The organism is Enterobacter cloacae complex sp. IR5412 (genome assembly GCF_049237385.1).
Taxonomy (GTDB): Bacteria; Pseudomonadota; Gammaproteobacteria; order Enterobacterales; family Enterobacteriaceae; genus Enterobacter; species Enterobacter intestinihominis.
In genome coordinates, this window is sequence record NZ_JBMKHQ010000017.1 from 2,584 (window position 1) to 110,456 (window position 107,873).

The 107,873-nt window shown below is 49.2% G+C and carries 134 protein-coding genes and 2 pseudogenes; 23 read left to right on the plus strand and 113 right to left on the minus strand.

Annotated elements, in window-relative coordinates:
* Positions 1–50: 50 nt before the first annotated feature.
* A complete protein-coding gene (locus ACOTX2_RS21660; RefSeq protein ID WP_057057133.1) occupies positions 51–1,061 on the plus strand; it encodes a RepB family plasmid replication initiator protein in 1,011 nt (336 codons plus the stop codon).
* A 270-nt stretch (positions 1,062–1,331) separates the two neighbouring features.
* On the opposite strand, the gene ACOTX2_RS21665 is transcribed toward ACOTX2_RS21660, so the two are convergent.
* From ACOTX2_RS21665 to ACOTX2_RS21730, 14 genes are all read right to left on the minus strand, one after another.
* Positions 1,332–1,532: a hypothetical protein gene (locus ACOTX2_RS21665; RefSeq protein WP_057057132.1), complete on the minus strand. Its 201-nt coding sequence runs from the start codon at positions 1,530–1,532 to the stop codon at positions 1,332–1,334.
* Positions 1,519–1,986 (minus strand): hypothetical protein, encoded by a 468-nt coding sequence (locus tag ACOTX2_RS21670; protein ID WP_127353346.1) that lies wholly within the window; start codon positions 1,984–1,986, stop codon positions 1,519–1,521. Before ACOTX2_RS21670 ends, ACOTX2_RS21665 begins: the two co-directional genes overlap by 14 nt.
* Before the next feature lie 99 nt (positions 1,987–2,085).
* Positions 2,086–2,355 carry a hypothetical protein gene (locus ACOTX2_RS21675; protein ID WP_057057130.1) on the minus strand — a complete coding sequence of 90 codons (270 nt, stop codon included), beginning with the start codon at positions 2,353–2,355 and terminating at the stop codon, positions 2,086–2,088.
* Between the two features lie 60 nt (positions 2,356–2,415).
* Positions 2,416–2,862, minus strand: a complete 447-nt coding sequence (locus ACOTX2_RS21680; RefSeq protein ID WP_057057129.1) for a DUF7238 family protein — start codon at positions 2,860–2,862, stop codon at positions 2,416–2,418.
* Positions 2,859–3,023, minus strand: a complete 165-nt coding sequence (locus ACOTX2_RS21685) for a hypothetical protein (RefSeq protein WP_157844757.1) — start codon at positions 3,021–3,023, stop codon at positions 2,859–2,861. The genes ACOTX2_RS21680 and ACOTX2_RS21685 overlap by 4 nt, the downstream gene beginning before the upstream one ends.
* A 179-nt stretch (positions 3,024–3,202) precedes the next feature.
* On the minus strand, positions 3,203–3,559 hold the full coding sequence (locus ACOTX2_RS21690; protein ID WP_057057128.1) for a DUF957 domain-containing protein: 357 nt from the start codon (positions 3,557–3,559) through the stop codon (positions 3,203–3,205).
* A complete protein-coding gene (locus ACOTX2_RS21695) occupies positions 3,552–4,253 on the minus strand; it encodes a hypothetical protein (RefSeq protein ID WP_239687515.1) in 702 nt (233 codons plus the stop codon). Before ACOTX2_RS21695 ends, ACOTX2_RS21690 begins: the two co-directional genes overlap by 8 nt.
* A gap of 318 nt (positions 4,254–4,571) precedes the next feature.
* Positions 4,572–5,417: an SPFH domain-containing protein gene (locus ACOTX2_RS21700; RefSeq protein WP_057057126.1), complete on the minus strand. Its 846-nt coding sequence runs from the start codon at positions 5,415–5,417 to the stop codon at positions 4,572–4,574.
* Positions 5,414–5,602 carry a hypothetical protein gene (locus ACOTX2_RS21705; RefSeq protein ID WP_072931870.1) on the minus strand — a complete coding sequence of 63 codons (189 nt, stop codon included), beginning with the start codon at positions 5,600–5,602 and terminating at the stop codon, positions 5,414–5,416. The genes ACOTX2_RS21700 and ACOTX2_RS21705 overlap by 4 nt, the downstream gene beginning before the upstream one ends.
* A gap of 117 nt (positions 5,603–5,719) precedes the next feature.
* Positions 5,720–6,796, minus strand: coding sequence for a recombinase RecA (locus ACOTX2_RS21710; protein ID WP_057057124.1), 1,077 nt, complete (start codon positions 6,794–6,796; stop codon positions 5,720–5,722).
* 5 nt (positions 6,797–6,801) lie between these two features.
* Entirely contained in the window at positions 6,802–7,062 is a 261-nt protein-coding gene (locus ACOTX2_RS21715) for a hypothetical protein (RefSeq protein ID WP_057057123.1), read from the minus strand.
* Positions 7,059–8,009, minus strand: coding sequence for an exonuclease (locus ACOTX2_RS21720; protein ID WP_416503114.1), 951 nt, complete (start codon positions 8,007–8,009; stop codon positions 7,059–7,061). The genes ACOTX2_RS21715 and ACOTX2_RS21720 overlap by 4 nt, the downstream gene beginning before the upstream one ends.
* 60 nt (positions 8,010–8,069) lie before the next feature.
* On the minus strand, positions 8,070–9,074 hold the full coding sequence (locus ACOTX2_RS21725) for a hypothetical protein (protein WP_057057121.1): 1,005 nt from the start codon (positions 9,072–9,074) through the stop codon (positions 8,070–8,072).
* 121 nt (positions 9,075–9,195) lie between these two features.
* Positions 9,196–9,624: a hypothetical protein gene (locus tag ACOTX2_RS21730; RefSeq protein WP_219989683.1), complete on the minus strand. Its 429-nt coding sequence runs from the start codon at positions 9,622–9,624 to the stop codon at positions 9,196–9,198.
* A gap of 210 nt (positions 9,625–9,834) precedes the next feature.
* Here ACOTX2_RS21730 and ACOTX2_RS21735 point away from each other — a divergent pair, with 210 nt between their 5' ends.
* From ACOTX2_RS21735 to ACOTX2_RS21745, 3 genes are read left to right on the plus strand one after another with little or no spacing between them, the layout of a single operon-like run.
* Complete coding sequence (locus tag ACOTX2_RS21735) at positions 9,835–10,404, plus strand: hypothetical protein (RefSeq protein ID WP_057057119.1); 570 nt, start codon at positions 9,835–9,837, stop codon at positions 10,402–10,404.
* Positions 10,401–11,174: a hypothetical protein gene (locus ACOTX2_RS21740; protein ID WP_057057118.1), complete on the plus strand. Its 774-nt coding sequence runs from the start codon at positions 10,401–10,403 to the stop codon at positions 11,172–11,174. The genes ACOTX2_RS21735 and ACOTX2_RS21740 overlap by 4 nt, the downstream gene beginning before the upstream one ends.
* Before the next feature lie 37 nt (positions 11,175–11,211).
* A complete protein-coding gene (locus ACOTX2_RS21745) occupies positions 11,212–12,012 on the plus strand; it encodes a malate dehydrogenase (RefSeq protein ID WP_239687514.1) in 801 nt (266 codons plus the stop codon).
* Between the two features lie 27 nt (positions 12,013–12,039).
* Here the strand turns inward: ACOTX2_RS21745 and ACOTX2_RS21750 are convergent, their stop codons facing one another.
* From ACOTX2_RS21750 to ACOTX2_RS21780, 7 genes and pseudogenes are all read right to left on the minus strand, one after another.
* The gene (locus ACOTX2_RS21750) at positions 12,040–12,417 is read right to left on the minus strand and encodes a hypothetical protein (RefSeq protein WP_071886813.1); all 378 of its coding nucleotides are present in this window, start codon (positions 12,415–12,417) and stop codon (positions 12,040–12,042) included.
* Entirely contained in the window at positions 12,417–12,599 is a 183-nt protein-coding gene (locus ACOTX2_RS21755) for a hypothetical protein (protein WP_219989684.1), read from the minus strand. The genes ACOTX2_RS21750 and ACOTX2_RS21755 overlap by 1 nt, the downstream gene beginning before the upstream one ends.
* A 71-nt stretch (positions 12,600–12,670) precedes the next feature.
* Positions 12,671–13,813 (minus strand): annotated as a pseudogene (locus ACOTX2_RS21760) (DNA polymerase III subunit alpha); the annotation flags it as partial.
* Positions 13,814–13,912: 99 nt separating this feature from the next.
* On the minus strand, positions 13,913–16,270 hold the full coding sequence (gene dnaE / locus ACOTX2_RS21765) for a DNA polymerase III subunit alpha (protein WP_072189984.1): 2,358 nt from the start codon (positions 16,268–16,270) through the stop codon (positions 13,913–13,915).
* 174 nt (positions 16,271–16,444) lie between these two features.
* On the minus strand, positions 16,445–17,668 hold the full coding sequence (locus tag ACOTX2_RS21770; protein WP_057057115.1) for an AAA family ATPase: 1,224 nt from the start codon (positions 17,666–17,668) through the stop codon (positions 16,445–16,447).
* A gap of 97 nt (positions 17,669–17,765) precedes the next feature.
* On the minus strand, positions 17,766–20,048 hold the full coding sequence (locus ACOTX2_RS21775; protein ID WP_421625983.1) for a cobaltochelatase CobT-related protein: 2,283 nt from the start codon (positions 20,046–20,048) through the stop codon (positions 17,766–17,768).
* A 132-nt stretch (positions 20,049–20,180) separates the two neighbouring features.
* Complete coding sequence (locus ACOTX2_RS21780) at positions 20,181–20,393, minus strand: hypothetical protein (protein WP_057057113.1); 213 nt, start codon at positions 20,391–20,393, stop codon at positions 20,181–20,183.
* A gap of 261 nt (positions 20,394–20,654) precedes the next feature.
* Between ACOTX2_RS21780 and ACOTX2_RS21785 the strand changes: the two genes are divergently transcribed.
* Positions 20,655–21,035: a hypothetical protein gene (locus ACOTX2_RS21785; RefSeq protein ID WP_057057112.1), complete on the plus strand. Its 381-nt coding sequence runs from the start codon at positions 20,655–20,657 to the stop codon at positions 21,033–21,035.
* Here ACOTX2_RS21785 and ACOTX2_RS21790 read toward each other — a convergent pair.
* Positions 21,004–22,134 carry a tyrosine-type recombinase/integrase gene (locus ACOTX2_RS21790; protein WP_416503113.1) on the minus strand — a complete coding sequence of 377 codons (1,131 nt, stop codon included), beginning with the start codon at positions 22,132–22,134 and terminating at the stop codon, positions 21,004–21,006. The genes ACOTX2_RS21785 and ACOTX2_RS21790 overlap by 32 nt on opposite strands.
* A 199-nt stretch (positions 22,135–22,333) precedes the next feature.
* Here ACOTX2_RS21790 and ACOTX2_RS21795 point away from each other — a divergent pair, with 199 nt between their 5' ends.
* On the plus strand, positions 22,334–22,906 hold the full coding sequence (locus ACOTX2_RS21795) for a hypothetical protein (protein WP_057057111.1): 573 nt from the start codon (positions 22,334–22,336) through the stop codon (positions 22,904–22,906).
* A gap of 92 nt (positions 22,907–22,998) precedes the next feature.
* On the plus strand, positions 22,999–23,172 hold the full coding sequence (locus ACOTX2_RS21800; RefSeq protein WP_192840686.1) for a hypothetical protein: 174 nt from the start codon (positions 22,999–23,001) through the stop codon (positions 23,170–23,172).
* 62 nt (positions 23,173–23,234) lie between these two features.
* Here the strand turns inward: ACOTX2_RS21800 and ACOTX2_RS21805 are convergent, their stop codons facing one another.
* From ACOTX2_RS21805 to ACOTX2_RS21890, 18 genes are all read right to left on the minus strand, one after another.
* A complete protein-coding gene (locus ACOTX2_RS21805; RefSeq protein WP_219989686.1) occupies positions 23,235–23,519 on the minus strand; it encodes a hypothetical protein in 285 nt (94 codons plus the stop codon).
* Between the two features lie 147 nt (positions 23,520–23,666).
* Complete coding sequence (locus tag ACOTX2_RS21810) at positions 23,667–23,918, minus strand: GrxA family glutaredoxin (RefSeq protein WP_421625984.1); 252 nt, start codon at positions 23,916–23,918, stop codon at positions 23,667–23,669.
* Complete coding sequence (locus ACOTX2_RS21815; RefSeq protein ID WP_071886810.1) at positions 23,809–24,267, minus strand: Gp49 family protein; 459 nt, start codon at positions 24,265–24,267, stop codon at positions 23,809–23,811. The genes ACOTX2_RS21810 and ACOTX2_RS21815 overlap by 110 nt, the downstream gene beginning before the upstream one ends.
* Positions 24,264–24,752 carry a DUF2829 domain-containing protein gene (locus ACOTX2_RS21820; protein ID WP_080378356.1) on the minus strand — a complete coding sequence of 163 codons (489 nt, stop codon included), beginning with the start codon at positions 24,750–24,752 and terminating at the stop codon, positions 24,264–24,266. Before ACOTX2_RS21820 ends, ACOTX2_RS21815 begins: the two co-directional genes overlap by 4 nt.
* A 95-nt stretch (positions 24,753–24,847) precedes the next feature.
* Positions 24,848–25,441, minus strand: coding sequence for a hypothetical protein (locus ACOTX2_RS21825; RefSeq protein ID WP_057057108.1), 594 nt, complete (start codon positions 25,439–25,441; stop codon positions 24,848–24,850).
* A gap of 215 nt (positions 25,442–25,656) precedes the next feature.
* Positions 25,657–26,268, minus strand: coding sequence for a hypothetical protein (locus ACOTX2_RS21830; protein WP_057057107.1), 612 nt, complete (start codon positions 26,266–26,268; stop codon positions 25,657–25,659).
* 128 nt (positions 26,269–26,396) lie between these two features.
* Positions 26,397–26,606, minus strand: coding sequence for a hypothetical protein (locus ACOTX2_RS21835; RefSeq protein ID WP_219989690.1), 210 nt, complete (start codon positions 26,604–26,606; stop codon positions 26,397–26,399).
* A 440-nt stretch (positions 26,607–27,046) separates the two neighbouring features.
* On the minus strand, positions 27,047–27,400 hold the full coding sequence (locus ACOTX2_RS21840; protein ID WP_057057105.1) for a YebF family protein: 354 nt from the start codon (positions 27,398–27,400) through the stop codon (positions 27,047–27,049).
* A 44-nt stretch (positions 27,401–27,444) separates the two neighbouring features.
* Entirely contained in the window at positions 27,445–27,795 is a 351-nt protein-coding gene (locus tag ACOTX2_RS21845; RefSeq protein ID WP_057057104.1) for a hypothetical protein, read from the minus strand.
* 79 nt (positions 27,796–27,874) lie between these two features.
* A complete protein-coding gene (locus ACOTX2_RS21850) occupies positions 27,875–28,165 on the minus strand; it encodes a hypothetical protein (RefSeq protein ID WP_057057103.1) in 291 nt (96 codons plus the stop codon).
* Positions 28,158–28,325 carry a hypothetical protein gene (locus ACOTX2_RS21855; RefSeq protein ID WP_154816451.1) on the minus strand — a complete coding sequence of 56 codons (168 nt, stop codon included), beginning with the start codon at positions 28,323–28,325 and terminating at the stop codon, positions 28,158–28,160. Before ACOTX2_RS21855 ends, ACOTX2_RS21850 begins: the two co-directional genes overlap by 8 nt.
* Positions 28,325–29,647 (minus strand): DNA ligase, encoded by a 1,323-nt coding sequence (locus tag ACOTX2_RS21860; RefSeq protein WP_057057102.1) that lies wholly within the window; start codon positions 29,645–29,647, stop codon positions 28,325–28,327. The genes ACOTX2_RS21855 and ACOTX2_RS21860 overlap by 1 nt, the downstream gene beginning before the upstream one ends.
* Positions 29,647–30,051, minus strand: coding sequence for a hypothetical protein (locus ACOTX2_RS21865; RefSeq protein ID WP_057057101.1), 405 nt, complete (start codon positions 30,049–30,051; stop codon positions 29,647–29,649). Before ACOTX2_RS21865 ends, ACOTX2_RS21860 begins: the two co-directional genes overlap by 1 nt.
* On the minus strand, positions 30,048–30,506 hold the full coding sequence (locus ACOTX2_RS21870; protein WP_057057100.1) for a hypothetical protein: 459 nt from the start codon (positions 30,504–30,506) through the stop codon (positions 30,048–30,050). The genes ACOTX2_RS21865 and ACOTX2_RS21870 overlap by 4 nt, the downstream gene beginning before the upstream one ends.
* A gap of 80 nt (positions 30,507–30,586) precedes the next feature.
* Positions 30,587–31,363 (minus strand): hypothetical protein, encoded by a 777-nt coding sequence (locus tag ACOTX2_RS21875; RefSeq protein WP_057057099.1) that lies wholly within the window; start codon positions 31,361–31,363, stop codon positions 30,587–30,589.
* A gap of 71 nt (positions 31,364–31,434) precedes the next feature.
* Positions 31,435–32,550, minus strand: a complete 1,116-nt coding sequence (locus ACOTX2_RS21880) for a hypothetical protein (RefSeq protein ID WP_057057098.1) — start codon at positions 32,548–32,550, stop codon at positions 31,435–31,437.
* A gap of 167 nt (positions 32,551–32,717) precedes the next feature.
* Positions 32,718–34,058, minus strand: coding sequence for a DnaB-like helicase C-terminal domain-containing protein (locus ACOTX2_RS21885; RefSeq protein ID WP_057057097.1), 1,341 nt, complete (start codon positions 34,056–34,058; stop codon positions 32,718–32,720).
* Positions 34,059–34,143: 85 nt separating this feature from the next.
* The gene (locus tag ACOTX2_RS21890; protein ID WP_057057096.1) at positions 34,144–34,881 is read right to left on the minus strand and encodes a hypothetical protein; all 738 of its coding nucleotides are present in this window, start codon (positions 34,879–34,881) and stop codon (positions 34,144–34,146) included.
* A 280-nt stretch (positions 34,882–35,161) separates the two neighbouring features.
* On the opposite strand from ACOTX2_RS21890, the gene ACOTX2_RS21895 reads away from it, so the two are divergent.
* The gene (locus ACOTX2_RS21895; protein WP_057057095.1) at positions 35,162–35,749 is read left to right on the plus strand and encodes a hypothetical protein; all 588 of its coding nucleotides are present in this window, start codon (positions 35,162–35,164) and stop codon (positions 35,747–35,749) included.
* Positions 35,750–35,776: 27 nt separating this feature from the next.
* On the opposite strand, the gene ACOTX2_RS21900 is transcribed toward ACOTX2_RS21895, so the two are convergent.
* The 10 genes from ACOTX2_RS21900 to ACOTX2_RS21945 all read right to left on the minus strand — a co-directional run bounded on the left by ACOTX2_RS21900 (position 35,777) and on the right by ACOTX2_RS21945 (position 43,367).
* The gene (locus ACOTX2_RS21900; RefSeq protein ID WP_341864677.1) at positions 35,777–36,157 is read right to left on the minus strand and encodes a hypothetical protein; all 381 of its coding nucleotides are present in this window, start codon (positions 36,155–36,157) and stop codon (positions 35,777–35,779) included.
* A gap of 11 nt (positions 36,158–36,168) precedes the next feature.
* The gene (locus ACOTX2_RS21905; protein WP_057057093.1) at positions 36,169–36,834 is read right to left on the minus strand and encodes a division plane positioning ATPase MipZ; all 666 of its coding nucleotides are present in this window, start codon (positions 36,832–36,834) and stop codon (positions 36,169–36,171) included.
* Between the two features lie 155 nt (positions 36,835–36,989).
* Positions 36,990–37,751: a hypothetical protein gene (locus tag ACOTX2_RS21910; RefSeq protein WP_057057092.1), complete on the minus strand. Its 762-nt coding sequence runs from the start codon at positions 37,749–37,751 to the stop codon at positions 36,990–36,992.
* Positions 37,736–38,134: a hypothetical protein gene (locus tag ACOTX2_RS21915; protein ID WP_063160613.1), complete on the minus strand. Its 399-nt coding sequence runs from the start codon at positions 38,132–38,134 to the stop codon at positions 37,736–37,738. Before ACOTX2_RS21915 ends, ACOTX2_RS21910 begins: the two co-directional genes overlap by 16 nt.
* 391 nt (positions 38,135–38,525) lie before the next feature.
* A complete protein-coding gene (locus ACOTX2_RS21920) occupies positions 38,526–38,777 on the minus strand; it encodes a hypothetical protein (RefSeq protein ID WP_057057090.1) in 252 nt (83 codons plus the stop codon).
* Entirely contained in the window at positions 38,777–39,469 is a 693-nt protein-coding gene (locus tag ACOTX2_RS21925; protein ID WP_057057089.1) for a hypothetical protein, read from the minus strand. The genes ACOTX2_RS21920 and ACOTX2_RS21925 overlap by 1 nt, the downstream gene beginning before the upstream one ends.
* Before the next feature lie 14 nt (positions 39,470–39,483).
* A complete protein-coding gene (locus ACOTX2_RS21930) occupies positions 39,484–39,810 on the minus strand; it encodes a hypothetical protein (RefSeq protein WP_057057088.1) in 327 nt (108 codons plus the stop codon).
* A gap of 395 nt (positions 39,811–40,205) precedes the next feature.
* Positions 40,206–40,496, minus strand: coding sequence for a hypothetical protein (locus ACOTX2_RS21935; protein WP_057057086.1), 291 nt, complete (start codon positions 40,494–40,496; stop codon positions 40,206–40,208).
* 79 nt (positions 40,497–40,575) lie between these two features.
* Positions 40,576–41,055: a hypothetical protein gene (locus tag ACOTX2_RS21940; RefSeq protein WP_057057085.1), complete on the minus strand. Its 480-nt coding sequence runs from the start codon at positions 41,053–41,055 to the stop codon at positions 40,576–40,578.
* Positions 41,055–43,367 (minus strand): tail fiber domain-containing protein, encoded by a 2,313-nt coding sequence (locus tag ACOTX2_RS21945; RefSeq protein WP_421625990.1) that lies wholly within the window; start codon positions 43,365–43,367, stop codon positions 41,055–41,057. Before ACOTX2_RS21945 ends, ACOTX2_RS21940 begins: the two co-directional genes overlap by 1 nt.
* Between ACOTX2_RS21945 and ACOTX2_RS21950 the strand changes: the two genes are divergently transcribed.
* Positions 43,324–44,343, plus strand: coding sequence for a hypothetical protein (locus tag ACOTX2_RS21950; RefSeq protein WP_057057267.1), 1,020 nt, complete (start codon positions 43,324–43,326; stop codon positions 44,341–44,343). The genes ACOTX2_RS21945 and ACOTX2_RS21950 overlap by 44 nt on opposite strands.
* Before the next feature lie 564 nt (positions 44,344–44,907).
* Here the strand turns inward: ACOTX2_RS21950 and ACOTX2_RS21955 are convergent.
* The 20 genes from ACOTX2_RS21955 to ACOTX2_RS22050 form a co-directional block, all read right to left on the minus strand.
* Entirely contained in the window at positions 44,908–49,512 is a 4,605-nt protein-coding gene (locus tag ACOTX2_RS21955) for a phage tail tip fiber protein (RefSeq protein WP_421625985.1), read from the minus strand.
* Positions 49,513–49,665: 153 nt separating this feature from the next.
* Complete coding sequence (locus ACOTX2_RS21960; RefSeq protein ID WP_416503111.1) at positions 49,666–50,295, minus strand: tail assembly protein; 630 nt, start codon at positions 50,293–50,295, stop codon at positions 49,666–49,668.
* Between the two features lie 9 nt (positions 50,296–50,304).
* The gene (locus ACOTX2_RS21965) at positions 50,305–51,081 is read right to left on the minus strand and encodes a C40 family peptidase (protein WP_100245314.1); all 777 of its coding nucleotides are present in this window, start codon (positions 51,079–51,081) and stop codon (positions 50,305–50,307) included.
* A complete protein-coding gene (locus ACOTX2_RS21970; protein ID WP_057057270.1) occupies positions 51,078–51,776 on the minus strand; it encodes a phage minor tail protein L in 699 nt (232 codons plus the stop codon). The genes ACOTX2_RS21965 and ACOTX2_RS21970 overlap by 4 nt, the downstream gene beginning before the upstream one ends.
* A 48-nt stretch (positions 51,777–51,824) precedes the next feature.
* Entirely contained in the window at positions 51,825–52,157 is a 333-nt protein-coding gene (locus ACOTX2_RS21975; RefSeq protein ID WP_057057271.1) for a phage tail protein, read from the minus strand.
* Between the two features lie 10 nt (positions 52,158–52,167).
* Complete coding sequence (locus tag ACOTX2_RS21980) at positions 52,168–56,742, minus strand: tape measure protein (protein WP_057057272.1); 4,575 nt, start codon at positions 56,740–56,742, stop codon at positions 52,168–52,170.
* A gap of 7 nt (positions 56,743–56,749) precedes the next feature.
* Positions 56,750–56,974, minus strand: coding sequence for a hypothetical protein (locus ACOTX2_RS21985; protein ID WP_162268772.1), 225 nt, complete (start codon positions 56,972–56,974; stop codon positions 56,750–56,752).
* 128 nt (positions 56,975–57,102) lie between these two features.
* On the minus strand, positions 57,103–57,420 hold the full coding sequence (locus ACOTX2_RS21990; protein ID WP_057057273.1) for a hypothetical protein: 318 nt from the start codon (positions 57,418–57,420) through the stop codon (positions 57,103–57,105).
* Between the two features lie 47 nt (positions 57,421–57,467).
* Complete coding sequence (locus ACOTX2_RS21995) at positions 57,468–58,229, minus strand: Ig-like domain-containing protein (protein ID WP_057057274.1); 762 nt, start codon at positions 58,227–58,229, stop codon at positions 57,468–57,470.
* 108 nt (positions 58,230–58,337) lie between these two features.
* Positions 58,338–58,718 (minus strand): minor capsid protein, encoded by a 381-nt coding sequence (locus ACOTX2_RS22000; RefSeq protein WP_057057275.1) that lies wholly within the window; start codon positions 58,716–58,718, stop codon positions 58,338–58,340.
* 1 nt (position 58,719) lies between these two features.
* Entirely contained in the window at positions 58,720–59,190 is a 471-nt protein-coding gene (locus ACOTX2_RS22005; protein ID WP_057057276.1) for a hypothetical protein, read from the minus strand.
* Complete coding sequence (locus ACOTX2_RS22010) at positions 59,181–59,525, minus strand: hypothetical protein (protein ID WP_057057296.1); 345 nt, start codon at positions 59,523–59,525, stop codon at positions 59,181–59,183. The genes ACOTX2_RS22005 and ACOTX2_RS22010 overlap by 10 nt, the downstream gene beginning before the upstream one ends.
* A gap of 109 nt (positions 59,526–59,634) precedes the next feature.
* Positions 59,635–60,465, minus strand: a complete 831-nt coding sequence (locus ACOTX2_RS22015) for a hypothetical protein (RefSeq protein WP_057057297.1) — start codon at positions 60,463–60,465, stop codon at positions 59,635–59,637.
* Positions 60,465–60,899, minus strand: a complete 435-nt coding sequence (locus ACOTX2_RS22020; RefSeq protein ID WP_219989668.1) for a hypothetical protein — start codon at positions 60,897–60,899, stop codon at positions 60,465–60,467. Before ACOTX2_RS22020 ends, ACOTX2_RS22015 begins: the two co-directional genes overlap by 1 nt.
* Positions 60,900–60,939: 40 nt before the next feature.
* Positions 60,940–61,167, minus strand: coding sequence for a hypothetical protein (locus ACOTX2_RS22025; protein WP_057057278.1), 228 nt, complete (start codon positions 61,165–61,167; stop codon positions 60,940–60,942).
* Positions 61,168–61,248: 81 nt separating this feature from the next.
* Complete coding sequence (locus ACOTX2_RS22030) at positions 61,249–62,121, minus strand: major capsid protein (protein ID WP_063160597.1); 873 nt, start codon at positions 62,119–62,121, stop codon at positions 61,249–61,251.
* Positions 62,122–62,147: 26 nt separating this feature from the next.
* The gene (locus ACOTX2_RS22035) at positions 62,148–63,050 is read right to left on the minus strand and encodes a DUF6651 domain-containing protein (RefSeq protein WP_057057280.1); all 903 of its coding nucleotides are present in this window, start codon (positions 63,048–63,050) and stop codon (positions 62,148–62,150) included.
* Positions 63,051–63,068: 18 nt separating this feature from the next.
* Positions 63,069–64,637, minus strand: coding sequence for a hypothetical protein (locus tag ACOTX2_RS22040; protein WP_057057281.1), 1,569 nt, complete (start codon positions 64,635–64,637; stop codon positions 63,069–63,071).
* Positions 64,638–64,691: 54 nt separating this feature from the next.
* Positions 64,692–65,948 (minus strand): phage terminase large subunit, encoded by a 1,257-nt coding sequence (locus ACOTX2_RS22045; protein WP_072931959.1) that lies wholly within the window; start codon positions 65,946–65,948, stop codon positions 64,692–64,694.
* A gap of 2 nt (positions 65,949–65,950) precedes the next feature.
* Positions 65,951–66,589: a hypothetical protein gene (locus ACOTX2_RS22050; protein ID WP_057057298.1), complete on the minus strand. Its 639-nt coding sequence runs from the start codon at positions 66,587–66,589 to the stop codon at positions 65,951–65,953.
* Positions 66,590–66,767: 178 nt separating this feature from the next.
* On the opposite strand from ACOTX2_RS22050, the gene ACOTX2_RS22055 reads away from it, so the two are divergent.
* On the plus strand, positions 66,768–67,661 hold the full coding sequence (locus ACOTX2_RS22055) for an STM4504/CBY_0614 family protein (RefSeq protein ID WP_057057283.1): 894 nt from the start codon (positions 66,768–66,770) through the stop codon (positions 67,659–67,661).
* A gap of 55 nt (positions 67,662–67,716) precedes the next feature.
* On the opposite strand, the gene ACOTX2_RS22060 is transcribed toward ACOTX2_RS22055, so the two are convergent.
* The 6 genes from ACOTX2_RS22060 to ACOTX2_RS22085 are packed head-to-tail and all read right to left on the minus strand — an operon-like array spanning position 67,717 to position 71,434.
* Positions 67,717–67,983 (minus strand): hypothetical protein, encoded by a 267-nt coding sequence (locus ACOTX2_RS22060; RefSeq protein WP_057057284.1) that lies wholly within the window; start codon positions 67,981–67,983, stop codon positions 67,717–67,719.
* A 12-nt stretch (positions 67,984–67,995) separates the two neighbouring features.
* A complete protein-coding gene (locus ACOTX2_RS22065; RefSeq protein WP_057057285.1) occupies positions 67,996–68,886 on the minus strand; it encodes a hypothetical protein in 891 nt (296 codons plus the stop codon).
* A complete protein-coding gene (locus ACOTX2_RS22070) occupies positions 68,883–69,431 on the minus strand; it encodes a hypothetical protein (protein ID WP_057057286.1) in 549 nt (182 codons plus the stop codon). Before ACOTX2_RS22070 ends, ACOTX2_RS22065 begins: the two co-directional genes overlap by 4 nt.
* Positions 69,421–70,062, minus strand: a complete 642-nt coding sequence (locus tag ACOTX2_RS22075) for an ATP-binding cassette domain-containing protein (RefSeq protein ID WP_057057287.1) — start codon at positions 70,060–70,062, stop codon at positions 69,421–69,423. Before ACOTX2_RS22075 ends, ACOTX2_RS22070 begins: the two co-directional genes overlap by 11 nt.
* On the minus strand, positions 70,059–70,736 hold the full coding sequence (locus ACOTX2_RS22080) for a ParB/Srx family N-terminal domain-containing protein (protein ID WP_057057288.1): 678 nt from the start codon (positions 70,734–70,736) through the stop codon (positions 70,059–70,061). The genes ACOTX2_RS22075 and ACOTX2_RS22080 overlap by 4 nt, the downstream gene beginning before the upstream one ends.
* A complete protein-coding gene (locus tag ACOTX2_RS22085; protein ID WP_057057289.1) occupies positions 70,736–71,434 on the minus strand; it encodes a ParB/RepB/Spo0J family partition protein in 699 nt (232 codons plus the stop codon). Before ACOTX2_RS22085 ends, ACOTX2_RS22080 begins: the two co-directional genes overlap by 1 nt.
* A gap of 64 nt (positions 71,435–71,498) precedes the next feature.
* Between ACOTX2_RS22085 and ACOTX2_RS22090 the strand changes: the two genes are divergently transcribed.
* The 4 genes from ACOTX2_RS22090 to ACOTX2_RS22105 all read left to right on the plus strand — a co-directional run bounded on the left by ACOTX2_RS22090 (position 71,499) and on the right by ACOTX2_RS22105 (position 75,145).
* Positions 71,499–73,073, plus strand: coding sequence for a DEAD/DEAH box helicase (locus tag ACOTX2_RS22090; protein ID WP_057057290.1), 1,575 nt, complete (start codon positions 71,499–71,501; stop codon positions 73,071–73,073).
* Between the two features lie 3 nt (positions 73,074–73,076).
* Complete coding sequence (locus ACOTX2_RS22095; protein ID WP_057057291.1) at positions 73,077–73,382, plus strand: hypothetical protein; 306 nt, start codon at positions 73,077–73,079, stop codon at positions 73,380–73,382.
* Between the two features lie 101 nt (positions 73,383–73,483).
* On the plus strand, positions 73,484–74,008 hold the full coding sequence (locus ACOTX2_RS22100; protein ID WP_057057292.1) for a transcriptional regulator: 525 nt from the start codon (positions 73,484–73,486) through the stop codon (positions 74,006–74,008).
* Between the two features lie 120 nt (positions 74,009–74,128).
* Positions 74,129–75,145, plus strand: coding sequence for an SMEK domain-containing protein (locus tag ACOTX2_RS22105; RefSeq protein WP_219989671.1), 1,017 nt, complete (start codon positions 74,129–74,131; stop codon positions 75,143–75,145).
* A gap of 61 nt (positions 75,146–75,206) precedes the next feature.
* Here ACOTX2_RS22105 and ACOTX2_RS22110 read toward each other — a convergent pair whose 3' ends face one another.
* Positions 75,207–75,635 carry a hypothetical protein gene (locus ACOTX2_RS22110; protein ID WP_057057177.1) on the minus strand — a complete coding sequence of 143 codons (429 nt, stop codon included), beginning with the start codon at positions 75,633–75,635 and terminating at the stop codon, positions 75,207–75,209.
* A gap of 422 nt (positions 75,636–76,057) precedes the next feature.
* Here ACOTX2_RS22110 and ACOTX2_RS22115 point away from each other — a divergent pair, with 422 nt between their 5' ends.
* Entirely contained in the window at positions 76,058–76,711 is a 654-nt protein-coding gene (locus ACOTX2_RS22115; protein WP_057057176.1) for a hypothetical protein, read from the plus strand.
* Between the two features lie 46 nt (positions 76,712–76,757).
* Positions 76,758–76,961 carry a hypothetical protein gene (locus ACOTX2_RS22120; RefSeq protein WP_057057175.1) on the plus strand — a complete coding sequence of 68 codons (204 nt, stop codon included), beginning with the start codon at positions 76,758–76,760 and terminating at the stop codon, positions 76,959–76,961.
* 637 nt (positions 76,962–77,598) lie between these two features.
* On the opposite strand, the gene ACOTX2_RS22125 is transcribed toward ACOTX2_RS22120, so the two are convergent.
* The 8 genes from ACOTX2_RS22125 to ACOTX2_RS22160 all read right to left on the minus strand — a co-directional run bounded on the left by ACOTX2_RS22125 (position 77,599) and on the right by ACOTX2_RS22160 (position 80,949).
* Entirely contained in the window at positions 77,599–78,078 is a 480-nt protein-coding gene (locus tag ACOTX2_RS22125) for a hypothetical protein (RefSeq protein ID WP_421625986.1), read from the minus strand.
* Positions 78,079–78,262: 184 nt separating this feature from the next.
* The gene (locus tag ACOTX2_RS22130) at positions 78,263–78,565 is read right to left on the minus strand and encodes a hypothetical protein (protein ID WP_057057173.1); all 303 of its coding nucleotides are present in this window, start codon (positions 78,563–78,565) and stop codon (positions 78,263–78,265) included.
* A gap of 9 nt (positions 78,566–78,574) precedes the next feature.
* On the minus strand, positions 78,575–78,856 hold the full coding sequence (locus ACOTX2_RS22135; RefSeq protein WP_057057172.1) for a hypothetical protein: 282 nt from the start codon (positions 78,854–78,856) through the stop codon (positions 78,575–78,577).
* A 110-nt stretch (positions 78,857–78,966) separates the two neighbouring features.
* Positions 78,967–79,389 carry a hypothetical protein gene (locus ACOTX2_RS22140; protein WP_057057171.1) on the minus strand — a complete coding sequence of 141 codons (423 nt, stop codon included), beginning with the start codon at positions 79,387–79,389 and terminating at the stop codon, positions 78,967–78,969.
* Between the two features lie 100 nt (positions 79,390–79,489).
* Entirely contained in the window at positions 79,490–79,828 is a 339-nt protein-coding gene (locus ACOTX2_RS22145; RefSeq protein WP_057057170.1) for a hypothetical protein, read from the minus strand.
* Positions 79,829–79,989: 161 nt separating this feature from the next.
* Complete coding sequence (locus tag ACOTX2_RS22150) at positions 79,990–80,328, minus strand: hypothetical protein (protein WP_057057169.1); 339 nt, start codon at positions 80,326–80,328, stop codon at positions 79,990–79,992.
* 161 nt (positions 80,329–80,489) lie between these two features.
* Positions 80,490–80,732 carry a hypothetical protein gene (locus ACOTX2_RS22155; RefSeq protein WP_239687518.1) on the minus strand — a complete coding sequence of 81 codons (243 nt, stop codon included), beginning with the start codon at positions 80,730–80,732 and terminating at the stop codon, positions 80,490–80,492.
* A 10-nt stretch (positions 80,733–80,742) separates the two neighbouring features.
* Positions 80,743–80,949: a hypothetical protein gene (locus ACOTX2_RS22160; RefSeq protein WP_072931977.1), complete on the minus strand. Its 207-nt coding sequence runs from the start codon at positions 80,947–80,949 to the stop codon at positions 80,743–80,745.
* A gap of 128 nt (positions 80,950–81,077) precedes the next feature.
* Between ACOTX2_RS22160 and ACOTX2_RS22165 the strand changes: the two genes are divergently transcribed.
* The 3 genes from ACOTX2_RS22165 (at position 81,078) to ACOTX2_RS22175 (ending at position 82,998) form a co-directional block, all read left to right on the plus strand.
* Complete coding sequence (locus tag ACOTX2_RS22165; RefSeq protein WP_219989672.1) at positions 81,078–81,266, plus strand: hypothetical protein; 189 nt, start codon at positions 81,078–81,080, stop codon at positions 81,264–81,266.
* Positions 81,267–81,387: 121 nt separating this feature from the next.
* Entirely contained in the window at positions 81,388–81,633 is a 246-nt protein-coding gene (locus tag ACOTX2_RS22170) for a hypothetical protein (protein ID WP_219989673.1), read from the plus strand.
* A gap of 1,071 nt (positions 81,634–82,704) precedes the next feature.
* Positions 82,705–82,998 carry a 4-fold beta flower protein gene (locus tag ACOTX2_RS22175; protein ID WP_057057167.1) on the plus strand — a complete coding sequence of 98 codons (294 nt, stop codon included), beginning with the start codon at positions 82,705–82,707 and terminating at the stop codon, positions 82,996–82,998.
* A gap of 258 nt (positions 82,999–83,256) precedes the next feature.
* Here the strand turns inward: ACOTX2_RS22175 and ACOTX2_RS22180 are convergent, their stop codons facing one another.
* Both ACOTX2_RS22180 and ACOTX2_RS22185 read right to left on the minus strand, forming a co-directional pair.
* On the minus strand, positions 83,257–83,607 hold the full coding sequence (locus ACOTX2_RS22180) for a hypothetical protein (protein ID WP_057057165.1): 351 nt from the start codon (positions 83,605–83,607) through the stop codon (positions 83,257–83,259).
* A gap of 93 nt (positions 83,608–83,700) precedes the next feature.
* Entirely contained in the window at positions 83,701–85,386 is a 1,686-nt protein-coding gene (locus tag ACOTX2_RS22185; RefSeq protein ID WP_219989675.1) for a DUF4942 domain-containing protein, read from the minus strand.
* Between the two features lie 135 nt (positions 85,387–85,521).
* On the opposite strand from ACOTX2_RS22185, the gene ACOTX2_RS22190 reads away from it, so the two are divergent.
* From ACOTX2_RS22190 to umuC, 3 genes and pseudogenes are all read left to right on the plus strand, one after another.
* A complete protein-coding gene (locus tag ACOTX2_RS22190) occupies positions 85,522–85,812 on the plus strand; it encodes a hypothetical protein (protein ID WP_057057164.1) in 291 nt (96 codons plus the stop codon).
* 12 nt (positions 85,813–85,824) lie between these two features.
* Positions 85,825–86,475, plus strand: coding sequence for a hypothetical protein (locus tag ACOTX2_RS22195; protein WP_421625987.1), 651 nt, complete (start codon positions 85,825–85,827; stop codon positions 86,473–86,475).
* A gap of 94 nt (positions 86,476–86,569) precedes the next feature.
* Positions 86,570–87,836 (plus strand): annotated as a pseudogene (gene umuC, locus ACOTX2_RS22200) (translesion error-prone DNA polymerase V subunit UmuC).
* Here umuC and ACOTX2_RS22205 read toward each other — a convergent pair.
* From ACOTX2_RS22205 to ACOTX2_RS22265, 13 genes are all read right to left on the minus strand, one after another.
* Complete coding sequence (locus tag ACOTX2_RS22205) at positions 87,813–88,553, minus strand: hypothetical protein (RefSeq protein ID WP_057057162.1); 741 nt, start codon at positions 88,551–88,553, stop codon at positions 87,813–87,815. The pseudogene umuC and the gene ACOTX2_RS22205 sit on opposite strands and share 24 nt — an antisense overlap.
* Complete coding sequence (locus ACOTX2_RS22210) at positions 88,543–89,145, minus strand: HD domain-containing protein (RefSeq protein ID WP_057057161.1); 603 nt, start codon at positions 89,143–89,145, stop codon at positions 88,543–88,545. Before ACOTX2_RS22210 ends, ACOTX2_RS22205 begins: the two co-directional genes overlap by 11 nt.
* Positions 89,146–89,187: 42 nt before the next feature.
* Positions 89,188–89,727: a hypothetical protein gene (locus tag ACOTX2_RS22215; RefSeq protein WP_219989677.1), complete on the minus strand. Its 540-nt coding sequence runs from the start codon at positions 89,725–89,727 to the stop codon at positions 89,188–89,190.
* Between the two features lie 147 nt (positions 89,728–89,874).
* Positions 89,875–90,027 (minus strand): DUF3927 family protein, encoded by a 153-nt coding sequence (locus ACOTX2_RS22220; RefSeq protein ID WP_127353352.1) that lies wholly within the window; start codon positions 90,025–90,027, stop codon positions 89,875–89,877.
* Positions 90,027–90,452 (minus strand): TerB family tellurite resistance protein, encoded by a 426-nt coding sequence (locus tag ACOTX2_RS22225; protein ID WP_057057159.1) that lies wholly within the window; start codon positions 90,450–90,452, stop codon positions 90,027–90,029. Before ACOTX2_RS22225 ends, ACOTX2_RS22220 begins: the two co-directional genes overlap by 1 nt.
* An 89-nt stretch (positions 90,453–90,541) precedes the next feature.
* The gene (locus tag ACOTX2_RS22230) at positions 90,542–90,715 is read right to left on the minus strand and encodes a hypothetical protein (protein WP_100245305.1); all 174 of its coding nucleotides are present in this window, start codon (positions 90,713–90,715) and stop codon (positions 90,542–90,544) included.
* Between the two features lie 12 nt (positions 90,716–90,727).
* The gene (locus ACOTX2_RS22235) at positions 90,728–91,246 is read right to left on the minus strand and encodes a hypothetical protein (protein ID WP_127353351.1); all 519 of its coding nucleotides are present in this window, start codon (positions 91,244–91,246) and stop codon (positions 90,728–90,730) included.
* Complete coding sequence (locus ACOTX2_RS22240) at positions 91,243–91,548, minus strand: Thoeris anti-defense Tad2 family protein (RefSeq protein ID WP_421625991.1); 306 nt, start codon at positions 91,546–91,548, stop codon at positions 91,243–91,245. The genes ACOTX2_RS22235 and ACOTX2_RS22240 overlap by 4 nt, the downstream gene beginning before the upstream one ends.
* A 179-nt stretch (positions 91,549–91,727) precedes the next feature.
* Positions 91,728–92,318 carry a hypothetical protein gene (locus ACOTX2_RS22245; RefSeq protein WP_127353350.1) on the minus strand — a complete coding sequence of 197 codons (591 nt, stop codon included), beginning with the start codon at positions 92,316–92,318 and terminating at the stop codon, positions 91,728–91,730.
* A 606-nt stretch (positions 92,319–92,924) separates the two neighbouring features.
* Positions 92,925–93,158, minus strand: coding sequence for a hypothetical protein (locus ACOTX2_RS22250; RefSeq protein ID WP_057057155.1), 234 nt, complete (start codon positions 93,156–93,158; stop codon positions 92,925–92,927).
* Between the two features lie 179 nt (positions 93,159–93,337).
* The gene (locus ACOTX2_RS22255) at positions 93,338–93,952 is read right to left on the minus strand and encodes a phage N-6-adenine-methyltransferase (protein WP_057057154.1); all 615 of its coding nucleotides are present in this window, start codon (positions 93,950–93,952) and stop codon (positions 93,338–93,340) included.
* Positions 93,953–94,040: 88 nt separating this feature from the next.
* The gene (locus ACOTX2_RS22260) at positions 94,041–94,565 is read right to left on the minus strand and encodes a hypothetical protein (RefSeq protein WP_127353349.1); all 525 of its coding nucleotides are present in this window, start codon (positions 94,563–94,565) and stop codon (positions 94,041–94,043) included.
* Between the two features lie 35 nt (positions 94,566–94,600).
* Complete coding sequence (locus tag ACOTX2_RS22265) at positions 94,601–95,404, minus strand: hypothetical protein (RefSeq protein ID WP_057057152.1); 804 nt, start codon at positions 95,402–95,404, stop codon at positions 94,601–94,603.
* Between the two features lie 160 nt (positions 95,405–95,564).
* On the opposite strand from ACOTX2_RS22265, the gene ACOTX2_RS22270 reads away from it, so the two are divergent.
* On the plus strand, positions 95,565–95,954 hold the full coding sequence (locus tag ACOTX2_RS22270) for a hypothetical protein (RefSeq protein ID WP_219989679.1): 390 nt from the start codon (positions 95,565–95,567) through the stop codon (positions 95,952–95,954).
* Between the two features lie 27 nt (positions 95,955–95,981).
* On the opposite strand, the gene ACOTX2_RS22275 is transcribed toward ACOTX2_RS22270, so the two are convergent.
* The 13 genes from ACOTX2_RS22275 to ACOTX2_RS22335 all read right to left on the minus strand — a co-directional run bounded on the left by ACOTX2_RS22275 (position 95,982) and on the right by ACOTX2_RS22335 (position 107,832).
* Complete coding sequence (locus ACOTX2_RS22275; protein ID WP_057057150.1) at positions 95,982–96,524, minus strand: 3'-5' exonuclease; 543 nt, start codon at positions 96,522–96,524, stop codon at positions 95,982–95,984.
* On the minus strand, positions 96,521–96,940 hold the full coding sequence (locus tag ACOTX2_RS22280) for a hypothetical protein (RefSeq protein ID WP_416503119.1): 420 nt from the start codon (positions 96,938–96,940) through the stop codon (positions 96,521–96,523). The genes ACOTX2_RS22275 and ACOTX2_RS22280 overlap by 4 nt, the downstream gene beginning before the upstream one ends.
* A gap of 61 nt (positions 96,941–97,001) precedes the next feature.
* On the minus strand, positions 97,002–97,637 hold the full coding sequence (locus ACOTX2_RS22285; protein ID WP_421625988.1) for an AAA family ATPase: 636 nt from the start codon (positions 97,635–97,637) through the stop codon (positions 97,002–97,004).
* Positions 97,625–98,128: a dihydrofolate reductase gene (locus ACOTX2_RS22290; RefSeq protein WP_421625989.1), complete on the minus strand. Its 504-nt coding sequence runs from the start codon at positions 98,126–98,128 to the stop codon at positions 97,625–97,627. The genes ACOTX2_RS22285 and ACOTX2_RS22290 overlap by 13 nt, the downstream gene beginning before the upstream one ends.
* A gap of 2 nt (positions 98,129–98,130) precedes the next feature.
* The gene (locus ACOTX2_RS22295; RefSeq protein ID WP_127353347.1) at positions 98,131–98,577 is read right to left on the minus strand and encodes a hypothetical protein; all 447 of its coding nucleotides are present in this window, start codon (positions 98,575–98,577) and stop codon (positions 98,131–98,133) included.
* On the minus strand, positions 98,550–99,635 hold the full coding sequence (locus ACOTX2_RS22300) for a thymidylate synthase (protein ID WP_057057145.1): 1,086 nt from the start codon (positions 99,633–99,635) through the stop codon (positions 98,550–98,552). Before ACOTX2_RS22300 ends, ACOTX2_RS22295 begins: the two co-directional genes overlap by 28 nt.
* Before the next feature lie 195 nt (positions 99,636–99,830).
* Positions 99,831–100,688, minus strand: coding sequence for a phosphoribosyl-ATP pyrophosphohydrolase (locus ACOTX2_RS22305; protein ID WP_416503118.1), 858 nt, complete (start codon positions 100,686–100,688; stop codon positions 99,831–99,833).
* A gap of 82 nt (positions 100,689–100,770) precedes the next feature.
* Positions 100,771–101,904, minus strand: a complete 1,134-nt coding sequence (gene nrdB / locus ACOTX2_RS22310) for a class Ia ribonucleoside-diphosphate reductase subunit beta (RefSeq protein WP_057057143.1) — start codon at positions 101,902–101,904, stop codon at positions 100,771–100,773.
* 91 nt (positions 101,905–101,995) lie between these two features.
* Positions 101,996–104,320, minus strand: coding sequence for a class 1a ribonucleoside-diphosphate reductase subunit alpha (gene nrdA, locus ACOTX2_RS22315; protein WP_057057142.1), 2,325 nt, complete (start codon positions 104,318–104,320; stop codon positions 101,996–101,998).
* Positions 104,321–104,397: 77 nt separating this feature from the next.
* Positions 104,398–104,967, minus strand: coding sequence for a hypothetical protein (locus ACOTX2_RS22320; protein ID WP_416503117.1), 570 nt, complete (start codon positions 104,965–104,967; stop codon positions 104,398–104,400).
* A 9-nt stretch (positions 104,968–104,976) separates the two neighbouring features.
* Positions 104,977–105,693 carry a hypothetical protein gene (locus ACOTX2_RS22325; protein WP_057057140.1) on the minus strand — a complete coding sequence of 239 codons (717 nt, stop codon included), beginning with the start codon at positions 105,691–105,693 and terminating at the stop codon, positions 104,977–104,979.
* Positions 105,683–107,566 carry an AAA family ATPase gene (locus ACOTX2_RS22330; protein WP_421625992.1) on the minus strand — a complete coding sequence of 628 codons (1,884 nt, stop codon included), beginning with the start codon at positions 107,564–107,566 and terminating at the stop codon, positions 105,683–105,685. Before ACOTX2_RS22330 ends, ACOTX2_RS22325 begins: the two co-directional genes overlap by 11 nt.
* 29 nt (positions 107,567–107,595) lie before the next feature.
* Positions 107,596–107,832 (minus strand): hypothetical protein, encoded by a 237-nt coding sequence (locus ACOTX2_RS22335; RefSeq protein ID WP_057057138.1) that lies wholly within the window; start codon positions 107,830–107,832, stop codon positions 107,596–107,598.
* Positions 107,833–107,873: the final 41 nt, after the last annotated feature.

Genomic DNA, 107,873 nt, shown 5'->3' on the forward strand with positions numbered 1-107,873 from the left:
TGAGATATGCAGTTACACTTACGGCATGTGAACAACTGCTGGTGCATGAAATGGTCAAGAAATCCAAAACTTTACCGATGAATTTGGAAGAAACAAACAAATCGACAGGTGAGATTGTTTCACTGGATATTAACAGCTCCAGCACTGTTCAGCCGGTTCCTCTCATGCGTCTCGGCCTGTTTGTTCCTACACTGAAATCAACGAGTAAGAGCAAGACTAACCGTAAAAATATCACAGATGCGACCGAAGAACTTGTCCAGTTGTCCATAGCCAAGAGCGAAGGCTACAACGACGTGAAAATTACAGGGTCACGTTTGGATATGGACACTGATTTCAAGGTATGGCTGGGGATCGTTCGCTCAATGGCTGAGCATGGGGTGCAGGGAAGTGCGCTTAAGCTCACGTTTGTCGAGTTCGTTAAGATGTGTGGGTTCGATAGCCGGCGCTCCAACCAGAAGATGCGAGATCGTATCAGTAACTCCCTGTTTAAATTGGCATCCGTAACGCTTAAGTTCCAGAACGATACGAAAGGGTGGGTGACACACCTGGTAAAATCAGCCTCATACGATGTCGTTGAAAACGTTGTTGAAATTGAAGCTGAGCCTAAACTCTTCGAACTCTATGACATGGACAGGCGTGTGCTGCTTCGACTTAAAGCCATTGATGCACTGCCACGTAAAGAATCAGCCCAGGCTCTATACACCTTCATTGAAAGTCTACCCCAGAACCACGCTCCCATTTCGATGAAGCGCCTTCGTGACCGGCTTAACCTGACTTCAAGCGTTTACACGCAAAATCACACTGTTAGAAAGGCCATGGAGCAACTGAAAGAAATCGGGTACCTCGAATACACTGAAACTAAACGCGGAAACTCCACCTTCTTCGTCGTTCACTACCGCAATCCGAAGCTGATCCAGACTTCTAAGCTGCCTAAACAAAAGGTTGAAGAGCAGCCGCCGTCAGAAGAGAACTACGACGAAGTCATTAAGGCTTTGAAAACTGCAGGTATAGATCCCGTCAAACTGGCAGAAGCTCTCGCTAAATCCAAACCCGAAAATTGACTGAGGTATGCAGTTTATTGACTGCGATATGCGGTTTGTTTGCTGCGGTATGTAATATTGACTGCGGTATGCAATCTTCACTGAGATATGCGTCTCACATCCCATCTTGACTGCGATACGTAATACGCATACCGCAGTCAATGAAAACCACCCTGAACCAACCAGAATATGTGATTTCTTGACTGCGGTATGTAGAGTTGCGTACTTCGGCAAACGCCATTGACTGCGGTATGTAAAAGCCACATACCTCAGTCAATTCTTGATAACCAATTAGATGATTTTCTTAAGAAGCCCAAAGAGTGTTGGTGCGGTGATCGTCATTTCGTTTTTCAGCTTATCAAAGTGCTGCCACTGCTTGCGCTTGAAGGTGATGGTGCAGTCCCAGCGATCCAGAAGCTCTTCGTTCCCTTCACGCTTAAAGCCCTTTGCGCGCCAGTAACCGCTCTCTTTTTGGATCTCACTTTTCTGCATGGTGTAAATCATTACTAACCTCGGAACACTCGTCAAATATGATACTGGTGTCCTGAGAAGACACGCTGTACACGGCATCCTTTTTAATAAAGGTCTGGCCATCCGAGCCAACACCAAATTTCATCTTCTTCCGCGATTTCAGCGGGGGAGACTTGTAAATCGTAGAGCCGAGCAGCGCGTAAAACTCCATACCGCTGTCAACGACCAGCGCACCGGTCATCCGCTCTGAAACTCCAGTGATTCGCTCTCCAGCTGAATGAACGATGGCAGCGTGACACTGCAACGTTTTCAGGCTATTAGCCTGGGCTAAAGTGGGAAGCATCAATAATGCGATTAACGAGATCCGTTTCATTTCAGCACCGGCGACAGGAACATGAATAATGCGGTGCTGAGCATGAAGGCGTAATAAACGCGCCCGGGCATTGGCTCGAAGGCTTTCTTCATCTGACGGCATAAAACTACCAGAAGGAGAGAGGTTAATTGCAAAGCTACTGTCATGCGAACTCCATAAGATAGGTAGATAGTAACCTATTTTTGAAATGTAAGGAAAGCGTTAGCTGTAGGTTTCTAACGATAAGATCCTCACCAGTGTTTCTGCATCCTCATTGGAGAGCGGTTGGGTATCTTCCTGATACCAACATTGGCTGCCGCGCCAGCGTACATTGCTCTCGTCGATGGTTATCTGGTCATCGTCATAGCCGGTGCATTTGTTAATAGCGCGTTCAATGGCCTCGTCCATCAGTTCCTCATTCTCTGCTTCAACAATGAACAGAGGGAAGACTGAGAAATCACAACTTGAGTGGATTCTGACAAGCGTTTTCATGTGTTTATACCCTTATTATAAGTTGTTGGTTACTTAATTATATTTGACTTAAATAGGCGATTAATTGTTATCTACAGGCCACATCTTCGCGGCTACTCGGGGGAAGTAATCATCCAGGTGAAGGAGGAACCAGACGATCGCCTCTTTGCCATCTACTGAATTTTCAAAGATGTCGATCTTTCTAAATTGCGAATGAAAAATCTCGTGGCAAGTGCCTGGCCAAATTGGTAAGTTCTCACCTGCCTCCTTGAACAGCTTCAGCAGCAATGCCTGTTCTGGTTCTGGTGTAGGCCCAATCTCTTCGGCATACACGCGGATCAGCTTTTGCCAGGGCTGCTCATTCTCAGCCACATCGGGGGCGCCCATTTCGCTAATCGCAGTGCGCATGGATTCAGCCCACAATGGCTGCGGGAAGCCATCCGCTCTTAACTGGTCTACTTCATCAAGCGCAGCGTTTGAAGCGCTGTAAAGCGCTGTCAGAGCGCTTCCCTTTGGTTTACTGGTCATGGCATTTCCTTTTTGAGTTGCAAAGACAATTCGCGAAGTAGGCGAATGTCGTTTTCTTCACCAAAGTCAGAGCTTTCAAGGTGTCTTATGGCGAGTTCTACACCTTCCGCAATCCATCTCTGGCGCTCAGCTGCCTTCTCATCTTTCTGCTGGCTTACCATCAGTTAATCCTTCTTGGTTTTGAAGATGCCGTGATGAGAGTGGTCAATGAAGATCAGGGCATCGTCACCAAAGTCGTCAGTGGTATGCAGCGCCTGGCCATCAGAATCTGACACACCGCTATACTCCTTACCCGGAGTAAACCAATCGACACCCGGCCACACGCTTTCGCATACAACAGTCAAGATTGCCCCCCTATACCTCTAAGAACGCGCAGCGCTTCGTACATAGCTGGTAAGGCTTTTGCCGAATCAGTGTTGTCATCATCATTGTCAAAGATGATCGGTGTGCCCATATCCACATTGCACTCCAGCCAATCGATCATGATTTCGATGATTTTTACCGGTGTGAGCGGCGTTGCTGACTTACTCGCCTCTTCTTTCAAGTGTGGGAACAGGGCATTTAAAAACTTCTCCTGCGCGACGGGGTGCATCTCTCCGTTCAGCTGGAGTTTCCCGAACCAGTTCTTGTCTGAAAGCAGCGTGTAGAAATTCGGCTCACCATCAGCCACCCATTTGATACCTTCGATGTTACTCATCAGTTTTGTTCTCCAGTTCGGCCAGGCGGCCAATTTCTTTGATCCCCAGGCGAAGTGCCACGCCAACGGCTGACGCTTCTAATTCGGCTTTTCCGGCCGACACAATGCTGTCCATCGACTCTTGGATTAGTTGGGTTGAGAACGATAGGTTTTTAGGCAGGTTGCCCAGATGGGCAGACATTGAACGGTACAATTCTTCCAGCTCGCGCTTACCGGCTTTTCCCTTGGCCATTAAAGTTCTGAGGGATTGCAGATCTTCAGCAAGGTTTCCCAGCTGGCGCTGGGCTGCTTCTTCAATGTTCCGGTCAAATCGCTGACGTGTGGACTCCATCCGTTTGATGGGAGGGATGCGAACGCTATCGCCGGTCTTAGTGCGATTGAGCGTACATGGAACACCTTCGCCGAGGCCAAAGCTGCAAACCAGAGTCGCCCATTGAGCTGAACTGAGGCTGATGGATGTTATAGGGCGTCGTGTAGCGCGCGCCGGGTTTTGCACACCATCCCTTTCAACCATCTGGCCTTCGTAGATCTCCAGCTCTATGATTTCAGCATGGCGAAGGTCAGAAGCGAATAAGGTCGTGCCGGTTGAGTGGATGCGGTTTACTGAAACCATCCCAAAAGCAGGGTGATTTGAAACGTTATCGCCCCGAACCTGGGTCATTTCTGGTTCAATGGGTTCTAATGCAAAAGACACTTAATCTCTCCTTTCAATAAACGCGAGGGGGATATGTGTGACACTGTAACCATCCTCTTGAATGTGACGTTCGAATACTCGCTCCACAACGCGCCTGTCTGAGTTGTACATGTAGTTCCCGTAACGCTCATTAGTTACAACGTTCTCTCCCTTGGTCAGCCAATAGCAGTCAACTATCGCGATCCGAAAAGAGCGGGGCGTTGTAACGTCAATAAGAGGTATGTGTTTGAATTTCATATTCACTCAGCAAACAAGTTGTTTTCTTATGGGTCATAATGACAGAAAGAAAAAGGCGTCCAACTGGACGCCTTGTGTTTGTTACGGCTTGAACTGTACGAATGGTGGGGCGCTGTTGCCGCCTCCAGCGACATAAACCGGCGTCTTACCATCCCAGCGATTGATCGCCTCCAGTTGCAGCACTTCAGGATTACTACGAAGCGCCTGGCCGCGCAGGGTGATAGCGTTAGCCTCCGCTTCAGCACGAATGCGATTGGATTCGGCTTCACCTCGCGCCAACTCGATAGCCTTTTGGGCTTCAGCTTTAGATTGAGCGACTTCGTTCTCTACCCGCGCTGCTTTTTGGTTTGCTTCGATCTTAGCGTTAATGGAGTCTTTAACCTGCTTTGGATAATCCAGGTCAGTCGTCCAGCTCAGTTTCACAATGTGAATGCCAATAGGCTCAAGACCGGCGCGCAGATCCTTGGTCACTTCATCGAGCAGCTTGGTTTTTCCACCGGCAGCCAGCTGAGTTATGTTCATGTCGGTGGAGTGCTTAATCAGTGCGTCCGAGATGTTCTGACGTAGATTGCTGGTGGTAATGTCATCAACGCCTTTGCGGTACGTCTGGAAGACTTTGGCCACCTTGTCAGGCTCGACAGCGTACTCAACGCCAACATGCGCGGAGATGGTCATGCTGTCCGAAGTCTGGAAGACGAACGGGTCTTGATACGTGTGCAGCTGGTTAAATGTTGGGAACTTGTACAGCTCTTCGTTAATGGTCAGCCAGTAGCGGCCAACACCAACAACCTGCTGCTGTACGCCCTTCTCAGTGCCATACAGATCGACTTTCACACCAACGTAGCCCGCAGGTACGGTTTCACGATCACACCCTGTCAGCGTGAATGCGGATGCTGCTAATAGCAGCGCGACAATTACCTTTTTCATTTCTTTTTGCGTTTCCATACATTTTTAGAAATGGTCACCAGGGCGACCGGATAAGAAAGAGCGATAACAACGGCCAAAACCATGGCGAAATCATCACTCAGTGAGAACAGTGCTGGCACAATGAATCGATACACCGCTAAGGCAGATGCAATCACTCCAATTGTGAAGGTGTAGAACTTAATCATGTGTTTTTCCGATGTTTTATAGTGCTTATATAAAATAGGTAGTTACCTACCTAATTGCAATCAAAAAAGAAGGGGTGCGTTAGCACCCCTCGATTAAATGGCTATTTGTTAGCCTTATTACTCTACTTCAGCGGTCTCTTTCGCGGCCTCAACTTTGGCGCGCTTATCGCTGTCGATCTTGGCCAGCGCCGCAACGATTTCTTCCATCGGCTTTTGGCGGTACATATCGACGATCTGAGATTTGGTGTATTTCTTATCGCCAATCTCAACGCGGCCAGAAGAATTCTTTGGTAGCAAGCCTTCTTCAAGCATATGCTCAACCAGTGACTCCACCACATCGAGGCCGCGGTTAGTGTCGTAATAGAAATTCCAGCTGCATTTCTCGAATGGCGGCGCCACTTTGTTTTTAACGACTTCAGCACCAACACACTGGCCGATCTTCTCTTTGCCATCCTTCAGCTGGCTTGCACCCAAACGGATGCGCACAGAAGCGTAGAACTTCGGTGAATCACCACCGGGTGAAGTGGTCGGATCGCCAAACATCACGCCAATCTTGGTACGCACCTGGTTGAGCACGATCAGAAGACAGTTGTACTGGCGGCACCATTGGGCAAGGGTAGGGAAGTTCGCTGATGTTGCGCGCGCCAGAGCCGTGTTGTCGTTCATGTTCAGCTCGTCTTTATCCTTCGCAGTGCCTTCAGCCATCTTGGTGAACTTCTCTGCTTTCGAGCGCGGCACCATTGATGCCAGGGAGTCGGTCACGATGACGATCGGCGCATCTTTGGGAATCAGCTCGTTGCTACGGATGGTGTTAAGCAGGATGCCGATGTTTTCCACTGAGTCCTCGAAGGTGTTTGGCTGCTTGTACACCCAAAACCCTTCATCTTCGTCAGCATCTAATCCCATACCCACCGCCAGGCCAACATCAAAGCTGTTTTCGTGGTCAAAGAAGGCTGCAACGCCACCCATACGCTGAGCAGCAATCATCGCTCTGGTGGCGAGAAACGTTTTGCCGGCAGAAGGTGGACCGAAGATCTCAACGATCCGACCAGCTGGCATACCGCCATCGTAGCGGCCAGAAATGGCGCGATTCAGCGGGGCATATCCGGTATCGAGCCACTGCTCGACTTTCTGGATAGTGTCGTTTTTGCCCATCGCTTTATTCAGCGCCTGAGCGAGTTTTGATTTAGCCATGTGTTTTATCCTTGTGGTTTTATACGTTCTGCGGCTTTCGCCTCGTTCCACTCAATCGAGTCGCAATTAAGGTTTTTCTTTACGCGTGAAAGCATTTTCACAACCTGATCTGAAACCTGCCCCAGCTCGCGTTTGGTAACGCTCATCCCGGCGCGTGACAGAATTGTTGGCAGACAGGTCACTGCGCTTTCCCCATGAAGGAAAACGACCTCTTTGGCCAGCGCGGTGTAGGTTGATGGGTGTCCGGTGAACAAAGAGCGGATCATGCGCAGTACCTTTCAAATGGCAGCTTGAACACGTCCATATCTTCAAGGAACGACCGGAAGTTAAGCTCCAGGCACATTTGCTCAAATGCTTTCTGGTCGCGCTCAGCTTTTACTGGCTCGATTACAGTCGGTGGGAATTGAGTTTTGATGAGGTTCATCAGTGACATGTTGCGCTTGAAGGCTTCGAGCATCCGACATTTGGTTTTCTCGTTGAAAGCGTTCTTGGCCAGGTTGTTGAATGCTGTTTTATGGCGACCTTTGTCGATGACAATGCTGCCGCCCATAATGCCCCGCACCATCGTTACAACGCTGCCGTACTCCGCAATAATCTCCTTGGCGCCACCGTCACCAATGCCACCTACAGCAGCAATATTGTCGGACTTGTCGCCCTGGAGTGCTTTGCCTTCGAGAAAGCCGCGGGGAGTTGCATAGCCAGTAAGCTCCGAAAACTGCTCGAAGTTGATCTGTTTATGCTGGGCGTCGGCTCGTACTGTCACCCATGTAACCTTTTCGCTAACCAGCTGAAGCCAGTCCTGATCGCCAGTGAGCAAATAGATGTGTTCAACTGCAGGTGAATCAACTAACTTCTCAACGAACATGCCGGCCAGATCATCAGCTTCGCCATCTTTGGCCGTGAACTGGTTTACGCCCAGCACTTTCATCATGTTGACGATGTAAGGCTTTTGCTTGGAAAAGCCTTCTTTCATCTTCAGCATTTCTGGGTTGTCGTCTCGGTTGGCTTTGTACTCTGGGTAAAACGAACGGCGGCGATCGCTGAATCCGTCCCAAAAGACAATTGGCCGCGCGCGAAGGATAGAGGCATAACGACGAACGTTTTTGACGAAGCCAAAAATCGCCTGCACTTCCATTTCACCGTTGTGAAGTTTCTCTTTCTGCTGCTGGTGGTAGTAGCCGAGGCTGTTACCATCGACGAATAAGTAGTTCAAGGTATGCTCCTTCCAAAAAGTAAGGCGTCCGAAGACGCCTTCTTTCCGTCTATTCGACGATTACAGACCTTCCAGCTCAGCCAGAAGTGAATCCAGTGCCGGGTCTGCTGCTGCAGGTGCTTCTGCCGCTGGCGTTGCCGCCACTGGTTCAGAAACTTTTTCAGCTTCTGGCACGAACTCAGCTTCAACCGCACGAGCAACTTCTTCATCAACGATGGACGAAGGCGCCGGGGTCTCTTCACGCGCAACAGCTGCTGCACCGTGAGTAGTCGCTGGGGCGTCGTCGTGGCCGGTGATGGAGCCGAAACCTGGCAGTGCTGCTGCTGAGGTGGTTGTTGATTTAACAGCGGCAATCGCAGAAGGTGCAGCGATTCCAATCTGACGGCTCATGTGACGCGTGGTAGCCAGCAATTTGGTTTCGTCAGCCTGGTTTGCGAAAGCAATCAGGTCATGCTGCTTGTTCCAGAACTTGTCTTCGATGTTGCCTTTGAAGACTTTGCGCTTAGGAGAGACGCTGTATTTGGTGTCGCGACCAGAACCGGTACGGGTAATGCAGAACGCATAGCCTTCAGTTTTGCTCAGCGGGTTACCAATTTCATCGGAAAGGTCTTCGCCGATAACTTTCAGAATGTCATCGAACACGGTTGCTGGCAGTTCAATCAGCTGGGTTTCTTTCGCATCAGCGAAATCTTCACGAGCAGAAAGTACGCCGTTAACCAGATAGCGTGGAGTGGCGCGCATTGCCTGAATGCGGTCTTCCATTGCTTTGTTGCCTTTGTGACGAGCTTTACCTTCCATCACCATTTCGCACAGCTGGCAAGCACGACCATGGGTGTGTTGATCACACACGTAGGCGGTGGTTGCTTCTTTGCCTTCGTCGTTCTGGTACTTAACGAAGTGCATACCCCACGTTTGATAGAAGACGCCGTCAGGATCGTCTTTGTTTGGGAACAGACGCAGGTAGTTATCGCCATCCTTCAGGCGAGCCATATCGACGTTGTTACCACGCTTAGCTGCGATGTCGCCGCGAGCTTTGCTCAGAAGGTTCATTAATGCTGATGACATGTGTTTCTCCATTATTGTTTTTGGCCGAGGGTGCATTGCACTTTGGGCAGTCGTGACTCGCTAACGAGCAAGCGCATAATAGCTAGTTAACTAGCTATAATCCAGATATAAAAACAGGGTGTCAGGAGGGGCGATTAAAACGCTCGGCGCCCATGCGTTCGATTTCAATAATGGCGAGCTTAGATGCCTGCACGATCATGTCTTTTCGGTGGTTAAAGGCTGCAACGGCATGTTTGTACATGTCTGCCAGGTAACGAGCATCATCCAGCTTTTGCCGATGGGATAGGTAGCTGACGCTGGTCTTTACCTTGGCGTCGAGGATTGATTCGTTGAACTTGATTCCGTTCATACTCAAGTCTTTACGGTGTGTGTCATAAAGTTTGGCCTCAACAGCATCGAGGCCGCGCTTAGCATCAGCCACTTGTCTTTCAGCCTGCGCCAGTCTTGCACCGTACTGCATGAGCAGCACTGGTTGTCGTTGCCAGACCGCCTCAAGGTCGTCGCGATTAAACTCAAGGTCGATGATAATTTGGTCAAGAATATTGTTCATATTTCATGTAGCTCATTAGCTAATTTTTGGTTTCAAAACTTTACCAGAATTGAACAAAATTTAATAATTTATTGGAGATTAGCCGATCAGCGTTGCTTTGACTTCAGGGACGAAACATAAGGTGTTGTCTAGGGTCAGAAAAAGTTGTTAAATCTATGGGATTTTTCTCAATAAATCTAACTTGTCAATGCGGATGGCGCTAAGTAAAAAATGAAAGAAAAACAAATAGAGTTTCTTTATCAATCGATTAATGATACCCAAGCCACTATTCGTGCAACAGATGTCAAGATTGGCTTCTTGTTTGTCGTTATCTTTCTTCCTTTGACTTCAGTTGAAGGCCTTTCCAAAGCAGTGGCAAAGCTTTGGACTTCTCCTTACCACTTGGGATTTGTTTCAGTAATTACAGCATTCTTATGGCTTGCCTCGGTATATGTTTTGTTCAAAAGTTTGTCGCCAATAACTGACATAAAAAAACATATGATCGGCATAGTTCCAGCTGATACTTTTTACATGGGTGGCATGCCTCTCATAGGGAAGAAGGATTTCTTTAGCATCAGTGATGTTAGAGCAACTCAAGATGTTCAAACTTACCTATCAGCTATACCTCAAGATGAACAAAAATTACTTGAAGAACTAGCTAGTGAAAAGATGAAAGTATCTTTAATTCGTAATGTTAAAAATCTTCGGGTCAATGTATGCACTAACTTGACTTTGGGATGGCTTACTTTAGGTATGTTTCTATCTACTGTATATTACTTCAATTTTGGAGTTCAGGCATGAATAATGATCAGCGGTCAATAATTGCTAACTTAGTTGATAGGTCTCTTAATCAAGCTGAATACCATTGGAGTAATGGTGGATATAAATTAATATCAGAGAGTAGAGTCGGCACCGAAGCCTTCAATAAGAGTGCTATGGACTCGGCCCCAAGTCAAATACCTGGGCATGAAATAGTTATGGAAGGCGAGACGATAGTAGACGATTTCATAGCTATTGTTGCCGATATGCGCAATTCTACAGATCACATGCTTACTGCCAGTAATTCGATTAGGCTTGAGGGAATACAGCGTGTGTTTTATGAAACCTCTGCTCTTTTGCCTGCTCTTGAGAAAACAATAAATATATATAAAGGGGGTGTCACTGAATATTTAGGTGATGGTGTTCTTGGTTTTTTCAAAAAAGAAGAAGAAAAACCGGAACAGTACATTTACGATGCTCACAATGCGGCTAAAGATTGCTTAAATAATACTTTAGATATCGTAAACACCGCCTTAGCAAATAGATACGACCTTCCGCCCTTGAAGATTGGTATTGGATTGGCACTTAGCAAGGCGCTGGTAAGCCTTTCTGGAATTGAAGGAGCTAGACATGCTAAAGCATATGGAGAATGCGTGTTCAGAGCAACTAAACTTTCAGGTGGCAACAATGTTATTCTTATTGATAGCAATTTGAGAGCAGCTTGGCCTTCCTCAAAAGGTGGCAGGTTGTCATTTGTATTAAGTGACATAGGCAGAGGTGGCGTTCAAGGTTATCGGATCAACGTCGGATAAACAAAAGGGGCGGAAGCCCCTATTTTTAGAGGTTATAATGGAACTGAATCCTGACGCCAAAGTGCGGGCAATAAATGAGTTGATTTCGCGGAAAATTATCATTAAAAATAAAGAGGATATTTGTTTTGGAAGCCGCGTTACCCAAAGGACCTTTGATGAAATTGAGGTAGCTATAAGGGCTTTATATCCTTCAAATCATGATTTTGTTAGTGAGTGGAAGGAAATCTCGGCGGTCATTAAAAAAACCGATATGAAATCTTACGATAGAGACCTAGACTATAAAGTTGTTCGCGATGATATAATTAGAAATACGGTTGGGTTAATTAATAAAATAACATCTGACTATAGAAAATATAGAGGCGAATTGTTTGGGTCTGCTAATGTTGACTCGCTATCAAAAGCCATAAATATATGTGAGCGTTTCGGTCTGGTCGTGGATGCTATGAAAATCAGATATGCTTCAAGACCACCATTGTTGATGAATGATGAATATGATGTGCAAGACCTACTCCATGCTCTTCTGAAAATTGAATTCGATGATATTAGATGTGAGGACGCTGTTTCTTCAACATTTAATCGGAACGCCCGCATCGATTTTGTTTTACATAAAGAAAAAATCGTAATCGAATGCAAAATGACGAGGGCGGGTCTAAATGATAAAGAGATTGGAAAACAGTTAATAGAGGATATTATGAAGTATACGAAACATCCAGATTGTGGGCATTTGATTTGCCTTGTATATGACCCTGCAGGATTAATTGTAAATGAAGCAGGAATACAAAACGACTTGAATAGATATAAAAATGTATTGAGCACAACTTTCCTAAGAGTTAAATAATTAAAGGCGCTATATAGCGCCTTTTGCTTACGCTGCTTGCATCATTCTCGCAGCTCTTTGACGGCGGTACTCGCCAACGTCGCCAAACTTTTCGGCCTCAGTAAACTCATTGGCTACCTTTGTCACCAGACTGTCGCGGTACGCCTTTAGCTCATCTAGCTTTTCCAGCGCTTTGCTCGAACTACTGATGCCGTCAACGAATCGACGCATAAGAGGATCGTAAACGACGTTGAGCATTGCCTTGGCCGCCTTGCGTAAACGATTAGGGGCGCGTTCGCCATCGTATTTGGCGCTGGCCACGGCCAGCTCAAGTGTCATAGTGCGGTCGATAAACTCCCAGAAGTTAGAGCGGGTAATTGCTTCGCGCGCTTTCTCAATCATCGCCGGTGCCAATTCGGTAGTCATTATCGTTTATTCCTGTTTTTAATTTGTTCTTTCCAAACGCCAATAGCCAGCGGAAGGGTCAGGTGGTAGATCTCATTTCTGAATGTGCAATGACGTGCTGCCAGCTCTGTATGGCGCAATAAAACGGGATATGTCGTGCCGTTCTCTTCCCACCAAAATTGCTCGGTATTCTCATCCGTCATTCGAATGACTTCAGGCGCTGATTTGCAGTTGGGGCAGCGCAAGTCTGCCCTATAGAGGATGTGAGGCTTGCTCACGAATTTACTGCCTCGGCAACGTCAGCGAGGATCAACTCCAGCTTTTCGCCTTCTTCTGGGCGGAAGTGGAGAATGTTGGGATTAAAGCCATAGAATACCGTGACATCCAACTCCGGCAGATACTCTTTACGGCCAACAAGATCTGATGGCTTCGATTTGTTGTTAAACAGGCTGGTGGACTTGGCGCCGCACGTAAGAATGTACGTTGGTCGTACCAAAGCCACCTCTGCTTTGATGAACTCGTTAAACTGGCCTAACTCGTCTTTGGTGTAGTCCTTTTCTTTGTCCTTCACCTTCTTGCAAACGCCGGTAACGTACAAATCGCCCATCTTCAGATCACCGGCAACCAGCAACTTCGCCTTGAAGTCGTCATAACCGTTCTCCATGAAGTAGCCGGTTTTTCCATCGTTACCGTTGGCGTTGTCGAGGATGATCATCAAGCGTGGTTTGATGCCGATGCTCGGACGGATAAGCTCATCACCCAGCCCCATTTCAGCGGCCATATTCGTCATCAGCACGTTTACTTCAGCCTGGCGTTTCAGGTTCATTTCAAACCGGCGTGTCGCTTTTACCGCATCGATCACCAGATTACCCATCAGCTCCGCCTGGTCACGGCGACGCTCTTCGGAAGTTGCGGGTAAGCTGCCGGGGATGATGCTGGCAAATGCACCGACACGATCGAGAGAATCACGAACACGACTGTTGCAGGCGCGCTTCTCAACCGCCTCTTCAAACTGCATGATGTCGGTGAAATGGCCTCCCACTTTCGCTCGGGCGCGCATGATCGCCTGGCATCCATTCTCTGAGCATCCTTTAACAGCTGAGAAGGGCGCATACAGCACTTGCGTACCGTCTTCCATCTGGCGGATCTCAATGCGGTTGGTCGAGATATTTACATCTGGTGGCAAGATGCGAATGCCAAAGCTCAGAGCGTCTTTAACCAGCCCCTGATGCTTGTCATCACCCAAAATAGTCAGCGCTGCTGCGAAGAATTGGGCAGGGTAGTGCGTCTTCATGAACATCGACTGATAGCTAATCAGCGAGTAAGCCACTGAGTGAGATTTGTTGAACTGATACGCCCCGTTTTTCTCAAACGCTTCCCAGATCTCTTTTGCTTTGCTGTCGCTTAGTCCGGGCTTCGTGGAAATCGTCTCTAAAACTTTCATTGGTGCCTCTTAATCACAATCCATGTATTAATTTTCGCAGCTCAGATACGGCATCCAAGCTGCGTTAAACGGTTAGATGCCCAGAACGTCGGCGCCATCGTGCATTGCTTCTTCGATGGTTCGCAGCTTGCCATCGGCACATTTGAAGTGCTCCGCGCGGTGGAACTGGCGAGTGGTTCCGTCTTCCAGCTTCACCTCTATCCAGCCGGCCTGGGCTTGCTCGATAAACTGGTTACCGACCTTCTTCATCTTCTCCATGTCTTTTTTACCGATCGCTTTTCGGACGCCATCAGCTTCCGCGAGCGTGAAGCCGGCCAGCAGCTGCGTGGCCTTCATGGTTTGTTCCTGAAAGAGAATTACCCCATTGGTCTCAGAGGTAAGCTCATCGAGTACCTGGTGGATGGAATCAGCCTCTTTGAAGCCTTTGGCCACCGAAACGTAGCTGTCCAACATTCCAGATTCGATCGGGCCAGGTCGGAATAATGCTGTCGTGGCGACAACTGTTTCAAAGCTCATCGGATCAATGCCGCCGCCCAGATCCTTTAGCAGCTTACGCATCGATCCTGATTCAAGCTGGAACACGCCCTGGGTGTGGCCACCGGCAAAGCCATCAAGAACCTTTTTGTCAGTTAGTGGAATTGCATCGAGATCAATCACGCTTCCCGTGGCTTCTTTCACGTATTGCTGCGCATAAGCCAGCAGATCGAGCGTAGCGAGACCTAGCACGTCCAACTTAATCAATCCCATGGATTCGCAGTAACGCTTGTCAAAAGCGATTACACGCGCATCCCCGCGTCGCTCGACCGGTGTGCGCTCTGTCAGTTTCACACCGGCTACGATCATGCCAGCTGCGTGGCGGCCGAATCCGCGCATGAGACTTTGCAATTTGGTGGCCGCGTTAAATGCGTCCGGGTATTTGGCTGCGTATTTGTCCAGGCTGGAAAGCTCTTCGCGCATCTCTTCGAGTGACAGTGAATCGTCATCGACAAAGCGCAGGTCTTTCGATACCGCCATATCCGCTGAATCCACGCCAAAGATACGTGCGGTGTCGCGCAGTGCTGAAGCTGCACCGAGGTATGTGAAGTTGGGAATGCCAGCGACGTAATCCTCCCCGTAACGCTCACCCAGGTACTCAATGACCTCGTGACGACGTGCCTGGCTAAAGTCCAGATCAGCATCGGGCAAGTCGAGACGTTCAGGGTTAATGAAACGTTCGAACAGCAATCCATGGCGAATAGGGTCTACGTTTGTAATCCCCACGCACCAGGCGACAAGAGAGCCAGCGGATGAACCACGGCCAGGCCCAACAGGAATCCCGGCGCCGCGAGCGTAATTCATCAGGTCGTGAACCATGAGGAAGTAGCCGCAGAAGCCAAGGCGGGTTAAAACATCAAGTTCGTACTTCAGGCGCTCAACATAATCACGGTGCATTGTGGCTGGTGGTGCATAGCCGAACTCTTTGGTGCTAAGACGCTTCCTCAGCCCCTCTACAGCGAGTTTACGCAATGTGGCTGGCTCATCATCTGCCATGGTTGGTAAAGCGGGTTCCAGCGGGTGCCAGCGCCATGTACACGCATCAATGATCGCGTCCTGAGTTGTTGAGACCATTGCTGGCGTGACGTTGACACCCATCCGCACCGCAAACTCCTTCAATAGCTGGAGTAAGTGGCGGCGATCATTAACGCCATTGTCACGTTGATACGGGATTCGCATACGGTGCAGCTGGTCGATTTTGATGTTGTTCAGCACCATATGCGCGATGTCTTTGATGTCAGCGTCAGTGGGAGCCTCGTAGTAAGCAGGGTAGAACGCCACCGGCTCGATCTTAAGAGCACTGGCCACCTTGAGCGCTTTGCTATTCAGCTGGTCATAGAGTGGGGTAGCAATCGGATAAACGGCGCAGTAAAAGTTCTCACGGCCGCCAGCGTGAACCAGCTGGGCGATAATCTTCGCGAAGTCCGGGCGCTGGAATACGCTTCCCATGTCCGAGGTCAGCAGGATGATGTTGCCTTTGGCGAACGTCGCCAGCAGTTGCGCCAGCTCAAGACGGGGAACGTGATAAAACTGCTCGCGTGTGTTTGCCAGCGTCATCAGTTCGCAGAGATCGACATAACCTTGCTCGTTCTTAATGAGCGCCGTGAAGCTGTAGCTGCGCGCGCGCGTTAATGATTCCATACATCCTTTAGACTCCTTAGCGAGTCGAGCGCGGTGCTCGTATGTAGGATCGTCAACCAGGTTCAGCTTTACACCACAAATGACCGCGACATCGTCACCAGCCGCCATCTGCAAGGGGATTACGGATGCCAGATTCATGCTGTCAGCGGAGATCACCGACGAGTAACCCATTTCGCGGGCTTTCTCTACGGCGCGCTCTGCCTTCAAAGACGACTCACCCAGGGAGAAGTCAGTTCGTACCATTAATGCTTTCATGTGCTTTTGCCTTACTTGTCTTTTTTATTTTGTCGTTTGGGAAGCCAGCGAACTTCCCGTAAATCTTGATAGCGGTCTCTTGTGCCTTAACGAAGCAATCCCGCTTGCTGGAACATGCCATGCAAACGGGATTAGTTTCAGAGGCTGCTATCAGTGAACCAAAGCAGCCTTTGCTCATACGAAAATGCGATCCGCGATCTCGCGCGCTGCCTGGGCAGACGCTGAAGGGAGTTTGTTGATGAATGCGCGTTGCAGACCAGCTGGAATGTCACCGCGGCGAATACCAACCTGAAGAGACAGCAGCAGCTCGCGCGGCCCAATTGGTTGTGAGATCACGCTGGTTTCGTAGCCTTCACGAATAAGAGTTGCGAAGCGCACCAGCTTCTGAGCGAAATCATCTGTAGCGCCTGCTTTGACCAGCATGTTGGTTTCGGCGCGCTGGCTCATGTAATGAACTTTCGAGACAATTCCAAAGCGAGAGAAGTTGGCGGCGTTCTGCAGGTTTGTACCCTGATACAGTCCTGTTTCGTCTCCAGATCCGTTTGTGTTGCCGGTGGCGATGAAAGCAAACCGTTTGTGCGGTGCAACGCGGCGCCACTCTGGGGTAGCTTCTTTGATGACAAGACCTTCACCCTCCAGCACTGGCTGGTAGATGCCCAAAATTTGAGGGAATGCAAAGTCGTATTCATCTGCCAGATATACCCAGCCGTGACGCATTGCCAGTGCCAACAAGCCAGGCTCGAAATAAGTTGAACCGTCTCGTGCCAGAATCTGCCCGGAGATATGAGCTTCTTCCGTCGAAGCGGTGTGCTGAGAGCGGATGACCGGTCGATTCATCAGGGCGCAAAGCTGAGTTGGTAGAGAGGTTTTGCCAGTGCCTGCATGACCCCACAGATAGCCTGGAATGCCCAGCTCCATCATCATCAGAACATCTTTGATAAGCTCAAAGTCACCGTATACGTAGTTGTCTTTGGCCACCGGTACAAACTCTGGGAATGGCGTGTTTACGTTCACTGATACCTTGAGGGGCTGGTTTAGCGCGGTGGATAGATTTTTCAGATCTACGCCAAGCAGCTCGTGTGCGGCCACCATCTCCACCTTGTATTCCTCAGTGCCGATGTAGCCAACCTTAACGGTCGGTGCTTTGCTCTCAGCAGCTTGAATTTCCTGCTTACGAGCCTGAATTGTCTTAATGGCCAAAGGTGAAATCGTTGGGGCGTTGGGGAACTGAGTGGTGTATGCCGCGATGATGTCTTCTACGGTACTGCTCTTATGCTCTTCAGGAATGCCGGTGCATTTGCCCTGCAGATGCGATTTCAGGTGGTGGAACTCGCAAGAACACCAATGGCAGGTGATGGTTTCCTTCGCTGGGGTGTCTTGGACTTGGACGGCGCTCATGTGCTTTTCCTTTCTCGTTTTTGTTTATCTGGTGCTTATAGTAATAATTTTAAGATAAAAAGATAAGTAGCTGCCTACTTATCTTTATCGGCACAGCTTAGCCAAGTATCAATTGAGACAATTTCCTCACGACAGTGGCGCCCAGGTCTTCCACTTTTTTAACTTCGACGTGGTTCTTGTAGAACCGGCTGGGAGCATCCGTAAGAATGCCGATACCCATTAGTTCGATAAGACCACTGCCTTCTATTGACTCAGCCACAGCTTTAAGATGGTCGCTGAAGTCATGACCGATTCCAGCTGGTGCACCGTCACTCATGACAAGCATGATTTTCTTATCCTCAGTGCGGCCAGCAAAGTGCTGAGCTAAAGCCATAATTGATTCACCATCAATGTTGTCTTCAAGGGGGAATCTCTCTGACAAGCAGCCTAAGCGTTTGCGTGTGGTGGGCGTGTTTGCTCGTTCGTGCCAACCCTTGATAGTGGGGAGCATCAATGATTCATAGCGGTTGTAGCCGCGACCCATCTTCCTTGCTGCATCGATGTCACAGCCTGCAGTTGTAAACCCGGTAATGATGTTCGGAACATTTATGCGATCGAGCGCGTCAGAAATTGTGTAGGCGCAGGCCAGTGCGAGACAAATTTTCGAACCCTGCATCGAGCCAGACAAGTCGATAACCTGCTGCACACAAGCGTTTACTGCCTTATGGTCTTCCTTGCGACGGAATACGCGGTCATCGTTCATAGACAGTCGGTACAAATTAGCGCTATGCACTTTTCCACGACGTTGACCAGGTACGAACTGGACTTTGTTACGGCTCGCAATGGCACGTTCAAGGTCTTTAGCCAGTGTTGAAGCCGATCCATCAGCGAGACGACGCTCGACATTCGAGGCAAATAAACTGGTGCCTTCGTCGTCGATACGCCAGTTCTTTAAAACACGGTTAAGATGGATGCGGCCAAAAGCTTTATGAGTTTTGCGGAGATGGTTCTCAACTTCATCAATCGGGCCAATAAAGTCGTAGGAGCGTTGATATGGGCGATATGAGCCTTTTGGCACACCTTTCAGCTCGTTGGCCATTACCTCGTTGAGCGCTTCCTCCATACCTTGCTCTGGAGCCACCTCAGTGCCTTCCAGCGCCTTAAACGCTGCGTCCAATGGAATTTCACCAGTACCGCCATCTTCTTCGTTTAGATCGCCCTGGGTGGCTTCCTGACGACCATCACTTTCTAGATCACCTGGTGTGCTTTGTTGGTCATTTGAGTTGGCCGCTGAATCAGTATCGTCTGCACCGCCCGAACCACTTTCAGGCTGCTCATTATATGGTTCATTGTCGTCCGACTCGCCCTCAAATCCACCAAACCCTTCAGACTGATCAGATTCCTCTTCACCTTCTGGTTTACCATCACCATCACCTGATGTAGCTGGGGCGTCATCCTCGTGAGCGTCACCATCTTTAGGCTGGGAGTCATTAGCGTTGCTGGAGTCAGTATCTGATTCAGAGCCTTCTTCCTTATCTTTTATATTATCTTCATTACTATTATTTACAGGAGCAGGCTCTTCTTCTTCCTGTGTCTCATCATCACTGCCAGGCTTATCACTAACAGATTCATCATTTGATTTAGTAGGTTGTTCACTACCTACATGATCAGGCGAATCATTTTCCTCCGAATCACCATGTCCAGATTCACCTTCTGGTTTCTCCATTTCTTCCTTTAAAGCCAGTGAAATGCGGCCTGCCAGCTTGATGCAATCTTCGGTGCTCATCAACATTGGCACAGCAGCCGGCACACCACCTTTACTTAGTTTTGATACAGGATCGCGAACATAAGCCCAATACGGCTCCATGAACTCAATAAAAGGCGTTTGTCCCGCCCAGGCACGTAAAGCTGGCATTAACAGGAACTTTAGAAAGAGATCCCGCGGGTTACGTGATAAAGCCTTTAGTGCGTCATCCACTTTCGGAACGAAAAGTTTTTCAATTACATGCCGTTGCGTGTTGACAAGGTTGCGTTTAGAGCCAGAAAAAACCTCACCCATGCGTCGTTCAATGAAGGTGTCTTCAACAGCGTTCCAGAGGTGAAAAGCTGGGCTGTCTTTCTTTTCGAGTAGCTTAAATGCTAGCTTCGAGTCGGTGAAAAGGAGGTGGGCGACTTCATGGTCAAGGAAGCCACGGATCGCGTTCATGAGGCTATCAGTGGCATCATCTGGCAGAGAAGGTAGGTTCACCATGCAAGGCGTCCCATCTTTGTTGTATTCGACGTATGCGCGGCTTCCACGTTCTGCCACAGGAATGTCTTTACCGGAGAGCATGACAACAACCTTGCGAACACTTTCGCGAAATATCTGAACCTCTTTTCTAATTTTTTGTTTGTTTTTCATGTGCTTTTCCATTTCTTGTTTATGAAAACAATTTGTTTTCTGAGTGGTGATAATAACATTGCGCGCAATGAATGAGACCATTAACGCGCAGGCTAGTAACAAGGTTTGGATTTTAAGAAAGGCTAAAGAGAATTAAAGAAAACGTGTGACCAGATTGGTTTCGCCAGTGCAGGCAAGGGTGTACTTCATTTGCGCAATGCTGATGTGAAAACATGCGACGGCGTCGTCTCCGCAGTCAATGTCAATACCGTTGCAGCGAAGGATAATGTCAGAAACTAAATGGTAAGGAACGGCGATAATCATACCTACGCCAAGTGCCTTCAAGGAGGCAATTAGATCATCCATAAACAACCTTTGAGACAGTTCTTATTTAATGAGGCGGCATCTTATACGGTATGTAACAAAAATCAAAGGTTTTATATCAAAAATAATTCTCATTACGCCTTGAGATATGGGCGTATTCTGAATAGTTAGTGGGTTACTTATCGTTATGCAGGGATAACCCTTTACTTACTTTCTAGCCGGTAATACACTCAGGGCAATGGTGCAAATGACACCTCTCTATTAAGAATTATTTCGCATAAGTAAGCAGGAAAAAAATATATTATGGTCGCTAAAAAAGGTAACCGCATTTCAGCGTTTATTGAGGGGCTAATTTTGACCTCCCCAAAGTCCCAGACTCAGATCGCATCTGAGATTGGCTACGAAAACGCAAACAACCTTTCCAATATCAAAACCGGCCGACTGCCGATGCCATTGGAAAAAGTATCCCTTCTCGCTGAAGCTCTTAGCACAGATGAGACCCGCTTTATGATGCTGGTGCTGGAAGAACGATACCCGGTCATCCACCAATTCATAAAGAAAAACCTCCCTGGTCTAAGTGACGAAGAGCGCCAGATAATCAATGCCTTAAGAGACAAAACAAAAGCATCCGGCACTCTTTCAGATGAAAAGCTCAAGAAGATACTTGCCGCAATCGAAAATTAACGACACCAAGCCCAAGGCGACTGTTTGAGAGATCCAGGCGGTCGCCTTTGTATTTGTGGCTCAAATCCTCCACCCCCTCGCTTTCGACTATATTAAACAAAAATACTGAGTATTTGTACAGTGCCTCTTGCATTTGATCTATATAGTCGTGCCTATCGTATACACGATCTATGCCTTCAAGGCTTTGATTTAAAACCTTTCTTGATACGTCACTCGGTACATCCAAGCTTGCCAGGCAGCTTCTTGCAGTCCTGCGGAGGTCACGCGGAGTGAAAGGCTCAAGCGCAAGCATTTCAGGTGTTTCAAGGATTCGGCGTAGAGATTGGCTGATGGCCACCTTAGACATCGGTCGGCCCGCTTTCTTATTAGATGGGCATAGCCATTCGCTCCCCTCGCCAGCGGCAAGCAGCCGTTCGATACAGAGTTTCATAATCGGGCTGATGGGCAACCGGTGGTCTCGATTCGACTTGTTGCGACGACCCTGGTTCCATATGTTATTGGTGAGGTCAAACTCAGCGGATTTTGCACGTAGTATCTCGTCAGGGCGTCGAGCAGCAGCAAGCGTCAATCTGGCAGCCCAGCGCGTCACCTCGCAGACTTCGAAGTAATCCCATACATGCCAGAACACCCAGATTTCAGCGTCGGTTAGAGTGCGCTCCCTGGGCTTAGGGTTTGAGCCACCAACTTTGTTCAGTGGAATGTCGCCAACTGGTGAGTTCTCCAGATACCCCTGAAACACGCACCAGGCTAGGAATTGCTTCATTATGGAAAAGACACGTTTTCCCTGAACAATTTTGCCTTCCATGATCAGCGGGTTAGTCAGCCGGTTAACGACCACTTTTGAGATTTTGGACAGAGGAAGATCGCCAATTTTAGGCAAAACATGTATCAAAATACAGTGGACGCCAAGCTCGGGTCGGCGGCGAGTCACTAACAAAGATAGCCGAGTGAAAAGCATGAATGCTTTCCTGAATGCCGGGTCGGAATCACTGAAATCTTCCAGCTGGTCAAGCGGCGACTCGATGACGGTCTGCAAAAACGCGATCGTCTCTGCGGAACAGTTCTCTGCTGCCTTAGCCAAATCAAAATCACTGCGCATATGCGAAACCTCTTTTTTAGGGTCAGCATAGCTCGGATTTTACAATGATTCCATACTATATAAGTATGGAATCATAAAAGGCTCGTTTCTTGAATTTTGACATTTTATCCAGGCTGATTGTGTAGAAGTTAATAGATTAACTTTAAAGGGGGCTGGAGATACAATTGCCGAAGGGAATCAAGCTAAAGGGAACCATTTAGTGAGCGACTTATCCATACAGCAAATCCATGAGCAATGCCTGGCCACCACACAGGAAGCCATTGAGATCATCGGTTGGACTAATATCTCAGTAGGCATTTTGAGTGAAGAGGAAAGACGTCTACTTGAGGCTGGAACCGTTCAGAGCAACTTGAATTGGCGATGGGCTATGGAAACCTACAACGGCAACGCCGTTGATGGAATCCTCGATATAACATTGAAGCTGATCGACCGCGATGAACCTGAACGTCTTCAGGCAGTAATTATCTGCAAATATGATGTGCTCCGTGAGCAGTTTGCTATCTGCATGTTAGAGAATTTTATCGCCCATGAAGAGACGGACTTAACAGGCAATGTACTTATCATTGCGCTAATTTACGCAACAACCTTCTGCGAGATGGCAGATCTTGACACCATTTACCTTAAAGACCCGACAGAAGAAGCGAAACCGCGTTATCGTAGTTACGGGTTCGCCCAAGTATGGAATGATTTCACAAAGATGTCTGCCGATGTGATTGATGTTCTCGACACTATTCGAATCAAGGTTAATGGAATTGACCCTGATGAAGAATAACCCCTCACATATGTGGCGTATTGGGTTGTTTGTTTAATGAACGCAACTGTTGTAAAATTGTTCATGAAGGCTTTGGCCAAAGAGGTGACAAAATGATTAAGCAAAGCAAACGAATTACTTCTGATAAGGCGATGGCTGGGGCTAAACGCTCTCTGGATTTTTGGTCGTCTATCGATGGCAATAAACTTGCAAAGGTTGGCCAGAAAGAGAAAGACATGGATATGGTCGGCCCAAAGAAAGGCGTAAAGCCAGTAAGTATCGGATAATTTTCATTATCCCGCTCGACCAGAAATGAGGCTCCTACATAGGAGCCTTTTTCATTTACTCTTCACCACTTTTCAAATCCGTGCTCGTCTTTCTCTTTGTATAGAGCCTGGCCATACGGATAGCGATGCCCCTTCAGTGACGTTTTTCGAACCGGTACGCCGTCATATTCTTCAGCCGTCTCAATGAGGTAGAGCGCTTCCTCGCGATCGGCAAAGCACCAACGGTAGCGGAAAGAGTTGAGTGGGGTTACGCCCATACAAACCGACCACGTAAATGCCAGGCGGAACAATCCACACCATTCGCCATCAGGCAATTTTCGGATGTTGGTGTAATGGTTTTCGGTCATGAATGCGATCACCTGCTCATCAGGCCAACCGTCGAAAGTATCTCTATGGCGCATTGTTATTACTCAGTATTGCTGGAATTACGTAATTTTTAACGTAATGGGAAAGGTGGCCAAGCCAAATGAAAAGGCTCCGAACGGAGCCTTGTCTTAGAACTTAATCGCTGAAAACTGAGTGTAGCCGCCCACCGGCTTGTCATCAACGAAGATTTGGGGCACTTGCTTTACCGGCTGGCCAACAAGTTCACTCAGCTCAGCCGCACCGATTCCGGCGACCTGGATGTCGATGTACTCAAACGTCAGCTTGCCCTGGCTCTGTAGTTGCTCGGCCAGCTCCTTTGCGTTTTTGCAGTAGGCGCACTGTTCTTTGCCATAAATTTTCACTTTTACCATTCTGTTCATCACTCAATGTTTGTTTTAAAAGGTAGCCCTCAAGAGGCCAAATTTTTGCAATAGCGTTGCGGCGTGCCAGCTGGCGGCTCAACTCAGGATCAAAGTTTTCTTTGCTAACACACGCATTCTCACCCGTGACAGTGTAACCGTTGGTCAGTAGCAAATAGCAAAACGTATGACGGTCGGCGGCCGTGTTAGCCCACCAAGCTGCATCGACGCCCTGGTTAGCTGATCGAATGCCGTCGTAAGCTGAGAAATAATGCTCTTCAGCAATCAGGCTCTCGATGTGCTCCAGAGTAACGCGAGGTGCGGTTAGTCCTTTGTCGAGCAGCTGCTGTTCCAGTTCTGCGTCTGTCATTTCACGATCACCCAATCTTCACTGAGCATATCGGTTTGGCTGGCCAGCCACGGTACGTTCTGCCCGTCTGCAGTACGCATATAGATGTATGGGAGCGTCATGTCACTGTCAGCGTCCGGGCGTTGCAGCTCAAGCCACATCCCTTTACCGTTCCAGCCCTTGCGAGCCACACGATCACCCTCTTTAAGCAGCTCGATGGCGATACCAAACGAGACGCCAAATGAAGCAGCGAAACCTGCGTCTGCGAGCGCCAGATAACCTTTCTCAAACGCTTCAGCCGGTGAATACGACTCATAGCCGTCTTCATAGCGAACAAAGTAGCCACCGACTTCTGGTTGGTGGCGAGCAACCCAGGCGCGGCCAACTTCAATCTCTACGATGCTTTTGTGGAGATCCAGGCCGATTGCAGTGCCGGTGATTGAAGCGATTTTTGCGGCGCCAACCACCTTGATGCTCTGGTACTCTGGCAGTTTAACTTCTGACATTTTTGATTCCCTTCGTGAGTATGTAGGCGTCCATTGCCTAATAAATTCGTGACAAGAATAGCCAATAATGTTTGGTAGGTCACTACCTATTATTCTTAGCTGGTAAATCGAGCCAGAAACTCGTTTCTGCCTGTGCGACGTGGCCAGGTTAGATATTCTTCCGCCGGTGCGTTGTCCGGCACTCGTGCGCCGTTAGATTCAAAGAATATCGGGCTGAAGCTAATAGCTCCGTCTATAAATTTGTCTGCAAAGTAGAGAGTGAAGTGACGGCTTCTGCTATCCAACGTGGACATTGAAATGGTAACGAAAGAAGAGAGCGCAACGGTTTTAAACGCTCTGCTTACGAGAGGGTCTGATGGGTCATCTTCGAATGTCGAAGGCATCATTGGCATTTGAGCAACGTTATAGCGCTCGCGGCTGCTTAGAAAGTTTGTGCGTAACTGCATACAGCTCAGTGGCCGAATTTCTCTACCATCTCCGATCACCTGAATGAACCGCCCAGGCATGGTGTTCTTGTATTGGATACGCTGGTAAGTGAAAGAGGTATCACTGTTCATCATCGACCTTTCAAATGCTTCCGTTAAGCAGGCCGGCATCCTTGTGCTGAAGCGATTATTGGCGTGATCTTCATAGCCCCGTAATTGTGCTTTGTACCTTTCAAAAGCATCCCAATCGTTCATTCTTGCCATATTTGCCTCAACAAAAAAGGGGCCGAAGCCCCTTTGGTATTTGCGCTATAAGTAAGGTTTGGAGTTCGACGATGTCAGCTACCGATTGCAGACATAATCTGCTGCGTACACAGCGTAGAGCGGGCTGGGGACTGTTAGCGGAGTCTTTAAGTGAATAAATAAACCCAACCCGCTCTACGATGTGCTGTTCCCCCGGAGGGGAACAGACACGCAACTTAGTTCTTACCGGTGTTTACGGTAACGCCCTGGCGGTTAGATTCCGCTTTAGCGATTTCCAGACGAGTGTCACGTTCAGCTTTCACTTCGCCCTGCAGCTGAGTCACCTGCGCTTCGAGGAACTCGATGCGGTTGTCTTTGGCTTTGCTGTTTGCGTTCAGTTCAGCCATTTCAACACGGTGATCGCCCTGCAGCTGAGCAATCTGAGCTTTGGAAGCAGAGTCAGCCTGACGGAATGCAGAGGTACGCGCTTCTTCAACTGCCTGCTCATTGCCTGCTTCAGCGTTCACTGCACGAGTGTTCAGCTGGTTCAGATCAGCAACGGAGATGGTCGCCAGGCCACGAGCTTTCATCAGGTCAGCCAGTACGCGGTCTTCGTTTTCGATAACACGCAGTCGCAGCTGTGCAGCACCTTCACGCTCTTTGGTGTTGATCTGGTTATCCAGGTCGGCCAGCTGGGATTGCTTGAACTCAATTTCTTCGGCCAGGTTGACGTTAGACTGCGCCAGAGCTGTCAGCTCGACTGCAACCTTGCTCAGATCGGCAACAGCTTTAACAACGCCTTTAGCTGAACGGTCGGACGCGGTGATAACCTTTTTGACTTCTGACATGTGTTTTTCCTTTGTATTTTATATGTAGCCCTTCGAGGGGCATTGATACTGCAAAGCTAAAAAATCTTGTCACGAGCACCAAGGTTAGGTGCGTGGTGTGGATCTAAATTCTGAGATGTATGGAATCATTACGAATCACCAACAAGGCTACCCATTCGCACTCTCAGCACACCATCTTTGTAGGCCGATATAGTTCCGTCGTGGCTTATTGTCATCGTCGAACACCCTTGCTTTACCGCTTCTACAGTGCTCGTGGAGCCGTAATCACCACGATTCTGCTGAATAGCTTTGACAAAGAGTGTTGCGGCCGCTCGCTTAAGCTCATCAACGTCTTGCATATCGATCCCTGAATTTGTGCTGGCTAACCATGCCAGCCGGGCTACGTCTACGATTATTCAACCCAAGAATAAATGACATAAGTAATATGGAATGACGTAACGAGATGGGCGGAAGTGCCTTTAAAACCCGGGTGTTCATGTCGGAATTACCCCCACCCATCTCGTTACCCCATCGGTCGGGTGGCCGTGGCCACCGTCCCTGCGTTCCGTAATCAGACTCGCTCAGTCTGCTCCATTTCGATAACAGGGCTGGAGACTGACCCTGCTGGTGTTTGGCTATTACGCTACTGCCAGGTACTGAGTGTCGTTTGCATTTATTTTAAAAGTAAAAATAATCGCTCACCGCCGAAAACGAAAGCGACTATAATTGATATAAGTAGGTAGGTAAATACCTATCTTATAAATTTTTGAGGTTTTGCTTTCAACTGATCAGGTGTTGATCATTCAACGCTGTATTCGACAACGCCTCTCTTGCAATCGTAGATGGCGAAGTAACTGATGACGCCTCTTGTGCCTTCTGCTTTGAAGGGCACGAAGTAGACATCACTTAATTGTGTGTTCTCTTTGTCGAAAGAAAGGACGGGCGACCTGGTGCCGAGCTTTTCAGAATCTCTATCCCAGCGCGGCATCCGGTACTCAAGGTAGTCTTTTGAGATTGTCTCCATCGCCTGCTCATAGGTCAGGGTGTCGCAAGATGGCCCTGTTCCTTCGACGAACGCCTGAATTTCATTCCCAATGTAATAAGTGGCCAAAACGAAAACGATAACAAATGTTAATTTCTTCCTGATTTTCATACGCCTAAGTCCCTATCGACACCAAGTGAGAATAATTATCAGGTCTAGGGGCTAACATCAATCAGTAGTTCGATCTCCTCAAGCTGCCCAATCGTCAGCAAACCAGAAATTAATCCAATTCGCATTGGCACATTCATGCGCCCTTTTGCGTAGAGGAAACCCATAGCACCAGCACAATGCTTCTCCTTCCCAGACGGGTGATAGACACCCTCACTGTCGTGATAGCCCCCAGTGGGATGCGTTGTCTTATGACACTGGAACGGGGTCATGTCGTCGTCCAGCAAAGACTGTTTAATTTCCGCAAGGCGCTCTTCCCCGATCTCAATGCCATTCTCCTTCAGGAACGGGCAGTTTGCGCAGGGCTTCTTGATAGACAGAAAGCGTTTGAAATCCATTGTGGTTACTCTTTGATGGGCAATGCAGAAATGATAAAGCGCCCACGAGAGGCGCTTAAGTGATTGTTGACGGTGATGGTTATGCTTTCGGCTCTGGGGAAGCAGCTGCAGGCTCAGGCGTCTTTCTCATGATCCGTACAGCGTATTCTTTACCCTGAATTGTATAGCTCTGCTGCCCCTTCAATTTGCCGTATCTCATTTCTATGATGGTAAACAGCTTCCAGGCCAAGTCTTCTAACTTTGCAGTGCGGCAGAACAACCACAAGATAATCAATTTGGTGGCTTTCCCGCCCACCATGAACGCAGCGTAAAAGCCGCTCAGTAGAAAGTAAGCCATCAACAGGCCGTCAGAAATAGTTATGTCACCCATTGCGTTTAAATTCCTTAACTTCAACAACCTTGTACACCCGGCGCCCCATGGCAACAGTGCCGGTCTTCAGCTCCTGCTTGAGCATATCAACGATGAAATATGCCGAACCGAGCACCCCACCGATCAATCCTAATAGGATGTATGGAATCACGTTGTGCATCACTCTTTATCCCCAATGCGGTCTTCTGAATCACGAAGGCAGCTTGGCCACTTGAGTCGAGGGTGGCGAAGACTTCCATCTGGCGTGTATTCATGGAAATTGACCTTAACAATGCGCCCCATGTATTTATCCTGATTCAGCCAGATCTCATCGAGATATTGATGTTTGAAGCCTGAAGCACGAACTTCCGTGCCATCCTCCAAACGCACAACGATTTTACCGAGGGTGTGTGCGAAGCCGGCATCCGGGTCGCCAGGCAGGAAGCCAATGATTTCACCATCGGCCTCATTCTCATCCTTCATTTTCCACCAGGCACGAGAGCGCTTAAATTCATAAACAGAGTTGGGGTCGTAAGCCATCTCCCCTTCTTCGTTCTCGTCCAAACGCTGCATGAATCGAGCAATGTACTCTTCGTGGCTATGGTAGATTTCAAAGGGAACCAGCACCAAATCACCAGCTGACTCTTCGCTTCTTTCATTGCGGAACCACGCTACCAGCGCAGCCTTACGCTCCTTCAGCTTCATGCCATTGGCTTTGTACTCTTTGGTCTTGGCCAACGCCTTCCACTCTGGCAAGAAGAAGTCGAAGATGTGGAACTGAGCGCCTACTGCTTTCACATTCTTTTTGCGGATCGCTGAAACAGTGCCGTTGAATGAGCCGACCGTTGCCTCACCATCAAAGAAGACGTGTTGATGACCGGTAGCACGAGCCAGCTCCAGCATTGCCGGTTTAAGGTGATCGAGCGACGTAACTGGATTGCCGGTGCGCGACAGGAAGTTAACCTCTTCTTCACCAACAATAACCTCGCTGATCACGCGCATCCCATCGAGCTTGATGCTTCCAATCATCGGCCATTTGGCGTGTTTGTTAGGCTTGAATGGGAACTTGTCACCCTTTTCCTTGTAGGCGGTGGCCAGCTGGACTTCAAACACTGGAATCGGCGCCGAGAAGATTTTGTTGCAAAGGCTGATGCCGACACCGGCCTTCGGATCTTTAAGCAGGAAGCGGCGGAACACGTCCTGACCAGCCTCACACATAGAGCCAACGATTGACTCAACAGCGGTTACGGCAGCTCCACCTGTCAGTTGACGCGTTGCCAGCTGATCCAACACATCCAGTACCTTCTGGTCGCTTGGCGTGGACACCAGCTGCGCCGGGGCTACGTTATACTTCTTGATGCCGAAGCGGATAAATGGATTGAGCATCAGCGACACGGCTTTTTGCTCGAAGTCGTCCAGCTTGGCCAAAGCCTCTTTCTTGGCATTGGTTCCCATCGCTTTGATGTCATCCAGCTTGGTTCGAAGGGTAATCAGCTTTTCCATTAAAACGGCACTCCTTTTACTGGCCCGTGTTGTATAAATTCAGCGTGAAACTGCTCGACCGGCAGCGAATAGATGTCGCCGGTCGATGTCGATTTGAAGATTGCGGTCGGAACAAAACCTTCCATTGTGGCTTTTTGGTTAGCGAACATCACCAGCTCGTAAACCCCACCGTGGTCTTTGTTCGTCCACTGATGCCAATACTCGATGAGGCGCCGGAATCGAAGCGCTGCACCGGTTCCAATAGCGTCGTACCACTTCTGCACAATCTGGCCATTCACCTTGTGCTCAAGCGCATAGCCGTATGTTGAAACAGCAAGAACGCGACATTCTTCCCACGCTCTTTGCCCCTCCAAATCGACCATGAAATAAGCGCGCTCCCCTTCTTTAAGATCCGAAACTTTCATGTGTTTTCCTCTTGCACTAAGGCTGAGTGGAGGTCTGTAATAGCCTCGAACTCGCCCGTTTTTGTTGTGTCTTCTGCTTTTGGTTTACGCGACGGCAGAAGTGACATCGCGGATTTGGTTTTACGCTGGCCACCGAAACTGCTCTGATTGTTACGAGCTGCAACTTCAGCAACCAAAGCACCGTAATCTTCGAAGTAGAGCGATTCACCGGCGCGAACTTCCTCGACCATCATCTTCAGCGCTTTGCATTTGCCGCCGCGGATAGCCGTTACACATTCACTAAATGAGCCAGGCGGTAGCCGACCCTCTTTGAACGCCAGAATCGTGTGCTGGCAGACCGTGTAACTCGCTCTTGTTGGCTCCTTGCGGATCAGCACTTCCTCGCACTTCAGGCTGAACATGTTGTTGCCCGATATGGATGGGATCTTCGAAAAGTCGGTCTTTGAAACTGTCATTCTGTATCACCAAAATAGCTAATCACTTATTAACGCAATTATAAAAAAGCCCCATACGGGGCTATAGCGTTTTTGTCAGGCTACCAGCTTCCCCAGCCAGACATGACGGCGTGTTGTCGGTCGCGGAAAGGCTTCAGAAGCTCTTCAGCGGTGTGCAGGGCGTATGATTTGGCTTCCTGCATCAACATTGGCATTTCGTTAGACATCTTCACCAGGCGACGTTCGTACTCGCCCATAACGCCATCGCAGGCTGAACTGCAGGCGTTGATAATGTCCTGCTTGCGACGATCGCCACCGGTCAAATTCATTAACGCTGGGAAGTTCTTCTCATTAGCCGCTTTGGTGGCGGTTCCTCGCCCTTCCAGAACCAGGTCAACCATGCCTTCCGGGACACTCATATTTGCAGTGTTGTCGTCACCAACCACACTCGTTGCCCAGAGTTCTTTTATGGCCGAAGAGGACTCCACGCTTTCGCATTTTTCATCCATGAACTCAACGAACTTCCACAGGTCGTCACGGTGCAGCTCTTCAAGAACGGTCTGGGTCTGGACAATGTAGCCGTTGTAATAGGCAGCTGTATGGGTAACAGGTGAATCTCCCATTCGGCTGATAAAGCTGACGATCGCAGCGCATCGAGGCGCTTCATTTCCCACGCTTGGACGAACGTCGCCAACAACCATGGTGACCGTCAAATACGGATAGTCGGCCAGCAGCAACTTGCCAGCCTCTGCGGTCGCAATTCTGTCAGCTCCAGCCTGAATAGCCTGGACAACAACCGAGTCGAACTCTTCTTCGTTCAGCGGCAGCTTTGAATCTCTAACCAGCTTTGTGATTTCATGAGTGATATTCGGGTGCATCTTCATCTCTCTTATAGACTTTGGTCGCCATTATAATTAATGATTGGTAGTTAGCTACTTATTTTCTTAGGTCAGACCAAAGCCGCTATTCCTTTTACCTTTGCCATTAACTCAAGCTGGCGAGTGTAGGGCTTCGCTCGGAAGTAGGCTTTGATGATTTCCTCAACAGATGCGTCGCCCGGGTCAACACCCTCTTTACCCAAACAGGCTATCTTCACGTTAAGTCCGATCCCCACCAGCTTACGCGCGGCGGCCATTGTGTTTCGGATTGCCTGCTTCTCGCTATCCCACATCATTACGACGTTCTTCAGCCCCTTCGCTTTAAGCGTCAGGAATGCACCTAACTGATCCTCTTCGTCCTGCGTCGTTACGCCAGACAAGTGCATACCAAACGTCCCGATTGGCTCAACGTAATCCCGCAGCGTTGGCTCATCGAACAGCGCTCGCTTAATACCAATAACGTCAAATGCGCCCTCGCTCACCACGACAGTCTGTTTACCCACTGCGTTGTGGCCGTTATAGAGAAATTTACCTGAAGCCGGCAACGTCATGGGGAAGAGATAGCGGCGCTCCGCAGTGCCAGTAACGTCACGCCCCTGGAAGGTTTTCATCACGCCATCGAGGTCGTAAATGGGTATCAGAATACGCATACCGAAATCTTGGCCACGAACCTGGTCGTTGTAGACATCCACATAAGCATGTTTGCCTTCTACGCAGTATCGAAGGTCGAAATATTTGGCCAGCTCAGGCGTTACGTTTCGCTCTACAAGATAAGTGGGCAGCTGCCCCTCGATCGGAAGCTCATAGTGACGAGGCAATGAAACCGGCCCTTCCAGCTCGACGGCGCTGGCCAGCTTCACCTCTTCTCGTTTCGGCGCCCAGCCCTGCTCCAACAGCGCATTGTTAACGTATTCCTCAAATGCACGGCGTGACTTGCCGCTGTAATGCTTCAGGAACACCAGCTTGTTGAATTGGATCTCTTCTGGGTGATCACCCGCAAAGCATTTACCGACGTTGTTGGTCAGATTGAAATACACCTTCCAACCGGAGCTGCCGCATACCGGGCACTCCTTGATGTTTATTTCACGACCGCGCGCGCTGACACCACCACGGCGATAGATGATGCCCTCTGTATCGAGCCACTGCTCAAAGTCCAGCTCGGTCAAAAGCTCTTTAATGTCGCTCATGCCAGCAATCCTCTCCGGTCATTATTTGAAGGCAATTTTGTGTGTATTAAGGAAGATGGGGTATGATGGCCGCTCATGTGTTTTTCCCTTGTTGTTTTTAACAGGGCGAGAAACTTGATTTCTCGAATTGGAAATGAGGCGTGGCGATTTTTGCCACGCCTTTATTTTTAGATAACGTCGAGAATTTCCTGAATAAACCGCATCTGCTCCAGGTTCTGCTTCACTCGGATGCTGATGTTGCCTTTCTGGTTACGAGAGCCTGCAAAGTACAAGCGCGCTTCACCCTTCGTCGCTTCCTCTTCCGTTTTGTTGATCGAGATAACCAGGTCAGCGATACGCACCTTTTCGATGTTATCCGCGGCGTGCATCATTGTGGCCACCTCAGACGCCCCACCCTCTCGGTTAGTCTGCGATGCGGTTATGCCAGCGGCATTATGCTTGTCGAACACTGCGCGGAGATCGGTATAGATGCTTTTCACATCGGCTCGTTCATCGCCGCTGCGTCGTGTTGGTTTCATCAGGTCGGCGTAATCCACCACGACCATGTCAGGAATCATCCCGTTCGACTTCATGCCTTCAAGTAATCGATCGAGGTCTGCAGGTGACAAGCTGCCAGACGGTCTCTCAACAACCCACAAGTTACCCACGCCGGTACTGGCGCCCAGGTCAGCCAGCTTCTTGTGAACGTCGTCGCGCTTCTCGATCAGCTTCGTCATTTCGGTTTGAGAAAGACGTGCGTCGAAACGGTCAGACAAGATTGCCGTGTGAACTTCTAGCGAGACGTACAGGACATTGAAGCCCTTTAACGTTGCGTTAATGGAGAACTCACCCATGGCCGTCGATTTACCAGACTTCGCGAAGCCCATGAAGAGAACCATTTCACGACGCCCCCACCCTTTCTGGTACAGCAGCCGATCCAGCAGCGGAATGCCGGTGGTGATGCTGTTTGGCACGTAATCTTCAGACGCCTCATACTCACGCTGCTTTAAACGCTCAGCAGCTTCGCCCAGGTAGTTGTAGATGCCTATGGTGTCACTCGCGCCCACCAGCTGCACCTTGGCCATCACTTCCATTGCGCGTTCGAAGTCACCCTTCTCTTTCAGCTCAGCCGCTTTGATCAGCGCGTCATCGAAAGCGATGCTCCGGGCAAATGTGGCAACGCGGTCAACCATGTATTTGGTGTCGGTTAGCTTTTCACCCAAAACACGCTTGAAGGCGTTCACCACATCCGGGAACAGTTCTTCGCGGATCGTCTTATCTTTCTTCGCGCGCTTCAGCTGGTCAAGAATGGCCGTGCTGGAAGGTGCGCTCTTGTACATGCGGAAGTAAGACGAAACCAGGTTAACCAATATTGCGTTTGCCGCGTTTTCAAATTGGCTCGGATCAACCAAATCACCGGCGCGCATCAGGAACTCCTGATCCTTGCAGTAGTAGGCTGTTAGCCGGTTCTGGAAGTCATCATCAAACTCTTCTGACAATGGGCGTCCGGTATGGCAAATGGTGGTCATTGCGCCACCTCTTTAATCATGTTCATGTGCTTTTCCATCGTTCTAAACAACTTGTTTACTAAGTTTACTAAGTGGGCAAAGGCAATCAATTCAGTGACCGTGCTTCCATGGTTTCGTTAGGGAAGCGCTGTAGCGCTATGTGTTCAGGCAGTAGCTCTGTCAGCCAAACAGCGGAGTAGATGATCAGAACGCGACGGGACGGCTCACGATTTTCAATCTGCGTGAGAAGCCACTCAAAGTATTCTCGCTGGATTTCAGCGTTGCCCCCTTGCACGATTACCCCAGAAGAGCCAGAACCCCACAGAGAGCTATCCAGACGGGTTAACGCGCGTTTCTTCAATCTGTCTTCGAAGATCTCAATCAGCTCTGGCTGCCAAAGATGCTGAGGGCGTGGCAGCTTGTCCCAGAGACGTGATGCGGCGATCGATAGAACGGTGCCAATGAAGTAGCCGTAATTAACGCAGTAGCGATCGGCAAACTGACGCGCTTTCCAAAGTGATGTCTTGTTGGCGGCAGACTGATCCTGAAACGGAACTCGTTTTAAACCGGTGTTGAAAGGCGCACTCTGGAAGTCTTCGCGACCGTGAGTGAGCATGATGTTGGCGTACTGGCGTTTGTACTCTTCAGTAAAGACAGCTGTAGCCTGGAGTGGGTGCATGTCGCGGTAATCAAACCACTTAGTCTCGAAGAGGTCAGCTTCGCCTTTACAGCGAGAAAGCCCTATATTCTTAGCGACCCACTCATCCATGACGGCCGAATCCCACTCTTCCATGAATCCATACTGGTCGTCGTTGCCTAAGCATTGGTAAAAGAAATTGCTCATAGTAGGTAGCTGGTTAGTTATCCGTGGCTGGATGATAGCTAGTTACCAATCTTTTTTAAAGCAGTGAATGTAGGGAGTTAGTTGGTGGTGAGGCTGGGTTGTATTGGCTGCAAGCAACCTGCTTCTGTATATTTTAATATACTGGTCTTATTATTTTATTGAGAAGCAGGTTTTATTTGTTGCCAACCCAGAACGACTTCAGTTAACTTAAAACTCGAAATCTGGCAGACCCGAAAGGTTTGTCTCTTGTGGTGAAACACATAAACTTGAGGTCATAAATATGGCTATGCCTAGCTATTCCCCCTATTTCAAAACCGTCTATGACGAACAAGCTCCAGTTGGCAATTTAGGACGTGGAACACACTACTCCGTACTAAGTGCCGTCCAGTGGAAATCTCCCCTTTACGCAAATCACGCTAAGCCTCAAATCCACACCTTCGCGCTACTCTGGGATGAAGATCACGACAAAAGAGTAATCAACGTTCTTGAGGTTGCTTACATGGCCAACCTCATGCCGGCAGTAAAGTTCGTAGGCGAGCGGAAAGGCAGTTTGAGTGTTGTTTTTGATAGCAGCATCAAAAGTTTAGGTAAGACTATGCTGTCACCAATGCTCAAAGAGTGGGATAGAATTTGCCAAACTGGATATGCAGATGACATATGGAATTTTGATTATGGATTCGACGATGACCCTGCGTTAACAGGTATCGTGAACGATAAGAGCGAAAAGGTTAATTTGTACATGGCAAACATTGCCAACCTTTGGCCATTAGGTCAGGCAGAGTACAAACCTATCAATTTGTTGGAGCGACAAAAACCTATCGCCCCTCCAGTCTTCCCGAACGGAAGTTCGCTATTTAACAAGCAATGAAAAAAGGGAGCCTTTCGGCTCCCTTTTTTAACTCTTACCCATCAGCTTACGCTTTATCTCTTCGGTGCGGAATGAAACATCACTCGCGTTCACCGCTTCGATGTTCAGCTTAATAGCCTCTTCAATTTCAGCCGGGGTTTTCTCTGAAAGCTGGAAGATGGCCGCACGGATCACATCAGAACGCGTGAACTTGTCGAAGCGAGGAATGACGGCCAGCATATCAATCAGCTCGATGTACTCATCTTCCATCGACATGGTGCGAGACTGAATCTTGCTTTTACCCCGAGTAGGACGCCCCTGGGGCTTCACGGGGTTACGAAGTGGTGCAGCTGGTGTCACTGGCTGACTGTCTTGCTGCTGCGCTTCTGGCGCTGCTGGTGGCGTTACACGCTTAGTCAAATCACCCATACCCTTCGCCATTATTTACCCTCCAGGTTAAGCAGGTAATCCACCAGCTCGATAATTTCTGCTTCAGCCTTCGCATCGCGGTCAGAACCGGTCATTTCAAAGATGGTGCGGCCAGACTCTTCTGCATCGTCGTACACGTTACGGGTGTAGAGGTTTACTGGCACCGGCTCGATACCAAATGACTCGATCACACCTTTTGCGTTAAAGATACGCTGAGCCTGGTTTGGCAAAGATGGACATTGGTTCATCACGCCTATGATTCGAACCTTGTGATTGGTATTCCGCACGTTATCCAGAACAGGGTCGAGATTACGCAGTGATTTAATGTCACGACGCTTCGGGCGGAACGGAAGAAGGATGATGTCGGCCATCTGCATAGCCTGGCGCTGGATTTCAGAGTCGAAGCCACCGGCGTCAATTACCACAAAGTCGTGGCGCTGGCTGACCGCATTGATGTGCTTAACCACGTCATGATCTACGAACTCAAATGGAATAAGCGCCAGGTCTTCGTTTTCGCGGCGCTCTTCTGCCCAGCCTGCGGTCGTCATCTGTCCATCGATGTCGGTCAGGTGACATTTCTTTTGTTTTTTAAGAACCAGCGCACCGGCCACCTGCTGCGCAACCGTGGATTTGCCGGGGCCACCTTTGGTGCCGCCAATCACAATGATCTTAGCCATTGTTGTTTCCTTGTTATGCGAAATAATAATTATGTGAAAACAAGTTGTTTTCTTATGTGCCTATTAGCCTAATGCGAGGCGGCCACGGTGTAAAGGCCAGTTTGTAGGCAATGATCTGAATTTTGAGAATAAAAAACCCGCCGAAGCGGGTTCATTCAGGATTGGGGAGGGCAGAAGCCGATTGGTGGAGAAGAGTCGCGAGAGATAATCAGAACGATGAATTTCTGAACCTTCTGCTGAATTTCGTTCGGCGTCCATCCGCTAAGATCGACCAACATGCCTTTGTTCCATGGAACGAAGCCTTTGGCGCCAACACCGAGTTCGCTCAAGCGATCTTCAAAGACCTGACCCTTGCCGTTATAAATACGCACGTCGCATTGGTCATACAGGCGACCAGCCCAGATTTTGGCGCCTGGCACTGTTTGCTCTTCGTCGCAAACCAGGTGATCAAACCAATTGAGAATAAACATGTATGCGCGGCTGCTGAGACCTTGCTGCTGGAAAGCTCGCTCAACTTTAACACCAGCGACTTGAGGGGCTTCCACCTCTTGGCCAGCGTCATCGGTGAAGAAGTAGGATCTGAGCGCAATTCTGCCGGCATCAACGTTTTTGGATTCATCAACGTAGCCAGAGCCGAGAAGATGCTTGATGATTTCTTCATCAGAGGCGTCTTCGTCTACCATTTTTGCGATGGTTTTGGTGATACGGGCTTTATCGTCGTCAGCAGCACCTACACATTCAATCGTTATGTAGGTATGAATCTCATCTTCAGGATCGACTAATTCCAGCTGAGAGAGCTTGTAGAGCGCGTCATCAGTGAAAAGATAGCCGAAACGAAGAAGGCAAGTTTCGCCCTCATGAGCAAACTTGCCTATGTTCTTATCGAATAACGATGACGCTATTAGTGTAGGAGCCATTTAGCAGTATCATTAGCAGAATTGGTGCTAAAGATACTATCATGCTTGCTCAAAAAGTCGCGAATAGAAGTTTCAATTGCCTCTGAGAAAGAGGAAATTTTATTAGCCATCTCAGGGAATTGCTTAGCTGGGTTCACCGTAAAGCAAATTTCGCCGTCGAGGAAACGAGCTTCAGCCAGCGGTTTTACCGTGGCGCGAGCTGTCTCTACATCGTGAGCAAAAGTAACGATGAATTTGAGGTCTTTAGGTGCCAACGCTTCATTGTTGAGTGTGCGCACCTGCAGCTTCGAATTACCGAAGATGTGAGTAGCGATAACACTCGTGCAATCACGAATGGTCTGAATTGAGCGCTTCGCTTCTTTAATGTTCAGAGAGTTACGCATGTTTCCACCTTAGCCGAGTGCTATGCAGCGTGTTCGGCGACCCCCAACCTGGGGATTTAGAGGCTACGAGAATGCTTCGTAGGTCTTGAATTTGGGTTGACGCTATCGTCAACTGTTTTACGAATCTACGTCATTGCTCAAAAAAGATCAAGCAAGTGGTTGTCAGTTACCCAGCAAACAAAGGGGGTTTGCTGGGTTGTCGTTGCTTTTTTGAAGCTACTTAGACATCCAGAATTAACCCTTGTTGCGATGTTTAGACCAATGGCACAAAGTCGCACCTTGAACGTTGTGGGAAAGTATCTCACGTTTTGTTTCCTGCGTTAGCTGGTCACTATGGCTAACGTAAATGGGGTTTGCTGCATCGCAGAACAGCACCCCTTGGGCTGGTGGCTTAATCACGCATCCAATCAGCAGTAAGCTGAGCATCAACGGTAGCATCATCCGAGCGTCGGACGGCATTGATAACGTCATTTTTCACATCCAGTGTGTGTTGCAGGCGCTTGTTGTCCTCACGCTCTGCTTTAATTTCCATTGACCGGCGAGCAGCCCGGGCACCGAAGTAATAGGCACCAGCAAGCACCATGATGACGGCCGCAGCCGTCAACAGGTACTGCTTGGCCTTAATGTAAAGGCCAAGAAGCATTACGCGATCCCCTTCTGGTGCTTGCGAACCTGAGACCAGGCGATAAATACAGCAATTGCTACCGTTGCAATACCGAACACGATGCGAATGGTATCGCCGCTGGAGATATTGTCCTGAGCCTTATCCATCGCATGAGTGATCTGCGGTGCTACGTCCACCAGCTGCGCGACACCGATACCAGCAGTAATCGTCGCGCCAGCAGATTCCTTAGTGACAGGAACTGCTTTTACAGCTTTGACCACTCGCACCACACCGGCACGACGCAGACCCTCGTCGATCGCTTCCACTGAGTACCAGCTGTTTGCCGTCTTTAATGGACCCTTACCGTTCTCGTGGCGAATGATTGCTTCCACCAGTGGGCGCAAGGTGCTGTAGTCGTGGAGATCCACAATCATCTCGGAAGAGACGCCGACTGCTTTGGCCACCGCATTGATGTAAGCCTCAGTGTCGTTTTCATGTGGCGGCGCCCAGCGCTCAATCACTTCACGAACAGTGTCGATCGGCGAGCCATCCCGAGCTTTACGCTTGTCGTGATAGGTAATGAGCGTTACTGCCAGAGCACGGATGCCCCAGGTAGCGTCCTTGAATGTGCAGAAACGCGGTTCCGCAGCGTTGTCTACCAGCCCTTGCCACGGCGCACCGCGGTCAAGATTGCCAGGGTTGTTGTTTCTGATACCTCTTGGAGTAGCCATCCTTAGCTTTCCTTTTAGTTGCCAAAACCATTTTTCACGCCATACGCCGCCAGCCCCAGAAGAAGAGCAGCGGTTAGAATGGATGTGATCTTAGAGATGATTCCACCGAAGAAACCGCTTGAGATGCTGTCTAAACGCGTCAGTAGCTTTTCCAGATTTGAATGCTGGATGCTGTGCTGAGCGGCAGTCATGTCACCAAAATAGGCTCCTAGCTGGGCTTTCACTTCAGCGCCGATGTCATCACGGAGATCCTTTCGCAAGTTCCCCATGACCTCTCTGGCGACAATTTGGGCAATGCGCTCCACCTGATCTGGCGTCACGCCTCCCATCTCATTTGACATTTTTTCCTCCATGAAAAGTCAAATCTCGATAGGCGCAAATAGTAGCAAAAAGCAATAAAAAAGTAAGTAGCTAACAACCAAAGAAAAAGCGCCAGTAGGCGCTTTAGGAGATTATTTAGGAAGGGGTTCACATTGGATTTCTTTAAACACTCTGTCCGATACCCAATTAGCCTCGAAACTCACATCGAGGTCTGGCTCTGGGTGAACGAATCGAGTACCGTTTTGGCTAACGCTTACGGCATCAATCTTGATCCATTTATAACGGGTAAAGCCAGTAAAGTTCGAACCATACTTGCCGTAACAGCTCACCTTGTGTCTCTCGAACTTTTGCAGATCCGCGCACCCTACGACATTTAAAACCAAAGTGGCGATAAGGAGCTTTGAGCCTAGTTTTATCATGCAGCACCTGCCTTTTTGCACTGGTAGTCTGTGAACAGATCTTCTCGCTGCCAGCGGCCATAGAAGTGCAGGACTAAATCACTTTTTGCGTGAACGTAACGATGCCCAACGTGATTAACACGACGCTCGTCAACCTTCACCCAATGCTCACCACCCGGCCAGGTTCCAGAGGTGTATTTCGCAACACAATCCACTTTCTCAATTTTTGAGTCGGGAAGCCCGGCGCAGCCAGTTGTTGTGAGCGAGGCAAGAGCCAATGCAAGGAAGGATAAATTTAAATATTTCATGATATTGCACTCATTTGGTTTGAATGAGCGCATTATCCATTTTTTGATACATAGTTGTAGTTAAATACCTACAACCCCTTTAAAAAGTAACTTCAATGGTTTTACCCACGCTGTTAATTAACAGGTTTTGAAGGTTCGTATTTTGAACAACATAGGCAGAGTAATTTGAGTTATACGCAAAACTGTATCTCGTTCCTGCGATAACCAAACTGACAGAGCCAGACATCGCACCAGCCAAAATAAACCTAACGTAGCCATAGGCATTGTCAAAATATAAGCCTGTAACCTCTCTTCCACTGTAGTCACCAATGACGGAGCCACCCTTACCTTTCAGGAATCCAAAAGCCAAAATGGGAAACGGTTGTGGGCCTCTAACGCCTGGCGGTAAGACACCAACCTGAGTTCTGGCCACAACAATTTTTAGCCCTTTGCTTTTGCCAGCAAGAGCACTCATCCAGAAGGGTACGCCGACATTGATTGTTGGCCCTGCGGCCGACATCCAACGCTGAGCGGTTTCCCCAACTGCACTTGAGCCAATCCACCCAGAAGCAATTGTCATTACATAGCCTCCTTAAGTTCTTTGACCTCTGCGCGCAGCTCCTTCACCGCTTCAACCAACATACCGATGACGCCGTTGTAATTAAGACGCAGGCGCTCTTCTTGGCTGGCATGATCGATGTCTGATGTTACCAACTCTGGCTGCACTTCCTGCACCTGCTGAGCAACGAGACCAGCTGATTGTTCATATCCGTCCATGTTCTGAATTTCGTAAAGAACACCGTCGATTTTCTCCAGCTTATCCAGTGCGCTATCAATCTTCTTGATGTTGCGCTTGTTGCGGCGGTCTGATCGGATGTATACGTCATTGAAGCTGCCATTACCTGAGCAAGTCCATGTACCATCGCTTTGAAGATAGGCGCCTGCATCAGTGCCGTTGGCAGTACGCGATTTGTTGATCATGTAGATGCCGAACTGAGAGTTGCCCAAGCCACCCAAAACGTAATGGCGATCGGCGTGCTCCTGACGGACAATTGCTGCGGCAGAGCTGGTATTTAAAGCGCCATTACCTTGCAAAGCTGTGCCGGTTCGCATACTGATCCATGAACCACTAGCAGTAGGGACGTACACATTACTGCCTGAAACCACACCACTGTTTGCATTCAATGTGCCGCCTACAGTAACGATATGACCCATCGATACGTTGCCGGTGGTATTATTCCAGTAAATAGGGCGTAACCCGTTCCAGCTTCCGTCCGGATCACCTGAATTAGTTAAGAGGAAGTAAGTGTTACCCCCATCGCTTCGCATGAAAGATCCAATGTTTCCATATTTAATACGAAAGGCATTTGGCTCTGTAGAAGATATGGCTCCGCTTACCGTGCCGCCAGTCCCAGGTAGAGCGCCAATTTCAGTAGCAGTTGGTTTGTTAGTCTGGTGGTAAATGGCGGAATCCGAATACGCCAAAACGCCGTTATCTTTAAGCTGAAGGTACTTATTAGATTTGGAGTTTTGCAGGAATACATCAGAGGTTCCAGAGCCTACAACCGCGTTCGACTCTCCACTGCCATTTAACGTGATTGTGCCGGCAGCACGAATGTTTCGGTTGGTGTACAACTCACTGGCGTTAAGTTGCATGGTAGTGTTATGGATGTAGTTGTGGATCGTAACAACATCATCCGTGCCGCCATTGCCAATGTACCAACGTGCAGCGTTTTTTTCGTCACGCCCCATTAGATAAACTGCCTGAGAAGCGGCTAGTCGTCTCAGGACAAGAGCGGCACCATTTGCTGCAACGGTCACTTGGCCGGTTACAGTGCCTCCAGTATTAGGCAACGCCTTCACGTCACCAGCGCTGATCGCAATGTCAGATGTGCCATCAAAAGCCTTGCCTGCAATCTTACGAGACGTGACTAATTTGCTGGCGCTTGCCGCATTTGCGCTGATACCCAAAAAACGAGTGTCGAAGTTGGAATAATCACCTGGCAAAACTCTTGCCGGTGTTGAGAACTCACCATTAGGTCGGAAGGTGAAGTTTTTAGTTGTGCCTGCTTGATCAGTAATGCTCAGCTCAAACACCATCGAACCAACCAGCCAACCGAGAGACGCTACATAGCTCTTATCTCCAACGGTCACTTTCTGCTTCACCAGTGGGTGATACTCGCTTGCCCCACGCGAAGAAAACTCATTGAAGAAAGGGGCTTTGGTTTTCCACTGATCCCGATAGGTTAATGACTCAGCATAATCAGCTGTTACACCACCAATGCTCAATCGACCCTGTTCGTCAATCTGAACTAGATTGCTGTTCCATGTTGCGCCATTGTCACGATTATCGACATCTAAGCGCAAACAGTTGCCATCACCACGCCAGCGGAAACCAGCGTTTGATGCGCTACGATCAATAAAGGACAGCGTGGGCGCATAGCTGTTAATCGTGATACCTTGAGAGCCATCATTTGCAGAGCCATTCACAACTAGTGCTGCTTTGGTCAGGTCAGCCACCGCGCCAGCTCCCGGCGCGTTCACGATAGCCCCTTTTGAGGCGCTAAGTGCTCCCGTTACAGACAGGTCTGAAGCGAGCCTAACATCGCCCGTCACGCTCAAACCGTTCCCCATAGTTACTCTTCCGTTTGTAAGAGCGATAGAAAGAGGGCGGAAAGCGTTATAGGTTCCATAATTGTCTTTCAGGTCGGTCAGCATCATGTACCAGTTGGCACCATCAATGCGCTGGAATAAGCCGTAGTTACTGCCAACCATACGGTAAGAGTTAGCGGCTGTAGTTTGCATTTCTCCGGTATTCTTAATAGTGCCGGCAACGGCAACACCGCCAGTGAAGGATGGAGCGTCACTTGGAGCCAACCCTAAGCCGACCAATACTGCTTTTGTTAAAGCTGATTTAGTCCATAAGTTATCTGCATTGAGGCTCTTGGCCGATGCCGCAGCAGATGAGGCACTGGCGGCAGCATTGTTTTCAGAAGTTTTAGCAGCTGACGCTGATTTGCCTGCATTCGAGTTTGAACTCGCTGCGGCATTCTCAGACGCTTTGGCATTTGTCTCTGATTTTTTTGCGTTAACTTCGGAGGTCGAGGCTTTCGATTCCGAGGTGGCAGCATTAGATGCAGAGGTTGCCGCAGCTGCTTTGGAGCTGGCTGAGCTTGTTTCTGACGATTTAGCGTTGGTAGCAGAGGTGGCCGCAGCCGACTTTGAGCTGGCGGCGTTGGTTTCAGATGCCTTAGCCGCAGTCGCACTTGATGCAGCGTTTTTTTCCGAGGTGCTGGCGTTAGCCTCTGAAGCCGCCGCTGCGGATTTAGAACCAGCTGCGGCATTCTCAGAAGTCTTAGCGTTTACTTCGGACTTCTTCGCGTTGTTCTCGGATGTTTTAGCGTTAGTTGCGGAGGTGGCAGCACTCGTTGCCGACGTCGCCGCCGAACCTTTTGAGCTGGCTGCGCTGGTGGCGGATGCTGCCGCGTTCTTCTCTGAAGTTGCAGCCTTTCCAGCAGAGGAAGTTGCAGAGTCTTGGGAGGCTTTTGCGCTAGTTTCTGAGGTGGCTGCAGCGATTGCCGAACCACTTGCGGCAGTTTCGGATGTCTTGGCGTTAACTTCAGATGCTTTGGCGTTTTTCTCTGACGCTGCTGCTTTGGTTGCGGAAGCCGCCGCTGCCGCTTTGGAGGATGCAGCCGCACTCACTGATCCCGCTGAGTTTGTCTCTGATGTCTTTGCCGCCTTCTGGGATGCCAATGCTGCTGACGCACTTGAAGCAGCAGCTGCTGCGTTAGCGGCGGCCTTCAGAATCGAATCCTTGTTTGCGGAAAACCAAGCCATTGCCCCTTCGTGCTCAGATATGATCTGACGCAAAGCCTTCAGCGTGATCAGAGTTCCATCCTCAGCTAACAGCTGGGCATCCTGCCCCGAAGTAAGCCAAGAGCGAATAACGCCTGAATCAATATTCATGCGTTGCAACTGAGCCGCAAATCGCGCTGAAAATTGACTGATGTCCCCTTGATAGGTGGTGATGATACGGCATGGCGTGTCATTCACGTTTTTGCCATCGTAAGGTTCTACGAGCGTAAGCGATGTATCTGACTCAACCGACTTGATTTCGTATGGCTCGCCTTTTTCACCAAGCAAAATCATGCCCGGCAGAACGCCATTTTCAGCCTTTGACCAACTGGTGCCAACACCGGTAACAATGTTAGAACCATTGATCAAGGTCTTAGTACCTTCCCTGTACCACATATTTTCTCCTTAACGCGTCAGCATTCCTTGCTTCGGCGGTTACACTACGCCCCTGCGCATTTACATAAAGTAGGTGAATGGTTACTTATTTTTGCGTTAGTAGCAACACAAAAGACTATGATTTTCATAGCTTTTAATTGATGGTGAATATTGCCCCGATATATTCGGGGCAAAATTATTACATCAATCCCATTCGTACTCGAAGACGTCCATTCTCGTCATACACTTCGATTCGGTTATTGTTGATCACCATGCGGCCGGTGCTTCCGCTGTTGCCATTCATCTCGAAGGCACCTCCTTTTGCAATACGCCAACCAGTCCTTCCCGAAACGTAGTTAGTGGACTGCAAATCCCCAATTTTGGCATTCACGATTGTGCCGTCTTTGATATATGCGCCATTCATGTAGGCAACACTGTTTTGCACCACAAACGGCGTGGTTACCTTGCCATCGACGGAATTAACCAAACCGAAGCGGTCAGCGCGAATCAGGAACTGTGACAGCCCTGATCCGTCGATCCCCAGCGCCATGCCAGCAGCATACTTTTGGCCGTTTGAGGTGGAGGTCTCCATCTTCAACGTCCAAGATGCAGAAACCTTAGAGTTCACATTAGCCACGGCTTGAGAAGTCTGCTGGACGGTAGATGATGCCGAATCAGCCTTGGCACTAACCGTATCCACTCGCTTGCCCAATGCTGTATCTGCATTAGCGCGCGCTGTTTGCTCAGAGGTCACTGACGACTCAATCTTCCCGGCTCTGGTTTCAAGCGCCGTGATGTCACTGGCCATAGCCGAATCGGCATCAGAGCGAGCTTTCGTTTCTGTAGCAATAGCCGCCTTAATGTCAGCCGCAGTCTGCGTTTTTAGGGACGTAATCTGGCTTCCTAGCGCAGTATCGCCATCGGTACGGGCTTTTGTCTCAGTAGCTACCGCGGCTTTAATATCTGCTGCCGTTTGCGTCTTAAGAGAGCTAATTTGGCTACTGAGTGCTGAATCACCGTCAGTTCTTGCTTTAGTCTCAGTGGCCACCGCAGCTTTAATGTCGGAAGCCGTCTGGGTTTTCAATGACGTAATCTGACTGCCCAATGCGGTATCGCCGTCTGTTCTGGCTTTAGTCTCCGTGGCTACCGCTGCTTTGATGTCGCTGGTAGTCTTGGTTGCCAGCGTATCAACTTTGGTACTGATTGCGGTGTCACCATCAGTTCGTGCCTTAGACTCAGTTGCGATCTGGGCGGTCACATCGTCATTAACTTGCGCGCTGAGTGCGGTAATTTGACTTGATAAGGCACTATCTTTATCCGCGCGCGTCTTGGCCTCCGCTGCGATCTGCGCTTTAACGTCAGTATTAACCTGCGACTGCAGATTTGTGACCTGCTTCGACAAAGCGCTATCAGCGTCAGCACGAGCTTGCTGCTCGGTTGCCAACGATGCTTTAACATCATCGTTAACTTGGGCCTTCAGCTGGGTGATTTGAGTAGTGACCGCCTCATCAGCGCTGGCGCGGGTCTCCCTTTCTTCCTGCAGCTGCGCGGCGATGTCATCACCGATTTCAGCTTTTATCTCATCGACACGCTTGGCCACCGAGGAAACAGAATCTGTCAAAGCCTGCTGGCTGGTGGTAACCGATGCGTTAGTTGACGCCTGCTGCTTTTTGTCTTCTTCCTGACGAAGTGCCAGATCGATGTTCGCTTTAGCATTTGCCTCCAGACTGGTTGACCATTGTGATGCTGATTTCTCAACGCTGGCCACCGTCTGTTTCATTTCATCAATGTTCGCCTGGCCGGTGTCCACCACTGACTGCAAGGTTTCCACTTTTTTGCCGATCGCTGTATCACCATCAACACGAGCCTGTCTCTCTTCGGCGATAAGCGTTTTACTTCCGTCCAAAGCTGCCTGTGCCGCATCGAGAGTGCTGGCAACGGACTCCCCCTGCTTCTTGACGGTCTCCTGAAGAGCCAAAACATTGGCGGTGGCATCGTCTACTTCACCGAGCGCCTGGCTAACTTTATCTGCCGTATCCTGAACGTTTGCCTTCAGATCACTCTGCTCTTTCTCCATGCCGTCGAACGAGTTTTGCATGTCGATCACTGACTGCTTGACACCGGTGATGGACAGATCAATCTCATCGACTGCTTTATGAAGCTCACCTACGCTATCGTCGATTCTCTTACTAACCTCTTCAACAGCTTCTTTAGTTGCTGATTGGTCAATGTCAGCAAGAAGATCCTGCCCAAGCTCAGAAGAGGTGATTTTGTTCTTCAGGAACGACAGAACATCTTTGGTGGTAGCCTCGGTGCCGAGGGAAGAGTTTGGCTGGCTCAGCATTCCGCGCTTGTTTACTGCGCGCACCCAATAAAACCAAGTTTCGTCATCGCCCAGCCCGCTATGGGTAAAAGTCGTCGAGGCAACCGCCGCAATAAGAGACGCGGTGGTGAGATCGTTGGTGCGAGAGGCATAAACGTTAATTTTGTCGATGTCGATTGTTCCAGGCAACTGCCATGCCAGAACGTTGACGCGATAATCCCCGATCGCTGTGAGAAGAGTGGGCGCATCTGGTGGCGTCATCGTTCCAAGAGTGGTGTACACCATGGAAATGACGCTGGAACGTCTTCCCGTGGCTGAAATCGAGTACAGCTCGATGTCATACATGCCATTCTCAGCAGCGTTTAAAATATCGAACTGCTCAGTATTAACTTCTGTTGTAACCCAATCTTCAACAACATCGGAACGACGGTAACGCAGCACATACGAAGGTGACTTGCCCTCCCAACTCACCATCAGTTTTACCGAAAGGTTGCCTGGAGAAGAAACATATGTGCCTTCGGTAACCTGCAGGTTTTCAGGGGATGAGAAAGTCGGGTCGAGAATAGTTGTCTTCGACGGAACGAGAGTCGCCCCTTCATCGATAGCGTTAAACTTCGTAGGGTTGTGCTGCACACCCACGATGTCAAAGGCGCCCTTCTCCTCATTCTGATTAACGGCCAGCACACGCAGCAGCATTGGCTCCAGATTAGGCTCAATGACTGACCAGATACCCATAATCGCTGGGTATTCTTCTTCAGTTAATGCCTTCTTGAAGGTGACAACAGTGTATTCGCCAGTGCCTTCAATAAGGTCGCGATCAATCATCTTCCCTTTAGCACTCAGGAAAGAAATGGTGTTCCCGGCTTTAGTCAGTTTTACAGAAGCGTCGAGTGTGATGCTGTTTTTGGTGTAGTTTACCAGACGCCCGGAATTTCGTTTCCCTGATCGGAACTTATCTTGCAATTTCACCAGCTCGCCAGGCATGAGTAACGATGCGTCCATGCCAGAGGTGAAGGTGATCAGATCTGTTTCCATGCGGTTGCTGTAAAGCGTCCAAAGCCCCACACGGTGAGCCTGGCCACGGCTTGTACAGCCGAAAGCTACTGATTCAGTTTTACGTACACCAAAACGCTTAATACCCTCTTCATCTTCAACGTACTCGATGTTCTGCTTGTACAGGTCATCTTTGTCGTTGTAGGTGATGAGAGCTATAGTTGCGCGGTCTTTGCGAGAAGAGCCTTTGTAGGATACTTTGCCAATGATGTTCGCTGCACTGAACTGCATGACTGGGCTACTTGGACTATCTTGCATGATATTAACCATGCCACCAGCCCAGAAAATCATCCCTCGGAATGTCGATACGATGTCCTGAAGAACCTTGTACGCCTCACCGCGTGAGTTAATTACGGTATTAATTGCGAAGCGCTTCTCCTTGCCCCCGAATCCATCATTGATCAGCTCATCGCAGTAGCGCCCAATCTGGTAAAGCTGGCCGATGTTGATCATTGATTCAGTGACGTACTCTCCCAAGCCATAGCGCTTACTGGTGAGCAGGTCGTACAAAATCCAAGCAGGGTTATCAGATACCATTAAACGGAAGGTTCCATCCCAATCTCCCGAATACGTACCAAGCACCGGGTCATAGTTGGACGGTACGCGGATTTCCATACCCGAGACCAAGTAGGAACGCGCCGGCACAGAACTACCAAATTGCTGCGAGTCGATTTTAAGACCAACAAGCGCACTGTTTGGGTAGTTAAGTTTTGTGCTGACGATTTCACCGTACTGACTGAGCCAGGTCTGATCCTGGATATAGTCAGTGGTGCTATCAGCGGTCACGCGACTTACGCGACTTACGCGACTTACGCGAATGCGATAGTTTGAGCCTGGCTTGGGCAGGTCAAAAAGATATTCACGATAGTGTTTGCCGCTGGACTTTTTGCTCAGCGTAACGACATGTGAGGCATATCCTTGCGGTTTAATTGGCTTAAACGATGTAGTGCCGTATGCGATCTCAAACTGGAATTGAACGGTCGTACCGTGGGTGTCACCCGACTTCCGATCCGTTTTGGTCAGTTTCGGGAACATCATAATGACACGTACCTGGTCAGAATCATCGTTGTCGATCTGAATGGTACGAGGGGTAGACAGCTTGATTTGGACGCCAACATCATGCGGGGTTTCAACGGCATCAAAGCCCTCGATCACTGCCTGATTCTGGGTTCCATCACGAAACCACCAGGTAACCCCATTAAAGTTACTGGTGCCGTCCGGGTTTAGAATTGGGACATTGTCGAGGAAAATTGACTGGCCGCCATTGATCAATCCACCAATTTTTCCCTCACCAAGAAGGTCAAGGATTGAGGCGAGTGATCGCGACTGAACATTATCTTTGTCTTCTACAGGCGTGCGAGCGGAACCGCCGCCCTTGCTGCCACCGCCAGAACCGGCGAGCAGGCGTCTTTCTTTAACAGTTGCCACCGAAAATCTCCCTTTTTTGGTGCAATTTATGTGTGATCGCTGGCATCCTGCCGGCGATTGGCTGGGCATCAACATCCTGTCAATGCCCAACTGTTTTACTTAATCTACCTTAGCCACCACCGCAAACGTCTAAGCCTGGCATAGTGTTTTGCACTAAAGCATCTGCTCAACAGACATCTTGACACTGACAATCTGGGAGCCGACTAAAATCTCTTTACCGTAAATCAGCTGTACGGGGTTGCCTTGAGATACTGTATTTTGCGGCCCATCAAAGTAGTACGAGTCTTTATTGTCAACGGTCGTCATTTTATTTGATGGCTGCTTGGACAAGAGCGCTGCAACACCACCGAAGGCCATAGCAAAACCAGCAGAAAACATTGCCAATGAAGCACCACCGGTTACTGACGATGCAAACACTGCCACAACCATCAAAATAACACCAACAACAACCTGAACCGCACCGACAACCTTTGATCCAGAGCCACGATAAATTGGTGTGATTCTGATCGATTTCATGCTGCCGTTATTTTCCATTTGGAACTCGGCTTCACTCATATCGTAGACTGCACCATCATGACGCGCGACAGAAATATGATACTTCTGATATTTCTTAGCGTTCATCTTCATCCAGGTTACGAGACCAGGGCGATTACAGTCAATAATACTTACTGCGCGCCGGACAGTATTTGCAGCAACGCGATGAACCTTGCCAAAGTTTTTACCTAAAACTCCACCTAATTCGACAGTGACAAGTTCAGGCTTATCCATAGCCATTTCACTCATTGTCTTCCCTCACATTAAATCCTTGTGTCTCAAATGGTGCGTAGTGTGCTTTTCGTACATCCCGCCATAAATTGCTTTACAGCTCAATCTATCCATTTGATGATGCAATATCATACCATCGCCAATGTAAACTGCACAGTGATCAGGAACTTTCGATGCTAACTGCATGAAGAAAATGTCGCCATTCTGACGTGGGGTTCCCGGTGGCAATCTTACAAGATCCTGCGATTGGAAGTTGTCGTTTAAAATATCAACCCCCTTTTCCCACCACGATGGGATATGCAACTCAGGGCAGACGCCAATAGCCACCTTTTTCTCACGTTTTAAATAATCTCGGCACAGCAACCAGCAATCAAATACCCCAAATGCGTAAGGCCTTCCCTCATAAGGCATTTCAAATCCAGATGGCTTGATCACGTTTACATCACTAAAACGATACTCTGCATCAATTTCAGGATTGTAGTTTTTGCTGATGTTGATAATAAACCACGGCAACTCTGATGCTTCACAGCCAGACATATCTGCCTCAGACGCCTGATTATCCTCGTCAGTATGCGAATGCCAAACACCCACCACCTCGCCAGCTCTCTCCGCTGCAATTTGGTCTTCGGCGTTCATAACAAAATAGTTTTCAGGATCATCAGCGACGTTCCGGCAAACAATTAACTCATACTTGTTCGCTCTTGTATTAACAAGCAGGCCGCAAGCCTCATTCGGATATTCTTGTAAAGCGGCAAGGCGCATAGCGCCAATCAGCTTTTCATTCATCATTTCATTCTTCATCATGCGCGGTTTGCTCCGGGGAACCCGCCAAACGCAATGATGCCGTTGGCAAAGTAATTAATCCGAGCACGGCACGATGACAATCGTTTGGTGCAATAGTCGGCGCTGGCCAGTTTGGTTGGAGCGTCATTTTTGTCAAAGTAGGGGCCGGTATAACCGCACTCAGCGCTTCGATACCGCCACTGGCATGAGTTTTTGACGATCTGGCGGTTGGGTAGCATAACCCCCATCAGATCGAAGGCTGAGGCAAGCTCAAACTCAACAATCTCCCGATCCTCAAAAGTCTTCTGGTCGATGTACCACATCTCATCGGCAAAATGCTGGTTCGCGTCAGCTGTTGGGTTGCCCTCAGTAAAGTTGGCAGCATCTAAAAATCTAGCGAGAGTGACTCGACGAATCAGCTTACAGCCGATCAAATCCTCATTCGACTGCACTTCAGCCGAAATAATTCCATCGAGGTTACTCACCTGCAGTTTTGGTCGCGGCAACTTGCCCTGGCCATTTTTATCGAAACCAGATGCCGCAATTGGCCATGGTTTATAGGTTACCCCCTGCCAAATAATTGGTTCAGAAAGTTCGTTGGTGCCTGCATGAAAATACAGCTTCCCACCGCTGGTAGTTACTGACATATCCAGCTCAAACACTTCAATCAGCGCACTCGGTTGGAGCGACTGAATACTCGATGCAATAGTTTCCATTTTCTGTCTTCATCCTTGAAGATTAGCCCCCATCCTTGGGGGCTTTTATTACTCAAATACCTGGCGGAAAGTTGTGGTCAAAGTCGCGTAACCTCGTGAGTTTTTGACCTTATGGCTATCGCTCACCACGATAACCTTCTGCCCGTTTGGTGAAGTCCAGTTAAATGACTCCACCCCGCCGCGCGCATACAGGAAGTCGTCGATCTCCTGCATCTCAGCTCGTGTACCCTGAAATTGCAGATCCCAGCTGGATTTGCGCCAGTTCAAACCACTGGTTACACGTTGCTCATAACCCTCGTTGAAGGCGAGCCGGGTTACTTCCGGCTTCATCTCCTTCTCGGAATCAAACAACGGGAACCAGGTAAATGTCGTCCGTGACATTACCCACTCCTTATTTGCTTGTGCTGCTTAACATGCCGCCCGGTCTGCTTTCGTCGGTCAGTGTGTCAAGCACGACCGCCTTAACTTTGCGAGCCATATCGTTCCACTGAGAGCCGTTGTCCGAGTTCTCAGATGACTTGCTACTACCGTCACCGTAATTCTGAACAGTGATAGAAATCGCCACATTGTCCCCGCCAGCAGCCTCGCCACCGCCAGTAAACGTCACCGGGATCGAACGGCCGTCTGGGAGTGGCACATACGCCTCTTTGTGACTGCCCTCGCCAAACAACGCCAGCTGCGGGGATGAAGCGATACCGCCTTTGGCATACTTTTTGAGAGGAACCACACCGTCTGGACCGAACACCCCGCCCTTGGCGTGTGCCGTCACCTGAAACTGGTTGGCGTTTGGCTTGACCTGAAAACCTTTGGTTCCATCCTGCACCGTGCTGGCCGAGTTTCCTGTCCAACCGGCAGAGGACATCGCGCCATACGCAGATGATGCCAACCCCATAATGCTCGCGGCCGCTCCTACATACCCCATCCACTTATTGCCTGTCGCAGCGCCCAGCGCTGAAATCGTCGCACCGATCGCAGTTACAGCCGTGCTTGCTGACAAAGTGAATCCACGCGTTGCAGAAGTCGCCTCTTGGGTAGAGACTGCATTCTGCGTCACTGCGGTTGTCGAGTTTTTGGTACTGCCCGTCAATTCGTTAAAGCCATCTTTCAGGCTTTTCAAACCTGATGACGCCAGATCCGATACAGATGTGGTCAGTGACTTGAAGGAGTTCTTTAGCCCATCAAACATGCTGCCAGAGTCGTTACCGGCGCTGGCTGGTGAAGACATTGCCTCAACTGGCGAGCCTGATTGCTGCGTTTTTGTGAAGCTCCCCATAACTGCATCTTTGGCACCCGACAGCTTATCGCCCCAACTGGCTCCTGAGTTTGTACCCATGCCCAGCGACTGCATCAGCGGCTCAACAACCAGTGCTTTGGTGCTAACCTTTAACATTTCGTCAAAGATGTAATCGCCAAAATCAGCGATGCTGAACTTGCCTGTTTTGACGAACTCGGTCAGCTTATCAGTCAGATTTTCGAAGCAGCTCGTCCACACAGATTCCATTTGCGAGGCTACATCGCTGTACTCCTGCGCCAATTTCTGCTGGGACGTGCCAACTTCTGCAATAAACGCTTTATTTCGGCCAGCCAGCATTTGTGAGATTGCACGGTCGTACACCTCTTTCATGCCTTGGTCTTGAGCGTTCTTCGACTGACTCTGTAGGTAAGCCAGGCTTTCATTAAACTTCTTATTCCACTCGGCCGCCGCAGACTGATAATCCGGTGTGTAGCCGGAGTTAATCGCCTTGTTGGCCATCGGCGCGAACTTGGTAATGCTCTGCTCGGCAGCGTCTTGATTCAGTCGCTTGGAGTAGGCGTCCTTGTTCTGGTTGATGAACGCAAGCATGGTTTTGGCATTGTCGATCATCCCCTTGGAAAGCGTATCGCTTGGCACTGCGTTAGCCATCTCAGTCAGGTGCTTAGTGACTTCCTGAATGTTCTGGTCGAACTCAACGCTAGCTTTCGATGACAACCCCAGCTGGCCGGCCATCTGCTCCGCTTTTCCGATCCACGTCTCATTGGCTTTAAGTGCCTTTTGACGCGCACTCTCCTCACGCTTAGCCGCTGATTCAGCGGATTTACCCGCTCGCTCAGCTGCGCGCTGGGCTTTTAGCTCATCCTTCAGCTTTGCCGCGGTCAGTATGGAAGAAATCTTCTCGCGCTGGTCTGCGGTCAGTTGCTCCATCTTGATGGTTTCGCCGTAGATAGATCGCAACTTCGTGTTGGCCTTCAGCTGGGCATCGCCCATCACAGCATCACCGGCAATGTCACGCATGATCGTGCCGTCTGGGTTCATTCGAGTTTGCTTACCAGTACCGAGCTGGGAATTAACAAACAGCGAGTTCAGACGGTCATTTTGCTTTTTGGTACCGCCAACACCGGTGTAATAAGATCCATCCAGCATCTGCAAGCCTTTGCCGGAATGCTCACGGATGTTCTTTATTTGCTCTTGAAGCCCTTTTAGGGAATCTTGCGCAGTGATGAATGCCTGAGATTGCCCATTCAGCTGCCCTTGAAGTCGGGAACGATCGCTTTCATTTAGGGCTGGGTTTTCTAACAATTTGCTGATGCGAACGACTTCTTGCCCAAGGCTATCAACGATTTTCTGAGTCTTATCTGCTCCTTCTAAAAATGGCTTCAGATGGGCATCTCGGTCGGCGGTGTTAATCGCTTCCAGCTGCGCACTCTTCTCAGACGGCGACATATTCTGATCTTGAGAGAGAACGGTGCGCTTGTTGCGCGCATCTTTCAGGGTGGTGGTGCTGTACTTCGCCATACCCGCTTTGATGCCATTGTCTACGTCTTCAAGGCGTTTGGTGACGATGTCTCGCGCCAGGTTCTCGTATTGAGCTTTATCCCCCATGCCGATGGTTTCTTTCAGCATTGTTGATTCGGCTTTGTTTCTGGCTAAACGGTCTTGAATAAGTTTGGTGTCAACTCCGGCACCAGACATTTTGCCGCTCGATACCAAATCCAGCGTCTGCTGATCCAGAGCGTTTTTGCGATCCAGTTCACTTGCGCGAGCAGTCATCTGGGAACGCTGCGCCGCAGTCATTGCTTCCGGGATTTTGCGAATCTCGGCAACAGTCTCCGCTGTTTTATCTCTCAGAGAAGACATGACGGCAATCAGGCCACCTACCGCGACAGCGATAGCTGTAATGGCTGCGCCAACTGGATTTGCTACAACTACAGCTGAAAAAGCGAGCCAAGCGGTGCGAACCATCTTGATAGCTTCACCTACGCCAATGATCAGAGTCGCAGTAGTGCCGAACGTTCTGATTGAGGTAATGACTTTGCCAATTGCACCAATGGTTTTGGCACCGGCTCCATTAACAACCTCAAATGCCTTTTTCAGACCACCACCCATCTCGGCGCCAGCCGTGGCTACACCTGTAATAGTTCCTTTGAGAACCTTGAAGCCCACCATGCCAAGCGCGACCTGGCCAAGTGTCAACAGAAGCTCTTTGTTCCGCTCCGCCCACTTCGCCATATCCATCAGGCCATCCACAGCTTTGGAAAGCCCTTCACCTAAGTCTTGCGCAAACACTTTGCCATCAGTGCTGTTCATGTAGGTGGACAGCTCTTTGAAAGCATTGGTGATTGAGTCGAGGTATCCTGCTTTACCAATGCGGTCGGCAAATAGAGTGAATGAGGTCTGTAGTTGAGCAAGCGCGCCAGTATAGGCTTGCATCAGATTCTCAGCTGAGCCACGGCTTTGTGCATCAAGCCCCTGAAATAGCAGCTCTAATCCCTGCTTGGCTGAGACAGTGCCGGTAGAAATCGCCTTGGTAAGTTGCCCCATGGTGACACCGGCAGAATCTGCCATTGCCTGCATCGCGGTAGGAACCGCTTCACCTAATTGCTGACGCAGCTCTTCCATCGAAATGACGCCCTTACCGGACATCTGCTGGATTGCTACAGCTGCGCGTTTCAACAACTCACTATCGCCACCAAATCGCGCCACAGAGTCAACTAGAGACTTTAGTGAGCCGTTGGCAGGATCGATGCCAGCTGACTTGAACTTAACGAACGCGTCAGTCAACGCTTCCATAGCGAACGGGGCAGTTTTAGCCATGTTCACGATGTAGTTCATGTCATTGGTAGCAGCCAATTTAGGGTTGGCAGCTTCTTTGTTCATACCTTCAAGCAAGATGCGCATCTTCTGCATCTGGGCAGCTGCTTCTACAATCGGCTCCTGCCAACCGAAAAGCATCTCCTTGACGGTGTATGCAGCATCACTAATTTCACCCAGCATGAAGATGTTGCCTTTCATACCGTCCATCAGCCCGCCGCTTGAATGGCGACCGCCACCACGACCAGATCCGCCACCAGAACCACCGCGACCAGGGCCACGTACATCTGCCCTGAGATTCCCCAATTCTCTTTGGCGGTTGATTAGCGCATCCATTTCCGCCACAACCTTTTTCATCTGGGTAGCGGCTTTAGTAGATGATGCAGCCCAATTCTCCATTTTCTTGCTGGAGTTGGACAAACGAGTGTTCATGCCAGAGGTTGCGGTGTTAGCTTCTTTGATCTGATGGCCAAATGATGATGCAGAGCGACCAGCGTGATTAGCCCAATCGGAGAAATCACTCAGCTCAGATTGAACTGCCTGCAGCGAATGATGAAACCCCTTTGTGGCCTTATCAGCAGCATCAATGCGTGTGGTATAGGTTTTGAGATTGGCATTGAACGCCACCAGCTCTTGTCTGGTGTCGCGCATGGCCTTTGAGACAAGCTCGAAACCGGCACCTAAGTCCTGAAGACCATTGGCGACCGATTCCAGCTTTTTGTCGAGCGTCCCCAAAATCCCGGCGACTGAACCAAGAGATCGCTCAAGTGTTGCGATTTTTTGGGCTGGCTTTGTGGCCTTCTCACCAAAACTGACCAGCAGTTTTCCCGCCCGGTCGATTGCCGCGGTGAACTTTTTATCGTCCAGCGACAGAATAAACTCTACGTTGTCAGACATTCCCTTGTCATCCTGCGCCAAAAATTTTCATCAGTTGCTCTTTGGCGTCGGGGTCTGCTTTCGCATAACTTGGATCGTAGACTTTATCGGTAACGACTGGTCTTCCAATACGGTGTTGCAAACCCTCCATGAACGCCTTGCCGCTATCCGCATCTGCTTGGGCGACTCTTGCCACCTGGAAACTACGGACATCCTCTTCAGCCCGGAGACGATCAATGTTTCGACTTAACATCCAAAACATGGCCAACGGCAGCTGGAGTAGTTCTCTCGGTGAGACGGCATAGTGAGCAACAACACGACTGAAATAGAATCCGAGATCGATGGAAACCGTCACCATCTTCCCGGACTCATCGCGGGTAATTACTTTGCTTCGTCACCGGCAGCTTTTTCGTTCTCTTCTTCAACAACTTCCATGGCGAAGGTGAACACCTGCTGCAGTTGAGGCAGCGACAGCTTTTCAAGTGCTTCAGGGGTAACGGTTGGGAGTAACTTCTGCACCAGATCCGCGTATGAGGTTACCTGGTCGGCCATAGACAGAGCGGAGAGATCCTTACCTTCCATCTGCTTAATAGCGACGAACAGACCAACGGTCATTTCGACGATCGGGTATTTCTTACCGCCGAATTTGATTGCTTTTTGTGGAGGCGAGATTGCATCCAGATCGAGTAATTTGGTCATTTTCAAATCCGTTTAAATAAGAGGCTCGTCCTGAGCCTCTTTGGGTGTTACGCGACGGTGATTGCTGCCGAAGCAGTCTTCGCGCCGTCAGTGGTGGTGAAGGTGATCTGGGTATTACCCGCAGCCTTACCAGTTACCTTGCCGGTGCTATCTACAGTAGCTACAGCAGTATTGCTCGATACCCACGTACCTGTTTTATCGGTGGCGTTGGTAGGTGCAAATACTGCGGCCAGCTGAGTAGTGCCGCCCACTGCAATATTTGCCGTGGATGGATTAACAGCTACGCCAGTGACTGCGACAGATGCGCCACCAGCATTAGGCTTTGGGTTGGTCATGGTTCCCAGAATGCCGTCGTCGTCCGGGTATGCGTTGAAATCAACGGAGAACACGCGAACGTCATCGGATTTGTAGGCCATGGTGAAGTTACCCGCGGTAGCGGCCTTTGGCAGAGTCAGTACGAAGTCGGTGCCGTCCTGCGGCGTCAGGATCAGTTCTTGGGCAACATCAACGAGGTTGACGCCCTGAGCGGAGCTGATTGACAGGGTATTTTTATCTTCAGACATGGTCGAGCCAGGCATCAGATTAACCAGGTTCGCCAGTACACTTTCGGCCAGTGGAGCGGTAACTTTCACGTTACGACCCTGCACCAGTTCGGAAATGGTGGTCTGACCCAACTGGTCAACGGTGACTTTGAGGGTTTCGGTAGAAACCTCAACTTCAACGCCGCCTTTGGTGTAGCCAAGATCCTGGCCACCGAAAGACACTTTGCAAGCGCCTAATTTGATATTTTTAACATGGGTGTTAGCCATTGTTTGCAAACTCCTTTTTGCATTGGGTGCCGCATTCCTTACGGCAAATGTAAGTATATAGCTATTTCTTACTTTAAAAAAGTAACCATGCAGCTATTTTAATGATGATTACACTTGATATGCTGCAAATTCGACGGGAATACCAGCTTCGAACAGCGATCCATCATCCTGCGGGTAAATGATCGGCAGAGACAGAGGCTTAACATATTTAAACCGAATGCCCTGCACTTCTGTATCAAGCAGAGGCAAAACAACCATGATTTTGTTAGCTCTGGCCGACACTGCAGACAATGTTGGCTCTCTGATGATTACGGTGAAAACATCCTGATAAAAGCCATCAAGCTCGCGGTCAATGGCAATACCGGTATTGGGATTCACCAGCAAAATTCCGCTTTTGACTGAAGCCGGCATGTGATGGGCGAAAGTATCTTTACCAATAACGCCTAACTTCTTGTCCTGAAGAAATTTGGCAAACGCTTCAATAAACATGTCACCCCCTTGTGAATCCGGCCTTTCTTGCTGCTTCTGTCACAGCTTCCCTGAACCGTTTTTCGCCCATTTCAATCGCGCGCTCAATGTAGAGACGCCCTACTCTCGCTCGCATTCCCTCGATCGGGGGGTTGGTGACGCTCTTCATTCTTGACAATCGGCCAAGCCGGTAGTGATCGTTGTGCATGTAATCCGCATATTGCCCAACCGTCACGCCCGGATGTCCCTCGCGAGATGTTGCACCGGATACATACAACTCGACTTTCACCTCTGAGAAGTTATTGATTACGCGCGCGTAAATCGCCTTCTCCAGTGAGCCGGTTTCAATTGGCGCCATCGCTCTGGCCAATCGCTCCATCACTTTAGCCACCTTCTCCATGTCGCGAAGCAGGTAACGCTTAAACGCTTTTTGACGCTGATCGAGAGAATTGGCCTGGCGCCGTAACTTTGACGCGTCGTAACTCAGACCCATACGTTTGCCCCGACTTCCAGATGACCAGGGCGCCCACGAAGCCCCCAACGACGCTCTACGCTCGCCACCAGCAACTTAGTGCCAGACATCACCAATACGTCACCCAGCTTCACATCAGCAGCCAAGGGCACAATTAGCACAGCATTGAACGTCTCAACGTCAGCTTTGCCACGACTGCCAGAGCTATCAGCTCGTACCGACGACCGAACAACGCCTTCGGTAAAATTCACTACGCCTACTTTGGTGCTTCTCACAAACTGGTATTTCGACTCGCCATAGATGTTCATCCCACCTTTTCGATAAACAGCGAGTTCCGTTTGCCAGGCTACGTGCATATCCACCTCCATGTGAATAAACAACGCCAGCGCCATCCAACTGGTGCGGGTGCATCGATGATGACTTAAACCCTGCCCCCATACTGGTGGTCACTGGCGCGAAATTTGACTACCGACGAACGATAAACCGGTTATTGGTATACTTAGCCAGCAAACGCCAGGTGGTTCTGGCAACCGTCTTAGGTGCGCTTTTACCGGTTCGGTACATATTGGTCGTCTCGCCAATCGACTCAGAGAGAATCCCATCTTCGCGCGCGGCAGCTACATCATTGCCGTTGGCAATTTCACAGGCTTCGTTTATCACAGCCAACATCACAGCGCGCTTGAAGACATCCGGGAAAGCGGCAAAATCCTCATCGCTCAGCTCATCCCAATCCACCATATCGACGCGGTACTGCCCAGCTGCGCCAAACGGCACTGTGGTGACATTCAGCATGTTTTGCGGTCGATCGTAATCGTCATAATCGATACCAAAGATACGACGAATTGAGAAAGGCATTGTCTTGATGCGATTTGTGGCCTCAATAAGACGCTTGCGCATCAAGCTGTCACCATCGGCAAGTAACGCATCCCCATTCAGCATGTCTATTGCCTGCATCTGGGCGTCGGTGATTGTGGCAAACGAATGTCGTGGAACCGCCAGCTCAAAGTCTGCCATCAGAACATAAAGCTGCTCAGAGAGGTGATTGATAGTGCCGTCATTGACCGTCAAGACCAAACGACGCAAATCCCGTTCACGATCTGCAAGCTGGTTGTACTCGGCTGGCACGACAACAGTGACGGACATCTGGCCAGCCTCAAACTCCACTGGTACATCTTCCGCAACAATGTTCGCCCGGCCGTCCTTCAGAGTGTACGTTGCGGAAGCCGCATCGAGCACATTGAGAGTGAATGACAGCGAAACATCTTCGCCGCTTTTAAACGTGCCGAGCTGAGCCATCATTCACCGCCCTGGGCTTTCACAATGCCTTCGATCATCTCAACGATGCCCTTGCCCTTTACGCCCAACTCATTTCCGATCTGTCGTAAACCGGCAATGCCTTCGCTATCAGCTACAGCTTCCAGCTCTTCGCGGGAGAACTTCGGATGTGTGCTTACATGGGCTTGAGTTGTCACTCGCGCCATACGCTCATTAACCGGCGCAGCGGTCTCTTTTACGCTGTCAGCGGATAACCCATGGCGTTCGCTATAAATACCAGAAGGAGACACATTGGCGCCCTCAATGGTTTCTGCGCGCATAGATGAGCAAATGCGCTGCTGATCCACAAATGGCAGTTCTGACACAGAGATGCCATCTTCAAACTGGATGCCACACAGCATGCCGGTATAGCCTTTGAAGCAGGATTCGAGCAGTCTTACTTTTGCAGTTTTCATATGAGTCCCCATAGAGGCCGATTAGACGGCCAAGTTATATTTATTCAGTGCCGTTGCCGGTGTCGGCATTGGTCGCAGCTTTAGGTGCTGCTGTAGTTGCGGCTGCAGCCACCTCAACTACCTCACCGCGCAGGGCGGCAAGCATTTGCTTCTGTCGGGCTTCACTCACCGGGCTGGTGGTAACGCTATGCTCTAATTGCACACCGAACATGTGCCCCGTGTAATCCGAGAGCAATTCTTCGGTAATGCGTACTTTTTTGTCTGCCATGTTCACTCCATAAAAAAGGGCGGGCGACTGCCCACCCTTGCTAGTGATCGTTGATAGGTAGGCAACCACCTATTAATATGATTAAATCTTAACACCTTTCAGCGCAGCGATCGCTTTGTCGTGCTTGTTCGCCAGAGAGCAGTACCACTTAACACGAGTTCGCAGGGCGTCTTTGTTCTGAACGGTGCCGATGGACTCAACCACGATACCGGCATTATCACCACCGTACAGACCGGTCAGGCCGTTCTCTTCGGACAGGTGCAGGCCGTAGATGTCGGCAGCGCCGTCAACAACAGGGATGAAGTCGTTCACGATGAATGGAATGCCGTTGTGAGTCAGCATTGGACGACCAAAGTTTTCGATCATCACTTCAGACGGGCCGACGTTCACGGTACGCAGCAACGCACGGTAAGCGCGCATATGCTCAGAACGAACCATAAGGCAGTCTGCACCCAGATCTTTCACCGCATCAACCAGCTCATCGAGCATGGAGAAGGTCATGGACGCGTTCGCAACGATGCCCTGATCGGCAGACATCAGCTTAGCAATGCCGTCGAAGGATTTCGCGTCTTTTGTAGAGTCACCCTGGATCAGGTTGCGGCGGAATGCGCGCGCCAGACCTTTTACTTTGGAACGAACCTGGATAGCCAGCTGGCTATTGGTGTCGGCCATGGTGGTCGCCAGGAATTTATCAACGTCAACGTCGCCAGCCAGAATACGCAGCTTAGCCACATGCTCGGTGAACGTTGCAGCGCCTTCTGGAACCACATCGTTCACGTCAATGAAGCTGGCTTCAGACAGTGAATCTTCGCGGTTGTACAGATACGCCTTAGAGTTGATCTTCATGAAAGGCAGAACGGCAAACAGGTCATCGCGATCGATGATAGTTTCGATTACGCCCTGTTCCAGTTCGTTGTTAGACAGCTTTTCAGCTTCGTCTCGCAGTAATGGCATCTTTTCAATTCCTTTTGATTAAGATGTTATTTTGTAACGATTTTTCCCAAACCCGCGGCTAACTTGTCAATCGTTGACTTATTCACCGGGGTGGTTACTTTGGCACTTGGCTTACTTTGTGAGCCTGCACCTGGTTTAGCCTCGCTTCGCAGCAAAGCGTCGGCTTCAGGATCTGCACGCAAAATACGCTCAATCGCTGATTCGAATGCGAGAGGTTGGCCATGGCCATCGACCAGCACCGCACGGTCTTTTTGACCAGCTGGCTTGTCGTAACCTACAACGCTGCCGTCTTCGCCTACTTCAAAATGGTTGCCGTAAATCACACGAGCCTTCGTCGGTGTCATCAGAGCTTTATCACGCAAGAAAGCAGAGCCAGAGAAAGATGCACCTACGGTCATCTCCAGCAGCTGCGCCTTCAGAGTGGCATTCTCAGCCTCAACCTGGGTACGGGCATCACGCTCTACCTGCAGATCGGTTTGATGGGCTGCAACCATTTGTTTTTTGACCGCGTCAAATTCACCGCGGCGCTCAAGCTCAGCTTGCTCCGCTTCTTGACGGGTACGTTCTGCCGCAGCTTCAGCATCTACTAAACGACGAGCACGTTCAGGGTCAATGTCACCGTAAGCAGCCAGTTTTTCCTTGCGCTTCATGCTCTCTTTTAAAAGCTCAGCGCCTGACTTCTTGGCATCACGCAGTTTTGCGATCAGCTCCTCTTGCGACAGACCTGCGTATTCATCGTCGAGTTCTGGCTGACGAGCCTGTTTATGTGCGTCATAAGTGCCAGGGTTGTGTTCGCCACCTTCGCCGCCAGACTGTTCGCCCGGTTGCTCTTTAGTTGGGTCACCACCACCACCGCCACCGCCCAGCTCTTCCTTGCCAGCGACGTCCATCAGGCCACGACGGGCCATCATCATTTGCCACAGATTCATAAAATTCCTTTTTACGCCTTATCGCTCGGTTGCTTGAGCAGATGAGTTCCCTGATCCTTGGGAAGAAGTATTCTCGGTTTCTTGAGAAGATGCCTTATCATAGGTAGTTGACAACCTATTTTCAATACCCGCAGATACATTTTTTGGAGGAAATTTCAAGAGATCTGCCTCAAATTCCTTTTTCATTTTCTCCGTGACGTTCGGGAAGATCTTATCGATGAGCATTTCCATCTGATAACGACGAACACTTTCCGGCGCCTGCAACTCTGATAACTGCTGAGCAACAGCAAATTCGTCAGTCAAACCACGGATGTCGAAACTCTCCGGGTAGCTAACCAATGTGTGATCTTCTTCCAGCTCTTCACCCATCCATTTGCCAACCAGGGCAAGCATCTGGCGCTCTGCACGTTCCAGACGTTCAGCTTTCGTCACCAGCAAGCTATTCACGCGCTGGAAGTCGTATGCTTTGGCTGCGCCAGAGGAATTATCAATGCCCTTTGCGTTGTCCTGCTTGGTTCGTTCACCGGCAACACCAACAGAGTGATAAATCTCGTTGATGACAGTTTGAACCGTGGTGATGATCATCTGGGCTTGCTTCGGGTCTGGCGACATGTAGAACGGCTGCGAGCCACCTTCACCATCAAAGGTAAACACTCGTTTAGTTCCCATTTCCAATACCTTGCCGTGGTTCTCATCGCCAGGCAGCATTGCCTGAACTGGAATCGCCAGCTGGGAGAAGGTCTGATCCTGAATGATTGCATCAAGGTTCGACAGGTAGTTGGCCACCGCACGGTCAAGGTAAGCGATGTCATCAATGAGCGATGGGCTGAAGTATGGCGATTCGCTTTGACCAATACAGTCAACAGGGAACACCGGCACAACACCCAGGTTATGCTCACCACTATCTTCGAGGTAAACCTTAGCATTACCTTTCTGGCCACCCTTCTTCACTTCTTCGCGGAACAGATACCATTCGTTTTGAGTCCACAAGCGATAACGCTGGAACTCTTGTCCGGTAGAAGCAAACGGGTCGGCATCATCACGGGCGACTTCCACCACAAGCGCCCACAGTAAATTGCCGTCGTCATCCCATGCCAGATCCAGCATCTGCTGCGGTGAAATCCAGTAAGCGTAGGCGCGGCCATCTTGCTTCTTCTGGTCTTCAACCGACTCAGCGCCAGCTTCCATTGTGCTATCCACCACAACCCAAATTCGCCCATAGATGGAGGATTGCAGATCGATGGCGGCCATGAACTCGTTAACGGAAACGTTTTGACGAGTCGCGCGGCGCCAGAAATCCCGGATGAACTCTGGTGCATCTTCCTCAGTGCGGTGAATATCTTCGCGGAAAATGTATTTGTTGATCAGGTTTACAACTTCACGCGTGTGGTTGAAGCGGTATGCACGCTCTACACGTTCTTTGTATTCCTGATCACCTTCTTTGAAATAGCGGAAAACGTTGTCATCGAACCATGCCCGGCCACCCGCGTAGGTGGCCGAAATAAAGTCCCAATGCTCCTTTTTCTTTTCGTACTCAGGATGCCGACGCTTAACCAGATCCTTGATTACTTTGTCAGTCAATTCCATTTGACCAAACCCCAATTTAATATAAATACCGTTTTATCATAGGTAGCTAACCACCTATCGAGAGCCACCAAGAATAACACGACTTTTAACCGGAAATCTTCTATGAATTGGATAGCCGAGGGCGTCAGCGCTATGCTCTACACCACCTGACTTGTCCATATCACGCGAACCCGGTTTGTAGATCACCTTTTCCAGCGATTCAATCAGTCCCTTACACTTCGGGCTAATATAAAGTCTCACATCCCCAGACGCGGTCATCAGCATACGGTTTACTGCATTCACACGGTCAGCGATCGGCGGGTGCTTCTTCGGGTGATCGATGCGCAGAAAACCCTTCTCCTTAAAGATGTCCACATCCGACTCACCGCGCGCATGTTGTCGGTATGCGCCTGCAGGGTCTGGGAAGATTGTTACCTGAGACTTCGATCGCCAGTACCGGCGTTCCAGCTCATCACATACCTCTGCGGTGTTTGAAGAATACAGCACCAGCTCATCCACCGCCCAAACTTCACCATTCGGCTGCGGCTGCAGGATGACCGAGGACATTGGATCGATGTTAAAGTCCTGACCAACCCAGATAGGCAGCTTCGGATTAAAGGCCACATCCTTAACATGCGTTTTGCGGTCGAACGGGTAATACACGCGACCTGACATGTTCTCAAACGACGCAAGGTATTCCTGAGCGAATGATTTAGGGTCCATATCATTCCGCGCGGCTTCGATCTCCGCCTCTGGAACAAAGGGTGAATCGGCTGTCACAAACTGCCAGCTCTTCCACTGTCCCTTCTTCTGCAAATCTTCGTTTTGCCCGATCGTCCAAAGTTTATGGAACTCAGAGAAGCCTTTCGGTGTGCCGATAATTAGCGCACCACCGCGGGTAGAAGACAGCGTTGGACGCAATACCTTGTACCAGGTGTCAGGCTTCATATCCTGGAACTCGTCAAGCACGACAAAGTTCAACGCAACACCACGCAATGTATCTGGCTTATCCGCACCTTTTAGTGCAATTTCCGAACCGTTCTTGAGAACGATCGTCATTGTGGTGTCGTTCTTTTTAGCCACCCATTTGCGCGGGATTGTCTCCTGAAGGTCATCCCACAAAATCTGCCTGGCCATCTGATACGTTGGCGCTACGTACCAAACACGCTGTTTGCGGCCGGAAGCGGCCGCACGAATAATTTTAGAAATTGACAGTCGAGACTTACCCCAGCGTCGGCCAGCACACACCACTTTGAAACGATGGGGTGATTGGAACACTGACATCTGCCCAGAATGCAGCTGAATCAAGCTCAGCGATGACGGGATGGCCATGGTTATGCTTCCCCACTATCATCGTCAGCTTCGCTCTCCAAAACGCTCTCAGCGTCTTTTGCTGCTTCCTCTTCAAGTGCCTCAAGCTCATCATCGTCAATCAGATCTGGTTCTTCTGATTTACGCAGCTCTGCCACCTGATTTGGTGTCAATTCGCCAAACACCAGGTTCGGGATTTCGTCGGCCAAGCCTTCATCTTTATCCATGCCCAGGGCTTTGGATGACACATCAAAGCACTTAGCCAGAATATTGCTGGCGCGCTGAATTGACTTTAGATCGCCCTCGATAACAGCAAGCGATGTGCCTTTGGACTTCGCCTCGGCAACCTGACCCATCGCCATTCTCCCGAGAGTGAATGCCCAGCTGTCATACTTGTTACGACGGTCATCAATTTTGTCGGCGCGCTCTTTAGCGCGGATCTCTGCGTCTGACTTCAGGGATTCACGCACCATCTTGCCAACTGAGTCGGCTCCTTTGGCCAACCCCTTCTTTTTGAAATAACGAGAGAAGGTCTCGCGGCGCAGCCCATACTCGTCTTCCAATCTGGAAAGCGTGTACTCGCCGGACGCCCATTTCGCCTCGATCTCCGCCCACATAGCTGGCGTGACCTTGATCCTTACCTCTTCAGCTTCGGTCGTCATAGTTCCCTCTAACTTAATTAGGCGCATCCATGCACCACCACTTTAACACATAAGAAAACAATTTATTTAAAGGCATTATATTTTCAAATTTTGTCTATTGCTAGACAGATAATTTGTGTTGCAAGGCATCTCGAAAAGGCTAAAAATAAAACAAACTCGAACAAGGAGCCTATAGATTATGTTTTATAAACGATTTTCCCGCAGACGCAGCGAAGCTCTAGGCGAAGTTAATGACGTATTTACCTATGATCATATCCCCCGTGAAGCTAGGGTTCAGATCGCTACGTCTTGGCAAAAAATTGTTTATCAATCTTCCGAACTGCCTCGTTCTCTATACAAGTTTATATGCGAAGAATTAGGTATTCATAATTTACCGGTAACGAACCGTCTAAACAGCTGGGGTGATTCAGACCCATTCATTGATTTAGTGAATTTTTTCTGTGACTCACGAGACTGTACCGACGAAGTGTGCATAGATATAATTGATATGGTTAGTTTCGTTATGCACAAAACTTTTTCCCCATATAGAAATGATTTAATTCAGCCTGTCGTTGATAAAATAAACTTTCGCCTACAATCTCATGGGATTGGATACAGAATAGAAGAAGGCAACCTCATACGAATTGACACTGAATACACTCACAACCAAATAATTAAGCCCAGTATTGCAACTCTTGGCTCATCCAAAAAATACCAAAGCGCGTTTGACCAATTCATTTTAGCTTTCGATCATTTCAAAGCTAACAAACTTGAGGAATCTATCGTTTCAGCATGTAAAGCGTATGAATCAACACTAAAAATAATATTAAAAGACAATAAGATACAATTATCCGGCAACGAGACAATTAGCCAATTAGTGCCAAAGCTATTCACTCTAGATGGAATTCCGGCATTCCTTCAGGATGGCAATTTAAAATTATCAGGCATGCTTCAGGCATACATAGGAACAATACGAAACAAAATCGCAGCTCATGGCTCTGACGAACCCAGAAATATTGACATCGAACTTGTCAATTTCATGCTCAACATGACCGGTTCAAACATTCTATTTCTAACACGAATATTTAATTAAAAAGCCTGCTTCCTTATTAATTAATACATAATTATTTATGGGAAGCAGGTCTTCCTCATGCCACCATCAGCTTTACGCTTGCTCTACCCATAACGGTCAGGCCGAGTGTGCGTCGCTGGTAGCCATCATCTCCACGTGCACGAAACTCACCTTTCTCGACAAGTCCCTTTTTAATCAGCGCTCGAAGAGAGAACTGCATACTCTGCTTTGTGGTTTTGTATGGCAGAACCTCCAGCAGCTCATCGAGGTCAAGTAAATGGCCGCGATCGTGGCCAAGGTAAATAGTGCGCAGAATATCTTTCTGCTTATCTGTCAAAATCATTTGCTCGCTTCCTTACGAGATACGCGCCAGATCCAGCGGCGCATTTAATGGTTGGTTGTCGAATGCCAGTAGTGGCAACACGTCAGGCAATTCCCTGCCAAAGTCCGGGTTGCGGTAAACACCATAGAGCGGCGACGTAAAGCTAAGGTTGTGAATGTCCTTCAGCAATTTCACGATACTGGCTTCATCCACCAGCGAATCAGCGATGTCCTGCACGGTTGTGCCTCGGTTGCGCCCAGCTTTCGCCAACGATGAGTTCTTGTGGTAGTCGGCAACGAGATCCACCAGCGCGCGACCGCGGCGATTCTCGCCCATCGAGAACAGCTCTTTCACAATGCTCTCATTGTCGCCCGGGTCGGCACGGAAATGCCGCTGGAATACGCGCAGCGCACTTTCGTAACTCTTCGGACGCTCTGGTCGAATAAACTGATAGCCTGCCTTCATCGCAAACGGGTTGTATTTGCTCATCGAGGACTGGATTTCGATGATCGGCCTGTTGTGCATTCGGCTCACCAGGTTAATCATGCGATATGAAATACCCACGCCACGGTATTGTGTGTCCACCACTGAACGGCTGATCACTGCGAAATTGTTATTCACGTAACGCCCCCAGAACTGATTGGCCACCGTCGTGTTAGTGGTGGGCTTCAGTTTGGGGAACATGCGGTGACGCGGCGCCAGAAGCAATTTTGGAAAAGCCACAACAACAACGCCCACCAGCCGACCATCAAGCTCGCAGCGGTAATAGGTTGGTGCGAATGGTTTGCCGTCAGTTTTGTAGTGCAGCGATTTCAAAGCATTCCAATCATCCACAGTGCCGCGCGTCACAGTCATACGCTCCAGAAAATCCAAATGCTTCGGAAACTCTTCAGGCTTGTAGCGTTTGATGGTTACGTCGTTCATCGCACCACCTTCCGACTGCCATAACCACCGCGACGAATGGTTGAGGGGTGACGCGTCACAATATCCTCGATCGCCGGCAAACCACCCGCCTTCTTGTCGGCCAGGAACTTAACGCGAGCCTTTACGAACTCTTCAACGATGTAGCCCTGAAGATAAGTGAAAGCCTCCTGATCTGAAGGCATCAAATCATGGTGTTGACCAGTGATAAGCGCGATGTGCAAGGCTTCGTGCCAGTAAACCGACTCATTGTAGTTTTCAGGCAGATATACGCAGTGAACATTGGTGTCGTACTGGATATAGCCCAGGTCAGTGACCATGCCACCAACCCCCGCCACATATTCACTCTCATCCAGCCCATAGAGCTGTTTGATCACCTCCACATAGCGTTTCTCACCAAAAACCACGACGCAGCGGTTGTAATATGGGGCGACACGGAAGCCATAGGCGCCATGGGCACGAAGCCAATCTTGCCATTCAGCCTCGTGTGTCCAGCGGCGGCGCAGCTCAGCCCCTTCATAAATCGGGAAAACCTTTTTAAGCTGCATAATCCACCTTCACACGTTCTTTGTAGTGCTTGGTGATCTGCACATCCGGGCGCAGAGCATTTTTGAGGTCTTCATGCGTGGTTGCCACCATGACAGTTGCCCCGGCTTTGCGCGCTGCGCGCTGGAGATTGGATGCAACCACCTGGGCAGTTACTCGATCCAGAACAGCGCCAAACTCATCAGCAACCCATACCTTTGCGCCGGTTTCGATTAGCTTTGCGATTTTCAGGCGGTAACGCTGGCCGTCTGACATCTCAGAAGGTTTGCGAACAAACAAATAGGCATCGTTAAGCCCAGCCATAGATAACAGCCCCAATGCCTCGCTGGTGGTTTTACCCAGCTGGTCAATGACGTTCTTGCTGTCGTCAAAGGCAAAGTCTTCGATTGAGGCCACATCCTGACCTTCTTCTTTCATCAAACGCTGAAGCTCGCGCAACACCACCGATTTACCAGATCCTGATTGACCGGTGATGTACACGACATCACCAGAGCGGATTTCCAGCTCCAGGTTGTCGTAAAGAGACCATTCTTTTTCATCCAGACCCAGGCCAAACGATTCAGCGATCTCCAGCGTTCGGGTGGTCTTTGTGACACGCGTTTGGAAAGCTACATTGATGAGGTAGTTGCTCATGCCCCTTCCTCATCGACAGCTTCTTCAGAAACACGCTTCGCATAAGCCACAAATGCTTCTGCCCCGCTCTCTCCCGTCACTTCTTCCATGTGGGCAAGTAAATCCCCAACAACCAGCGCAGAGCCAGCGGGAAGCGTTTTAAAGCCCAACACGTCGATCACTCGCAATTCTGACTCCGCCACTTCCCGGGAGATCTCTTCATGCTCTTCATGCTGGCGCACGGATTCATGACCCAAGTCCATCACAAGAGAGTCGGTGGCCATGTCTTCCGTCATGCTACCAACCAAAACGCTCAGCTCACGCTCGTCGAAGCCAATCACCACCTCGTCGCCCAGCACCAGCTCTTCAAGCTCTTTTTGCAGCTTGATGGCATCGTAATCTGTACTGGCCAGACGGTTGTCTTCCAGACGCTTGGCACGAACAGAGACCTCGTCGAGATCGGCTCGGATAATTACCGGCACCAGGTCAAGCCCTGCATAAATTGCAGCTTCTCGGCGGCCGTGGCCGGTGATGATCACCATGTCTTTATCAACGGTGATTGGCTGGTCAAATCCACGCTTTGAAATTGCCGCAGCCAAATCACGAATCTGGGTTTCGTCGTGTTTTTTGGCATTGGCCTCATATGGAACCAGGGTTTTAGGGTCGAGATACACGATCTCAAATGGGGTGCTCATCAGTTACGTTCCTTGTAAAAGTCTGCGAGCCACACCAGGGCTTCTCCAGCGTCTTCCATGTCGCTGCCAGTATTAATGCCCTGCTCGGCAATGATCGATTTAATGGCTGTAGTGACTGAATCAGCAGAGTCGAAGGTGACTTTGAAGCGCATCGTTTGGTGCTCCACACCCAAACGCTCAACCTTCTCGCGTTTATCCTCTTCTGCCGCTTTCTCGTCGCCATCAGTCAGTCGCTCCAGTTCCGCCATATCGAAAGCCGCAGTTCGGGCCAGTGTCGCTGCCATCTCGTCATCAAATGGGGCGATTTCTGAAAGGCTGAAGCCAGTTTCTGACTGGATTTCTTCAATCAGACGCTGCAAAGCGAGTTGATCGTCTTCACCGTAGCGCTCGTTATCAACGAGAGACATTTGCTTTGCCACCACGTCGCTGATCTGACCAACGGTGATAACTGGCACAGTGGTAATGCCCTGCTCAATGGCTGCGCGCCAGCGGTGTTCACCACCGAGGATCTGGAATGAGCCATCTGGCAGCTCGCGAGCCAGGATCGGTTTAAAGAAACCCAGGCGGTCGATTGAGCCTTTCAGCTTTTCAAAATTCTGAAAACCCACGGCGTTTGTATTCCACGGGTTTGGCTGCAGTCGCCCTACTTCCACCTGCAAGATGTTAATTTTTACGTCCATGTTTTTGATATAATCCATTAAGTAACCAACTACTTATTAAATCATAGCCTGTTAGCACAATAAAGGCACTAAGGAAAGACACATGAGCGTTAGAATTGTATCAAACGCAGTGAACGCGTTAATTTCAGGGGCGGATGACAACGTAAAAAAGATAGTTCAGGACATGTTGAGCTACGATGTTGATGGCGCCTCATTTTCAGGTAGTGGTGGATGGGATGGTCGCAGCACCATGTTCAACTGGTCAAAATGCTCGTTTCCGGCTGGATTTGCAAGATCTATCGCGGCAAAGCTTAACCGCGCTGGTATTTCTACCGCTCACATTCGAAAGCCAATGGCTTCTGCACTCGGCAAGCCAAATCCCGCGGTAAACCCATTCCCCTACAACCCCGATTACGCTTATCAAGATCAGACCGTGGAAACCATGGTGAAAGTGGGCGGGATGATTGCCCAGGTCGCTACCGGTGGCGGCAAATCGAATATTGCCTGCAAAGCAGCTGCACGTATCGGCCGTATGACGCTGTTCATCACGACCCGATCAGTTCTGATGTTCCAAATGGCAGATAACTTTCAAAAATCCATCGACTATCGCGCTGAGAATGGCGAGCCGTGGCTTAAGGGGCAGAAGGTTGGTGTGATTGGCTCGGGCGAACTGAAGGTATCACGTCACATCAACGTTGCGACCGTTCAAACACTCTCCAGTTTTCTAAATGAGCCTGGATCTGACCTTTCTCCCGAGAAGCGCGCCCAGCACCTTAAGCGAAGAGAGCTTATTAAACAGCTACTTGCCAGCGTTTCACTCCTGATTTTGGAAGAAGCGCACGAATCATCCGGCTCCAGCTTCTACGACATCGCAAGACTCTGCCACAACGCAGATTACCGTTTGGCTTTAACCGCTACTCCGTTTATGAAGGATTCCACGGAAGCCAACATGCGATTGATGGCTGTTGCCGGCCGAATTGAGATTAAGGTGACAGAAAAATATCTGATTGATAAAGGTATTTTGGCAAAACCCTACTTCTTATACCATAAAATCGCGTACACTCCAGATGAGGCTAGGATTAAGGCTGAACTTGCATCAAAACACCTGAACTTCCGGGTTGTTATGAGCACGCCATACCAAAAGGCGTACCAACTAGGCATTGTTTACAACCTAAATCGTAATGCAGCGATTGTTCGTGCCGCTGTAATGTATAGGTCACACAAGTTAAACTGTATGACGTTGGTAAAGCACAAAAGGCATGGTCAGATCTTAATGGAGATGATGCAGGCAGAGGGATTGCGGGTTGACTTCATTTACGGTGAATCATCCCAGAAAGTACGACAAGCAAAATTGCAGAGCCTGGCTGCAGGCAAAATAGACATTCTCATTGGCTCCACCATACTCGATGTAGGCGTTGATGTCCCAAGTGTGGGCGCGGTGATCCTAGCTGGTGGTGGTAAGGCAGAAGTCGAGATGCGTCAGCGTGTCGGACGCGGTCTACGTGCTAAAAAGAATCAGGCAAATGTTTGTTTTATCTCTGACTTTATTGATAGTTCCAATAAGTACCTGATGTCTCATTCCTACGAGCGCAAAAACATCATTGACACTACACCCGGCTTCGCTGAAGGCGTGTTACCGGTCGATGGGAAGTTTGATTTTAATGTTCTGGGCAACTGATACATGGAAAAACCAAAACCTGTTTTTTGCCAGGTCGCTTTGAGTCCTCGCGCTAACGACAAAGTCGAAGCGTTTAAAGACAAACTCAAAGAATCTGGCGTCAAGATGACCAAGTCTGAGATAATCGACATGATCATCGCAGAAGTAAATATGGCCGACTTCGCGCGGTACTCGAAAAGGGCAATGGCCACCAGTAAAGCCGCACAAAGGATTATTGAACTGTACAACACCACCGACATGACCGAAGAAGATCGGGATATTCTGCTCGCTGGTTTGGAACACTCAAACACCCCAGAACCGAAGCCTTAACTTCACAATGGGCTGGTCTCGACCAGCCCGCTACCTCGGCACCTTCCCCACCACAATTAGATTGCGTGTTACCCTACTCAAAACACTTATTCGGACACCAGATGACTATCACCGACATTACATATGGCATACCTGCTGAGGTCTGGCCGCGAGATTACAAAGATGTTGAGCGCTCGCTTCAGTATTACCGCGCTAAGCGTGTTCCTGTAAAAGTGTCTTTAGAGGATGGCCAGGTATTCTCTCTCTTCGTATATGGGCTGCTGTCAGCGCGCAACAAACTTGACCTGACACCGAGATTCGACGCCAATGATCATCGCGTTCGTGTGCCGCTTGAGCGTGTGGCAACGATTGAGACAATTAAGCAAAAAGAGGTGCAAACGAACTTTGAAGGCAGAATGACGATCAATGCTGATGATTACCAAAATCAGCCATCAAAGCGCGACTTCTTTAAAATTTGTCGCCAAGCGCATCAAAGCGAAAAGCTGATCCGCGTGTACATGGCGGATGGTAGAGAAATCGAAGGTGAATCCGTAGGTGTCAATGCCAGCCAAGTGAATGTCAGACAAGATGGCGGCAAGCAGCTGATAGTGCTTTTCGATTGGGTTGATCGCATCATTCCCTTTTGAGTGATAAGCTCTAACTCGATAAAATGATTTTTTATAAAATTCAAAAGTTGGCAACGCACAGCCATACTTACCAAGAAATAACTTACACTACACGCACTTGACTGATTGAGAGGTTATTTGATGTTAGACCGGCAGAGAAAGAACAACGATATTACATTCATCTTTTCATTACTTAGCACAGTAATTACCTTCAACAGTAAGCAAGGGATGTTTGACATAAACAAAACAATGGAGATTGTTCTTACTGACCTTTTAAATAAGGTTTACGATCTTTCTTTGATTAACTTGAATTTAATAAAACACAACCACCCAGCAATCGATCTCGGTGATACCTTGAATGGTATCGCTGTACAAGTTACATCTGACGGCTCTAAGTCTAAGTTTGATAAAACAATGGATATGCTCGTTAAGCATGGCTTAGATGTAATCTATAACAACATTTGGATTATTATAATTTCCAATGACAGATGTGAAAGTTATACGCGAAAGGGCTTCTCGACACATATCAGAAATCTTTCAGATGTGGCAAATGCAATATGCGAAAAACCTGAATATGAATTTGATTCCATCTACTCATTCTGCGAAAAAAACTTCAGCGCTTATTTCCCTGTGAAAAACGCTAACATCTTAGAGCTAACCCAAGTAGTTGGTAGTGACCTTGGTTTAACCATTAATAAATTCATTGAAGCTAACAAAATTGACTTCATCAATGATGACACAAATTTCACAGAAGATGATATTAGGAAAGACTTAATAACTTTAAAGTCTAAACTGTCAAAACTCAATGAAATGCAAAGAACGTTTATTTTTCGTGTAATGGAATATACTTTAGTTAATAATGGGGATAATTATATTGAATCTTGCATTATGCCTGTCAGTGCAGTCATGAGCGGCCGACATTTCTATGAAAAAAAAGAAATAAAAGAGGTTGCAGATTACCTTGAACAAATCAGGCTTGCTTATTATGACGAAGATAACTTCAGACTTAACTGTGCAACATATATGGTTTCATTTACAAAGGGAATTTACTATGATTTCGACTATATGGCAGCAATCGTAGAATATCTCAGATTTACAGGTACAGAAGACAACCTAAAAAAAATAATTTATGATTGCGATTTTTCATTAATCAATTAAAATGAATTTAAGTGTATTTGCGCGAAAGAGATTGCTTTCGCGCAAAGCTAGCATTATTTCATTACCAAGCTGTTTTGTTGATATAGAAGTTTGCCCCGGCATTCACACCGAATCGGTAAACAGCTTCTTTGCTAACGTTTGCTGTAACCTCAGCTGTCTCGCCGGCACAAAAGGGAAATGCGTTTGAAAGTCTGGCGCCGATAATGTGTTCCCCGGGCGCAAGGTAAAGGCTCACCTTCTCAGACATCGCCACTTCGGCCACATCTTTCCCATCAACTGCCACCGTCGCGGTGCAGAATGCTCCCTTGGTTCCAGAATCGCGTTTAACGACCGTTAGCACCGTGCCGGTGGCGGATTGTGTAAGAGTGCGATCGATGATCTGCTTCGATGGCACTTCTTTTGCTTCACTGGTCGCTACTGGTTGGTTGGAGCAAGCGGAGAGAAGGAGTACAGCAGCTGTTGCAGCGAAATAGGCAATTTTCATATTCATCCCGAATCCATAAGGGCAATCTAATTTAAGTTATGTAGTGCAGGCTTGTTATTCACCGTTGCATCATATCAGCAAGCTATAAGGTTATCCATGCGGCAGCGGTTAAGTGGTTAATTGTTGAGTCGGTCAATTATATATAAGGCCAATACAGCCAGTGGCTGTAATATTTTATTGGTCGGTATGGTCAACCGGTCGATTATATATAAGGGGAGTAGCCGAAATAGGCGATTTATTGAGGGAACACCTTCCTTCCTTATACGCTTATTTCTAGGGTTTTGCTTTTTTCATCTTTTTTTAAAAAAATTCACAAAAAGGACTTGCACGGTTTTTTAACTCATCCATAATGCAACACATCGAAAGCAAACACGCTAACGATAAACAAAACTTTCAGCGCATTGCGCAAATATATAGGATTAAAAATTATGTCTAATATCATCTCAAAAAAATCTGTTCTTGAAGCTGCTACCACTGTTGCAACTGAATTAGCTGAAACTGTTGCAAGCGTCGAACAAAATTACACTACTCGCTATAACGCTGGACAAGATACCAAAGCAGACAAAAAAGCGATGCAAGCTGCTAAAACTAAACTTGCATACTTCACTAACAACGTTTGCAAGCCACTGACAGACGATAAAGCAAATAGCGTGTTTTATTATGCGATTAAAGCAAGCAAGCAAACGCCAGAGCAGTTTTTCCGCGAAGCAATGGAGAATAGCTATAGCTTAGAAAAACTGGTCTACTTGATTAATTCTATCCGCTCTAAACGTTGCGAATACTCATTAGCGGATCAATCTGGTTCACGCGTTTTTGCAATTGTTGAAATTATCAAAGATGAAATGGAAGTTTTCACCAATGGCGCAATTAAAACGCTGATGGATGAAGCGAAGAAAGAAAACGAGAAGCAAGCGGATCAAACGTATACGCAAGCAAATCAGTTAATCGCTATGTGTGAACGTTTGGGCTTGATTGAGAAAATCAAAGGAGCTGGCGCAGCCAAAAACGGATCACAGCAATATAAACTGTTAGATAATGATTTTGTGTCTTATATCCGTGATGCTTTCGCAGTAGCTCAATAAAGGAATATAGCGCCCACTATGGGCGCTTTTAAATGGACACAATAGAATGACTAAGCAAGAATATTTAAAGCGCCAAAATAAAGCATATTTGAAATTTAAAGCGGAGCTTTGCGCGGAACTACAAGCGGAAGTTGACGCAATGAATTTAAATTTTTTCGATGTTGTTAATGGTTATATGACGGAAAGAAAAAAACGTTATATGTTTTTAGTCGATACAATCGGAAAACTAAAACGCGATCTTTACTGCTAATTTTAAGCGCCCACTATGGGCGCTTTTTTGCTTTCCAGATCCGCACCACTTCAGCGCCCACTATGGGCGCTTTTTTCGTTGTGTCGCAGCAAACGAGACAAGCCCAAAAATCGACGCTATGAGACGATCACAGAGACGCGTTTTAACGTTGGGTAATGCGTTACCACACGTTATGGATTCAAGCGCTTAGAACGCTTTACAGCGCGTTTAAATCGCCATGTTTAAATTGTGATCGTTGTCTGGTGTAACGTTGCCAATATGGGCGCGCTGTTATGTGTCGGTATGGTGCGGCATTGTGCGCTGGCATCGCGTGGCGCTGGTACAATGTGCGCTTGCTGGCTGGCGTGTCTGGCTGGCTATCCAGTGGTAAAGGCGTAAAGCCATTCAGGTGGATGCTCGGCAAATGGCTGGGGTCGATTCTGGGGTGTCCCTGGCCACCGCCCTACCCCACTCCTAAAGCCAAACCTGCTGTATACCGAAATCCCTATACCGAAAGCTGGCCGTTTCCCGAAAAATTCCCCTACCCGTTTCCCTGCGGCTCCCCTTCGAGGGCTATGGCCGTTTTCAAAAATTTCCCTGCGGCCACGGTTCCCAAACAAAAAAGCGCCGTTTCCGACGCTCTCCCCTTCCCTTCTCGCTACTTCCCTTCCAGCATTATCAGCTCGTGGCTATTGCGGGTCTTAAACGTGATTTCTGGTAATTTCAGCTTCCACTCAAAGTCACCCGCTTCCAGAATGACACCGGTATAGCGTTCTGCTTGATCCGCGTATCGCTTTGCAGTGGATGTCACCCAATCAGGGTCTAATCCGTTTCGCGTGTTGTAGAAGTGCATTGCGATCTGGATAGCCATCTCAAATCGACGGGATGCACAATTGCGGTCGCGCAGTGGGAAAACGAATAATCCAGTACCGGTGCGAACCACCAGCGCATTGCCAATATCCCGCTTGTAAAAGCGATTGGACTTGAGCGCTAGCTGCAGGTCATTAATCTCATATGCCCCCAGAGTGCTTGTAACGTCCTTCCCGTCCACTGTAACGCTTCGCACGTCGTGGTGAATGGTGTTAAACAGGACTTGTGCGTTACCCAGGCGGGTGTCCATCTGGTAAATCTGATTCATGTGCTTTTCTCGTTATTTGTCTTAACAACTTGTTTTGTTATGGGTCTAATTATCGCAATGCTCACACGGCAGTAAATACGTTGTTTACGGCGTTGCTGGTGGCCTGCGGTAAGCCGGATGGTCGGTTAGCCTCCGGGAATGTGGGTGGGTTATCCCACCAGCCTGAGCTGGTGAGGTTGGTTGTTTACCATTCTTCGTAGGGAAGCTCTTCGATGACCGGCGCATCCATATCGAGGTGGATGTAGCCATAACCGGCGTCATAAATGGCTTTCAGGTTTGCGTAGCCGAAATCGGTCAGGCCATCGGACTTCAGATCGTCCAGCCCACTACCCTGGGTTGCATCGATGCGGAGAATTGCCCCGCCGTCAGTGTCGTGAACCCACCAGCCGTAATTGACGTTTCTGCACTTCTCTTCAATGAGGCGCATGTCCTCTTCGCGAACGTGAGCGGTAGAGATGATTGCTGTTTTGATTGTGACGATATTCATGGTGACCTCTCAGTGCATCAAGCCGATGTCTACGCTCTCGCCACCTTCAGTGAGGCGGATCATCAGCATTGCGAATGCGTTGAGTGGATAGCCGGCGTGCCATTCAGGAGCACGGTCATCAATCATGAAGTCGGCTACATCAAAGAGTGCGCCTTCGTGGTGGAAGAAGCGGGTGCTGCCCTGGTCGTCATATTCGACGTGATCCATTTCGTTCTGCTCGGCTTCGTTCAGGTCAAGCCAGGAAAGCAGGTGGACGTTTTCTGCTTTGGGTGTAAAGTTAAATTCGGTCATGTGTTTTTCTCTTGTTTTGTTGTTGGACTAATTATCGCAAGTGACACACGGCAGAAAACAAATTGTTATCGGGCATAAGAAAATGGCGCGGGTTAGCGCGCCATTGTGGTTTAAGCAGTCTGGCCTGCGGCCAGCACATCAGCAGGTAGATAATTGTCCAGCGTTACGCCGGAGGTAATCTTCATGCCATATGCGCCGATCCAGGTGCTGGTGTTGTCGATGCCTGTCTCAATGAAGTCAGTAACCTCACCCATCAGGGTTTCGAACAGGTCTTTACCAGAAGCACGGTAATGACCCTCAATAGCCACCAGCAGTGGGTCACTGCCGTCCATAACAGTTTGCGCACCGATGGAGTACACCGCAGGTTGCGCTTTGTCTTTCGGGGTTGTTCGAAGCAGGGTATTAATCTGCTTCTCAAGCCCTAAGGACGTATCACGGATCTGGACAGTAATCTTTGCCACCTTGTCGCCGTCTTCAGTGCGTTCAGAGGCGTAATACATGTCGTAAACCAGTTCTGTTGCCTTGTATGTCATATGACCTCCATGTCATGTTTAGTCGCGGACATTTTAGATAGGTAGTTACCTACTTACAAGCAGAAGGGCGCTAACCAATGCAAAAAGCCCCATCTGGGGCTTAGTCGAATGACTTGAGGAATGCTTCTACATCACGATGAGCAACGAGGTCGAGATAAGTTGTCCAGATTGCGTCAGTCGCTTGGCATCCAGTGAAATAGCGACGCTTAAGGGTTTTGTAATATTCACCACTAGCATGACTCATATCGAACAACGAGCCAACGTCATCACTATCGCCATTACTCCAATCTGCAATGACCAAGGTTGGCTCATCATCGCGCATGTCGATGCTCACCACCCAACGCGCATCAATGACAGTAAAGTTACCATCCACCAGCTCTTCATAATCGTTGTACTCTTCTTTGGTGATCTCGCGGAAATCAGACATTGATTCGTTCATGTGCATATCCTTTTAAACAATTTGTTTTCTTATGCGTCTTATTATCGCATGTGATTAAAGGCAGTAAACAAAATGAGTCAGGGGAGATGCGGGGTGAACGAACCAAAAAAAGCCCACCAAGGATTGGAGGTGGGCTGACTGAATTAGTCAAAGGCACATGATTATACTGCTACGTCGATCGTTGCTCGCTGAATCTCCATCTGGGCAATCTGGTTAACAAGAACCAGCACCCGCTCAAGTTGGTCTTTAGGGAAGTGCTGAATATTTGCGAATCTGTACTTTCGATTTGTGCGCATAACAGAGATGGACAGACGCTCGCCCACTTTGTAGCGTTTGCACTCGCCGCTCTCAAACGACTTATGCTCAAAAATCTTCTCACGGAACACGCCGATGATTACCCCGTTCGCTGTGATATCCACCAGATTCACGCGGGAGATAGAGCGCTTAACCGGATTGAACGTGCTGCGATGGTAGTTAGCGATAGCTTGCATCAGATTCATATTCACACCATGTAAACAATTTGTTTTCTCGTTGGTGTAAATAATACAGTGTCCCAAGAGGGCACAAAGCATAACGTATCGGGTGCTGGTGGATGATCGGCAGCTGCTGGCCGCAGGTGGAAGTGGGCAAAAGAAAAGCCACCGAGCTGGTGGCCTTCCGATTACAGTGAATCTTCTTCGTCTACCGCTTTCAAGTCCGGGAACTCTCGATACACCGCATCAGCAAGTCGCTGCTGTTGTTCTTCGGTCAGTTCATTCCAGACCTCAGCTCCTTTCGGGCCATCTCCTTTTTCGGGGATGTATGACCACAGCTTTGCGTACAATTCTTTGCCTACGCCATCAAGACATTCGGCCAGCTCGTCAACACTCCAGTGTTCCAGCAGCCCAGGCATTTTCACAGACATAGTATTCCCCTCAATTAGAATCAGAAGTAGTGCAGTTCCAGGCGACTGACATTTGCTGGTCATTCATTGGCAGTGGGAATGAGCCTTCTCTGTAGCCATGACCAATGAGGGTGCCAATACGTTGGGCTACATCTTCAGAGCGGATAACGTCATCAAGTGAGATCTCATCAGTGTCCACGCCTTCCAATGTGATGCTGATATTTAGATGTTTATACATGTGCTTTATTCCGTTGTTTTCTTATGGCTCTTATTATGACAACAACGGATCGGGGATAAAGCCCATTGAATAGGGTGAGCCAAGGAAAGCGGTGATAAGATATAGAAAACAAACGCCGGAGGTATGGTATGGATTGGCTTTTTGAACACGGCTTTTTGTCATGGAGCGGTGTGCTGGCGATTATCGTTGTTGTTTACCTCATCTGGACAGAACGCAAACACGCAAAAACCCCTATGGGTAAGCGGCACGCCGAATTTAACGAAGAGATGAAGGAACGAGCGCGCGCCCTGCGGGAAGAAAAGAAGTCTCGTAGGTAGTTTCAGCATTTCCTCACCCTCAGCCCGTACAATAGGACTTGCACCCCTTGAGAGTGCGACTACATTTACCCACTGGTCATGGATGACCACAGGGTCAGAACCGAAATCCAACTATAGGGATATGAGCCTGACCATTTCTCTGTGGCGAGCCACCACTCGCCTCTTTTTCTATACCGGCATCCACCCGTTTCCCGAAAATTTCCCCCTGACCGTTTCTATACCGGTTTCGCGCCGCTTCCCGGAGGCTGGCATCATTCGTCGGTGTGCTCAGGTGACGATCGACGAATTGAGGGATTGGGGCGGCGGTGACGTTTTCCCTGCGGGTGAATCGAGCGGAGGGTGCTGTGTGAAAGCGACGGAAATTTAGGGGTTGAATAAATACGGTGATTGAAGCGCGCCCTCCACCATTTCACTCCCTTACAGTTCCCCCATTCCCTATGCGTAAACGTACCCATATTGACTGACCACTATAGACAGCAATCCCTATGTGTTTCTCTCCTACAACGCTTAATAGCGCGGTCTCTTCCTCTCTGGGATTTGCTTTCTTACTTCTGGAGTATTCGTTACTCCCTATAACGGTTAGTGGTGAATAGCTGGTTGTGGTGTCTGGGTGTTTCTCTTCTGATAATCGTGGAGGTGTGGGTAATGGCATGTCTCCTTTTCCTGTATTCGCCTCTCCAGTTACCTCTTGGGGATTTCGCTTCTCGGTGGCTTGATGCGTTGTGAATCGCGGATGTGAAAGTAATGGCAGTTCCCCCTATAGCTTATTCTCTCTGTAGCTTATGCGGGTTGCTTCTCCCGCCAGTGTTGGTGCTGGATTATCTGGGCTGGCTGAATCTTCCGGGCATGTGGGTAATGGCGTGTCTCCCTTTCCAGTTTCCGCTGCTGTCTATGGTGATTGGGGTTCTGGGTTGCCTGCAGTAAGTCGGAGGGTTGTTCTCTGATAGCCTGACGAAAGTGAGGTGGGTATTTGCGGTTATAGGAGTGTGGGTAATGACAGTTGTGCCAGGTTCTTTATTGCCTTAACAACTTGTTTTCTTATCTGGTGAAACAAATTGTTTGCTATCCCATATAACGCAACGGGAGCGATTCTCAGCGTATCTATCGAGTGGGTGGCAATGGTATTGCTTTAAAGAGATGTCTCTTCCCTGGTGTGGTTCTGGCGTTTCCTTGACGGGTATAAGTGGAATGACTGCAACAGATCAACTTTTGGGGCAAAAAGAGGGTATGGCGTTGACTTTTTGTTGATCGGTTATTTATTTGTTTTCTTATGGGTGAATATACCCATAATCCCAGGTGGTAACTGGTGTGAGCCTATCCGTTTAGTGTGAAATGGCCAGGTCAACTTGCTCTTATAGAAAAGGTCAATAATTGACTTGCTTGATAAGTGGGCAACGTCATGATTTAGTGTGATTTCCGTGGTAAGAGGAAAGTAAAAATGAACGTTTGGACATGGTCAGGTAAGTATTTCGGCTACATAACCAATGACGATCTGTATACATACAGGGGCAAGCACGTTGGAAAGTTAAGCGGCGATGAGATTTATGGTGCTGATGGGCGTTACTTAGGCGAATTGAAGAATAAAAGGCTTATCGTCAATCGCTCCAAGCAACACCGTAAAGTCGCTCGGTTCACTCCGAGGAATAGATCGGGAACAACGAGATACGTGAACTATGTTGGGTATGCCATGTATATGGGCTACCAGGACTTCCCCCAGTGGGACACCTTTTAATGACCCTCGGGCCAAACTCAGTTTCAATATTTGGCCCTCAACTCCGAATAACACATTACATTAAGCTCAAGGTCGTACCAGATTGCATCACCGGTCTTCGATTCGTGTTGAGAGATGCAGGTATACCCATAGCTTTCTAATGCTTGGAAAGAGCTGCGAGCGATACAAGCCGAATAGTCTCTATCCCAGCCGTTGCCATTCCTCCCCTCGAAGCGATCATGTCTATAGTTCGCCTTCAGGAACTCATAGTGGATCTGTTCAGTGACCATGAGCACCCCCCTTTTCCGCAAGCAGCTGCGCCGCAAAGTCGTGCATGGTTTTGCTGACCTCAATGAAAACTCCGTCGTGCCGGCTAAGACGATACTCGGTCTTCTTACCACCGGCAGCGCGCTTACGCTCATGTTCACGTTGCTGCTCGTTGTCCCAACGAAACATCTGCATTCTGGTAGCTGGCTGCACCTTGTCCACTTCAACCTGCTCTGGCACTCTGCCTTCATTCACCAGGCGAATTACCAGTTCACGTTTTGATAACGCCATGCCGTTGTAGCGGATGTATTTGTTTAAGTGACGATCCGCACGTACTGCCCGAGCTGCTGCCATAATGCACATGATTTATTCCTTTGTTTTCTAAGTGGTGTAATTATCTAATGCGTGAAAGCGGGAGCGAAGTCATAAAAAAAGGCTTCCGAAGAAGCCCTTTATTTAGCTGATGCGCTTAAAGATACAGACCGTCACTGTTACGCCGGTGTCCTCAAACTCTCTCTCAAATGTCTTACCGATCACACACGCAAATCGACGTTCATCAATCCACTCTGTCAGGTTTGGCACACCAGGCAGGACTGCCACCAGCCGGCCACCAACATTCAGATGTTCCAGAGCGGTGAGTGTGTGAGCTTTGGCACGGCCTTCGGAGTAAGGCGGATTCATGGCGATCTTATCGAACTTCATCTGGGCATAGTCTTTCGACCAGGCAATGAAGTCGGCGTTATGAACATCTTGGTAGCCTTTCTCTTTTAAGATTTCAGCAAACAACGGAGCCACTTCAATGCAGGTCGCGAACTCGCTTGCCAACGGAACGGACGCCAACAAATCACCTCGACCAGCTGAAGGCTCAAGCAGTGTTTCGCCTGGCTTCATATTGAGCGCCGCCGCAATATAATCTGCGATTGTTTTTGGGGTAGGGTAGAACTGGTGGGCAACTACATCCGGTATCTGACCGGTGGCCATGATCATGCTAATGATGTTGCCAGGCTCATATGGGAATTTAAAGCAATGGCTGCTGGTTTGAACGCCGCCGATCCGCTTAATGACAGCGTCAGCCTTCTCTATCTCTGATTTGGATAAACCATGATGACTATACGACCAGCTGCCGTAACGATTACTCATCGTTGATAACGCTCTTCTCGCCTGGCTGCTCACTTCCGTGTGAACATGCCCAAACTCTTTTGGCGGGGCGCTCTTTGCAGGTGGCTTACGAAGCTCTGACGGGATCGAGGCCGGCATGGCCACCGCCAGAACTTCATTGAGTTTCCAGGCTACGTCCGGGTGAACCTGAATGTGCAGGTTGCCGTTCTTGAACATCTTCACTCGCATCAAGTTGCCGTCGATGCTGTACCAGGTGTTCATTGCCTTGTTGTCACGGTAAAGCGCGCTAAACACATGACGTGACGGCGCCACCTCTGTAATTTCCTGATGCGCGAAGAAGTGAAGCATCACTCGCAGGTCGTCGAGCACATCCTCTTTGCGGTGGTTGATTGAAACGCTGTCATTCCAGTAGTCGGTAAAGACATAGGAGATGATCATCTTTTCAGAAAAGCCAAACACCTTGTTAGTTTTGTGGTGTGGGCTGAGTGCCTTGAATAAGCCATGCACACGCTCGACCAGGTACTTGTGGCGGTCATTCAATAACGAGACCATTGTCGGCACAACTGTTTGAAGGGTGAACTCCGGGACGCCTACATACTTCTTAGCTCGGTACGTGTCCTTGAACATTCCCGTTTTGCGTTCTTCGGAAACTTCTATCTTCCCCTGGATAAACTGCTCTCGCCATTCCTCGCGGCGCGCAGCTGGCATGATCATTAAGACATTGGTCATTTCCGTAACCCGCTGCCAGTAACGCGCGTGAATGTTTTCCTTCACATGCTGCAAGTTAACTTTGGAGAGGGTGCTTCCCGGGCGCGCATTGCAATCTGGCTGGTGGTTCAGTTCCAACAAACGATTAATCATCTGATAACGGTCATCACCATAAACGTAGCCGTGCACCTCGTGCATCAGGGCAATCTCACGATCGCACTCAGCTACGATGTTATTGATTATCGCCAGCTCTTCGCGGAATGCCACGCTGCTGCCAGGGGATGATGCTTCGATGATTGAGAGTGCTGCGCTCACTTACCAACCATTAAACAAATTGTTTTCTTATTGGTGTTATTATTCCATATAAGACACGACATAAAACAATTTGTTTACGGCGTCATGCTAATTGTAAAATGTCAAGACTTTCAACGGTTGAAAAGGATTTTAACCATGGCTTTCGGGCTTCAATGCTGGGATGCAAGCGGCAAACTTGTCGTCGATCTCAGTGATTACAATTGCAGGTATATTGGAACCTATGACATCACAATTCCTCGGGGGCAGAACTCGGCAACTGTCGGAGTAGCAGGCATCTCAGCAACCACCGCATTTGGTGCGATAGTCAAACCGAACTTATTTATTGAGGCATTTGCTGAAGCAAGCACGAATGCAATTACAGTCTACCGGTTGTTTGGGACGAGTTATGGCGAGACCTATACGGTCGAGGTTTACAGTTACGCATAAGGAGATGCAGTTATGGCAATGGGGTTTGAGGTACACAACAGTGCAGGGGCACTTCAGGTTGATTCGCAACACCGAAATACACTAGTGAGTGATGTCCGTAACATAACCGGTCTTACTGATATTGGTTATTACATGGTTAAAAATCCATTTGGGGGTGATTACCCATTTGGCTTTCTGAAACCGGCCGATAGTCCAGTTCCGGGATATTTATACTGGGTTCAGCTTAATCCGGGCGCGTTCTGCTTCCCTGGCGCCCAGTCCTTCCAGAACAACAGCGGTCGTATCTTACGAACAAGCCGAAATGTACCTATTCAAAGTGGCTATCTTGATGTTCTTGATGCTAATGGAAACTTAGTATGGAGTGCCAAAAGCGCTAACCTTGCACCACGCATCCGGGGATTCCTTGAGCTGAAACCAAACTCGAACGTTGACAATGTAACAGTCTCGACGTCTCCCGGTTTTAACCCTTGGTTCTTAATGAATGCAGTACCAGGTAATATTTCAGATGATGGCACGGTTACTGGATATTCTGGGGTGATCATCCGCTGGACAGGTTCTGAGTTACAAGCTCGCTACGTCAGCAAATACCAGAACACTTTCGCCAACTCTTTCGGCAAGCGCGTTGGGCTTCGCATTCCATATGCTCAGTTCGCAGACTACTAACTTAGGGGCAATTTGCCCCGTTTAGCTTGGCGTTATGCAAAAGACGACCTAAAATAACTGTATATACGTACAGTTATCATAGTAAGGCCGTCAAATGTTTGCCCTTGTTGATGCAAATTCGTTCTACGCTTCATGTGAGACCATTTTTCGACCTGACTTGCGCGGGAAGCCAGTTGTGGTCTGTTCTAACAACGATGGCTGCATCGTGGCACGGTCAGCTGAAGCCAAGAAATTTGGCATAAAAATGGGTGATCCACTGTTCAAAAACGAGCGTTTCTTTGAAGAGAAGGGCGTAGTGGTCTTTTCCAGCAATTATGCTCTGTATGCCGACATGAGCCGACGAATGATGACCATCATGGGTGAGATGGCGCCAGGCCAAGAAATTTACAGCATTGACGAAAGTTTTCTCGATGTAACAGGCATTTCCAGTTGTATACCTCTTGAAGATTTTGGGCATCAGCTTCGAGATCGCATCAAAAAAGAAACGTTTCTAACCGTAGGTGTGGGGTTTGCGCAAAGTAAAACTTTGGCAAAGCTGGCAAATCACGCTGCCAAAAAAATGGTCAAAAACAAACGGGGTGCTGGACTTATCCAGCCCGGTGCGACAGCGCAAACTGATGGCTCTCGTCGATGTAAGTGATGTCTGGGGTGTTGGGAGCCGATTAACTAAGAGGCTCAACCAGATGGGCATTGAAACAGCGCTACAGCTGGCACAGGCCAACACGACGATGATCCGCAAACATTTCGGTGTAGTGCTTGAGCGCACCGTCCGTGAGCTGAATGGTGAATCGTGCATCCCACTTGAAGAGCAGCCGCCACCAAAGCAGCAGATCGTCACCTCCAAATCCTTTGGGCAGCGCGTTGAGCGCCTGGAAGACATGGAACATGCCGTTTGCACTTATGCCGTTCGTGCCTCAGAGAAATTGAGAGAACAAAAATCACGTTGCCGGCTTATTACTGTTTTCATTGCAACGAGCCGCTACGCCAATGAGCCTCAATATGGCAACAGCTCTTCGATCACCTGCGAGTACTCGACTGCCGACACGCGTGACATTGTAGCGTTTGCCATGCAGTGTCTGAAAAGGATATGGCGTGATGGCTATCGTTACGCGCGCGCGGGTATCATGCTCGGTGACTTCTTCCAGGGCGGTGTCGCTCAATTGGATATGTTCAGCGAGCACCAGCCGCGAGCCAAAGCAGATGAGCTAATGGGTGTCATCGACAAGATTAATAAAACAGGGTTGGGGAAGGTTTGGTTCGCAGGGCAGGGGGTTGATAACCAATGGCAGATGAAGCGCGAGATGCTTTCCCCGCGCTACACCACATGTCTGAAGGAATTACCGATCGCTTACTGTAAGTGACGCATCCCCCAAACCGGTCGCGGCCAGAATAAGACGTGACATCTTGCCCTTAGCCACTGAGTTGAGATCGCGCCCATCGGCTGGGTATTTCGCCCACTCCATCAGCTCGAAGAGGTCTGGCAAATCGACACCCTCGCCAGAAATAACTTCCGTGTATAGGAACTGGTCGAATGGTGTGACGCAGTCAGTGCCGTCCTTTGGGTCATTCTCATCGAGCCACACCTTGCGCGCCGCTCTCACTGCCTCGCGGAATGATCGTGACATGGATTGTAGAGATGACAGCTGCCAGCTCTGCTTGTACAAATCACGCGCCTGAATCACCTGAGCGTGTGATTCTTCGAGCATGGCAATACGGTCTTTGGCTGCGGCCAGTTGAAGAGCTGGCGTCTCTCCATCATTACGCTGGATAGTGACCGTGAAAGCCCCCATTTCAGGCAATTGATATACCAGCTCATAATAGTTTTTGGCCGGTGTGTCCTTAAACTCCCTGGCGAACATCATTGCTGCCATACCTGACATCGGCCCACTACTTAGGAATTTCAAAAGTCCACCAGCGGGTGAGTCCATTTCATCGCGCATTTCCTCGGCTTGCTCTTGCGCTTTGTGCGCATACCAACTGTTAATATCGTGGTTGAGAAGCTCTTCGGTTGGCACACCCTTTAGAAACGTCTCCATCAACGCCTGGCGATCGAGTGTGCTGGTGGTCTCATGCTGCATCTTGTTCACTCCACGCAGTCTGGATAGTGCGCAGATGCTTCAAATGGCGCGCCTTGAAGCTGGTGCTCAACTGCTCATAGCCCCACACTAATTTTGCACGGACAATGTCGGCCAGACAGCCCTCCATCAGGCCAAAGATTTCATCCATCATGAACTCTTTTTCAGCGAGGTAGATCGCAGCGAATCCGTGGTCATGCTCAACGATGGAAGAGGTGTTATGCAGCAGATCACACAGCTTAATCACCATCGTTTCTTCATCGAGGCTATTAATCAGCGCGCGGCAGTTGATAACAAAACGCTGTACGCGGTTGCCATCTTCTTTGCCGGCTTTATTAGTCAATGCGTCAACCTTCCACGCAATACTCTCGCCAAACGCCTCTTTCAGATCGTCAAAGGTCAACTGAGTGTCTTCAATGACATCGTGAAGATACGCGGCCGCAATCATGTCTCTGGTTCCGCCATGCGCACGAACCAGCTCGGCAACAGCGGTTGGGTGGGTGATGTATGGCTCGTTAGTGTACTTGCGGCGTTGACCAACAGCGCCGTGAGCAGCGGTCGCATAAGTGCGAGCTTTGTCGATGATGATGTCCATAATTTACCTAAATGAGATGGGCGCCGTAGCGCCCATTTTAAATTAATGAGAGGTCGTTTTGTTCAGATCGTAGCGGTTGGTGATTTCACGCATCCAGAACTCAATGCCTGCTTTATGGCTTTCGAGTTTGTCAGCCACGGCCGACAAAGCTTTTACCGTGGAACGAGGGTTTGACCCATCCAGAACCGGCAGCTCGATATTCATACTCGCGCTTAACGATGCCAGAGCGTCACCCATTGCTTTGCAATTGGTGGCCTGCAGATTGGTCTGGGCATTAAGACGGGCTACTTCTTTTTCCAGTTCTTCTGCACGTTGGTTTGAGCCTACAGTGCTATCACCAGTACGCGGTGCTTTGTTTGCTTGGGCTTCATCGTCAGCTTTAATAAGCAACTCCAGCATCATCTCCGGGTCTTTCATTACCGGCATCAGGAATTGCAGTGCTGCAATAGCTTGCATAGGATGCACATTCTCTTTGCTGACGATCGCGCGAGCATGTTTGGCCACTTCTGAGAGGTTGATTTCAGAGGTGCGCTCTTCAGATTGCTTGGCGGCAGCTTTTTTTAATTCGCATAAAATACACATGTGCTTTTCCTTGTTTTCTTATTGGTGATAACAATTTGTTTTCTCGATGGATGTATATTGCCACCATCGGAGAAGGCCACTAAGCAATTTGATTCGGCTTGGGCAGGGGGGTAGAGCGACTAAAAAGGCGTCCGAAGACGCCTTTGGTTACTGCTTTTTCAGTAGCGGTAGGAGAATGACAACTGCTACCGCCAGCAATGCGCCATCGGTAAGCACAGACAACAGCCGGCTGGCAAAATCAACCATGACCGCAAGCAGTGCAAAAAATCCGGCAGCACCGAGGCGAATGTTGCGGATCATCAGAGGTAAGGATCGAGTGAAAGCTGAAGTGCCTGAGCAATCTTCTTCAGGGCTTTCATTTCATCTTCACCAATGCCATCGTTGTCAGCAATATCGATACACAGGCACAGAACGTCCACAGCATCCGTAGTGCCGGCAATATCTTCTAACTTACGAAGAGCTTGGGCCGCCGCCCGGCGCGCGCTTGCTTCGAACTGCTGACGCACGTTAGAGCTGAGCTGAGCGATCTCACCAGCGAAAGGCGCAAATGAAGGAGTTGCGGCCATGGTCTTTTCAAGCACAGCGACTTCTGCTGGTGAGCAGTCGCCATCGAAATATGAAATGTAGTAACCGCCCCAGACAGTCGCTTCAACCGCGTCGCGGTTCTCCATTTTTTTAACTTCGATTACTGCTTTACGGGTTTTCTTTTTCAGCAAACCAAACATGCGTTTTTCCTTTGTTTATTTAACAACTTGTTTTCTAAGTGGTCATATCGTAGCGCGCCCAAAACGGGGTAAAAGCACTACGTTACGGGCTAAAAGAATCCGAGCGCTGCACCCAGGGGCGGAATGAAAATGCCGATTACTCTGGCAATCTCTTTGCCTCCCCAGAGGGGCACCGGGATGTCAGTCATGAAAACCTTCACGAGATTGGTGATCCACGAAACAATCACCACAAAACCAAAAAGCACTAAGCCTTTGAACCACATCAGGCGTCTCCTTTAATCGAAGCCAATCGTTCCACCTGAATCGAAGGAACTGCCTGAGTCATAGCTTCCACAGCCATGGTCGAATCCACTATGGCTCCCGTGGGAAGAATGGTGGCTGGTGTGGCTGGAACTGCTGCTGACGGAGCAACTGCTTGCGGGGCTGCTATGGTGCGAACTGCTGGCACTCTGAGAGACGCTGGCGCGAGCTGGAACATCGTCGTTATCGATGTACACAAAAGGCACATGGCTAACATCACTAACAGGGGCTGCGCTGCGCGTCGAAGTCGTCGAAGCTGGTACTGCTGCATGAGATTTTTCCTTCCCTAGATATACTGGCGGATCGGACAACCCCCACAACTCCACTTCAGAACGGCCACGTTGCTTCTCGACATGCTGTACACCGGCTGCGGTGCCGAACGTAACCAAAGCATCGGACAGGCGATCGCAACGTGACTCAAGTTCACGGATGCGGATTTCCATCTGCCGAAGCTGGCGCTCGAAGCGGCGCTTGAAGAACAAATAGCTGATCATTTAGTTTCCACTCGTTTCCAATCGCAGGCGAGCTGGTCAATCATCGAAGCCAGGTAATCAACCACCTTGCCATTAGGAAGAACCATCTCTAAACCAGGAAATACGGTGTAACCGTCTGGCTGGTGGACTTCAAAAATGTTGAGTGGAAGGCCGAATAACACTTTGCCTTCAGTTTTCTGGTATTCGCTTGAGCTGATCACCCCGGTGCGGAGTCGTATGGATGTGTCGGCAGGCCATTTCTGACGTGCGAAGGAGGCGCCGGTTTTAATGCCGGTCAAAACGTCTGCGTAAGACAACAACATGTTCACAAACGAATCCCTTCTTGAGACACAAAGAGTTACGGCTGGGCGAACCCAGCCGTGTTTGTGCTCCGTCCATGGAGCAAGCGCTAAACCAGCGCCGTCGTCGTCCTGACGCGGTTAATTTAATATTTTGTATGTAGGTAGTCAACTACTTATTAAATGATTGTTTAAAAACCCCCTCATAGGGGGGTAAGAGCTTTGATAATGGATGCCCCAAGCTGGCGCGTATTTAGATCATTGTTGTTTGAATTGACGATGCTGACATCGAGTGCCTCAGCTATCTTCCTCAGCATTGGTTTGACTGGTCTTGCATCCATATCGTTAACCTTAACGGAAATGGAGCCACTTGCGTGTTGGTTAATTACATACTTTTCGAATTCGGCGGATTGTACTATTTTGTCTTCACTGTTTGGGGACATTACGACCTCAAAAGTTGCTGCAACGATTCCCCTTTTCGACCAGTTCCGAAGATAACCCGACCAGATATTCGCTCTTAAGTTCGAGCTTTCTTTGAATGAATGAGCACTCCATTCACCGGCCTGAATCGTGCCATCTTCCATTCTGAGTTCGACGTAAGCATGACGAGACTCAACTAGTCTTGCTTTAAATTCTTCTTCGTTTTCAGGTATGAAGGTCAATTTCGGCTTCTGCCCCGGAACAATTTCATAAGCATCTAGCAGTCGTTCGATTACGCTTTCAGGGGTTTCAAAGCCAACTGCGTGTTTAGCCAGCCTGGTATAAATGTGATCACTAATGTTTAACTTTTTCATGTAACACCCCAAAATTTCCATAAACCAAATCATATATGATGAATGGAATAGATCAAGGAGATTTGGAAATTTCTCGCGCGAAACAAGTAAGTAATTGAAAAATATATACATTACCCAGAATGGGTTTAGAAGTGAGAAACCGAACGAATGTGAGGTTTCCCTCGAACGGAGTGAGAGGTTGTGTGTTCTGGATATAATTCACCCAGGGAAGCAGGGTTGAAAATCCCACGCTAACCTGAGCAAATCATAGCCAGAAACTATGACCGAGATCCAATGCCAGTCCCGGTTAGGAAGGTTGTGGGCAGCAATACCCCAGAATCAAGATCCTTCCTCACTGTAGGAGGGGAACACCAGACACCAACCTCTTGGAACTCGTCTGGTTTCGACAACCTACAGTGACTCCTTTTCTCTCCTGCTTTGATTCTCCCTCTCCCCGAGCGGCTTTCGCGTCCCGGTTCGATCGCTGGTAACAGGTTCCTTTAAGCAGACGCCAGCGCCATAATCCTCCACCCATCTGCCGAGCCATTCCGAAAAATGACGGCGGGATGTTAGCACTGGTAGATCAGACGGTAAATAGCTAAATGGCTATTTAACAACGTTACTATTTTAAGCGGTGGCTTTCTGCTCAGTGCGTCCGTGAAGTTGAACATTCAGCCCATGAACTTCGTTGATTAACTCGCCGATCAGCTGCTCAACTTCATTTGTATGCTGCCCACCGCGGATCGCCTTAAGCGCCCACTCATAAAGCGTGAATGACTGATCGCGGCTTTTTAGTAGCTGACGTGCATTGGCGAGAAAATCAGTGTCGATCAGTGCCACTACGTTGGTAGGGTGTGCCATGTGTAATTCCTTCTGATTGATGTCCAGCGATCATAATTTTTCTGGGAAGGTGATCTATCAAAAAACCCAGGTATGACAAGGGCTGGTGGTTTGCTTACGACCGACCTGCTTCTCTATAAATAACTAACCAGTATATAAATATACGGAAGCAGGTTGGATAAATTGGGTTTGTGGTGGTGCTAAGCTGCCAGCTCCAACGTGGGTTGTTTCTTCTTGGAGGGGCGCTTCTTTCTGATTGCTTTTGAAGGATCATAACCACCCAGCTCTTTCATTACTGGCAGTGAAACCTTGCGAAGAATGTGCCCAGCTTGGTGGCAGTGGCCGCGGAAGACCACCAGCATACTCCCACCAGGGTTTTCACGTACTTCTACCAGCCCCAGCTCCACGTCTGGTTCAAGAAAGGCTACACGCCCACCGGTCAGCACCACCGTCTCATTAGCTGATTCAGTGGCGAACTCATACCAGGCGGTATCAAGTGATTGGGGGATCAGCATTACTGTCGATACGCCGCGACGCTGCTCACGCCTAGCTGCCTCTATCCAGGGTCTAATCTTGGAATACGGCGGATTGAGAAAAGCATTGGTGCCTGGCTCGCCCCATTCACAAACAAGCGCGTCTCTTTCCTTGCCTATAAAGTCAGGCAGCAACGCGTTGCCGGCATCACAAGCCACGTCAACGTTAAACTGTATGCCCAGGTATTTCTGAATGGCCTCAAATAGCCACCGCGGAGTGCGCCACAGGTCGCGCAGCTCTTTGTCACGCTCGCGCTTTTTAATCTTCTCTGCGGCAATCATGATAATCCTCTGTAGGTAGTTAACTACCTACATGATCGCAAATTATTTTTCCGTTAGCAATGCAATAAGGGCGCAAAGCGCCCTCATGTTATCTACGGTTTAGGACAAGCATACCTTCTGATTTCTCGACGACTTTATATTTTCTAAGGGACTTAAGAGTTTTCATGCCAGCAGCTACGCCCCCAGAGGCCAAGATCACACTGATGGCTGACGTGGTAGCGCCAATTCCCAGCACCGACGTTGCGCCAGCACCTGCCAGTGCAGCGGTGGGGGCGGCAACAGGGGTCGCGGTTCCACCAGATCCCATGGTTATAAACGCTGCGCCACCCGCCACGATAAGACTGGCGGCTACGACTGCCCATGCAACTGAGCCTGTCGCGTGAATTTTTAATGTTTTCTTAGACAGATCGCCGGTGATGGTAATAGTGGATTGGTTAGATTTTATTGCTTCTGCGAGTTCTTTCTCAGTGGTTACTGTTGTCATTCCCTCTACCCCAGAGTGGTATTGTTTTTGTTTGACTATATCAGCATGAAAAATACGTTCAGGGAAGCGCGAGGGAAGCGTTTCTCGCGAAGTGGGTGGGTTTGTATTGCTTATTTGCGTTAAGCCCACAGCGTCCTTCCCGTGGGCGAATTTAGATGGTCTCTTTATTCTTCCGCCATAAACTTTTTGACGATAGGAGAATCAGCATTAAGGGTTAATGATTTCCCATCTTTCTCAGCGATACCCAGCGCCGGAAATACTGCCATCATTTGGCCAGCCTGAGTGGAGGCAGTGCCAACTGGATAAGGCTTCTCTGGATAGCTCATCATAGCCAGTTTGAGGCTATTGCTGCTGGCCGTTTTGTCAGCGATTAATGAGTGTAACGAAATACGGGTATACACGCTCAGATCCGGGCCACCACTGAACCAGTGCATAATGTTTTGAATTTTGTCCATTGCCTTCACTGGAGCCTCGTTGTAGCACTTCATGAAATCCTCGCGCTGCAGGCCAGCTTTCTCAAAGAAGGCATCGTCCTTACCGTCAAAGGTGAATCGAGCACCACGAGGTGTGCTGGCTTTTTTAGGCTTAGGCTCAGGTTGCTTTTCCTCCAGAACTTCAGGTGCTGCCGGTTCTTCAATCACCGGGAGAATATTCTCTTCGCCACCAGCCAAAATCTCCGTTGATTTCTCTGGCGGTGTGGCCGTGTTCGACTCTTCTAAATCAATGATCACCTGCTCCATATCACCTGAAACAGCAGCTGTCGTAACCGGTAATTCGTTTTCGATCTTTGCCGCGATGCTCTCTGGTGTCGATGTGGCGGCTTCAGCTGCGTTCGTTTCCAGCTCATCGAGCAAAGAATCGATGCCTTTCATCTGAGTGTCAGCGGCGGCTGGGGTTTCATCAAGGGATGCCAAGATCGCAGACAGAGCATCGAGATCAGAAACGTTTGTTTGGGCTGCGTTGGACATGTGCTTTTCCTTTCTTTGTTTTAAATGTACTTCGTGATGACAACTATTTTGCCAAACTGAGTTAGGGGAAAAAGCAATTAAGTTAGGCTCAGAAATATTTTGAAACCGTCATAGGTTGGTTTAACATAGTTATCCCCTCTCTATAAAATTTAATTTAAGTATGAAAAAAACAATATTTCTTTTGGTTGCAGCCATCTGTTCCTTCCCTGCAATTTCATCCTCAGCAAATATTTTTTCTGTAAATGATTACCTTAAATATCATGAAGTTGCATCCAAAGGCGTAACGAATAGTAATGTGCAAATTTACAAGGCATACCTTAACGGTGTCGCCAGTGGTTTTAATACTTCAAATGCCTTCTCAGACGTCATTAATCAAAAGCCCCTTTTTTGTACACCGAATAGTTTAATTATTAATGGAGATATGTTGGAGTTGACATTGCAAAGCTACCTCAAGGGGGAAGAAGGTCAACGTGTCATAAAGAATATGGGAGATAGTCCACTTGAAGCTGCTGCTCTCAAAGCTTTTATTACTATTTACCCATGTAAATAGGCCGCTTAGCGCGGCCATTGTGCAAGGTTAGAAAGATAGTTGGAATAGACCGTATTTCTCGCGCGCAAGGAAGAAGCATTCCATCATCAGATCTACATCGTAGAGGGCGCTATGCGCTTTCTCCGTGTCATAGACCAGCCCCAACGCAAAAGCCAGCTCTTGCAGACGAGGGCGCTTCCCATCTTCTGTAGCCCACAGCCCCTCTAACATCGTGTCAAACATGGGCTTGTCTGGCATGGTGTGACCAGAGAGATTGAACTCATGTTGCAGGAACGGGCCATCAAAGCCTTCTCCATTGTGAGCAATGTAAAAGTCGCTGGCGTCCAACATCGCGATAAGCTCAGGGGCTTTGTCTTCAAAGAGTGGAGCGGTGGCCAGCATCTCTAATGAGATGCCATGCACCTTTTGCGCTTCTGGTTGGATGGTTCGCCGCGGGTTAAAGCGCATCTCCAGGCTTGCTATCTTCTCTTTGGTGATGATGTTGTAGGAGGATAGGGCGATCTCGATGACTCGATGGCCACCGCGGAAGTCCAGCCCAGTTGATTCAATGTCCAGCCCGGTTGCGATCATAATTTTTTAGCTCCTTTGACAATGGCGTTTTTGGCAAACGCAGCTGCCTTTTTGATTGTCTCGGTCTGCGTGTCACACACGACCTTGGCCAGTTCAGCACCGGTGGTGACGTTTAGAACACGCATCGTTTTGTCGTCGAGATCAATGCTGATGAAAATAGTGTTGCCGCCTGGCATAGCCAGGTGCATGGGAAAAATGGGCTTGCCTGGTTCGTTAGCAAACTGAGTCATCACCTGATTTAGAATTTCGCTGATGGATTCAGTCAGCAGCCCCTGGACACTCTCAAACACTGCGCGGATGGCAATTCTTGCCTCACGAGCAGTCAGAAGTTTTGACTCAAATTCGGTCACCACTCGTTCGAGCGCTTCAACCGTCTTCCGGTCGATTTCATCCTGCAAGAGAAGGTCGGTGGTCATGCTTGTATTCCGTGATCATGTGGTGCGCGTATTGTTGCGCACCACGAGAGGGGTTCAACATTTAGTGCAAGGCGCTATCAACTGGCCGCTTGTGTGCTTCTGCGGAGTTTCGGATGTATTGGCCAAATGAAGTAATCCGCGCATCCAGATCCGTTAAAGTTGGCGGGAAAAAGCCGACTGCAAGATTCCGCTTGTTCTCAAAGAGGTTGAGATTGTTCAGTTCGCCACACACCAGCGCATCAATTCTGCGAACATACAAAGGGTCGAGAGAGCCTCGCTGCTCTCGATCTTTGTCCTCTTGAGAAAGCGCGATCCCCGGGCGCAAACCAACAATCACGTTGTAGTTCGCAATTGCGGTTCGCGAACACACCTGTTGAATCTCATCAAACAGCGAAACACAACGATCATCATTAACCTGGTGGAAGAGGTCGATGGTGTAGGCCATAACGTCAATTGGCGTTCGATCCATTACGAAACTGCCTGAGCCATTGGATTTGTCGGCAATGTGGTTTGCGACGGCCAGCTGCACCTGCAGTCGTTCGAAGAGAGGCATTTCTTTGCCAACCACAACGCCTAGCTTACTCATCAGCGCGCCAACGCCAGCATCGACAAACTTGTAACCGTACTTAAGTGCGAGACGCTTGGCTAAAGTCGTTTTGCCCGTTCCCTGGGCGCCAGCCAAACCTATGTGATCCATTCTTTATCTCCATAAACAACTTGTTTAAAGGCTGGCGTTGTTTCCGTTTCCTCTTGCACCACTAACGTCTCAAGGGAAATCAGATTTGCGGCGGCCATTTCTTCCATGGGGAAAAAGGTATCTGCATCGGGCACTTCAACATCAAGGTGCGTCAGATAAACACGATAGACGTATGGCATGGCGAGTCGATAGACCTCAGCTCCACCAATGATGGCCACCTCGCAGTTTGAATAGACCGACAGCTTCGCCACATCTGACATACCTCTGAGATGGGCGAATCCAGCCGGTACACGAGCTGCATCACGGCTGATAACAACGTTGACACGGTCAGGCAGTGGCTTACCCAGGCTTTCCGCTGTTTTACGCCCCATAACAACAATCTTACCGGTCGTCATGCGCTTGAAAATTTGCAGATCTTCTTTGCTGCGCCATGGCAGCTGATTCCCTTTTCCGATGGCGCCGTTCTTGGCCACCGCAGCAATCATAAACATGGTCACTCTCCCTTTCGGACGACATAACAAACAGGGCGGTTTGGGTGGCTTGCCATTACGCTGACAAACTCTTGGCTGGCGCCTACCGCTGCAATAAGTCGATCGACCCGATGCTCCTGCAAAGTCTTTTTCAAAAAAGCTCCGTACTTGGGCGTCATTCCGCCGAAGTAAAGCCAGTCGTAATCAATGCCAGCCCCTTTTAGCCATTGCTTCGTAGCCTCACTCAATTTGGCTGAGCGATTTGAAACCAAAGCAATCTCTGCCCCGGAGCGCATGAAGCCCCGGAGCATTCGACTGGTGGGGAAGATAAGACCATCGCCCATTACCAGACGATCATCCTCGGCCGACAATGAGCTGCGGTGATTTACCTCAGCCAAAACATTGTCGATCTCACAAAAAACAATCATTCCCCTGGCCATTGCTACACCGCCACCGGAACCTTGATCCATGGCAGTGGTTCATAGCCTTCAACCACGACGCCATCCCAGCGGAAATCGTCAATCTCTTCCCATGCTTCGGGAAGGATGACCACCGGGTCAGAGCTTTTGGGGATCTCGCGCGCCTGAAGTTCTTCAACCGCCTCTTGGTGATTGTCATAGAGATGGACGTCACATCCGTAATGAGTCAGAGACGCGGCCATGTGTCCGGTAATTTGGGCAATGAAGTGAGTCAGGATGCCGTACCCAGCAATGTTGAAAGGCATACCGACAAACACATCAACGCTGCGCTGCATTACCGTAGAGCAAAGAACTCGCTTTGGAATACCCAGGCTGTCCATCAGCTCGTCATTAATCTCAGTGCCAGAATCCAGCAGCTCAAGCAGGCGGCTATACATGCTTTCATGCCCGTACTGAGAGTGCGTCCGGCCGACATCACTCGCCATCGACAAACGGGTTGGGAAATCCAGCTCACGACTCCACACGTAAAACGCAAAGTGGCAAGGTGGCAGTGCCATGTCTTCCAGCTGAGCCACGTTCCATGCACTCATCAGCATTCGGCGATCGGATGGGTTAGTGCGAAGCGTGTTAACGATACGCGCCAACTGGTCAACGTTTCTGGTGACAAGGGAACGTTTGTCGTCGATTTCAGTTTCAAGCAAGTAACCGCGCTCAAGATATTTTTGTAGATCGCTGCTAAGGATAATCCGGGTGTCTTCCAGGCTGCGCCATTGCTTTCCGTAGACCGGCCCGAGGTCATCGTTCTCATCGGCCCATGCGTCCCAGATTTTGACGCCATGCTCTTTCAGGAAGCCGATATTGCCAGTGCCTTTGAGATACCACTCCAGCTCAACCAGAAGAGGTTTGAGGTTGGTTTTTTTGCTGGAAACAAGTGGCACTGATGCACCAGTCAGCAGGTAATCGGTTGCTAAGAAACAGGTTCCTTTTGTGCCGGTTCCAGTTCTGTCGCCAGAGGCCATGCCTTCTGATTGAACCCGGCTAATTACTGAACGGTATGTGTAATCCGTCGCCAGGCCATTAGTGAAAGGTTTGTTGAGTAAACTTGTCATCTTGGTTTATTTGATAGGTAGGTGAATACCTATCTTATAATAAGTAAAAAAAGAGCGCCATCAAAGCAACCCTATAACTTAAAAGCAAAAAAAAAGACGCCCAGAAGGGCGTCTATAAATCAGATATTCTGATAAGGTTTATTTCGCATAAGAATCAAATATACCTTTATAGCCATTTAACTACAAGGCGCATCTTCATAATTCCTTCACAATAGTAGACGTCTTAGCCGTCGCAACAAAGCCAACCAGATCAGCTTCACTGTAGGTTGGTGACTTGAGGATTTTGCCATCTGAGATGCTGAATCCGATTCTTAAATCAGTACCTTCACAAGCACGGAAGCCCAGATCTGAATGGTCGTACTGGCAGCGATCCACCGCCACAGCCCGCTCTGCATCGTCACCCGGCCACAGCTTCGTCATGTTGGAACGGTGAACTTCCGCCACCAGCTCTACAATGTTGATGTCCATTAAATCAGCCAGGCGATAGGTCATGCTGCAGGCGACATAAAGCATGTTCAGGACTCGGCGCAGCTCGTTAATAAGAGCACCTTCTGACAAATTCTCTGACTCAATTTTAGTCGCAAGAGCCTCAAGCTCATCAGCGACTTTGCCAGCTTCATAAAACGGTAGCTTCACATCATCGATCGCTGCGGAAGTCATAGACAAAGTCTCATGGAATCGACCTACGCTTTGATCCTGGGTATAAATACTCATCCCCATAGGTGCGCCGCCGCGGATCGCCACCATAGTGCCAATACCGACATAGAGGAAGTCGGCCATCGCATCCAATATCTTCTCTAAATTTGAGTTATCGGCAGCTGGGATGCCTTCTTCAACAGCTTCTTCGCGAATAAGTTTTGCACGTAAGCGAAGCAGCGCCGGTGTTGCAGCTATACGCTGAGGATGCTGAAACAGCCCGTGGAATTGGTTAACCATCTCATAGATGTCCAGAGTATGATCGCCATAACCCGGATGCAGCTCGTAAAGATCTGGCTTGAAGCCGACAACTTTGTCACCGAACAGCTTCACTTTGTCCATAATGCCAGTAAACATCTTGTTTCCTTATTTATATAAACAATCACTTTATTTTCAACATAGTAACGTGTTGGACGTAGGCATCCAACACGTAAATTCATCAAATGTCGGCGAACTTCTTCAGGCTCTTCGAACTCACCGTTGAGTCGATCTGCCCAACCAGATATGAGCCAACCTCAACTTCTTGCGGCGCCACTTGCACCTGGTCACTCAGCAGCCATTTGTTCATCCACGGCAGTGGATCATTCAAAGCATCTTCGAAAATTGGCTTAAGCCCCATGCGACGCAGGCTAACGTTAGTGCGATATTTCACATACTGCTTCAGGATTTCTGCATTGAGGCCGATCATAGAGCCATCTTTGAAAAGGTGTTCTGCCCAGCGCATCTCCTGCTCAGCCACGTCCTTCATGGTCTGGTAAACAAAGGGCTCAAGCTCATCAGCCACAGCCTTCCACTGCTCACCCTCTTTGCCGACGCGCATGTACTTGATCATCATTTCTGTAGAGTGACAATGCAGAGCCTCATCACGCGCGATGAAGCGCATAATTTTTGTATTGCCTTCCAGTAGTCCACGCTCACCAAAAGAAAACGTGCAGGCGAAGCTGACATAGAAGCGGATTGCCTCCAGAGCGTTTACAGCTACCAAGGTGCGGTAAACCTGTTTCTCCATGGCAAGTTCGCCATAAATCTCACCAAAACGGCCTTCCTGCTCTGATAGATACTCGCGAGCGCAGATCAGCTGATACAGGGCGTCATACTGCTCAGTAACCGATGCGGCGCGGCTCACAATTTCTTCATCGCTCACAATGCCGTCGAAAATTTCAGCCGGGTTATCGACCATGCCACGAATGATGTGCGTGTAGCTGCGGCTATGAATTGTCTCTGAGAATGACCACGTTTCAATCCACGTCTCCAGCTCTGGAATGGACGCCAGCGGCAGCAGTGTAGCGTTCGGGCTGCGACCCTGTACGGAGTCCAGCAGAGTTTGGTAACGGAGGTTGCTCAGGAAGATGTGTCGCTCATGCGGTTGCAGTTTGTTGTTGAACTCAATGCGATCTTTAGAAATGTCCACTTCTTCAGGGCGCCAGAAGAAAGAGAGCTGCTTCTCGATCAGCTTCTCAAACAGGCGATATTTTTGCTGGTCATAGCGAGATACGTTTACTGACAGGCCAAGGAACATAGGTTCTTTTGTCGCGTCGTTCGCCCCAAGCCGGAACGTTGAATATTGGCTCATGTGTTTTCCTCGTTGTTTTACGTGCCAGCATTGTGATGCGCTGGCACAGGTGTTCAATTGATTGGAGACGGTGGGGCGGCTGCCCCACGCTTTAGATGGTGCAGGTGTCGCAATCAGGCTCGTCGTCAAGAATTGGCTCTTGAATAGCCTGGGGCGCGCTGCTCACATCGCTGGTGTCTTCCGTTTGGCCGGCACCGTCGCGCGTGTTGTGGTAATAGAGAGTTTTGATGCCCAGCTGGTAGGCGGTGAGCAGATCATCAAGCAGCGTTTCCATTGGGACTTTGCCATTAGGGAAGCGCTCAGGATCATAGTTCGTGTTGGTCGAAATAGACTGGTCGAAGAACTTCTGAATGATCGCCACTTTGGTCAGATAGCCGTAGTTACTCGGCATATCCCACAGGTATTCGTATTGCCCTTTCAGGTTCTCAAAATCAGGCACAACCATTTTGATGGCGCCTTCTTTGGAGGATTTGATGGACACAGCCCCGCGCGGCGGCTCGATGCCGTTCGTTGAGTTGGTGATCTGGCTCGACGTTTCGCACGGCATCTGAGCTGTCAGCGTAGAGTTACGCAGACCATGCACTTTGATGCGGTGGCGCAGCTGTTCCCATGGGAGTAGCAGCGGATGCTTCGCATTGATCTCCTGACCATCCAGGGACTTGCGATAGTGGTCAATTGGCAGCTGGCCGAGAGAGTATTTGGTTTCGTCGAACCACTCACACGCGCCTTTCGCTTCAGCTAATTTGCAGCTGGCGTCCAGAAGGTAATACTGAATCGCTTCAAACGTTTCGTGAACCAGCTTGTTGCCTTCAAGATCGGAGTATTTAAAGCCATTCTTCGCCAGGTAATACGCAAAGTTGGTTACACCAATACCCAAGCTGCGGCGCGCTTTTGCTCCACGCTCTGCGGCTTCCATTGGGTAGTTTTGGTAATCAAGCAGTGAGTCGAGTGCCGCGACTGCAAAGAATGCGACTTCCTGCAGGTCACCCAGAGAATCGATGGCGCCGAGGTTAAACGCTGACAGTGTGCAAAGAGCGATCTCGCCGTTGGGATCGTCTGTTTTCACCAGCGGTTTGGTTGGCAGCGTAATCTCAGCACACAGGTTTGACATACGCACTGGCGCAATGCTCTGGATGAAGGAGCTATGCTCATTCATGTGGTCAGCGTTGCCGATATAAATACGACCGGTAGAGGCGCGCTCCTGCATCATGGAAGAGAACAGCTCAACGGCGGAAACACTCTTCTTGCGAATAGCCGGGTCAGCTTCGTATTTCAGGTAAAGCTCTTCGAACAGATCCTGATCTTCGAAATAAGCGTCATACAGACCAGGCACATCATTCGGGCTAAACAGAGTGATGTTCTCTTCACGAATAAGACGGCGGTACATCAGACGGTTCAGCAACACACCGTAGTCAAGATGACGTACACGGTTCTCATCCACACCGCGGTTGTTTTTCAGCACCAGCAGGCTTTCAGTTTCCAGATGCCAGAACGGATAATACGCAGTAGCTGCGCCGCCACGGACACCGCCCTGCGAACAGGATTTAACGGCTGTCTGGAAATGCTTCAGGAAGGGGATAACGCCAGTGTGGGTCGCTTCGCCACCACGGATTTCGCTTCCCAGCGCACGGATGCGGCCAAAGCTAATGCCGATGCCGGCACGTTGAGAAACGTAATCGACGATCGCGGCAGCTGTACCATTAATGGCTTTCAGACTGTCGCCAGATTCAATCAGTACGCAGCTTGAGAACTGGCGCGTCGGTGTGCGAACGCCTGCCATGATTGGGGTTGGCAATGAGAGCTTGAATGTACTGGTGACATCATAGAAGCCTTTGACCATTTCCAGACGAGTTTTACCACTGGTGCCGTCCTGCCAATCCTGGAACAGACACATACCCACCAGCATATAAATGTGTTGCGGTGCTTCGTGAATTTTTCCAGTGACGCGGTTCTGGACAAGATATTTGCCCTGCAGCTGCACGGTGGCCGCGTAGCCAAACAGATCATCGCGAGCGGTATCGAGATATTTGCCCAGCTCGTTAATTTCGTTTGGATGATAGCGTTTCAACAGATCTTCATCGTAAATGCCACGATTAACGAGGTTCACGATGTGCATGTACAGGTCGGGGTATTCGTACTGACCAAACGCATCTTTGCGCATTTTGAACAGATTAAGACGGGCTGCAACCTGGGAGTAGTTCGGAGTTTCCGGGCTGATCAAGTCAGCTGCGGCTTTCACCAGCGCCTCATGCAACTGGCTGGTGGTCATGCCGTCAAAAATGCTGGCAGAAGCACCGAGGGCAATGGCTGATGCACTGACGTTTTCAACGCCTTCGACCGCCCACATTACCACGCGGTTGTACTTTTCTTCGCTCAGTGGCTCCGATCGCCCGTCACGTTTCTGGATGTTAATCATGTGTTTTCCCAATAAAAAGGCCACTACATATAGTGGCCGTCATGATAGTAGGTAGTTGACCACCTATCAACGATAAATCATAAAATTGCTTTCAGTACGCTTACCACCTGCTTGAATTGATCAGTATCTAAACCGACGTAAATCGCCGCTACAGCGTCAGCAAGATGCTCATTCTTGCCGGTCAGCACCATTTCACCTTTGGACTTGTGACGCAGCCAGGGGGCGTCTGGTTGCTCCTGAATAGCCCACTCAATGATGTCCTCTTTGGCAACACTCGCTTTACCGCCGACATACTTCTTGATTTCGTCAGGGGTGATCTGAATTAACGGCTTTTGAATGCTTGCCAGAACGCCGATGCAAATGCCATAGCTGGTTTGAGCACGAGACGATTGGCTACCCACCGGCAGCTCAGCAAAAACGATATGTGCCTCATCAATCATTGGCTTTGCTTTCGCCCAAATCTCACCAGCGCGGCGCAGATCGTCGCTGTTCACGCGAACCGTTTTCTTCTTGCCACCGGCCTTCGTTTCAGCCAGCTCAAAGCGCGTGACCTTAACTTCATTGGTGTCCAGATCGAGTGTGCCGGCAGCGATACCAAAGTTACTCATGCTGGGGTCTAACCCGACGATTTTAATCAACTTACTCATATGGTCTCCTTACCATGTTCCCCACTGAGGGTGGGCTTCCTGCGTTTTAACCGGTTCTTCTTTTTGCTGGCTTCTTGATGGTACGCCCAGCAGCTCATTGAACAATGAATCATCATCCTCTGAGGTCATCATTGTTTGCGCAACGAACTCACACAATTCACTTAAGTAGTTCTTCGGCAGATTGTGCTTAACATTTTCATGTGTATCGCCGTCAGCGACAAAAATGGTCTCACCTTTGCCATCCTTAAACTCAACAATAGTGTTTCGGATGAGGTCATCACCTTCTTCGAATTTGATAGCAACGCTTTCGAATGCAGTGCCACCGCTGGCCACCAGCTCCGATTTGTTTTTTAGACGGCGGATAAAAGTGTTGAACGCGCTGATTTGCTGGCTATCCAGATACAGTGACGGGTCGCCAATACTCATGGTCAACGTGTTTACGTCACTCAGAGTGACCAGACCGCACTCGCGAGGCAGATAGCCGCTCGGATCTGCTAAGTTGATCATAAGCGGCTTTGTGTTGCTTTCATGCGTCAGCGTCGTCATGACCGGGCTGGCGTCAAGCAACTCCGTTAACGCGGCGCGCTGCGCGTCATCTACCTCGCTTAGCTCAAAGTACCACTTAGGCCGTACCGGCTCGTCCACGTAATCCGACAGGAGGTTAATGGATGCCAGTACAGAAACCACTTGCCGGAACTGGATGTAACTCAGCTCATTAACTGACATAACTGCGGCCATCCTTCACTTCAACGGTGATAGTTTCGCGGAACCATGATTTCATTTCTTTGTGACTGATGATCATCACGGTGCCACGCTCGCGCGCCTTGGTTTCAAGGATGCCCATCAAGCGCTCAAGCCCTGCTGAGTCCAGCGCATCGTCAATTTCATCACCGATAAACAGCTGGATGTTTTTGCTGGCGCGGCTGGCCACCAGATCCTGCAATGCCAGTGAGCAAGAAATTCGCACCTTTCGTTTCTCACCACCGGATAAACCCATGAATGATTTGCTGGAACCTGCTTTCGACACATTGATGTTGAATTTGTCGCGGATCTCACCTTTCTTAGTGGTCTCCATAGTTGACCATTCAGCAACGATATTGCCGTCAGACAGCGTGTTGAGATATTCGGCGGTACGCATGTTCAGGAACGGCGTCACTGAGCTGAGAATGTGCGAACGGACACCGGCTGGGGAATATACCTGTCGCGCTTTCTCAAGCAGCTGAGCCTGATCCTGATGGTTTTTAAGTTCTGTTTTAAGTTCTGCGTATTTAGATTTATTGGCGCGCAGGCTCTCTTCATGGCGCGTAATGCTCGCCAGAAACGGATTCACTTCTGCCATGACACGATCCACTTCAGCCTTAGCGCGGCGGAAGGTGGTCTCAAGCAAACCCAGCTCACCGGAGCGCTTGTTTAAGGTGCTTAGCTCACCATTCAGCTGCTGGATTCGGGCAACGATGGCTGAGACGTCTGGTGTTGCGTCGATAAGTGCTCGCTCGATGCCGCGCGCTTTATCAAGACGGCCTTGCTGTTCAGCCACTGTCGCTGCTGATGCCTGCGCTTCTGCAATTTCACTGCGTGCCTGGCCAATATAGTTCTCCTTAACGGTTGATAAATCTTCGCTGCAATAAGCCTTTCCGCATGTTGGGCACGGAGTGCCAACCTTGGAATCAATGGCATCAGCCTGCGCTTTGTTATTGTGGGCACGTTTAACCGCTGACGCTTTTAACGTCTCTGCGGAACGGATGTTGCCTTCCGCTTCGGAAATAACAGCCCGGACACGAACCAGCTTTTTGTCGTGTTCATCTTTAGTTGCCAGTTTTTCACGCTCTGCGGTAATGGCGTTCTGCTTATCGCGGATCTGTTCTGGAATGGTTCGCAGCTCCAGCTCCGCCTCTGCCAGCTCAACTTCAGCGCCGGTCAGATCTTCGCGGGACTTTTCCAAACGCTGGCTGCGGCTCTTTTCCCACTCTTCTGAGGATGCCTTTGCAGACTTCAGCTCTGTTTCAGCTGAGTCCACCAGCGACAGAGTGCCTTCCATCTTGGTCTTAACGTTATCTACCCGCGCGGCAGCTGCATTTGCTCGTTCGCGAGCAATTGAATACGCCCGGGTCAAACGGTCAACGCCAGCAGCTTCTTCCACTATCGCTTTAAGGTTCTTGTCAGTCATGCCCGGCAGGTCTGGCATAGCCTCTTGGCTTGCATAAATCGATGCGGTGAACACTTCCTTCGATGCACCAATCAGCCGTTCGACAAGCTCCTGCGTAAGCGTGTCTTTGCCTTTAGTCATGTCGCCATCTTCACCACGAACAATCAGACGGTTTTTAAACTCTTTGTGGTTGCGGTGACGGATGATCGCGAACTTTTTGCCTTCGTCCTCTATGGTCACTTGAACGCGACAGTTCTTCTCGTTCCCCGTTGACAGAACATCGTCACCCTTCACACCGTGGGCAGTTTCGCCATAGATGCACCACATTAAGCTGTTCATGAGGGTGGACTTGCCAGCGCCATTGCTGGAAGCTGATGAGTCGTCAGTGTTGATACCCTGGATCAGCACCAGCCCGCGGTCGGAGAGTTCAACTTCCGCTTCGGCCAGCGCCATGAAGTTCTCAACCTTCATTGACAAAAATTTCATGTGCTTTTCTCCGTATGTTTTATTTTGGATGCCAGGTTAGTCAGCTTTGGCTGATCTTTCTTGAGACGAAACTCCAGGTGAGTTTTGTACAAAGCGCGATCTAAGACTCCGTCACGATAAAGACGGTTGAGCTTGTAGCGCACTCGTTCACTGCGGTATGTAAAACGATGGAGTGTGACCGTCCCTCCGTTGTTCAGGATATTTACAGCCCACTGGTATTTGCCGGTGATCATTCTGAAGTTCCGGTTTCCGCTTCAAGCAGGATGTCGCTGCA

Excerpts from the sequence above, each read along its gene's own strand:
- ACOTX2_RS22235 (WP_127353351.1), bottom strand. The coding sequence starts at position 91,246 with ATGATCAGCTATTTGTTCTTCAAGCGCCGCTTCGAGCGCCAGCTTCGG.
- ACOTX2_RS22055 (WP_057057283.1), top strand. The coding sequence starts at position 66,768 with ATGTTTTATAAACGATTTTCCCGCAGACGCAGCGAAGCTCTAGGCGAA.
- ACOTX2_RS22175 (WP_057057167.1), top strand. The coding sequence starts at position 82,705 with ATGAACGTTTGGACATGGTCAGGTAAGTATTTCGGCTACATAACCAAT.
- ACOTX2_RS21690 (WP_057057128.1), bottom strand. The coding sequence starts at position 3,559 with ATGAGTAACATCGAAGGTATCAAATGGGTGGCTGATGGTGAGCCGAAT.
- ACOTX2_RS22220 (WP_127353352.1), bottom strand. The coding sequence starts at position 90,027 with ATGATCCGCAACATTCGCCTCGGTGCTGCCGGATTTTTTGCACTGCTT.
- ACOTX2_RS21790 (WP_416503113.1), bottom strand. The coding sequence starts at position 22,134 with ATGCGCAGTGATTTTGATTTGGCTAAGGCAGCAGAGAACTGTTCCGCA.
- ACOTX2_RS21910 (WP_057057092.1), bottom strand. The coding sequence starts at position 37,751 with ATGGCTCCTACACTAATAGCGTCATCGTTATTCGATAAGAACATAGGC.
- ACOTX2_RS21670 (WP_127353346.1), bottom strand. The coding sequence starts at position 1,986 with ATGCCGTCAGATGAAGAAAGCCTTCGAGCCAATGCCCGGGCGCGTTTA.
- ACOTX2_RS22030 (WP_063160597.1), bottom strand. The coding sequence starts at position 62,121 with ATGCCATTACTGCGAGACGAAGCTGAAAAGCTGTCTAACAACGAACTG.
- ACOTX2_RS22170 (WP_219989673.1), top strand. The coding sequence starts at position 81,388 with ATGAGCCTGACCATTTCTCTGTGGCGAGCCACCACTCGCCTCTTTTTC.
- ACOTX2_RS21770 (WP_057057115.1), bottom strand. The coding sequence starts at position 17,668 with ATGAGCGCCGTCCAAGTCCAAGACACCCCAGCGAAGGAAACCATCACC.
- ACOTX2_RS22135 (WP_057057172.1), bottom strand. The coding sequence starts at position 78,856 with ATGACCGAATTTAACTTTACACCCAAAGCAGAAAACGTCCACCTGCTT.
- ACOTX2_RS21780 (WP_057057113.1), bottom strand. The coding sequence starts at position 20,393 with ATGGATGATCTAATTGCCTCCTTGAAGGCACTTGGCGTAGGTATGATT.
- ACOTX2_RS21700 (WP_057057126.1), bottom strand. The coding sequence starts at position 5,417 with ATGAAAAAGGTAATTGTCGCGCTGCTATTAGCAGCATCCGCATTCACG.
- ACOTX2_RS22005 (WP_057057276.1), bottom strand. The coding sequence starts at position 59,190 with ATGGGTCTGAGTTACGACGCGTCAAAGTTACGGCGCCAGGCCAATTCT.
- ACOTX2_RS22160 (WP_072931977.1), bottom strand. The coding sequence starts at position 80,949 with ATGTATAAACATCTAAATATCAGCATCACATTGGAAGGCGTGGACACT.
- ACOTX2_RS21685 (WP_157844757.1), bottom strand. The coding sequence starts at position 3,023 with ATGGTAAGCCAGCAGAAAGATGAGAAGGCAGCTGAGCGCCAGAGATGG.
- ACOTX2_RS21835 (WP_219989690.1), bottom strand. The coding sequence starts at position 26,606 with ATGCAAGACGTTGATGAGCTTAAGCGAGCGGCCGCAACACTCTTTGTC.
- ACOTX2_RS22020 (WP_219989668.1), bottom strand. The coding sequence starts at position 60,899 with ATGAAAACTGCAAAAGTAAGACTGCTCGAATCCTGCTTCAAAGGCTAT.
- ACOTX2_RS22025 (WP_057057278.1), bottom strand. The coding sequence starts at position 61,167 with ATGGCAGACAAAAAAGTACGCATTACCGAAGAATTGCTCTCGGATTAC.
- ACOTX2_RS21680 (WP_057057129.1), bottom strand. The coding sequence starts at position 2,862 with ATGACCAGTAAACCAAAGGGAAGCGCTCTGACAGCGCTTTACAGCGCT.
- ACOTX2_RS22065 (WP_057057285.1), bottom strand. The coding sequence starts at position 68,886 with ATGAACGACGTAACCATCAAACGCTACAAGCCTGAAGAGTTTCCGAAG.
- ACOTX2_RS22195 (WP_421625987.1), top strand. The coding sequence starts at position 85,825 with ATGGCAATGGGGTTTGAGGTACACAACAGTGCAGGGGCACTTCAGGTT.
- ACOTX2_RS22085 (WP_057057289.1), bottom strand. The coding sequence starts at position 71,434 with ATGGATTATATCAAAAACATGGACGTAAAAATTAACATCTTGCAGGTG.
- ACOTX2_RS22100 (WP_057057292.1), top strand. The coding sequence starts at position 73,484 with ATGACTATCACCGACATTACATATGGCATACCTGCTGAGGTCTGGCCG.
- ACOTX2_RS21840 (WP_057057105.1), bottom strand. The coding sequence starts at position 27,400 with ATGAAAATCAGGAAGAAATTAACATTTGTTATCGTTTTCGTTTTGGCC.
- ACOTX2_RS21875 (WP_057057099.1), bottom strand. The coding sequence starts at position 31,363 with ATGCACCCGAATATCACTCATGAAATCACAAAGCTGGTTAGAGATTCA.
- ACOTX2_RS21740 (WP_057057118.1), top strand. The coding sequence starts at position 10,401 with ATGAATAATGATCAGCGGTCAATAATTGCTAACTTAGTTGATAGGTCT.
- ACOTX2_RS21710 (WP_057057124.1), bottom strand. The coding sequence starts at position 6,796 with ATGGCTAAATCAAAACTCGCTCAGGCGCTGAATAAAGCGATGGGCAAA.
- ACOTX2_RS22080 (WP_057057288.1), bottom strand. The coding sequence starts at position 70,736 with ATGAGCACCCCATTTGAGATCGTGTATCTCGACCCTAAAACCCTGGTT.
- ACOTX2_RS22180 (WP_057057165.1), bottom strand. The coding sequence starts at position 83,607 with ATGTGCATTATGGCAGCAGCTCGGGCAGTACGTGCGGATCGTCACTTA.
- ACOTX2_RS22190 (WP_057057164.1), top strand. The coding sequence starts at position 85,522 with ATGGCTTTCGGGCTTCAATGCTGGGATGCAAGCGGCAAACTTGTCGTC.
- ACOTX2_RS22145 (WP_057057170.1), bottom strand. The coding sequence starts at position 79,828 with ATGAACGAATCAATGTCTGATTTCCGCGAGATCACCAAAGAAGAGTAC.
- ACOTX2_RS21890 (WP_057057096.1), bottom strand. The coding sequence starts at position 34,881 with ATGAGCAATTTCTTTTACCAATGCTTAGGCAACGACGACCAGTATGGA.
- ACOTX2_RS21920 (WP_057057090.1), bottom strand. The coding sequence starts at position 38,777 with ATGCTTCTTGGCCTTTACATTAAGGCCAAGCAGTACCTGTTGACGGCT.
- ACOTX2_RS21830 (WP_057057107.1), bottom strand. The coding sequence starts at position 26,268 with ATGTCAGAAGTCAAAAAGGTTATCACCGCGTCCGACCGTTCAGCTAAA.
- ACOTX2_RS22215 (WP_219989677.1), bottom strand. The coding sequence starts at position 89,727 with ATGTGTATTTTATGCGAATTAAAAAAAGCTGCCGCCAAGCAATCTGAA.
- ACOTX2_RS22300 (WP_057057145.1), bottom strand. The coding sequence starts at position 99,635 with ATGACAAGTTTACTCAACAAACCTTTCACTAATGGCCTGGCGACGGAT.
- ACOTX2_RS22060 (WP_057057284.1), bottom strand. The coding sequence starts at position 67,983 with ATGATTTTGACAGATAAGCAGAAAGATATTCTGCGCACTATTTACCTT.
- ACOTX2_RS21850 (WP_057057103.1), bottom strand. The coding sequence starts at position 28,165 with ATGGGTGACATAACTATTTCTGACGGCCTGTTGATGGCTTACTTTCTA.
- ACOTX2_RS22295 (WP_127353347.1), bottom strand. The coding sequence starts at position 98,577 with ATGGATCAAGGTTCCGGTGGCGGTGTAGCAATGGCCAGGGGAATGATT.
- ACOTX2_RS21885 (WP_057057097.1), bottom strand. The coding sequence starts at position 34,058 with ATGACCACCATTTGCCATACCGGACGCCCATTGTCAGAAGAGTTTGAT.
- ACOTX2_RS22045 (WP_072931959.1), bottom strand. The coding sequence starts at position 65,948 with ATGGCCATCCCGTCATCGCTGAGCTTGATTCAGCTGCATTCTGGGCAG.
- ACOTX2_RS21990 (WP_057057273.1), bottom strand. The coding sequence starts at position 57,420 with ATGACCAAATTACTCGATCTGGATGCAATCTCGCCTCCACAAAAAGCA.
- ACOTX2_RS21895 (WP_057057095.1), top strand. The coding sequence starts at position 35,162 with ATGGCTATGCCTAGCTATTCCCCCTATTTCAAAACCGTCTATGACGAA.
- ACOTX2_RS21775 (WP_421625983.1), bottom strand. The coding sequence starts at position 20,048 with ATGAAAAACAAACAAAAAATTAGAAAAGAGGTTCAGATATTTCGCGAA.
- ACOTX2_RS21935 (WP_057057086.1), bottom strand. The coding sequence starts at position 40,496 with ATGAAATATTTAAATTTATCCTTCCTTGCATTGGCTCTTGCCTCGCTC.
- ACOTX2_RS21845 (WP_057057104.1), bottom strand. The coding sequence starts at position 27,795 with ATGGATTTCAAACGCTTTCTGTCTATCAAGAAGCCCTGCGCAAACTGC.
- ACOTX2_RS22280 (WP_416503119.1), bottom strand. The coding sequence starts at position 96,940 with ATGACCACCGACCTTCTCTTGCAGGATGAAATCGACCGGAAGACGGTT.
- ACOTX2_RS21785 (WP_057057112.1), top strand. The coding sequence starts at position 20,655 with ATGGTCGCTAAAAAAGGTAACCGCATTTCAGCGTTTATTGAGGGGCTA.
- ACOTX2_RS21995 (WP_057057274.1), bottom strand. The coding sequence starts at position 58,229 with ATGGCTAACACCCATGTTAAAAATATCAAATTAGGCGCTTGCAAAGTG.
- ACOTX2_RS21805 (WP_219989686.1), bottom strand. The coding sequence starts at position 23,519 with ATGACCGAAAACCATTACACCAACATCCGAAAATTGCCTGATGGCGAA.
- nrdB (WP_057057143.1), bottom strand. The coding sequence starts at position 101,904 with ATGAGCCAATATTCAACGTTCCGGCTTGGGGCGAACGACGCGACAAAA.
- ACOTX2_RS22305 (WP_416503118.1), bottom strand. The coding sequence starts at position 100,688 with ATGTTTACTGGCATTATGGACAAAGTGAAGCTGTTCGGTGACAAAGTT.
- ACOTX2_RS21855 (WP_154816451.1), bottom strand. The coding sequence starts at position 28,325 with ATGCACAACGTGATTCCATACATCCTATTAGGATTGATCGGTGGGGTG.
- ACOTX2_RS22130 (WP_057057173.1), bottom strand. The coding sequence starts at position 78,565 with ATGAATATCGTCACAATCAAAACAGCAATCATCTCTACCGCTCACGTT.
- ACOTX2_RS22255 (WP_057057154.1), bottom strand. The coding sequence starts at position 93,952 with ATGATTGCCGCAGAGAAGATTAAAAAGCGCGAGCGTGACAAAGAGCTG.
- ACOTX2_RS21860 (WP_057057102.1), bottom strand. The coding sequence starts at position 29,647 with ATGGAAAAGCTGATTACCCTTCGAACCAAGCTGGATGACATCAAAGCG.
- ACOTX2_RS21715 (WP_057057123.1), bottom strand. The coding sequence starts at position 7,062 with ATGATCCGCTCTTTGTTCACCGGACACCCATCAACCTACACCGCGCTG.
- nrdA (WP_057057142.1), bottom strand. The coding sequence starts at position 104,320 with ATGATTAACATCCAGAAACGTGACGGGCGATCGGAGCCACTGAGCGAA.
- ACOTX2_RS22150 (WP_057057169.1), bottom strand. The coding sequence starts at position 80,328 with ATGAATCTGATGCAAGCTATCGCTAACTACCATCGCAGCACGTTCAAT.
- ACOTX2_RS21725 (WP_057057121.1), bottom strand. The coding sequence starts at position 9,074 with ATGTCATCAGCATTAATGAACCTTCTGAGCAAAGCTCGCGGCGACATC.
- ACOTX2_RS22125 (WP_421625986.1), bottom strand. The coding sequence starts at position 78,078 with ATGAATCAGATTTACCAGATGGACACCCGCCTGGGTAACGCACAAGTC.
- ACOTX2_RS22265 (WP_057057152.1), bottom strand. The coding sequence starts at position 95,404 with ATGTCCAACGCAGCCCAAACAAACGTTTCTGATCTCGATGCTCTGTCT.
- ACOTX2_RS21820 (WP_080378356.1), bottom strand. The coding sequence starts at position 24,752 with ATGTCAGAAGTTAAACTGCCAGAGTACCAGAGCATCAAGGTGGTTGGC.
- ACOTX2_RS22075 (WP_057057287.1), bottom strand. The coding sequence starts at position 70,062 with ATGAGCAACTACCTCATCAATGTAGCTTTCCAAACGCGTGTCACAAAG.
- ACOTX2_RS22115 (WP_057057176.1), top strand. The coding sequence starts at position 76,058 with ATGTCTAATATCATCTCAAAAAAATCTGTTCTTGAAGCTGCTACCACT.
- ACOTX2_RS22120 (WP_057057175.1), top strand. The coding sequence starts at position 76,758 with ATGACTAAGCAAGAATATTTAAAGCGCCAAAATAAAGCATATTTGAAA.
- ACOTX2_RS21900 (WP_341864677.1), bottom strand. The coding sequence starts at position 36,157 with ATGGGTGATTTGACTAAGCGTGTAACGCCACCAGCAGCGCCAGAAGCG.
- ACOTX2_RS21870 (WP_057057100.1), bottom strand. The coding sequence starts at position 30,506 with ATGACAGTTTCAAAGACCGACTTTTCGAAGATCCCATCCATATCGGGC.
- ACOTX2_RS21750 (WP_071886813.1), bottom strand. The coding sequence starts at position 12,417 with ATGACTACCGAATTGGCACCGGCGATGATTGAGAAAGCGCGCGAAGCA.
- ACOTX2_RS21730 (WP_219989683.1), bottom strand. The coding sequence starts at position 9,624 with ATGAACAATATTCTTGACCAAATTATCATCGACCTTGAGTTTAATCGC.
- ACOTX2_RS21810 (WP_421625984.1), bottom strand. The coding sequence starts at position 23,918 with ATGAACAGAATGGTAAAAGTGAAAATTTATGGCAAAGAACAGTGCGCC.
- ACOTX2_RS22040 (WP_057057281.1), bottom strand. The coding sequence starts at position 64,637 with ATGGAATTGACTGACAAAGTAATCAAGGATCTGGTTAAGCGTCGGCAT.
- ACOTX2_RS22270 (WP_219989679.1), top strand. The coding sequence starts at position 95,565 with ATGAAAAAAACAATATTTCTTTTGGTTGCAGCCATCTGTTCCTTCCCT.
- ACOTX2_RS21735 (WP_057057119.1), top strand. The coding sequence starts at position 9,835 with ATGAAAGAAAAACAAATAGAGTTTCTTTATCAATCGATTAATGATACC.
- ACOTX2_RS21925 (WP_057057089.1), bottom strand. The coding sequence starts at position 39,469 with ATGGCTACTCCAAGAGGTATCAGAAACAACAACCCTGGCAATCTTGAC.
- ACOTX2_RS22090 (WP_057057290.1), top strand. The coding sequence starts at position 71,499 with ATGAGCGTTAGAATTGTATCAAACGCAGTGAACGCGTTAATTTCAGGG.
- ACOTX2_RS22290 (WP_421625989.1), bottom strand. The coding sequence starts at position 98,128 with ATGTTTATGATTGCTGCGGTGGCCAAGAACGGCGCCATCGGAAAAGGG.
- ACOTX2_RS21660 (WP_057057133.1), top strand. The coding sequence starts at position 51 with ATGGTCAAGAAATCCAAAACTTTACCGATGAATTTGGAAGAAACAAAC.
- ACOTX2_RS21915 (WP_063160613.1), bottom strand. The coding sequence starts at position 38,134 with ATGCGTAACTCTCTGAACATTAAAGAAGCGAAGCGCTCAATTCAGACC.
- ACOTX2_RS22095 (WP_057057291.1), top strand. The coding sequence starts at position 73,077 with ATGGAAAAACCAAAACCTGTTTTTTGCCAGGTCGCTTTGAGTCCTCGC.
- ACOTX2_RS22230 (WP_100245305.1), bottom strand. The coding sequence starts at position 90,715 with ATGTGGTTCAAAGGCTTAGTGCTTTTTGGTTTTGTGGTGATTGTTTCG.
- ACOTX2_RS22000 (WP_057057275.1), bottom strand. The coding sequence starts at position 58,718 with ATGTTTATTGAAGCGTTTGCCAAATTTCTTCAGGACAAGAAGTTAGGC.
- ACOTX2_RS22330 (WP_421625992.1), bottom strand. The coding sequence starts at position 107,566 with ATGGCGCTGGCCGAAGCGGAAGTTGAACTCTCCGACCGCGGGCTGGTG.
- ACOTX2_RS22205 (WP_057057162.1), bottom strand. The coding sequence starts at position 88,553 with ATGCAGCATGAGACCACCAGCACACTCGATCGCCAGGCGTTGATGGAG.
- ACOTX2_RS22165 (WP_219989672.1), top strand. The coding sequence starts at position 81,078 with ATGGATTGGCTTTTTGAACACGGCTTTTTGTCATGGAGCGGTGTGCTG.
- ACOTX2_RS21815 (WP_071886810.1), bottom strand. The coding sequence starts at position 24,267 with ATGACAGACGCAGAACTGGAACAGCAGCTGCTCGACAAAGGACTAACC.
- ACOTX2_RS21705 (WP_072931870.1), bottom strand. The coding sequence starts at position 5,602 with ATGATTAAGTTCTACACCTTCACAATTGGAGTGATTGCATCTGCCTTA.
- ACOTX2_RS22320 (WP_416503117.1), bottom strand. The coding sequence starts at position 104,967 with ATGAGTAAGTTGATTAAAATCGTCGGGTTAGACCCCAGCATGAGTAAC.
- ACOTX2_RS22105 (WP_219989671.1), top strand. The coding sequence starts at position 74,129 with ATGTTAGACCGGCAGAGAAAGAACAACGATATTACATTCATCTTTTCA.
- ACOTX2_RS21675 (WP_057057130.1), bottom strand. The coding sequence starts at position 2,355 with ATGAAAACGCTTGTCAGAATCCACTCAAGTTGTGATTTCTCAGTCTTC.
- ACOTX2_RS21965 (WP_100245314.1), bottom strand. The coding sequence starts at position 51,081 with ATGATGAAGAATGAAATGATGAATGAAAAGCTGATTGGCGCTATGCGC.
- ACOTX2_RS22275 (WP_057057150.1), bottom strand. The coding sequence starts at position 96,524 with ATGATCGCAACCGGGCTGGACATTGAATCAACTGGGCTGGACTTCCGC.
- ACOTX2_RS21985 (WP_162268772.1), bottom strand. The coding sequence starts at position 56,974 with ATGTTAAGTCGAAACATTGATCGTCTCCGGGCTGAAGAGGATGTCCGT.
- ACOTX2_RS21745 (WP_239687514.1), top strand. The coding sequence starts at position 11,212 with ATGGAACTGAATCCTGACGCCAAAGTGCGGGCAATAAATGAGTTGATT.
- ACOTX2_RS21905 (WP_057057093.1), bottom strand. The coding sequence starts at position 36,834 with ATGGCTAAGATCATTGTGATTGGCGGCACCAAAGGTGGCCCCGGCAAA.
- ACOTX2_RS22015 (WP_057057297.1), bottom strand. The coding sequence starts at position 60,465 with ATGGCTCAGCTCGGCACGTTTAAAAGCGGCGAAGATGTTTCGCTGTCA.
- ACOTX2_RS22210 (WP_057057161.1), bottom strand. The coding sequence starts at position 89,145 with ATGGACATCATCATCGACAAAGCTCGCACTTATGCGACCGCTGCTCAC.
- ACOTX2_RS22110 (WP_057057177.1), bottom strand. The coding sequence starts at position 75,635 with ATGAATATGAAAATTGCCTATTTCGCTGCAACAGCTGCTGTACTCCTT.
- ACOTX2_RS22050 (WP_057057298.1), bottom strand. The coding sequence starts at position 66,589 with ATGACGACCGAAGCTGAAGAGGTAAGGATCAAGGTCACGCCAGCTATG.
- ACOTX2_RS22225 (WP_057057159.1), bottom strand. The coding sequence starts at position 90,452 with ATGTTTGGTTTGCTGAAAAAGAAAACCCGTAAAGCAGTAATCGAAGTT.
- ACOTX2_RS21865 (WP_057057101.1), bottom strand. The coding sequence starts at position 30,051 with ATGAAAGTTTCGGATCTTAAAGAAGGGGAGCGCGCTTATTTCATGGTC.
- ACOTX2_RS21930 (WP_057057088.1), bottom strand. The coding sequence starts at position 39,810 with ATGTCAAATGAGATGGGAGGCGTGACGCCAGATCAGGTGGAGCGCATT.
- ACOTX2_RS22035 (WP_057057280.1), bottom strand. The coding sequence starts at position 63,050 with ATGAATCTGTGGCAAATGATGATGGCCCGTCGTGGCCTGATGGACGTC.
- ACOTX2_RS22155 (WP_239687518.1), bottom strand. The coding sequence starts at position 80,732 with ATGTCTGTGAAAATGCCTGGGCTGCTGGAACACTGGAGTGTTGACGAG.
- ACOTX2_RS21825 (WP_057057108.1), bottom strand. The coding sequence starts at position 25,441 with ATGGCAAGAATGAACGATTGGGATGCTTTTGAAAGGTACAAAGCACAA.
- ACOTX2_RS21970 (WP_057057270.1), bottom strand. The coding sequence starts at position 51,776 with ATGGAAACTATTGCATCGAGTATTCAGTCGCTCCAACCGAGTGCGCTG.
- ACOTX2_RS21880 (WP_057057098.1), bottom strand. The coding sequence starts at position 32,550 with ATGAGCGACATTAAAGAGCTTTTGACCGAGCTGGACTTTGAGCAGTGG.
- ACOTX2_RS21755 (WP_219989684.1), bottom strand. The coding sequence starts at position 12,599 with ATGACGGATGAGAATACCGAGCAATTTTGGTGGGAAGAGAACGGCACG.
- dnaE (WP_072189984.1), bottom strand. The coding sequence starts at position 16,270 with ATGAAAGCATTAATGGTACGAACTGACTTCTCCCTGGGTGAGTCGTCT.
- ACOTX2_RS22285 (WP_421625988.1), bottom strand. The coding sequence starts at position 97,637 with ATGGATCACATAGGTTTGGCTGGCGCCCAGGGAACGGGCAAAACGACT.
- ACOTX2_RS22245 (WP_127353350.1), bottom strand. The coding sequence starts at position 92,318 with ATGAAAAAGTTAAACATTAGTGATCACATTTATACCAGGCTGGCTAAA.
- ACOTX2_RS21665 (WP_057057132.1), bottom strand. The coding sequence starts at position 1,532 with ATGCAGAAAAGTGAGATCCAAAAAGAGAGCGGTTACTGGCGCGCAAAG.
- ACOTX2_RS21960 (WP_416503111.1), bottom strand. The coding sequence starts at position 50,295 with ATGAGTGAAATGGCTATGGATAAGCCTGAACTTGTCACTGTCGAATTA.
- ACOTX2_RS21800 (WP_192840686.1), top strand. The coding sequence starts at position 22,999 with ATGATTAAGCAAAGCAAACGAATTACTTCTGATAAGGCGATGGCTGGG.
- ACOTX2_RS22140 (WP_057057171.1), bottom strand. The coding sequence starts at position 79,389 with ATGACATACAAGGCAACAGAACTGGTTTACGACATGTATTACGCCTCT.
- ACOTX2_RS21940 (WP_057057085.1), bottom strand. The coding sequence starts at position 41,055 with ATGACAATTGCTTCTGGGTGGATTGGCTCAAGTGCAGTTGGGGAAACC.
- ACOTX2_RS22010 (WP_057057296.1), bottom strand. The coding sequence starts at position 59,525 with ATGCACGTAGCCTGGCAAACGGAACTCGCTGTTTATCGAAAAGGTGGG.
- ACOTX2_RS22335 (WP_057057138.1), bottom strand. The coding sequence starts at position 107,832 with ATGATCACCGGCAAATACCAGTGGGCTGTAAATATCCTGAACAACGGA.
- ACOTX2_RS22325 (WP_057057140.1), bottom strand. The coding sequence starts at position 105,693 with ATGTCAGTTAATGAGCTGAGTTACATCCAGTTCCGGCAAGTGGTTTCT.
- ACOTX2_RS22250 (WP_057057155.1), bottom strand. The coding sequence starts at position 93,158 with ATGGCACACCCTACCAACGTAGTGGCACTGATCGACACTGATTTTCTC.
- ACOTX2_RS21975 (WP_057057271.1), bottom strand. The coding sequence starts at position 52,157 with ATGTCACGGACGACATTTACCTGGTTCCCGTTGTTTGATTCCGAGAAG.
- ACOTX2_RS22070 (WP_057057286.1), bottom strand. The coding sequence starts at position 69,431 with ATGCAGCTTAAAAAGGTTTTCCCGATTTATGAAGGGGCTGAGCTGCGC.
- ACOTX2_RS22240 (WP_421625991.1), bottom strand. The coding sequence starts at position 91,548 with ATGTTGTTGTCTTACGCAGACGTTTTGACCGGCATTAAAACCGGCGCC.
- ACOTX2_RS21980 (WP_057057272.1), bottom strand. The coding sequence starts at position 56,742 with ATGTCTGACAACGTAGAGTTTATTCTGTCGCTGGACGATAAAAAGTTC.